Here is a 110535-nt window from a genome sequence, read left to right as displayed (position 1 = left end):
CCGGGATCGGCCAGGACGAACATGGCGGAATGCAGTTCGGCCGCGTCGATGGCGTCGCGCAGTTCCTCCGCCGCGTTGACGAGTTCGCGGATGCGCCGGTAGGCCGCGTCGCGATCATGCAGGGTCTGGATGATCTCGGCGTTCGACGTGCGTTGGCGTTCGCGGGCCTCGTCGGTCAGCGAGATCAACAGCCGCGCCCGTCCACCCATCTCCTCCACGAGCCGGTCGTTCTGGATCGTCGCCCGCATGAACTCGTTCATGCTGCCGACATAGTGGGAGAGCGCGTCGCCGGAGGCGGTGGTCGCTTCCCGCAGGGCGGGGGCACGGGCGACCTGCGCCAGGTCTTCCAGGTTGAACCGCGCATCGGATGCGAACGTGGCAAAGCGCTCGGCGTTCACGCCCCGGTTGGAGGGTATCGCGTTGACATATTCGTCGCGCGCCGTCATCGCGACGAGGAGGTTGCGGTAGGTCGCGCCGGCGAGCACCGCGCCGCTGCGGGCGCGTTCGGCCTCGTTGAGCAGAATCCAGGCGACCGCGGCGATTGCCGCCGCTATGGCGATTGGAATTCCGCCGACAAGGAACACCCGGTAGGTGATGCGCATGCGGGCTTTTTACCTTGGGTCGGGCCAAACCGCCACGGATACCAAGGTTTCGGATAGGGATTTATTGTTTCCGTGCTGTATCAGACCCGGCCGGTAAGGTGGCGCGCCCGGCGCAGCGCCGGGAACAAGTAGGCCCAGACCCCGGCGACCGCCATCGTGCCGATGCCGCCGACGACGACGGCGGGAACCGTCCCGATCAGCGCGGCGGAGATCCCCGCCCGGAATTCGCCGAGCTCGTTGGAGGCGCCGATGAAGACGAGATTGACGGCGTTGACCCGCCCGCGCACGGCGTCGGGCGTCCAGAGCTGCAGGAGCGTTTCGCGGATATAGACGCTGATCATGTCGGCGGCGCCCATCAGCATCAGCGCGACAATCGAAAGCCAGACGATCGTCGACAGGCCGAAGACCACAGTGAAGAAGCCGAACGCGGCAACGAACACGAACATGGCCAGGCCGGCATGGTCGCGGATCGGCCGCTTCGCGAGATAGAGCGCGACCGCCACGGCTCCGATGCCGGGACCGGCGCGCAAGAGGCCAAGGCCCCAGGGGCCGACGTCGAGGATGTCGCGGGCATAGACGGGCAGGAGCGCCACGGCACCGCCAAGCAGCACGGCAAACAGGTCGAGCGAGATGGCCCCGAGCACGACCTTCTCGCGCCAGACGTAGCGGAACCCGGCGATCAGCGTTTCCCAGTTGGATTTCTGCGGGACGGTCTTCTGCACGGGGCGCGGCACGAACAGCATGAAGACGGCGCCCAGCGAAAACAGTGTCAGGGCGGTGGCCAGTGCCGTCGCGGCCGAGATCCCGTAGAGCAGGCCGCCCGCCACCGGCCCGACGATCGTTCCGATCTGCCAGGAGGAGGTGTTCCAGGCGATCGCATTGTTCAGGTCCTCCGGCGGCACCAGATTGGCGACGAGCGACTGGGCGGCCGGTCCGACGAAGGCGCGCGCGATGCCGAAGAAGGTCAGCACGACGAAGATCGGCCACACCGCTGACGGGCCCGCGACCGTAAGTCCGAGCAGGGCAGCGGCACAGGCGCCCTCGGCCAACAGGCAGACGGCCATGATCAGGCGACGATTGTAGCGGTCCGAGACGGCGCCGGTCACCAGGACGAGCAGCAGCGCTGGCAGGAACTGAACCAGTCCGACGAGGCCGAGATCGAAGGGATCCCGGGTCATGTCGTAGATCTGCCAGCCGACCGAGACCGAGACGATCTGGATCGCGAACATGGAGACGAAGCGGGCAGCCCAGTAGAGTGTGTAACCGCGATGCCGGAAGGCACTTCCCATCCGGTGCTCGGCGATATCCTTGTCGGCTATCGGATCGTCGGAGGGCATCGGCTGATCGGGACGGTTCCGGTGGGGCCGGCTCAAGCGGTCTTCAAGGGCCGGGCACGTAATTCCTTACAGAAAGTCCGGGGCTCCGTCACGCCTGTCTCTCGTGCCGGGGCGGCCGGCGCGAAGCAAATGGTCAGGCGCTCTCGATCTCCTCGCGCAGGATCTCGAGTTCGAGCCATTGCTCCTCGGCCGCGGCCAGATCCGCTTCGGCGCGGGACAGCTTGTCGCTCCTGTCGGCGAAGGTATCCGGATCGCGCGCGTAGAGGTCCGGATCGGCCAGCGCCTCGCGGGCCGCGGCGATCTCTGCCTGCAGCGCCTCCATCCGCGCCGGCAGGGTCTCGAGCGCGTGCTTGTCCTTGAAGGACAGGCGCCGTTTGGACTGCGCGCGATCGGGTGCGGCGTGCTTGTCAGCCGGTTCGCGAGGTTTGGCGGACTTCGTCGCGGGCGCCTTCTCGCCGGTCGTATCCCCCGCCTTGCCGCGCTGGACGATCATGTCGGAGTAGCCGCCGGCGTATGAAAGCCAATGGCCGTCGCCCTCCGACGCGATGACGGAGGTGACCGTGCGGTCGAGGAAGTCGCGGTCGTGGCTGACCAGCAGCACGGTGCCCGAGTAGTCGGCGATCAGTTCCTGCAGCAGGTCCAGCGTCTCCAGATCGAGATCGTTGGTGGGCTCGTCCAGGACGAGAAGGTTGGAGGGCCGCGCGAAGGCGAGCGCCAGCATCAAGCGGCCGCGTTCGCCGCCCGACAGTGCCGAAACCGGGGATCCGGCCTGCTCCGGCGTGAACAGGAAGTCCTTCATGTAGCTCATGACGTGGCGCGGCTTGCCGTCGACCATGACCGTGTCGCTGCCCCCGCCGGTCAGCGTGGCGCGCAGGCTGGTCTCGGGATCGAGCCGGGCGCGGCGCTGGTCCAGGCTGGCGACGTCCAGGTTCATGCCGAGTTTCACCCAGCCGCTGTCCGGCGCGAGCTCGCCGATCAGCATCTTGAGCAGCGTGGTCTTGCCGGCGCCGTTCGGGCCGATGATGCCGATCCGGTCGCCGCGCTGGATACGGACCGAAAACGGTTCGACGACGGTGCGGTCGCCGAAGGCCTTGGAGATGGTCTTGGCCTCGATGACCAGCTTGCCGGAAATCTCGCTCTCGGCGACTGCCATGCGCGCGGTATCGGGAGCGTGGCGGTGCTCGCGGCGGGCCTTGCGCAGATCGTGCAGGTTCCCGAGCCGGCGCTGGTTGCGTTTACGCCGCGCGGTGACGCCGTAGCGCACCCAGTCCTCCTCCATGGCGATCTTGCGGTCGAGCTTGTGGAGGTCGCGCTCCTCCTCCTCGAGCACCTTGTCGCGCCATTCCTCGAAACCGCCGAAGCCGCGGTCGACCGACCGGGTCGTGCCGCGATCGAGCCAGACGGTCGCGCGCGACAGGGTTTCCAGGAACCGCCGGTCGTGGCTGATGATCACCATCGCCGAGTTGGACGTCCGCAACTCGCGTTCGAGCCACTCGATCGCGGGAAGGTCGAGATGGTTGGTCGGCTCGTCGAGGAGCAGGATGTCCGGGCGCGGAGCGAGCGCACGGGCGAGGGCGGCGCGGCGGGCTTCGCCGCCGGACAGGTTCGCCGGGCTCTCCTCGCCGGTGAGGCCGAGCTTCTCGAGGACGCGCAGGGCCGTATACGGATCGTCCGTCGGCCCGAGGCCTGCCTCGACATAGGCGAGCGTCGACTTGAAACCGGCGAAATCCGGCTCCTGCTCGAGGTATTGAACCGTCGTGCCGGGCTGAAGGAAATAACGACCGGAATCGGGTTCGATCCGGCCGGCGGCGATCTTCAGAAGGGTCGACTTGCCGCAGCCGTTGCGGCCGACGAGGCAGATGCGGGCGCCAGGCTCGACCGAAAGGTCGGCGCCCTCGAGCAGCGGTGTGCCGCCGAAGGTCAGATGGATGTCCTGGAGGAGAAGGATCGGGGTCGCCATTGTCCCGCGGACGTAGCCGCTCCCGGCGCGCGCCGCAAGAGCGCGCAGGCGTATCCGGGGTTACTTGTTCAGGATCAGCTTGCCCTGGCGGGTTATGCGCAGCACGTAGCGCTCCTGATTGTGGCGGATAACCAGTTCACGCCTCCCTTTGAACAGGTCGCTGGACTCGACGGAGTCCTCGGGCTGGGACGCGGTGTCCGCCGGGGCTGCGGAGGGGGACGGCGAACGCCTGCCGGTCTGCATCTGCCAATTCGATCCCTTGCTACGATTGGTGTTCCGGTCGCCTCGATGCGCCCGTTTATAAACTTGACTTTTATATTCATATTATCGTAGAAAACAACTGCCGATTGCGTCGCCACCGCGAGCGACCGCCCGAGGCACGCTTCAAGCAAGCAACCGGCCAGCCGGCCGGACAGCCAGCAAAATTCATCAGTTCTCAAAGCGTGGAATGCCGCGCGCCTCGGCGGGCGACTTCAGCGGAGAGCCAGGGATACGGCGCTCTTGTCGCACGGACAGCCATTTGCAGGCCGACCGGGCCCGTGGTCGGGGGATCTGGGTCTGGCGGGCCGGATGTCCGGGTGAAAGGGAACCGTAGCCAGCCGCCGGGTCGCGCGTCGGACGTCCTTCGCCTCCTCCGACACTTGCCCGGCGGCACTCTTTCAAGTCGCCGTGATGCCGGCTACATCAAGCTGGCCACATCAAGCCGGGACGTTGTCGCCCAGATAGTCAACGGCGGCCTGGATCGCGCCGGGGCCATGCGGGATCTTCAGGGCTTTCAGCGCCATGTCGATCGAGGCGAGCATGCCGAGCACCATCGGCGCGTTGGCATATCCCATATGGGCGATGCGTAGCGCCTTGCCCTTCAAATCGCCGATGCCGCCGCCGACAGTGACGTTGCACTTGTCCAGGCAGTAGGCCTGGATCGCTGCAACGTCGAAGCCGCCGCCGACCAGAACCGCGGTGATCGATGCCGATCGCGACTGCGGATCGAGGATGTTGAACTCGAGCGCGCCGCCTTCCGCCCATGTCTCGACGGCGCGGTGGGTGGCGCCCGCCAGCAGACGATGGCGGTTCCAGGCGTTTTCCAGCCCTTCCCCAAGGAGGATGTCGAGCGCCGCGCGCTGGCCGAACAGCAGGTGCTCGGGCGGCGTGCCGCAGTATTTCTGGTAGTGCAGCTCGCCCTCGCGCGCCGTCCAGTCCCAGTAGAGCGTGCGCAGGTCGGCCGTCTTGTGGGCGGCGAGCGCCTTGTCGTTGGCGGCGACGAAGCCGAGGCCGGGCGGCGTCATCAGGCCCTTCTGGGCGGCGGAGACGGTGACGTCGATCTTCCAGGCGTCCATCTCGTAGGGCATGCAGGCGAGCGAGGCGATGGTGTCGACCAGGAACAGCGCGTCATGGCCGGCCGCGTCGATCGCGGCCCGGATCGCCGGGATGTCGTTGACGACGCCCGAGGCGGTGTCGATCTGGACGACGAGGACCGCCTTGATGCGGCCCTCGGTGTCGGCCTTCAGCCGCTCTTCCACGGCGGCGGGGTCGACGGCATGGCGCCAGGTGCCCTCCAGCGTCTCAATCTCGACGCCCAGCATTCGGGCCATCTCGCCCCAGTTATGGGCGAAGCGGCCGCTTTCGAGCACCAGGACGCGGTCTCCGCGCGACAGGATGTTGGTCAGCGCGGCTTCCCAGGCGCCGTGGCCGTTGGAGGCGTAGATGTAGGCGCGGCCTTCGGTGCGGAAGATGCCCTTCAGGTCGCGGAGAATGCTGTCGGTGTATTCGACGAGCTCTCCCGTGTAGATCTGGATCGCCGGACGATGCATGGCGCTCAGCACCTCGTCGGGTATCGTCGTCGGGCCCGGAATTCCCAGTACGTCGCGGCCGGTGCGCACCGTCATGTCTCAATTCCCGTTCTCGTTGGTGGGACCGTCCGCACTTGGAGCCGGCGGACGATGACCTTGAAGGATACCGCTTCGCTTATCTCCGCGGGCGGGGTGCGAGGTCAAGCGGCTGTCGCATGCGCGGGCCTATCGGCCGCCGTTCCGCTCGCGCCGGAACTCGCTCGGCGTCCGTCCGGTGCGCCGCTTGAAGAACCGGCAGAAATAGGCCGGATCGGCGAAGCCAAGTTCGTAGGCGACCATTTCGATGGTCGCGGACGTGTAGATCAGATGCCGCTGGGCCTCGAGCGCCAGACGGTCGTGCAGGAGATCCAAGAAGGTCTTGCCGGCGAACCGGTGGCATAGCCGGTTGAGGCGCGGCTGGCTCATGCCGAGGCGCGTGGCATAGGCGGAAACCGTCATGTGCTCGCGGTAATGATCCTCGATCAACCGGCAGGCCTCGGAGAAGGTCTCGCGGTCCTCCCCCTTCGTCTCGGCGCTCTCGCGTTCGGTCGCGATCTGCCGGCGGATCGCCATCAGAAGGGCATGGAACAGCCATTCGAACATGGCGTTGCGGCCGAGTTCCCGGGCCTGGAACTCATGCGCCATCTGTTCGAGCAGCGTCCTGACCAGCCTGGCACGCGCGGCATCCTGGCGAAAGGAAATCAACCGCGCCTCGGCGAGCAGCGGATCGAACAGGTCGTGGGCGTCGCGGTGGCCGGTATCGAGCAACAGGGTTTCCGAGACGGTGACGACGAACCCGAGGGTGCGGGCTGAGAAGCCGAAGCCGTGCACCACGTTGCCGGGAATGCAGATCGCGCACGGGCCCTCTGCCTCCTCCTGCCGGTCCTCGATCTGCACGCTGGCCGGGCCGTCGATCACGTGAACGATCTGGAACATGCGCCGATGCAGGTGCGGCGCGATCCGCCAGTCGTACAGGCTCGAGCGGACCTGGATATCCTCGATATGGATGAACTCGGGGTCGTCGGCGCCCGGCGTCTCGCCGTAGAGCGCGAAGTGGGAAACCGGTCCGCTCGCCGGATCGATGGGCATGGCGCTGTCCCCTCAAGGGCATGACGTGACCGAAAAGTACAAAGTGATCCGCCTGTCTGTCCATTAAACCGCGCCTGTCCTGTCGATAAAGTACAGAAAAAAGTCTGCATACAGGTAGGAAACATGCGCACGCAGGTGGGGATCATCGGCGCCGGTCCGTCAGGACTGCTGCTGTCGCAGTTGCTGCACCTCCAGGGTATCGACACCGTCGTACTGGAGCGTCACAGCCGGGACTACGTGCTGGGCCGCATTCGCGCGGGGGTGCTCGAGCACGGCTTCGCCGACCTGATGCGCGAGGCGCAGGTCTCCGATCGCATGGACGCCGAAGGCGAGATCCACGACGGGTTCGACATCGCCTATGATGGCAAGCGGCACCGGGTCGACCTGAAGGGCCTGACCGGCGGCAACACCGTCATCGTCTACGGGCAGACGGAGCTGACCAGGGATCTCTACGAGGGCCGCGACCGGATGGGCGGCGTCGTCGTCCACAATGCCGAAGACGTTACCCCGCATGCCTTCGACGGCAACGGGTCGCCCTATCTCACCTACCGGCTCGGCGAAGCGGTGCATCGCGTCGACTGCGACTTCATCGTCGGTTGCGACGGCTTCCACGGCGTCAGCCGCACGTCGATCCCGAAGGATGTCCTGAAGGAGTTCGAGACCGTCTATCCGATCGGCTGGCTGGGCGTCCTGTCGCGCACGCCGCCGGTCTCCAAGGAACTGATCTACGTCAACCACGAGCGCGGCTTCGCGCTGTGTTCGCTCCGGTCACAGGTGCTCAGCCGCTACTACGTCCAGTGCACGCTCGACGACAATGTCGAGGACTGGTCGGACGACCGGTTCTGGGCCGAGCTGATCGCCAGGTTGCCGGCGGACGCCGCCGCGACGATCGTCACCGGACCGTCGATCGAAAAGTCGATCGCGCCGCTGCGCAGCTATGTGGCCGAGCCGATGCGCTATCGCAACCTCTTCCTGGCGGGCGATGCCGCCCACATCGTGCCGCCGACCGGCGCGCGCGGCCTCAACAGCGCGGCGTCGGACATCTACTATCTCTATCACGCGATGGTCGATCACTACAGGAAGGGCGATGCGACCGGCCTCGACCGCTACTCCGAGCGCGCGCTGGCGCGGGTCTGGAAGGGCCAGCGGTTCTCCTGGTGGATGACGCGGCTCCTGCACCGCTTCCCCGACGCCAACGACTTCGACCGACGCCTGCAGAAGACCGAGCTCGACTATCTGTTCTCGTCGAAGGCGGCGATGCGGTCGCTGGCGGAAAATTACGTCGGGCTGCCGTTCTGAGTTGAGCGGCCGTCAGACCGGTTCATTGCGAGAGCGGCAGCTCGATCCGGAAGGTGGTGCCGCTGTCGGCCAGCGTCGGCTCTGCGGAGATGGCGCCGCCGTGCAGCTCCACGATCCGCTTGACGATCGACAGGCCCAGGCCGGTCGAGCTTTCGCCGCCGGTGGGCTGCGCCGACAGGCGCTGGAAGCGGCCGAACAGGCGCGTCCTGTCTTCTTCCGACAGGCCGGGGCCGGTATCGGAGACGCAGATCGTCGCGAGGCTGCCGTTCTGGTCGGCGGAAATCCGGATCCGGCCGCCATTGGGCGTGTACTTGATGGCGTTCGACACCAGATTGTCGATTGCCTCGCGCAACCGGTCGTAATCGGCGCGGATCGGCAGCGATATCGGCGCCATTACCGCAACGTCCTGCGATTTGCGCTCGGCCAGCGGCCGGTTGTTCTCGGCGACCGCGTTGACGAGGCGGGTGAGATCGAGCGGATGGCGGCGGATCGTGATGTCGAGCGCGTCGTCCATCGCCTCCCTGATCAGCCCCTCGATCATCGACGTCATGCGCTGCGCGGACAGGGTAATCTGGTCGACCTGCTTGCGGATGCTGTCGACGGGCAGGGGATCGCGCGTCACCTGCTGGCGCAGCATGTCGGCACGACCGAGAATGACACTCAGGGGATTCTTCAGGTCGTGCGCCACGATCCCGAGGACCTCCTTCTTGAAGGCGTTGGCGCGGTTGAGTTCCTCGGTGCGCTGGGCGACGCGTTCCTCCAGTCGGGTGTTCGCTTCCTGCAGTTCCTCGTAGAGAACGACGTTGTCGAACGCGACCGCCAGCCGGCTGCAAAAGACCTCGATCAGCGCCCGATCGGTCTCCGACAGACGTCCGCCGGTCTCGAGCAGGAACGCGACCTCGCGGTTCGTCCGGAAACGAAAGCACGCCGCAAAATCCGACTCGCCGAACACGATGCTGCCTGCGTCGACCGCGGCATCGATGAGGGCGCGCGCGTCGTCGCTCAGGTCGGCTGCGGATGCTGGCCGGTCGGCAGACTCATAGGACCCGCACGCGGCGATCACCGCCATGTCCTCCCAGCCGGCCCTGCCGCTGCCGAGAACGGCGACACCGCTGCACGCGCCTGCGACCAGTAGGGCGAGCTTGCCGAGCACCGCTTCCGTCAGTCGCTCGACGGAATGGGCGTCGAACAGGGTGGAGGCGGCGTCGATGATGACCTCGAGGCCGCGCAGGGTCTCGTCCATGCGCCGAAGCTGTTCGTAGGCACGCAGCGCCGCGGTCAGGGTGGTGAAGAGCTTGTCGGCGGTAAGCTCGGTCTTCGCCTTATAGTCGTTGATGTCGAAGTCGACGATGACGCGCCGTTCGGGCGCCTGCCCCGGCTGGCCGGTGCGCAGTATGATGCGGACGGTCTCGTTGTTCAGCTCTTCGCGGATCTGACCGACCAGCTCCAGTCCGGCCGTGTCCGTCTCCATAACGACATCGAGCAGCACCACGGCCGTGTCCGGGTGTTCGGCGAGCAGTCGCCGGCCCTCTTCGGCGGAATAGGCAGACAGGATCTCCAGGCCCCGATCCTGCAGGCGATAGCCGTGCAGGGCGAAGCGTGTGCCATCATGAACGGCGGGATCGTCGTCGACGACGACGATCTTCCAGCGCTCTCCCGGATCCGGTGCGCTCGGCTCGGCTGCGTCGTCGAGGACAATAACAAGATCGTCGTCGTTCATCACAGGATACCGTGGCTCATGCCGTCACGATGATGCCGCCGCCTTGCCGCGCTGACCGGCAAACGCCATTTGTCATCCGGAAACTTGTCCCAGCTCTCGGCGTCGAAACGATGCCAGATCAGGTCCCCAAAATTGCTGGTTGGCACGATTATAGACGATGTTCGGGTCAATCCCAGCATTTTGGCGGTTGCCGGCGGGCGGGGCGATGCGGATGACGCCGAACTGGCGACGAACCGCGCGGGATGGCATGCTGCGCCGGCAGATTCGAAACCATCGTGTTCAGGGACCGCAAGCGCCTCATGACCCGCAAGATCCTCGTCCTCAACGGGCCGAACCTCAATCTCCTGGGAACCCGGGAGCCGGACATCTACGGATACGACACGCTCGGCGATATCGAGGCGCGGCTGCGCGAGCGCGGCGCCGCCCTTGGCCTCGAGATCGATTTCCGCCAGTCGAACCACGAGGGCGAACTGGTGACCTGGATACAGGAGGGCCGCGGGACGGTCGTCGGCGGGATGATCAATCCGGCGGGCTACACCACCACCTCGGTCGCGTTGGTCGATGCGATCCTGGCGTGCGGCTATCCGGTGCTCGAGGTTCACCTCAGCAATATCCATCAGCGCGAGGCGTTCCGGCAGAAATCGCTGATTTCGACCGCCGCGAAGGGCGTGATCTGCGGCCTGGGTGCCGCCGGATACATGCTGGCGCTGGAGGCGCTCGACGGGCTGACCGGAAAATAGCCGGTATCGGCCCGTTCCCGGGCCGTCCTACTGTGCCGACTTTCCGGAACGAAAGCTGATGCGCCTCCGCGCACCGTCCGCTAGTATCGGTGTGCTGGAACCGAATGGCGTCTGCGTGATTTCGTGAGTGAAAATCCACATATATTGGTCGTCGACGACGATCCGGACGTGCGGGAGATGGTGCGAGACTACCTCGTGACCAACGAATTCCTCGTGTCCACGGCCGAGAACGGCGCGGCGATGAAAGCGGTCCTGGCCGAAAGACCCGTTCATGTCGTCGTGCTCGATCTGAAGATGCCCGGTGAGGACGGATTTACCCTCACCCGTTATCTGCGCGATCGTGGCCCGGTGGGTATCATCATGCTGACCGGCAGCGGCGAGATGGTCGACCGGGTGGTCGGCCTCGAACTCGGCGCCGACGATTATCTGACCAAGCCCTTCGACCCGCGCGAGCTGCTTGCCCGCATTCGCAGCCTGCTCAGGCGGCTGGCAAGCGGCGAGGCGAGAGAAGACGAGCCGCCGGCCACGATGGGGCACGAGGTCGTGATGGGCCGCTGTATCCTCAATCTCGATTCCAAGCGGCTGTATACCCGCGAGGGCGAAGACGTGCCGATGACGTCGATGGAGTTCGATCTGCTGAAGTCTTTCGCCGAGTGTCCGAACAGGGTGCTGTCGCGCGATCAGCTGCTCGACATGGCGCACAATCGGGACATGGAGGCTTTCGACCGATCGATCGATATCCGCATCATGCGGCTTCGGCGAAAGATCGAAACCGACCCGAGCAAGCCGGAAGTGCTCAAGACCGTGCGCGGTCTCGGCTACATGTTCGTGCCGGCGGGAAAACGAGCGAGAAGCGCGCTCGAATAAAAGCCCTGCAAAAACGCCACCGGCGGCCGGGAGGTCAGGACCGGCCGCCGGTGATCGATCAACAAGCCGCGGGGACAGCTTGTTTCAGGTGGATCGTTTGTTTCAGAGGACGACGACCTGGGCGCCGATCCTGACGCGTTCGTAGAGGTCGACAACGTCCTCGTTGAGCATACGGATGCAGCCCGACGACATGGCCTGGCCGATGGAGGCCGGCTGGTTCGAGCCGTGAATTCGGTAGATGGTCGAGCCGATATACAGCGCCCGCGCACCGAGCGGATTGTCGATGCCGCCGGGCATGTAGTCGGGCAGACCGGGCTGCCGCTTCTTCATTTCTTCCGGCGGAGTCCAGCTCGGCCATTCGCGCTTCATCGAGATCTTGTGCGCACCCGACCATTCGAAGCCCGGACGGGCGACGCCGATCCCGTAGCGGATGGCCTGTCCGCCGCCCATCACATAATAAAGCCGGCGCTCATTGGTATCGACGACGATGGTGCCGGGGGCGTAGGGACCGGAGTAGCCGACGATCTCGCGGGGGATCCGCTGGACTTTCGGCGCGGTCGTGGCGACGCGGGCCGGCTTCATCACCCGCATCGTCAGCGGGTCGAACTGGACATTGGCGTTGGCATTAGCCGGAGTGCTCGCCGTGAACGCGACTGCGGCGACCGCAATGGCAAGAGCGATCCGTTTCATTGGTACCTCCCTCAAACTCTTTTTCCTGTGTAACCGACAGGCGTTGAGATCGCGTTCAGCGCTGGGCGACAATCGTCACGGCCGGGGTAACGATCGATACACGTTCGGCCGGCCGGTCCTCGACCGTGACCACTCGCGGCCCGGTCTGCGGCGTCTCGTTGCTCGCGACGGTCAGGCAGGCGGTCGGGATCTTCGGCCAAGTGTAGCGATCGCAGCTCTTCGTAACGATGTTGAGCTGATCCGCCTTCGGGGTCGATTCCGGGGCAGGAACCGTCTCGCCGGCGCGCTCGGCGCCGAGCGCGCCGCGCAGGGCATCGCCCACATTGAAGGACGGGTAGCGGTCCTGAAGCTTGACATGTTCCACGCCGACCGTCTGCTCGCTGTGCGAGGGCTGGGTCAGGAAGACGATCCCGGTTGCGGCGACGGCCGACAGAAAGATCATCGAACGGGTGGTCAACATGGTCCTCTCCTGTAACCCCATTCGCGGGGCTTTTTTCTCTTCCGATGCTGCTAGACTAACGCTCGAGCTTTTCGATCGGTTCACGCGACGCGCAGAATTTCGTTTCAATGATTTCGGGAAACGCGGGGATTACTGTCAGTTCTCCTTACCTAAAGCGCGGTCTGTCGGGGCGCCGCGAAGAAACCCGCGACGGTCGCCAGGCCCTGGCCGCAAGCCGGTAACTCGGTGTCACCGGCGCCGGCTTATTGCCGTGATGCGCGAATATCTCGCCACCGCAACCTTCACAAGCGGACCCGGCGCGAGTACCCTGCCGTTGGTGATCCTCTCGAAGGCCAGGCTCGGAATCACCCCGGACATCAGTGCGTTGTCGACGAGTGTCTTCGTCATGGCTGCTGGTGTCGTCGGGACGGTTGTCACGAATCGCGTGCAGGCGCGGCGGCTTGCCGAAAGCGAGAAGGCATTGGTTGGGAATGGGTGAGCCACGCAGGATCAAGTACCCGGAGTTGCCGCTGACGGGCGGATGCGCGTGCGGGCGTGTCCGCTATGAGATCACGGCGCCGCCGATCGATGCCGGCTATTGCCATTGCGGCCTGTGCCGGCTGACCACGGGGGCGGTGATGCTCGCCTGGGCCACGGTCCCAATCGACGGCTTCAGGTATGTGGTCGGCGAGCCGAGCGTCTATCGGTCCAGCGAATGGGGCGAGCGGCGGTTCTGTTCGAATTGCGGCGCCCAGTTCGAGTACCGGGCGCAGAAGGATCCGAAGGTCGTCGACGTCAATATCGGTCTCCTCGACCAGCCCGATCAGGTGCCGCCGGCGAGCCACGTCTGGGTCGAGGACGAAGTGACCTGGCTCAAGATCCAGGACGACCTGCCGCGCTATCTCGGGCGCGGGCCGGAAATCTGATGGCTCCCGGGCCGCGCCCGGCTTCAAGGCTGAAACGGGCGCGGCCGTATCTCACCCGCGGGTGAGATCGTTCTTGTCGAGTGGTGTGGTTTCGCGGTTCGCTGCCGTCGTATCCTTTGGGACAGGCCGATGCGGATCGGGACCGTTCCGGCGGATCGACGGGAGGAGCCATGAACACCGACGTATTCATCACCTGCGCGGTGACGGGCGCGGGCGACACGGCGGGCAGGAGCGAGCACGTTCCGGTGACGCCGGAGCAGATCGCCCATGCGGCGATCGAGGCAGCCAAAGCCGGGGCGGCCATCGCCCATATCCACGTTCGCGATCCGGAGACCGGCAGGGGCTCGCGCGATCCCAGGCTGTATGCGGAAGTTGTCGACCGGGTGCGCTCGTCCGGCGTAGACGTCGTGCTGAACCTGACCGCGGGCATGGGCGGCGATCTGGTGCTCGGCGGCACGGAAAGGCCGCTGCCCGTCGACGAACGTGGCACCGACATGGCCGGCGCGGCGGAGCGCCTGGTCCATGTCGAGGCGCTGCTGCCGGAAATCTGCACGCTTGATTGCGGCTCGATGAACTTCGCCGCCGGCGGCGACTACGTGATGACCAACACGCCGGACATGCTGCGCGCCATGGCGAAGCGCATCCAGGCGGCCGGTGTGAAACCGGAGCTGGAAGTCTTCGACTTCGGCCACATGGTCATGGTCAAGGAGCTAACCGAGGAGGGCCTGATCGACGATCCGGCGATGATCCAGCTTTGCATGGGCATTCCCTACGGCGCGCCGGACGATCCCGATACGTTGCTGGCGCTTACCCGCCAACTGCCCAGGGGTGCCGTGTTCTCGGCCTTCTCGATCGGTCGCATGCAGCTGCCCACTGTTGCGATGGCCGCGCTTGCCGGCGGCAACGTGCGGGTCGGGCTCGAGGACAACCTCTATGTGTCGCGCGGACGGCTTGCGACCAATGCCATGCTGGTCGAGCGGGCGGTGACGATCCTCGAGGCAATGAACGCCCGTGTGCTCGGTCCCGACGAGGTGCGCGGCAAGCTCAATCTGAAGAAACGGTGGTGACGTCGAGACCGCGCCCAAGGCCCACCGGATGAAGGGCGGCGACGATAGGGACCACCTGTCCTTCGATATCCGCGAGCACGAATTGCTGACAGGGAGCCGATGCAATGACTGACATCCGCAGGGTCGGCCTCATCGGCGGCGGTGTGATCGGCGCAGGCTGGGCTGCGCGCTGCCTGCTCAACGGGCTCGATGTCGATCTCTTCGACCCCGATCCCGAAATCGGCCGCAAGACGGACGCGATGCTCGCCAACGCGCGGCGCGCCTATCGCCGGCTGTTCCCCGACGCGCGCGTGGGGGAAGGGAGGCTGCGCCTCGTCTCCTCTGTCGAGGCCGCGGTCGGGGACGCGGATTTCGTGCAGGAGAGCCTGCCGGAGCGCCTGGACCTCAAGCAGGCGGTGCTCGCGGCGGCGAGCCGGTCGGCGCGGGGCGACGTCATCTTCGGCTCCTCCACATCCGGTCTCCTGCCGAGCGATATGCAGAACGACATGGTTCGACCGGACCGGCTGGTGGTCGGCCATCCGTTCAATCCGGTCTACCTGATGCCGCTGGTCGAGGTCTGCGGCGGGGCGAAGACATCCGCGGAAGCGAAGCGGAAGGCGGCGGCCTTCTACCGATCGATCGGGATGCATCCCTTGATGCTGACGCAGGAGATCGACGGCTTCGTCGCCGACCGGCTGATGGAGGCGCTGTGGCGCGAGGCGCTTTGGCTCGTCCATGACGGCATCGCCACGACGGAGGAGATCGACGAGGCGATCCGCTTCGGGCCGGGACTCCGCTGGTCGTTCATGGGAACCTTCCTGACCTACCGGATCGCCGGCGGGGAGGCGGGCATGCGCCACTTCATGGCGCAGTTCGGCCCGGCGCTGAAATGGCCGTGGACGAAGTTGACCGACGTGCCGGACCTGACCGACGCCTTCGTCGACCGGATTGCCGCCCAGTCCGACGATCAGGCCGGGAGCATGTCGATCCGCGAACTGGAACGGCTGCGCGACGATTGCCTGGTGTCGGTGCTGTCGGCGCTCAGGACGCAGGGTTACGGGGCCGGGGCGACCGTGGACCGCCACGGGGACCTGCTCCGGGACAGGGCGCAGGCTGCGGCGGGCGAAGGCGGCATCGATCCGTCGAAGCCGCTGCATCTGCACGACTGCCGGGTCGAGAGCGACTGGATCGACGAAAACGGCCAGATGTCCGAGGGCCGTTGTCTCCAGGTGTTCGGGATCGCGTCAGATGGGCTGTTGCGCCATGTCGGTGTCGACACCGCCTACCGTCACGCCGGGAAAGGCTACCGTACGGTGGAGAGCCACATCGTGACCATCGGCGACGCTTCGTTGGGCGAGCCGCTTTACGTGACGACGCAGGTGCTCGGCGTCGATGCGACGCGGCTGCATGTCTTCCACGCGCTCCACAAGAGCGACGACGGCACACCGGTGGCGACCGCCGAGCAGATGCTGATCCATGTCGACACCGGGTCCCGCCGGTCGATGCCGGCCGACGACGCGGTGCTGGATAGGCTCAATGCCATCGCCGCGACGCAGAAGCTCCTGCCGAAACCGGCCGGCGCCGGGCGCTTCGTCGGCGCTTGACCGGCCGATCAGGCGGGTGAGCGCCGCCGCACCATGTGCAGGCAGAGGGCGGTGAATACCGTCTCGCCGTTCTGGTTCACCGTCTCGTGGCTGGTGGTGACGACGCCGCGGTCGGGCTTCGACCGCGATGGCTTAACCGCGACGACTTCCAGTGACGAGGTCAGCGTGTCGCCGGGCTTGACGGGGCGCGTCCAGCGCACCTCGTTCATGCCGGGCGAGCCGATGATCCCGTTCGGCCAGAGCTTGAGATCGAAGAACAGCCGCATCGTCACGCTCAGCGTATGCAGGCCGGAGGCGACCAGGCCGCCGAACGCGGATCCTTTCGCCGCTTCGGGATCGACATGGAAGTACTGCGGATCGAAGCGTTCGGCGAAATCGATGATATCGGCTTCGGTGATCGTCTCGGAGCGCGTGTCGAAGCGCAATCCGGGATGGATATCCTCAAGATACAGGTCGGGCGATTTTGGCATGGGCTGTCGGACGTGTGCGGGGCGGGCGCCGGGCCGCGCCATCAGGAAAGGGAGGGACGTTGCGGGTGGATGGATAGCCGGTCCGGGCGCGAATTCAAGTGCAGGGCTGTTCGCCGCGCCCGGTCGGGATGTGGGCCGACCTAATACTGGCCGACCCACGATCCCTTGATACCCGATCCCCCAACACGATATCGGGCATCTGGCAAACTGTCAGCGTACGCTGGAAAATGGTTCGCCGGGTAGATTTGGCAAGGCCTTTTCACAGTGTTCAGCATGAATGCGCCAGTCAGCATTTCCCGTCCCATGAGAACGGAACATCCGGCCAGCCGGAGGCGCGTGACGCTGGCATCGATCCGGGGTTTCGAGGGCCTCGACCGTGGCCACGGTCAAGCCGGCCCGATCGGCTATCCTGGCGCCTGTGAGATCGGTCAGGCGATGCTTTGGGGTCACGTCGATCGTCGCGTCGATCCTATGACCGGGACGCGTATTCTTTAGCAGGTGTGGGCAGGGTGACGGTTCCTGCGGATCGAGCATGACCGAATCGTTAAGATATCAACCAAGTGCCATTTAAGTTGCCGGTTCACTGTTTGACAAGTCGCCAGTCACGCGTGCGCTCGGCAAACGGGAAAACCTTGCCGCGATCGCGATTCGATGGTCGTATCGGCGCGTGACCCGTATCGATTCCATCCCTGAACAATCCGCATGATGCTGGAACCCCTGTCCAATACCGGGGCGCTGGTCCTCGTCGCCTCCGGGGCGCTGGCGGCGCTCGCCCTCTACGCGCTCGGCTGGTGGCTCCTGTCCCGGGGGCCGGCGATGCTGCGCCGGCTGCGGCCCCGTCTGGGCGAATCCTATGTGGTGACGCGCGGGCGCCCGATCCATGAATGGCTCGGTGATCGCTTCCCCCGGCTCTATCCGGCGGTCGCCGGGCGCTTAGATCCGCGGCATTTCCGCGGGCTTCCGCTCACGCTGATCGCGGTGGCGGGGTTTTATCTGGCGGTCGTGTTCTTCGGTCTGGTCGAGGCGGTGCTGGAATCCGAGGGCATCGACGCGTTCGACGACTGGGTCGTCGCGTTGGTCGCGCCGCTCCGCAATCCACATCTGGTCAAGCTGTTCACCGGGCTGACGAAACTGGGCGACACGGCGACGCTTGCCGCCGTGGCGATCGTGGCGACCGGCTTCCTGTGGGCGCGCGGTCCGACCTGGGGCATCCCGGCTGTGTGGATCGCCATCGCCGGATCACAGGTGACGACATGGACCGGGAAGTTCCTGATCGACCGGCCGCGGCCGCCGTTCCTGCTGGAGGTGACCGCCTGGTCACCGTCCTTCCCCTCCGGACACGCCACGGGGGCGATGGCCGTCTACGGCATCGTCGCCTATGTGATTGCCCGTGATCTGCCCGTCTACCGGCGCCGCTACGACGTCATCTACTGGACCGGTGTGCTGATCGCGGCGATCGCCTTCAGTCGCGTCTACCTGTCGGTGCACTACCCGAGCGACATCGCCGCGGGTCTGATCGTCGGCGGCTTCTGGCTTTTGGCGGGGATCGCGGCCGCCGAGCTGCTGCGTCGGCGGCCGGACGGGCGGCAGGCGCCGCCGTAAGGTCGGGTACGGGCGGCTGCGCGCCGAACCGGCTATTCCGCCGCGACCTTCGGCGGGCGGAACAGTGCGTTCATGAAGCCCTCGCCCTCTTCCATCGCCTCGCGCCACAACGACATCGGCGTGGGGACCGGCGGATTGATCAGGCCGTGCACGTCGCCCTCCTGCCAGTGCAGGCGCGCGCCATGCTTGCGCGCGACCCGCTGCATGCGGGCGTTTTCCGGCAGACAGGTCATGATCAGCCGGCTCAAGCCCCGGTTCCGCGCGGCGCGCAGGACGCGTCCGAGCAGGGCGGTGCCGACGCCGGTATCCTGCCAGCCTTCCTCGACGCTGAAGGCGGCCTCGGCGGTCGCCTGGAGCGGGCCGCCGACGGGGTGCAGTTCGGCGACGGCGCGGATTACGCCGTCGACGACCCAGCCGTAGACGATCGCCTCCGAGGAAAAGAGGCGATCAACATGCTGTTCGATGAACAGGTCGGACACGCTGCCGGTAAACCGGCTGCGTCGGCTCTTCGGTGAAAGCCGCAGAAGATGGTCACGGAAATCCTGCCGCTCCGTGCCGCTTACCCTCCGGATGACGCCCTCCTTCAAACCGATGTGCGGCATGTCCGCCTCCTGAAGGATGGTGATCCGTGTTGAGACGGGGAATTGTGCACTGCAGCATGGCTTTTCAAGGGCGGCCGCCGTTTCTGCTCAAAAATGATGCGGTTTGGTGAATGGCTCGTTTCGCGCCAGCGAAAATCAAGGGAAAACCGCGGCACTTGCCCGGTCGGGGAACTGGCAGCGCCGCGGGCGTTCTCACCGCAAAAAGGGCAGGACGGTCGAAAGCGAGACGTCCGACTAACAGAAATTTAGAGGCGGAGGGCTATCGGCAGCGGTGTCGCAGCGGAAAGTCGGTGCGACCGGAATTCAAATATGTGGAGGCAACAATGAACCGTGGACTTCAATTCATCCTGATCGGCGGCGTGGCGAGCCTGCTGGCGGCCTGCCAGAGCAGCTCGAACCATGTCCGTCCGACGGGAATGACAACGTACGGCACGCCGACGAGCGTCGTGGGCAAGCCGGGCGGCAATCCCAATGCCACGGTCTACTCGAAATCCAAGTCGAAATCCTGGACCAGCGCAGACGGCCGCACGAAGGTGACGAAGACCAAGGGGCGGTCGGCCAGCGTGTCTGTGGATCCGAACGCGATGATCGCCAGCGCGGCGCTGCTTGCCGGTGGGGCGATGGCCTCCGGCTACGGCGGATATGGGGGGGCCGGCGCGACGACGAGCGTGTCCGCGGCCGGGGCGCCCGAATACGTGGGCGCCTGGCAGATGACGGACGGCGACAACTTCCGCAACTGCTCCATCGACCTGAAGCCCGACGAGAGCTTCGGCGCCTATCGGGCATGGACGCGCGGCTGCTACACGACCGACCTCTTCCAAGTCGGCAAATGGCAGGTCAGGGGCCGCGAGGTCGTGCTTCTGGACATGGCGGGCAAACCGCAGGCGAGCCTGCGGCAATCCGGGCCGGGCCGGCTGGACGGTCGTATCCTGGCCAGTGGTCAGCCGATCAGCATGTGGCGCTGACGCCCAAGCCGGTGTTCGTCGCGCCTGCCCTGTTCGGTGCATAGGCCGGGGCCGGACGGAAGGCCGCGCGACGATACCGGTGCGAGGGGCGGCCGTATCGGCAGACTTGTCGACACCCGCCCCGGCTTGTAGGGTCTCGCCTCAGGGACCTGCGGCGGGAAACAAATATGTCGATACGATTGACCCCCAAACTGGGCGTTCTGCTCCTTGCGCTTCCGATACTGGCGGCGTGCAGCGGCAATTCGCAGCGCATTCGCCCGCTGCCGCCGGCGCCGACCGGCCCGGTCGTCAACCAGCCGCTGGGCGATCCGAGCGCCGTGACCGCCCAGACGCCCGAAGCGCCGCCGCCGCCGCCCTTCGACTCGCAAACGGACGGCGGGATGCAGGAACCGCAGCAGATGGCCGCGCTGCCGCCGGCGCAGGAAACGCCGACCAAGGAAAGCGTGCTGGGCCAGTGGGCGCTGGCCGGGCCCGGCGACTCCTGCCAGCTGTTCGTGACGCTGACCGGCTGGACCGGCGGTTATCGCGCCTCGACGCGCGGCTGCTCGTCGCCCGAACTCACCAGCGTCGGCGCCTGGAGCATCGAAGGCAACCTGGTCGTTCTGAAAGACAATGAGGGCAACCCGGTCGCCCGCCTCGCCAAGGCAGGCGCCACTCAGTACAACGGGCGCCTCGACCTTGGTGGCACCGTTTCGATGAGCCGGTAGGCACGACCCCAACGCGGACCCCCGAATGGCCGAGTATCATCTCTACTGCTTCGCCCAGTCCGGCAACGCCTACAAGGCGGCATTGATGCTGGAGACGACGGGGTGCGACTGGGGCTCGCGCTTCGTCGACTTCTTCAACGGCGAGACGCGGACGCCCGAGTACCGGCGAATCAACGTGATGGGCGAAGTACCGGTGCTGGTGCACGGCAACACGACGCTGTCGCAGTCGGGGGTGATCCTCGACTATCTCGCCGAGAAGACGGGCAAGCATGGCTGGCGAAACGACGACGAACGGCGCGAGGTGCTGCGCTGGCTGTTGTTCGACAATCACAAGTTCACCAGCTACACCGCGACCTACCGGTTCCTGAAGACCTTCGTGAAGGAGCCGAACGCGGACGTGCTGGAGTTCTTCGGCGGCCGGATGAAGGCGGCCTTCTCGGTGCTCGCCGCCCATCTGGCCGACCGGGACTGGGTCGCCCTGAACCGGACGACCATCGCCGACCTGTCGCTGTGCGGCTACATGTTCTTCGAGGACGAGATCGGCGTGAATTTTGCCGAGAGCTACCCCGCCATCGCCCGATGGCTGGACCGGGTGAGGGCGCTGCCGAACTGGAAGCACCCCTACGAGTTGATGCCCGGACACCCGATCCCGGGGACGTGAGTTTGCCACCCGGCTGCCGGGGTGACGTCGCAGTGTCCAGCGCGTGACGCGGATGCCGCTATGGGTCCCGGATCAAGTCCGGGGCACGCGCCTTCGGTTTTGGGCCTAGTTCTCGCTCTACACGCAGCCTTGAGTCCCGGACTTGATCCAGGACCCAGTAGCGGCGCCGCTCCGTACGGTGCGGACGCCGGGCCGGCGTCCCGCGCCCGCCCTATGTCCGCCGCTCGACCATCTTCTTCTTGATGTCGGCGATCGCCTTGGCCGGATTGAGATGCTTCGGGCAGGTCTGCGCGCAGTTCATGATCGTGTGGCAGCGATAGAGGCGGAACGGATCCTCGAGATTGTCGAGCCGTTCGCCGGTCGCCTCGTCGCGGCTGTCGACGATCCAGCGCTGGGCCTGAAGCAGCACGGCGGGGCCGAGATAGCGGTCGCTGTTCCACCAGTATGACGGGCAGGCGGTCGAGCAGCAGGCGCACAGGATGCATTCGTAGAGGCCGTCGAGCTTCTCGCGGTCCTCATGGCTCTGGCGCCATTCCTTCTCCGGCTGCGGCGTGGTCGTCTGCAGCCACGGCTCGATCGAGCTGTGTTGGGCGTAGAACTCGGTGAGGTCCGGCACCAGGTCCTTGACCACCGGCATGTGCGGTAGCGGATAGACTTTCACCGTGCCGTCCACCTCGTCCATGCCCTTGGTGCAGGCGAGCGTGTTCATGCCGTCGATGTTCATGGCGCAGGAGCCGCAGACGCCTTCGCGGCAGGAGCGGCGCAGCGTCAGCGTCGGATCGACGTTGTTCTTGATCCACAGAATGGCGTCGAGAACCATCGGGCCGCAGTCGTCGAGGTCGACATAGTAGGTGTCGACGCGGGGATTCTGGCCGTCGTCCGGGTTCCAGCGGTAAATGCGCAGCTCGCGGACGCGCTTGGCGCCCTCGGGCTTCGGCCAGACCTTGCCCTCGGTGATCTGCGAGTTCTTGGGAAGCGTCAGCTGGACCATATCAGCTCCTGTACGACCTGTCGGCGTGCACTCGGGCGGGGACTAGACCCGCTCTCGGGTTAAGACGGTGTTGGCCGCGGTCTTCGTCAAAGGCTCATAGCCGCGCGCGGCCAGCGCGGCAAGGCAATCGGTTTCCCAGCGCTCGGAGACGTCGGTCTCGACGAGCACGGCGCGGGGCAGAAGGGCGTCGGGCACGGCGCGCAGGAACGGTACCAGCGCGCGGTCCTCGTAGCCCTCGATATCGACCTTGAGGACGTCGATCGCGGAAACGGCGGCGTCTGCGAGAATGTCGAGGAGCGGGCGGACCGACACTTCGAAGTGGCCCTCGGGCCGGAAAGCGACGTCCTCGATCAGCGAGGACTGGCCGACATTTCCGCCGGCGCTCGCGTGCAGCGCCGCGGTTCCTTCCGCAGCGCCAGCGGCGGCGCGGACGATCCGGATATTGGCGAGCCCGTTGGCGGCGATGTTGAAGGCCAGACGGTCGGCGGTGCCGGGATGCGGCTCGATCGCGATCACCCGGCCGGAGGGGCCGAGGCGCCTGGCCGCCCACAGGGCGTAGAGACCGATATTGGCGCCGACATCGACGAAGGTGCCGCCCCTTTGGAGGAACGGCGCGATCGCGGCGCGTTCGTCCCGGTCGGGCAGGCGGCCGCGCGCCATGGCGACGCGGTCGGAATGGTTGTCGGCGGGGTAGGCGCGCAGGCGGATATCCTCGGCCTCTATGTCGAAGGGGCCCGGCGCGAGGCGGCTGAGCAGAAGGCGGAAACGGGCACGGTGACGTGGCGACAGGCGCCGCGAATCGGCGACGCGCCACAGGGTCCGCGCGACCATGCCGGGCCGGCGGCAGCCGAACCCGGTCGCGGCCCCGGAACGGCCGGTCGGCAGGATCTGCGTCATGGCGGTCGCCATCGCTTGGGTTCCCGGCCTCAGTAAACCCGGGCCTTTGGCTCGATGTACTGGATGTCGTTGGACATCGTGAAGGAGTGGACCGGACGGTAGTCGATCGTGACCTGGTGGTTCGCCTGATTGGCCCACGCGAGCGTGTGCTTCATCCAGTTCTTGTCGTCGCGGTCGGGATAGTCCTCGCGGGCGTGCGCGCCGCGGCTCTCGGTCCGGTTCGACGCGCCTTCCATGGTGACGACGGCCTGGGTGATCAGGTTGTCGAACTCCAGCGTCTCGACGAGATCGGTGTTCCAGATCAGCGAGCGGTCGGTGACCTTGACGTCGGCGGATGCCTTCCAGACGTCGTGGATCAGCCCCTTGCCCTCGGCGAGGATATCGCCGGTGCGGAACACCGCGCAGTTGGTCTGCATGACCTTCTGCATGTTCAGGCGCAGCTCGGCGGTCGGCGTGCCGCCGTCGGCGTAGCGGAAGTGGTCAAGCCGCTCGATGGCATTCTGGCCGGCATCCTTCGGCAGGTCGGGATGCTTCTCGCCGTGCGTGATCGTCTCGGCGCAGCGCAGGCCGGCAGCGCGGCCGAACACCACCAGGTCGATCAGCGAATTGGAGCCGAGGCGGTTGGCGCCGTGAACGGAGACGCAGGCCGCCTCGCCGATGGCCATAAGGCCGGGCACCACCGCGTCCGGGTTGTCGCCGTCCTTGGTCAATACCTCGCCGTGATAGTTCGTCGGGATACCGCCCATGTTGTAGTGGACGGTCGGCAGCACCGGGATCGGTTCCTTTGTGACGTCGACGCCGGCGAAGACGCGTGCGGATTCGGAGATGCCGGGCAGGCGCTCAGCCAGCACCTTCGGATCGAGGTGATCGAGGTGCAGGAAGATGTGGTCGTTGTCCTTACCGACGCCGCGGCCTTCGCGGATCTCGATGGTCATCGCACGCGAGACGACGTCGCGCGATGCGAGGTCCTTGGCGTGCGGCGCGTAACGCTCCATGAAGCGCTCGCCTTCCGAATTGACCAGATAGCCGCCCTCGCCGCGGGAGCCCTCGGTGATCAGGCAGCCGGCGCCGTAGATGCCGGTCGGATGGAACTGGACGAATTCCATGTCCTGAAGCGGCAGGCCGGCGCGCAGCACCATGCCGCCGCCGTCTCCGGTGCAGGTGTGCGCCGAGGTGCAGGAGAAGTAGGCGCGGCCGTATCCGCCGGTAGCCAGGATCGTCTTGTGGGCCCTGAAGCGGTGCAGCGTGCCGTCGTCGAGGCACAGCGCCACGACGCCGCGGCAGGCGCCGTCTTCCATGATCAGGTCGATGGCGAAATATTCGATGAAGAACTCGGTGGCGTGCCGCAGCGACTGGCCGTACAGCGTGTGCAGCATGGCATGGCCGGTGCGGTCGGCCGCCGCGCAGGTGCGCTGGGCGATGCCTTCGCCGAAATGGGTGGTCATGCCGCCGAACGGGCGCTGGTAAATCTTGCCGTCCTCGGTGCGCGAGAAGGGCAGGCCGTAGTGCTCGAGCTCGTAGACGGCGGCCGGTGCGTGGCGGCACAGATATTCAATGGCGTCCTGGTCGCCGAGCCAGTCGGACCCCTTGACGGTGTCGTACATGTGCCAGCGCCAGTCGTCCGGCCCCATGTTGCCGAGCGAGGCGGCGATGCCGCCCTGGGCCGCGACCGTGTGGCTCCTGGTCGGGAACACCTTGGTGACGCAGGCCGTCTTCAGCCCGGCTTCCGCCGCGCCGAGGGCCGCGCGCAGGCCGGACCCGCCGGCGCCGACCACCACGACGTCGAAGGTGTGGTCGGTGAAGGGGTATTCGCGTCCGTTGACGCTCGGCACGGCAATGCCGTTGCCGCCGGTCTCACCGTTCTTTGCCATGTCAGCCTCCGAAGGCGAGCTTGAGTATGGCGAACGCCGCCGACAGGCCGACGATCGCGCAGAAGAAGGTATTGGCCACGATCAGCAGCAGCTTGCTGGTCTCGCCGTGGATGTAGTCCTCGATGATCACCTGCATGCCGATCTTCATGTGCGTCACCACCGACAGGACGGCGAGCAGGAGCAGGATGGCGATCACAGGGGAGGACAGGGTGGCGGCGACGACCTTGTACTTGTCGCCGGCGAGAACGATGACCAGCAGGACGAAGAAGACCGTCAGTGGCACGTTGGCCAGTGCGGTGAGCCGCTGCTTCCAGAAATCTTCGGTGCCGTCCTTGGCGGAGCCAAGGCCGCGAACGCGGCCGAGAGGGGTGCGCATCGCTAGAATCTCCTCACTTCACCGCGTAGCCGACGATCCAGACCAGGATGGTCAGCGATACCGAGCCGATGATCGTCGCCCACGCCATGGCGTTGGCGGTCTTCAGCGAGAAACCGTGGCCGAGGTCCCAGACGAAGTGGCGCAGGCCGCCGAGCATGTGGTGGATCAGCGCCCAGGTGAAACCGAACAGGACGATCTGGCCGAGGATCGTGCCGAACAGACCGTTGACGAAGTTGAAGTAGCGCGGTCCGTAGGCCGCCGCGAGCAGCCACCATGCGAACAGGGCCATGCCGAAATAGAGCGCGGCGCCGGTGATCCGGTGGAGAATCGACATGACCATCGTGACGATGGGCCGGAAAATCTGGAGATGGGGAGATAGCGGCCGCTCGGCCGAGAGTTTCGCGTCTGCCATGGCTTTCTGCGGGTCTTCCCGCCATCTTTGCCGTCGAATCCGACAGCTGTTGCCTTTACACGTTGCGTTCTATCGTCCAGTCGCCCGGCTGGCAACGCATCCTAACGTATGCAAGCCATGCCGAGCCCGTCCAACGCGGACCGCCGACGATCCGATTTCCCTTCGATCGTGCGGCCGATCCACCGGAGGTGCCCCGTTCGCGGCCGTTTTCGTCGATCCCGGGCCGCGCGCCGGCGCGGCTCATGCGGCGTCAGCGCGGGATCAGCGCCCAGTAGTCGAGATCGAGGATAACCGAGGGATCGTAGCGGTTCTCGGCATCGACATAGGGGAAGTCGGCGCAGGCGCGGTCCTTGGTGGCGATGGTGCGCAGGCGTAGCGCGCCAATGTCGTCGCGGCCGGGAAGCTCGGCGTGATCGATCACCTCCGACCAGGCATAGACCGTTTCGCCGGCGAAGAGCGGCGCCACGTGCCGGCCACCGTTGATGGCGGCGACATGCCAGGCGTTGGCCAGGCCGTTGAAGGAGAGCGCCCGGGCGAGACTGATGACGTGGCCGCCGTAGATGAGCCGCCGGCCGAAGCGGCCCTGTCCCTCGGTATGCTGGTTGAAATGCACCTTGGCGGTGTTCTGGTACAGGCGCGTGGCGATCTGGTGCTCGGCCTCCTCGACGGTCATGCCGTCGACATGGTCGATGCGTTCGCCCGGCAGATAGTCGGCGAAGCGGTGCGGGCTGCCCGACAGCCGGTCGTCCCAATAGGTGCCGCTGATGACGGGCGCGGCGTCGCCGAGCGTATCGGCGGCGAGGGCGGCGGGCACTTCCGGCACGACCGCTTCGGGCGCCGGCGTGGCTGCGTCGCGCTTGCGGACCATCACCCAGCGGATGTAGTCGAGCACCTCGGTGCCGTCCTGCTTGAAGCCCTGCGTGCGGACGTAGACGACGCCGGTCTTGCCGTTCGAGTTCTCCTTGACGCCGATCACCTCGGATATCGCCGACAGCGTGTCGCCGGGGTAGACCGCGTGCAGGAAGCGGCAGCCGGCGTAGCCGAGATTGGCCACGGCGTTGAGCGAGATGTCGGGCACGGTCTTGCCGAAGACGATGTGGAAGACGAGCAGGTCGTCGACGGGCGCGTGCGGATAGCCGACGCCCCTGGCGAAGGCATCCGCCGACTGCACGGCGAAGCGCGAGCCGTAGAGCGCTGTATAGAGCGCCACGTCCCCGACGGTCACCGTGCGCGGCGTGGCGTGATGGATCGTCTCGCCGACGACGAAATCCTCGAAGAAGCGTCCTGTGTTGGTCTTGCTCATGGACTCACTCCCCATCGCGGGCTTCGATCGCGTCGCTGAGTGCCACCGTACGCTTGGCCATCTCGGCGTGCAGCAGCTCGACCATGCGGCCGTCAAGCGAGATCGCGCCCTTGCCCTTGTTCTCCGGCAGTTCGAAGGCGGCGATGATCTTGCGGGCCTGGGAAACCTCCGCTTCCGAGGGGGCGAAGACCGCGTTGGCGCCGGCGACCTGGGCGGGATGGATCAGGGTCTTGCCGTCCATGCCGAGATCGCGGGCCTGCTGGCACTCGGCCATGAAGCCGTCGGTATCGCGGAAGTCGTTGTAGACGCCGTCAATGATGTCGAGGCCGTAGGCGCGGGCGGCGAGAATCGAGGTCACCAGCCAGGGCATCATTGGCGCACGGCCGGGCACGAACCGGGCACGTGTCTCCTTGGCGAGGTCATTGGTCCCCATGACGAAGGCCGCCAGCGGCGCGTGCGAATGGGCGGCGCATCCGGCGATCTCCTGAATGTTGAGGAGGCCGAGCGGCGTTTCCATCATCGCCCACAGTGGAATCGACTTGCCGGCCATCTCGACCCTGCGGGCGACGGCGTCGAGATCGGCGGCGCGGTTGGGCTTGGGCACGAGGATCGCATCGGGACCGGCCTCGATCGCGGCCTCCAGGTCGTCGTGACCCCATTCGGTGTCGAGGGCGTTGATGCGGATGATCAGCTCGCGCGACCCGTAGGTGCCGGACTTGACGGCTTCGGCGACCTGCGCACGGGCCGTTGCCTTCATGTCCGGGGAAACGGCGTCCTCCAGATCGAGGATCAGCGCGTCGGCCGGCAGGGTCCGGGCCTTCTCCAGGGCGCGCTCGTTGGAGCCGGGCATGTAGAGCACGCTGCGGCGCGGGCGAATGGTCTTAGTCACGTCTTATACCCCGTCACGGTCGATTTTGCGGCGCACACTAGAGCCGTTCCCGTCCAAATGGAACCTGTCTGGACACAAAGGGCTCTAGCTCGCGCGTGCGGCCTGTGTCACCTTTCCCGCCGGTGTCATGGGGGCCGACAAGTGGCGCGATCGAATTACGACGTGGTCATCATCGGTGGCGCGGCGGTCGGCAGCGCCATCGCCTGGTTTCTGAAGGGCGAGCTGGGATTTGCCGGCTCGGTCGCCGTGATCGAACGCGATTCGACCTATGCGCACGCCGCCACGACCCTGTCGGCGGCCTCGATCCGCCAGCAGTTCTCAACGCCTGAGAACATCCGGATGTCCCGCTTCGGCCTCGCGTTCCTCAAGGGGCTCGAAAGCCGTTTCGGCGCTGAATCGGACGTCGCCTTTCGCGAGGCGGGCTATCTGCTGCTCGCCTCCGGCCCCGGCCGGTCGGTGCTGGAAGCCAATCACGCGGTGCAGCAGACGGAAGGCGCGGATGTCGTGCTGCTGGAGCCGGACGCCCTCCGTCGCCGTTTCCCGTGGCTGTCGACGGACGGCGTCGCGCTCGGTTCGCTGGGACTGTCGGGCGAGGGCTGGTTCGACGCCCATGGCTTGCTGCAGCTTCTCAAGTCCGGCGCACGGGCGGCCGGTGCGGACTACATCGAGGGAAAAGTCACGGAAATCGACAGCGCGATCGGCCATATCGAGGCCGTACATCTGGCCGAGGGACGACGCATCATCTGTGGGACGCTCGTCAATGCCGCCGGGCCGCAGGCCGGGCACGTGGCACGGCTTGCCGGTCTGGCGCTTCCGGTCGGCCCGCGCAAGCGCTCGGTTTTCGTGTTCCGATGCCGGGACGCCGTCGGTGCGATGCCGCTGATGGTCGACATCTCCGGCGTCTGGGTGCGGCCGGAGGGCGACGTCTACATCACCGGCATCTCGCCGCCAGAGACCGAGGATCCGGAGACCGAGGATCTCGAGGTCGACTATCCTCTGTTCGAGGAGATCATCTGGCCCGCGCTGGCCGAACGCGTGCCCGCCTTCGAGGCGATCAAGATGGAACGCGCCTGGGCCGGACACTACGATTACAATTCGCTCGACCAGAACGCGATCATCGGTCCGCATCCCGACGTGCCGAACCTGATCTTCGCCAACGGCTTCTCCGGCCACGGCCTGCAACAGGCGCCGGCGGCTGGACGGGCGGTCGCCGAGCTTATAGTGCTCGGCCGCTACGACACGCTGGACCTCTCCATATTCGGCTATGATCGTATCGCGGCGCGCCGGCCGGTGCGCGAACTCGCAGTGATCTGATCGCGGAATTTCGATGGCGACGCTTCTGTCCATATCCTCCTGGGTCGCCCGCGGACATGTCGGCAACGCGGCGATCCGCTTTCCGCTGATGCGCCGCGGCATCGACGTTGTTGCGCTGCCGACCGTAATCCTTGCCCATCACCCCGGTCATGCCCGGGACGTCGCCAGAGCGGAGATGCCCGATATCCTGGCGATGGGCCAGGACATCCTCGGCTCGCCGAGCCCCCATCCGGTGGACGGGGTGCTCGCCGGTTACGTCGCGCTGGCGCCCCAGGCCGTTGCCATCGCCGGCCTCGTCGCGGAAGCGCGCGCCTATCGCGAGGGCGTTCCGATGCTGCTCGACCCGATCGTCGGCGACAACGGCCAGCTCTATGTCGATCCGCTGGTCGTCGACGAAATTCGGGCGAACCTAGTGCCGATGGCCGATATCGCGACGCCCAACGTCACCGAACTGGTGGCCCTCACGGCGCCAAAGCGGATCAGGAAGGCGCCAAGCCTCGACGAGGCCGAGATCGTCAAGCTGGCGCGCAAGCTTCCGGTCCCTACCGTCGTCGTCACGTCCGCCCCCGCAAGCGGCGAAGGACGGTCCGCGAACATCGTCGTCACCGAGGACATCGCCGTTCGGATCGAAACGCCGACCGTCGAGTTGCACGTGCACGGAACGGGCGATCTGCTCGCCGGGCTCGTCCTCGGCGAGATCGTCGGTGGCCAGGATATCGTGCCGGCCGTGGCGATGGCCTCCGCGATCGTTCACGACGTGCTCGCGGTCACCGCCAGGGCGGGCCGCGACGAGCTTGCCGTCGTCGCCGCGCAGAAGCTGATCGCCTCGCCGAAGACGACCGCCGAGGTGGCGATGCTATGAACGCGCGCTGGGTCGCCGGCGTGGACGGCTGTCCCGGCGGCTGGATCGCGGTCCTCCTCGATACCAGCGACGCCCATGCGCCGCGTGTCACGGTTCAAACGCGCTTTTCCGACATACTCGAATTGCCGGAAGACCCCGCCGTCATCGGCGTCGACATACCGATCGGGCTGCCGGACACTCTGGTCGGACACGGGCGGGCCTGCGAGGTCGCGGTGCGCAGGCATCTCGGGCCCCGCCAGTCGAGCGTGTTCTCGATTCCGGCGCGCGCGGCGGTTATGGAAACCGACTATCGCAAGGCCTGCGCCGTTGCCGCGGGGCATTCCGAGCCGCCGCGGCGCGTCTCCAAGCAGGCCTTCCATCTGTTCGCGAAGATCCGCGAAATCGATCTGCTGCTGCGGGAGTGGTCGCGGCTACAGGACCGGGTCTTCGAGACCCATCCGGAAGTCTGCTTCCTGCACATGAACGGCGGAAAGCCCGCTTCGCTGCCGAAGAAGATCAAGAGCCGTGTCAATCCGGCGGGGCTGGAGGAGCGGCGCGGCCTGCTGCGCGCGGCCGGTTTCCCTTCGGATTTCCTGGACACCGGACGCAGGCCGCCGAAGCCGGCGGCGGCCGACGATTTCCTCGATGCCTGCGCGACTGCGTGGACCGCCCGGCGCATCCTCGACGGGCAGGCGGTCTGCTACCCGGACCTGCCGCCTCGGGACGCTTTCGGGCTCGAAATGGCGATCCGCGCCTGAACCGGGACGTTGCGTCGGCGGCGCTCGCCGGCTACGAGGTGGCTCGGGAGTTCATATTATGCTCGGTTCCGCAGAGATCGAAGCCGCCTACGAGCGGATCGTCGGCCGCGTGCGCCGCACTCCGGTGATGGAGGTGGAGGCTGCGGCTTTCGACACGTCCGATCCGGTCTGCCTGAAGCTCGAGCTCACCCAGCATTCCGGATCGTTCAAGGCGCGCGGCGCGTTCAATACCCTGTTGTCGCGTGAGGTGCCCGCGGCGGGCGTCGCGGCGGCGTCGGGCGGCAATCACGGTGCGGCGGTCGCCTTTGCCGCCCACGCGCTCGGCATCCCCGCCCATATCTTCGTGCCGGAAATCTCGAGCCCGGTGAAGATCGACCGGATCAAGGGGTTCGGTGCCGACGTCGTGGTCGAGGGGGCGGCCTATGCCGATGCGCTGGAGCGCTGCGAGGCGTTCATGGCGAAGACCGGCGCGGTCGGCATTCACGCCTATGACGCGGAGGAGACCGTTGCCGGACAAGGCACCGTCGCTCTGGAGTGGCAGGATCAGGACGGACAACTCGACACGGTTCTGGTCGCCGTCGGCGGCGGCGGCCTGATCTCCGGCATCGCCGCCTGGTATGCCGGCCGAGTCAAGGTGGTCGGCGTCGAGCCCGAGACCTCCTGCGCCCTGCACGCGGCGCTCGAAGCCGGTCGGCCGTTGGACGTTCCGGTGTCCGGCCTCGCCGCGGATTCGCTTGGAGCGCGCAGTGTCGGCGCCCTGAACTTCGAGATCTGCAAGGCCCATGTCGACGGCGTGGCGCTGGTGCCCGACGGCGCCATCGCGCAGGCGCAGCGTTGCTTGTGGGACCGCCTCAGGGTTGCCGCGGAACCGGGCGGCGCGGCGGCGCTGGCCGCGCTCCTGGCCGGAGCCTACAAACCGGCGCCCGGCGAACGGGTGGGCGTTCTGGTCTGCGGCGGCAACGTTGATCTTTCCAAACTGGCCGCTCTGACATAAATCCGTAGCGGGATATTGCGCTGCAACACAACAATAGAGGTCAACAATGCCCTTTCCAGCCGATCTGATTAACGGTTACCGGCGTTACGCCGGCGAACGGCTGCCGGAGGAACGCGGCCGGCTCGCCCAGCTCGCGAAGCTCGGCCAGGCGCCCCGAGCCATGGTGATCGGCTGTTGCGACTCGCGCGCGGCTCCGGAGACCGTGTTTTCCACGAGGCCGGGCGAGCTGTTCGTCGTCCGCAACGTCGCCAACATCGTGCCGCCCTACGCGCCCGACGACGCGCACCACTCGACCAGCGCGGCGATCGAGTTCGCGGTGCGCGAGCTTATGGTGCCGGACATCGTGGTTCTCGGCCATTCGCTGTGCGGCGGTATCGCGGCTTATCTCAAGGGGCGCCAGCTCGAGGAGATCCGTGGCGATTTCATCGGTCCGTGGATCGATCTCCTGAGCGGGTCGCAGTCGGAGGCCGAGGCGACGGACAAGGACCTCGCCGATGCCGACATGCAGCGCGCGGTCGAGGAAGTGGTTGTTCGCCGTTCGCTGAAGAACCTGACGACGTTCCCGTTCGTGCGCGAGAAGGTCGACGCCGGCGAGGTCACGCTGCACGGCGCCCATTTCGGCATCGCCACCGGCGAACTGCGGATCCTCGATCCGGAGACGGGACGCTTCGAGGCGGTTGCGACGGCCGAAGAGGCGTAGGCGCGGCCGTCCGTCGACACGTTATTGCCGATCCTGACCGGGGCCGGGCCTGCCCCGGCAATCTAGGCGGCGTGGCCTGTCACGCCCGGATCAAGTCCGGGCATGACGTGCGAAAGGGAACCGTTCGGTCCCTCGGGCCTTACGCCGCCTTCTTCAGAAGGCCGCGGTTGATCACGGTCTCGGCGATCTGGACGGTGTTCAGCGCGGCGCCCTTGCGCAGGTTGTCGGAGACGACCCACAGGTTCAGGCCGTTCTCGACCGTCGCGTCCTCGCGGATGCGGGAGACGAAGGTGGCGAAATCGCCGACGCATTCGACCGGCGTGACGTAGCCGCCGTCCTCGCGCTTGTCGACGACGAGCACGCCCGGCGCGGTGCGCAGGATCTCGCGGGCTTCCTCCGGCGTGATCGGCTTCTCGAACTCGATGTTGATGGCCTCGGAGTGGCCGACGAAGACCGGCACGCGGACGCAGGTCGCGGTCAGCTTGATCTTCGGATCGAGCATCTTCTTGGTCTCGGCGACCATCTTCCATTCCTCCTTGGTCTGGCCGTCTTCCATGAAGACGTCGATGTGAGGAATGACGTTGAAGGCGATCTGCTTGGTGAACTTCTTGGGCTCGGGTGCGTCGGTGACGAAGATGCCGCGGGTCTGGGTCCACAGCTCGTCCATCGCGTCCTTGCCGGCGCCGGAAACCGACTGGTAGGTGGCAACGACGACGCGCTTGATCCGGGCGACGTCGTGCAGCGGCTTCAGCGCCACGACGAGCTGGGCGGTGGAGCAGTTCGGATTGGCGATGATGTTGCGCTTGGTGAAGCCGGCAACCGCGTCGGCGTTCACTTCCGGCACGATCAGCGGAACGTCCGCGTCGTAGCGGAAGGCCGAGGAGTTGTCGATGACGAGGCAGCCCTTGGCGGCGATCTTCGGCGACCATTCCTTGGAGACCGAACCGCCGGCCGACATCAGGCAGAAATCGACGCCCGAGAAGTCGAACTGCTCGAGGTCCTTGCACTTCAGGGTCTTGTCGCCGAACGATACCTCGGTGCCGAGCGAACGGCGCGACGCGACGGCATAGACCTCGTCGGCGGGGAAGTCCCGCTCTGCGAGGATATTGAGCATTTCGCGGCCCACATTGCCCGTGGCACCGACGACAGCGACCGAATAACCCATCGGTTAAGTCTCCTGAAGCCTTCCAGCAGTTCTGATCTTGAAGCTGGTCCCGTCTCTCCCCGCGGGTCGGGTCGCCTCAAACCGGCCTTTGCCGGCTCGGGGCCCGCCCTCTCGCCCCGCCGGGGAGAGGGACCGGGGACGAGCGAACGGTCAGGCGCCGGTGGTGCCGGTGCCCGATTTGGTGACCGTTTTGGTCGTCGCTTCGGTGGCGACCGTCGGGGCCATCGCCTTACATCCTCGTTGCGCCGCAACAGCGGCCGACCATGCGAAACAGTATTCCGGCGAAAAAGTCAATGAAAACCGCTCCGCGCTAGCGGATTGCGACGCAGCGCTCGTGGGCGGCGGCGGCCTCGGGGGCGAGACAGCGCAGGCGTCGGGGACGGGCGTCGGTGAGATGATAAGTATATAGTTGCGAATAGTTCTTATTAGCAATAATCTGGCGCGATGCTGAAGGAGACGCCCGCACTATTCGATCGGGAGGCCGGATGGAGACGGCCGGTCGGCGACCGGTCGCTTTCCGACGTTCACGCCAGCATCGCGGTGCCGCGCGGCCGCGGGCCGTGGCGCAAGTTTCTCTCGTTCCTGGGCCCGGGCTATCTCGTTGCCGTTGGCTATATGGATCCGGGCAACTGGGCGACGTCGCTGGCCGGGGGAGCGAAGTACGGCTACACGCTGCTTTTCGTCGCCCTGTTGTCGAATTTCATGGCGATCGTGCTGCAGGCCCTCAGCGTGCGGCTGGCGATTGCGACCGGGCGCGATCTCGCCCAGGCCTGTCGGGACGCGTGGTCCGTGCCTGTGTCCTTCGTCCTCTGGGTGCTGGCCGAACTGGCGATCGTCGCGACCGATCTCGCCGAGGTGATCGGCACCGCGATCGGCCTCAATCTCCTGTTCGGGCTGCCAATCGAGATCGGGGTCGTCATCACCGCGCTCGACGTGTTCCTCGTGCTCTACCTGCAAAGCAAGGGCTTCCGGTGGATCGAGGCCTTCATCATCACGCTGCTCGGAGTCATCGCCGCCTGTTTCCTTGTCCAGATCGTTCTCGCCAACCCGGACTGGAGCGGGGTCGCCTCGGGCTTCATCCCGAGGCCTGAGATCGTCACCGAGCCGGGCATGCTCTATCTCGCGCTCGGGATCCTGGGGGCGACCGTGATGCCGCACAATCTCTACCTGCACACCGGAATCGTGCAGACGCGCGCCTATGGCGACAGCGTCGACGAGAAACGCGAGGCGATCCGCTATGCCTCGATCGACTCGACCGTAGCGCTGATGTTCGCCCTGACGATCAACGCGTCGATCCTGATCCTGGCGGCGGCCACTTTCCACTCCGCGGGTATGTTCCATATCGAGGAGCTCGACGAGGCGCAGGCGCTGCTGATGCCGCTGCTCGGCGCCGCGATCGCACCGGTGCTGTTCGCGGTGGCGCTGATCGCCTGCGGCCTCAACTCCACCGTGACGGCGACCATGGCCGGGCAGATCGTCATGGAGGGGTTCCTGCGCATCCGCCTGGCGCCGTGGATGCGGCGGCTGATCACGCGCGGTATCGCCATCGTGCCGGCGGCGATCGTGGCCGTGCTCTACGGTGAAAGCGGAACGGCGAAACTCCTGATCTTCAGTCAGGTGATCCTGAGCCTGCAACTGCCCTTCGCGGTGATCCCGCTGGTGCTGTTCGCAGCCGACAGGCGCAAGATGGGCGCGCTGGTCGCGCCACGCTGGATGACCGTGCTCGCCGCCGTGATCGCGGCGACGATCGTCGTTCTCAATGCAAAGCTGGTGTGGGATTTCGTGATCGGCTGAGCCTCGGGCGCCCGGCCGTGCGCATCAGGTAAAACGGCGTCGCGGTCCGCCGGTTATCCCCGCCGGACCGCGACCGACCTTGTCCTAGCCTGCCCGCTTCGACATGGCCGCGAGGATCGCGTCGCCCATGTCGCTCGTCGAGACCGAGTTCTGGCCCTTGGCGGCCAGGTCGGCGGTACGCGCGCCGGAGGCGAGCACGTCGGCGATGGCGCCGTCGACGAGATCGGCGGCGTCGCCCATGTCGCAGGAATAGCGCAGGGCCATGCCCAGCGAGGCGATCATGGCGATCGGGTTGGCGATGCCCTTGCCGGCGATGTCCGGCGCGGAACCGTGCACGGGCTCATAGAGCGCCTTGCGCTTGCCGGTCACCGGGTCCGGCGCGCCGAGGGAGGCCGACGGCAGCATGCCGAGCGAGCCGGTCAGCATGGCCGCGACGTCGGACAGCATGTCGCCGAACAGGTTGTCGGTGACGATGACGTCGAACTGCTTGGGCCAGCGAACGAGCTGCATGCCGCCGGCGTCAGCCAGCATGTGCTCGAGCTCGACGTCGGGATACTCGGCCTTGTGGACGGCGGTGACGACCTGGTTCCAGAGGACGCCGGAGCGCATGACGTTGCGCTTCTCCATCGACGTCACCTTGTTGTTGCGGGCGCGGGCGAGCTCGAAGGCGACACGGGCGATGCGCTCAATCTCGTGCGTCGTGTAGAGCTGGGTATCTACGGCGCGCTTCTCGCCGTTCTCCAGCGTTACGATCTCCTTCGGCTCGCCGAAATAGACGCCGCCGGTGAGCTCGCGCAGGATGAGGATGTCCAGGCCCTCGACCACGTCGCGCTTCAGGCTGGAAGCGTCGGCGAGCGCGGGATAGCAGATCGCCGGGCGCAGGTTGGCGAAAAGCTCGAGGTCCTTCCTGAGCCGCAACAGGCCCGCTTCCGGGCGCACCTCGTAGGGCACCGAGTCCCACTTCGGACCGCCGACGGCGCCGAAGATCACGGCATCGGCCTTCTGCGCCTTGTCCATGGCGTCGTCGGTGATCGACACGCCGTGGGCGTCATAGGCCGAACCGCCGACGAGATCGGTCTCGGTCTCGAAGGTCGCGCCGGAGTTCTTGTCGAGCCAGGTCAGCACGCGGCCGACCTCGGTCATCACCTCGGGACCGATACCGTCACCGGGCAAAAGGAGCAGATTGAAGGACGCCATATTTCTTCCCTTGTCTTGAAACCAACCGTTCGCGAAGGCCGTCAGGCCTTGAGTTTTTCCAGCCAGGCTTCCGCCTGCGCCTTGACGTTGGCGGGGGCGGTACCGCCATAGCTCGTGCGGCTCTTCACCGAATTCTCGACGCCGAGCACCTCGAATATCTCCGCCGTGATCCTCGGTTCGATCGCTTGCATTTCTTCCAGGGCCAGAGCGTCGAGATCGCGCCCGGACTGCGCGGCGAGGCCGACGACACGGCCGGTGACGTGATGGGCCTCGCGGAACGGCATGTTGAGCGTGCGCACGAGCCAGTCGGCAAGATCGGTCGCGGTCGAGTAGCCGGCGCCGGCGGCGGCCTGCATCCGTTCCCGGTTCGGCTCCATGTCGGAGACCATGCCGGTCATCGCCGCGACCGCGAGTTCCGCGGCATCGAGGGCGTCGAAGAACGGCTCCTTGTCCTCCTGCATGTCCTTCGAATAGGTCAGCGGCAGGCCCTTCATCACCGTCAGCAGGCCGACCATCGCGCCGAAGATGCGGCCGGTCTTGGCGCGCACCAGCTCGGCGGCGTCGGGATTGCGCTTCTGCGGCATGATCGAGGACCCGGTCGTCCAGGCGTCCGACAGGTGGACGAAGCCGAACTGGGCCGACGACCAGATAACGATCTCCTCGGCGAAACGCGACAGGTGCATCGCCATGATCGACAGCGCGGACAGCGTTTCGAGCACGAAATCGCGGTCGGCGACGGCATCGAGCGAATTGGCCGTCGGCCGGTCGAAGCCGAGGGCCTTCGCGGTCATCTCGCGGTCGATCGGAAACGAGGTGCCGGCGAGCGCGGCCGATCCGAGCGGGCTTTCGTTGAGCCGCCTGCGGGCGTCGACGACGCGGCCGCGGTCGCGGCCCGTCATCTCGACATAGGCAAGCAGGTGGTGGCCGAAGGTGACGGGCTGCGCCGCCTGCAGGTGGGTGAAGCCCGGCATCACTGCGTCGTAGTGTGCCGCGGCCTTGCCGGCCAGCGCACGCTGCAGGGCCGCGAGCGCCGTATCCAGCCGGTCGAGCGCGTCGCGCACGTACAGGCGGAAATCGGTCGCCACCTGGTCATTGCGCGAGCGGGCGGTATGCAGCCTGCCGGCCGCGGGGCCGACGAGCTCGGAGAGCCGCGACTCGACATTCATGTGAATGTCCTCGAGCGCGGTCGAGAAATTGAACGATCCGGACTCGATCTCTGACGCGATCGTGTCTAGACCGTGAGTGATCGCCTTCGCATCTTCGGGCGTCAGGATGCCGGTTTCCGCCAGCATGGCCGCATGCGCCTTGGAGCCGGCGATGTCCTGTTGCCACAGGCGGCGATCGAAATCGATGGACGCGTTGATCGCTTCCATCACAGCATCGGGACCTGCGACGAAACGGCCGCCCCACATCTTGTTGCTCATGGCGTCACTCTCATGGCGTTATTTCCCCGGGGGCGGACCCCGGTGCCGGTTAGGGACTAAGAAGACACGATGGACCAGAACAGATCTTCCGGCCGCGGCCGCATCGTCTTGATCGGCGCGTTGGGCGTCGCCGCCGCGATTGCTGCCGTCGGCATATACGGGATCGTTGGGCAGAATGGCAACGGTGAGGCCGGTCTTTGCTCGAGTTCAAGCGCGCTGGCGGCGACGGTCGACGGTCTGGCGACCGGTGAGGTGGCGGCCCTGATCATCAACGAATCACCGAAGCCAGCGCCGGAATTGACCTTCGTCGACGACACCGGTGCCGAGCGGGCGCTCTCCGACTGGAAGGGCAGGGCGGTTCTGTTCAATCTGTGGGCGACGTGGTGCGCACCCTGTCGCTACGAGATGCCGGCGCTCGACAACCTACAGGCCGAGTTCGGCGGGGACGAATTCGAGGTGGTCGCGGTCAATATAGACACCGGTGGCGACGACAAGCCGAGGAAATTCCTGGCCGAGGTGAAGGTCGACGATCTCGCCTACTATGCCGATCACACAACGGACGTTTTCCGCGAACTTAAGAAGGCCGGCAGGGCGTTCGGGCTGCCGACGACGCTGCTTATCGACAGGGACGGCTGCGAGATAGCCCATATGGCCGGGCCGGCGGAATGGGATTCGGACGACGCGAAAGGTGTCGTGCGCGCCTTGATAGGCGGGACCCAACAATAGGTTTCGTTACGTCAGGCGAAAATTTCGTTCAGGCTGTTGAAGCTTTCGGCGGCTTTCTGGAGTTCCCGGTTGCGCGCCTGGACGTCGGCCTCGATGCGCGTGACGGCCTGCCGCATGGCGAGGTTGACGAGCTCCTGGCCCGCCGAGGCGTTGATCGAGAACAGGGAGGTCGCGTAGGACTTCGCCGAGGTGGCGCCTTGCTGGACGGCCTGACGGTTCATCCGCGTGCCGTAGTTGAAGCGCTTTGACTGCGCCGTCTGGTTCGCAAGGTGGAACTTGCCGCCGATCGCCATCGGATCTCCTCCAACGACTTCGGTTTCTACGGATAAGACATTAACGAATTGGTGTGGCGGGCCCGTCTGTCGGCCGCCCGGCGCGTTCTTCAGGCCGTTATGTCGAGGTTGCCGCCAACCCCGGCAGCGGTGTTCTTTGCCAGTCGAGCGAGATTTTCGCTGCTCTGTTCGAGCATGGCGACGACAGTCTGGCCGGCCTCGGCGTTCATCTTCAGAATCTTGGCCGCCGCCGCCGTCTGTACTTTGGCCGCACTGGCGGATGCAAACGATGCGGCGATGGCGCTCGGTTCCATGGGCTACTCCGATATGGGCGGAGGGAACCTTGACGGGCGGCTCTTAAGTTTCCGCTAAGCGCGACAGAGGTCGCGAAGACGCGCCGATCAAACCGAGATGTCGAGAACGTCGCCCGTGCCCGCGGCCACGTCGGCGGCGATGCGCTCCAGTTCGTCGGCGCTTTCGCGGAATGCCTCGAGCACGCGTTCGGCCGCCTTCGGGTTCATGTCCATCATCTTGGCCGTGACCGCGAGGGCGACATCCGCCTTATGGCGGGCGAGAAATACCGAGACGGCAAGCGTCGGATCCATCGGAATTCGACCTTTAATTCAGCAGGTGATCCCGACTCTCGCGCCACCGGCTTAACGCGAGCTTTAAAGAAACGGTTAATATGCCGGGACGGCCTTGCCTCCGAAGCTCCCGACCGGTGTGCTTGGTGGCGGTCAGACCGTGATGTCGAGTGACGTGCCGGTGCCTTTGGCCAGTTCGTCCATCTCGCGTTCCATCGATGCGACGGTGTCGTCTACGGCCTCGACCAGATCCTTGGCGTCCTGCGGATCCGGGTTCTGCATCTTGGCCGCGAACGCCATGGCCAACTCGGCTCGATGTTTGGCGAGCAGCATCGATACTGCGATCTGAGATATCATGGTGTTACGAGCCTCTGGACCGATAACGTCGAGAGTGTCTCGCTGCCGGATTAACGGGACCTTTAAATAAAAGGTAAACGGGCGACGCCCTTTCGGGCGCCCTTGGCCGGTTGTCCGCATCCAAGCGGCACTGGCGCGAAGCCTGCGCTTGGCTGGGATGTCCGCTCAGACGGTGTGCCAGACTACCGTCGCCGCCTTAAGATTTGATTGAGCCGGGGACCGGGAACCGTGCCGGCAGCGGTGTGAACCCGGCGGCACCGTGAACCCGGCTGGCGCGAGGGCGACAGGCTGTCGCCCCTCTATGCGTCAAACCCGTATGACCATGCCCGAAGGGGCGGTCGCGATCAGCGGGTGGGAACGGGCGTCTCGCCGCGATAGTCGTAGAAACCGCGCTGGGCCTTGCGGCCGAGCCAGCCGGCCTCGACGTATTTCACCAGGAGCGGGCAGGGCCGGTACTTGGAGTCGGCAAGGCCTTCGTAAAGCACCTGCATGATCGACAGACAGGTATCCAGGCCGATGAAGTCTGCAAGTTCGAGCGGACCCATCGGGTGGCGCGCGCCAAGGCGCATGGCGGTGTCGATGGCTTCCACCGAGCCTACGCCCTCGTAGAGGACGTAAACCGCCTCGTTAATCATCGGCAGCAGGATGCGGTTGACCATGAAGGCCGGGAAGTCTTCGGACACCGCGATGGTCTTGCCGAGCTCGTCGACGAAATTGCGGGCTGTCTCGAAGGTGGCGTCCTCGGTGGCGATGCCACGGACGAGTTCCACCAGCTCCATGACCGGCACCGGATTCATGAAATGAATTCCGATGAAGCGCTCCGGCCGGTCGGTCGAAGCGGCGAGCCGGGTGATCGAAATCGACGAGGTGTTGGTGGAAAGCAGCGCCTCCGGCTTCAGGACAGGGCACAGCGCCTTGTAGATCTCGCGCTTGACGGTCTCGTTCTCGACCGCAGATTCGATCACGAGATCGACTTCGCCGAGGCCGGGTAGCGTCGGGCACGCGGAAATACGGCTGAGCGCGCCCTGGCGTTCTTCCTCGGTGATGCGGCCGGAGGAAACCTGCCGGGCCATGTTGCCATTGATGGTGGCAAGTCCGGACTCGATGCGGTCGACATTGACGTCGTGGAGCCTGACGTCGAACCCGCCCAAGGCGCAGACATGCGCGATGCCGTTGCCCATCTGGCCGGCGCCGATAACGCCGACCGTACGGATCTTTGTGCCTGTCGTGCCGTCTGTCACGCTCGCTTCACTCCATCATCCAGTCGTGCACGAGCTATCACGTTCGGCATGCCGCGTGAAGTGGATTCATGCTGCAACGCACCAACGCCCCGGCATTACTTGCCAATCTTGGCCAGTTCCTGCTCCAGCTCCGGCAGGATCTGGAAGAGGTCGCCAACCAGGCCGTAGTCGGCGACCTGGAAGATCGGTGCCTCCTCGTCCTTGTTGATGGCGACGATGACCTTGGAGTCCTTCATGCCGGCGAGATGCTGGATCGCGCCGGAGATGCCGACCGCCACGTAGAGTTCCGGTGCGACGACCTTGCCGGTCTGGCCCACCTGGTAGTCGTTCGACATGTAGCCGGCGTCGACGGCGGCGCGGCTGGCACCGATCGCGGCCCCGAGCCTGTCGGCCACCGGCATCAGCACCTTCTCGAAGTTCTCGCCGGAGGCCATGCCGCGGCCGCCGGAAACGACGATCTTCGCCGATGTCAGCTCCGGGCGATCGGACTTGGTCAGTTCCTCGCCGATGAATTCGGAAACAGCCGGCAGATCTGGGACCGTGGCCGCCTCGACCGAGGCCGAGCCGTTCATCTCGACGGCCGGGAACGCGGTGGCCCGCACCGTGACGACCTTCTTGGGATCGTTCGACTTCACCACCTGAATGGCGTTGCCGGCGTAGATCGGCCGCTCGAACGTGTCGGGACCTTCAACCGCCGTGATCTCGGAGACCTGCATGACGTCGAGCAGGGCCGCGACCCGAGGCATGAAATTCTTGGCGCTGGTCGTCGCTGCGGCGACGATGGCGTCATAACCGCCGGCGAGGGATGCCACGAGTGCCGCCATCGGCTCGGCCAGGCGGTGCTCGAGCGCGCCGGCCTCGACCAGCAGCACCTTGCGGGCACCGGCGAGCTTCGCGGCGTCTTCGGCAACGGCCGCGCAGCCCTGGCCCGCGACCAGCACATCGACGTCGGAGCCGATGGCCTGAGCGGCGCTCATGGCCTTCGCGGTCATGTCGCTGAGGGCGGCGTTGTCGTGTTCGGCAATGAGAAGAACGGCCATCAGATTACACCCGCCTCGTTCTTGAGTTTGTCCACCAGTTCCGCGACGGACCCGACCTTGACGCCGGCCTGGCGCGCGGGGGGCTCGGTGGTCTTGACGACCTCGAGCCGCGGGGCGACGTCGACGCCGTAGTCGCCGGGCGTCTTTTCGTCGATCGGCTTCTTCTTGGCCTTCATGATGTTGGGCAACGAGGCGTAGCGCGGCTCGTTGAGGCGCAGGTCCGTGGTGACGATCGCGGGCGCGTTCAGCTTCACCGTCTGCAGGCCGCCGTCGACTTCCCGTATGACGGTGATCGAGCCGTCGCCGATCTCGACCTTCGAGGCGAAGGTGCCCTGCGGCCAGCCGAGCAGGGCGGCCAGCATCTGGCCGGTCTGGTTTGCGTCGTCGTCGATCGCCTGCTTGCCGAGGATCACGAGGCCGGGGCCTTCGGCCTCGACAACGCCCTTGAGGATCTTGGCGACTGCGAGCGGTTCGACCGGCGTGTCGGACTTGACCAGGATGCCGCGGTCGGCGCCCATGGCCAGCGCGGTCCGGATGGTCTCGGCGGCCTGGGCCGGACCGATCGACACGGCGATGATCTCCTCGGCCTTGCCGGCCTCCTTGAGCCGGATTGCTTCCTCGACGGCGATTTCGTCGAACGGATTCATCGACATCTTCACATTGGCCAGCTCAACGCCCGTGCCGTCCGCCTTGACGCGGATCTTGACGTTGTAGTCGACCACCCGCTTGACGGGCACCAATACCTTCATAGAGCGCAACTCCCTCAGTGGGGACACGGAAAGAAAACGATGTGCCACGGGTTTTGATGCAGTGCACACCGACAAGGCCTGAACGGACATGAAATCCGTGCTTCGCCCCATTATACAATCGACAGCGGGCCGAAGCGCGGCGGACGGTAATTGCGGTGCAGCAAAGTGTCAACGCCGGGGCGACGCGATGGGGTGCGGCGCTCTCGGGGGCGGCGCTCAGGAACGGGATGGCGGCAGGGCCGTGACGAGGCCGCGGTCGAACAGCGGCACGCCGCGCCGGCGCATGAAGACGACGAGGACCGCGCCGGCGGCCAGACCGCCGACATGCGCCCACCAGGCGACGGAGTCGTTTTCCGCCGCGGTCAGGATCGAGAAAACCTGCAGGACCACCCAGAAACCGAGCACCCAGGCCGCTTTCAGCCTGAGCGGGACGCGCCACAGAACCAATACCCAGACCTTCACGTTGGGATGCAGCATCAGGTAGGCGGCGATGACGCCGGATACCGCCCCGCTGGCGCCGACCAGCGGGGCAACTGACTGCGGCTGGGCGAAATCGTGAACCAGCGCGGCGGCGACACCGCACAGGAGATAGAAGGCTAGGAAGCGCCAATGGCCCATGGCGTCCTCGACATTGTCGCCGAAGACCCAGAGGAACAGCATGTTGGAGGCCAGGTGCAGGAAACCGCCATGCACGAACTGGTAGGTCAGGAGCGTGAAGCTCTCCGGTACGATGGCGTACTGGGCCGGCAGCTCCCGGTAGTCGTTGAACACGGCCGGGATGAGGCCGAAGGTATAGGCCGTGGTCTCGAGCGCATCGGCGAATATGCCGCTGACGAAGACGACGTAGACAAAGACGTTGACGACGATCAGCGCGACCGTGACGTACTGGAACGGGAGATGACGCAGCGGATTGTTGTCGCTGATCGGCACGAACATGTCCGGCTCCCCCGTATTCCGCTAGCCGAGCATAGTACTCAGCGGTTCTGTCCGGCCACCCACAAGACCTCGTCACTGCCCTTGCCGTTGGCCCAGCGGCTGGCGACGAACAGGAAATCCGACAGCCGGTTGGCGTACTTGAGCGCCATTTCGCCGACGCGCTCGCCCTCGCTCATGGCCAGTTCGACCATCAGCCGTTCGGCCCGGCGCGAAACCGTGCGGGCCAGATGCAGATGCGCCGCGGCCGGCGTGCCGCCCGGCAGGACGAAGGACCGCAGCGGCTTCAGATCGGCATTCAGACGATCGATCTCGCTTTCAAGGCGCGTCACCTGAGCCTCAACGATACGCAGCGGCTCCCATTCCAGTGTCTCGCCCGTGTCGGGCGTGCACAGGTCCGCGCCCAGGTCGAACAGGTCATTCTGGATGCGGCCCAGCATCGTGTCGAGCTCGGCGAGCTCGGGATCGGCCGCGGTGTGGAGGCGGACGATGCCGATCGTCGCGTTGGTCTCGTCGACGGTGCCGTACGCCGAGACCCTGAGATCGTGCTTCGGCCGGCGCTCGCCGGTCGACAGGGCGGTCGTGCCGGCATCGCCGGTCTTCGTGTAGATCTTGTTCAGGATGACCATCGTGCGCTTCCGCTAGTGCCGGCTCATCAGCCAGATCGTCACCATGATCACGCAGATCGCCAGGAATTGCAGGCCGACGCGCCAGCGCATCAGCTTCTGCGACATATTGGGGCTGCCCCCGCGCATCATGTTCCACAGGCCGAGCAGCAGGACGACGGCCACGGCGGCGATGGCGACGGGTACGATGTAGGTGACGAACAGGTCGGACATTTCGGGTGCTTTCTCGCCGGTCGGTGCGCCGGCATCAAGCGTTCATAGCAAAGATCGTTGCGTTGAGCACCGTCGCGAACGCGACCCAGGCGAGATAGGGCGCCATCAACAGGCCGGCGGGACGCGAAACCGCGCGGAACAGCCAGGTGGTCCGCGCGACGGCCGCGAGCAGGGGCAGGATGATCAGAAGGCCGAAGAGCGGGCTTTGGGCACCGAAGAACGCCCAGGACCAAATGGCATTGAGGGTCAATTGCACCGCGAAGGCGAAAAGACCACGCCGTCGCCGCGCGTCGAATGCCGGGGCGCGCCAGACAAGCCAAGCGGCGACCGCCATCATGATGTAGAGCGCGGTCCAGACGATGGGAAAAACGACGGGCGGCGGCGTCCATGCCGGTTTCGCAATGCCGGCGTACCAGGGATCGATATTGGGCGTGGTGGCGAGCGAGCCGAGAAAGCCGACGATCAGGCACAGGGCCAGGAGGCCGCCGAGTGCGGCGGCATCCGCAAGGCGCGACCGTTCCGGATCCTGGTAGCTTATGCCTGTCATGGGTGGCGACTCCTCCACATTCACGGCAGATACGGTGCCGGACGCTCGGCAAGATCACTCGGACGTCATTTTTCCGCGTCGGAGGCGCGCGCGAGAAATGCGTGCAATGCCCGGGTCGGCAATGCCCGCCGCAGGCCAGCGGCCACGCCCGCGGGGACCGTGACCCGGTATCGCGGTCGGGGGGCGGGCGCGTCCAGCGCGTGGCGCAGCTTCACGAATACCGCCTCGGGCCCGCGTTTGAAACGCGACGCGGAGCCGCCGCGTTCCATTCGGGCGATGCGGGTGCGGTAAGTCTCCCGGTGGATCGACCCATCGATATCGATCGTCCGGCGGAACACCTCCAGCGCGTTCGGCTCGAAAAGGCTGTCGATCGGTCCCGGTTCGATCAGGCTGACATGGATGCCGGTGCCGAGAAGCTCCAGCCGCATCGTTTCGCTCAGGCCTTCAAGAGCGTATTTCGAGGCGATGTAGGCGCCGCGATATTTCATCGGGATATAGCCGAGCACCGAGGAGCACTGGACGATACGGCCGTGCCCCTGTTCGCGCATCACCGGGATCAGGCGCCGGGTCAGCGTATGCCAGCCGAAGAAGTTCGCTTCGAACTCGGCCCGCAATACATCCGTCGGCAGATCCTCGACAGCGCCGGCCTGGGCGTAGGCGCCGTTGTTGAACAGGGCGTCAATACGGTGGCCGGTGGCGGCGAGCACGGAGTCGGCTGCGTCATGGATCGAGGCTTCGTCCGCATAGTCGAGCCGGACCGCCTCGAAGCCGGCGCGAAGGAGCCGGTCGACATCGGCGGGCTTGCGGGCGGCGGCGAAGACGCGCCAGCCGGTTTCGCGCAGCCGCTCGGCGCAATGGGCGCCGATGCCGCTCGAGCAGCCGGTAATCAGGATGGAGCGATCGGTCACGGGTGTGCTGCCTTAGAAGTCGAGCGCGGAGAGGTGTTCGCCGAGGAAATCGTAGACGAAACGGATCCGGCGTGAATGACGCAGATCGCGGTGGGCGGTCAACCAGATCGGCAGTACCAGAACCTCGTGTTTCAGGTCGGGGAACAGCTGAACAAGGCCGTCGCGGCGGCCCAGATACACGGGGCCGAACCCGATGCCGAAACCGGCTTTCGCCATTTCCCATCCAGCCGCCTGGGAATCGCAACGATAGCTGAAGAAGTCCCGGTCGATTTCAAATCCTACACGTCGGAAACCGCGGACGATGACGTCGATACGGTCGAAACCGATCATGGAATGTCCGTCGAGGTCGGCAAGTTCGGTGGGCGTGCCGCGCCGCGCCAGATAGTCGGGATGGGCGAACATGCCAATCGCGACGTCATTGACGTGACGCGTGATCACATCGTTCTGCTCGGGGCGGAACATCCTGAGCGCGATATCGGCTTCGCGCAGAAGCAGGTTGTCCGGCGTCATGCTGGCCACCACGTCGATTCCGATCCGCGGTTCGGCCAGATGCAGGGCGGCGAGGATATCGGGCAGAAGATAGATCGCCACCATCTCGCTCGCGGTGATGCGGACGGTGCCTTCGATAGCCTCGGCCTTGCCTTCGGCGATGCGCCGCAGGCTTTCGGCGCGCTCTCGCATGTCCTGGGCATGTTCGACCAGCGAGAGGCCGGTTTCGGTAATCCGCAGACCCGACGACGTGCGGTCGAACAGGCGCACGCCAAGCGTCTCCTCCAGATCGCCGATATGGCGGCCCACGGTCGGCTGGCTGATGCCGAGCCGCCGCGCCGCCGCCGACAGGCTGCCGGTCTCGGCGGTGGCGAGGAAGGAGGGGATCAGGTTCCAGTCCAGGTTCCGTGACGACATGGAACACCTTCGGATTGCAGCAGTTTTGCCCAATCATTCATTTTCGAATAGCCGCATGTCAATTCTTGCTGATGTTCATTCGGCTTTGTAGGGCCCATGTCCTCCTGTGTTCGGCAAGCAAACCACGTTCGAAGAAGGAGAAGGCCATGATCGACCGCCACGGGGACCGTAAGACGGCGCTGATACTGGGCGCGCGCGGCCGGCTCGGGAGAGTCGTTGTGGACGAATTCGTCCGGCGCGGCTGGCGGGTGCGGACCCTGGTGCGATCCGCGACTGGCGTGCCGGAGTCAGATGGCGTCACGGCGATCGCGGGCGATGCCCGGTCCCGGCGCGACCTGATCGCCGCGGCCGAGGGCGTGGACGTCATCGTCAATGCGACCAATCCGCCGTTTCCGGACTGGCATCCGGCCGTGTTCGAGATCACCGAGGCGGTCATCGCGGCGGTGCGGACCAGCGGAGCGGTGCATCTGTTCCCCGGCAATATCTACAACTACGGCTGGCCGATGCCGGATGTCATCAGCGAGACGACCCAGCAGCGGCCGACGACCCGGAAGGGTGCGATCCGGGTGGAGGCGGAGCGTCGATATCGCGAGGCTGCCGATCTCTACGGCGTTCGCACGATCGTGTTGCGAGCGGGCGACTACTTCGGCGGCGACGGACGCGGCAGCTGGTTCGACCAGGTCATCGCCGACAAGGTGGCACGCGGCAGGATGACCTATCCGGGGCCGCTCAACCTGGCCCATGCCTGGGCCTATCTTCCGGACCTAGCGGCAACCTTCGAGGCACTGGCGCGACAGAGCGACGAATACGGCACCTTTGAGACGTTCCATTTCGCCGGGCATACGGCGACCGGCGCCGATGTAGCGGCGGCGATGGAGACGGCGATCGGTCGACCGCTGTCGGTCGGGCGGCTGCCGTGGCGCGTGATCCGGCTCGCCGCGCCGGTCGTGCGGTCGTGGCGGGAGCTTTCCGAGCTCGCCTACCTCTGGCACGTGCCGCACAGGCTGGACGGGGCCAAGCTCGAAATGGCGATCGGCGAGATCCCGCACACGTCGTTCGACCGCGCGATCCGTGAGAGCCTCGACGCTCTGGGTATCGATACCCGTCCGACCCGGCCGGCCGCGGCGCAACTGGCCACCGTTTAGCGCGCGACGCCCGATCATCGCGCTGCCGGCGGGGGCTGCCGAGACTGCCCCTTCCGATCGGTCAGGCGTTCTGTGCTATGCTCTCGGAACAGAGAAGCAAGAGGGAGCGTCCGGATGCGACGAGCGATCCAACGACTGACACTGGCGGGCGCCGGCGTCCTGTTTGCGCAGGCGGCGCTTGCGGGTCCCATCATCCTCAGGAACGACTACGCCCCAAGTATCTGCGGCCTCGAGGTCTCCGTCGGCGAGAACGCGCCGAACGCGCCGGTGCAGCAGTTCGGCGGCATCGAACAGCCGTGGGAGCAGTCCTTCGACGCATCGAAGATCTGCTACCGGGTTTCCGAACCGCCGGACACCTGCGGGACCTGGAGCGACTGGCGTTGCTGCGAAGCCAAGGACGGCGAGTCGCTCTGCGCGATCGAGTGATCCCGCAGTCTTACCCGAGATGAAGCGGAGGTCGGCGGAACCCTAGTTCCCGCCGTCGAGCAGGCGCCGTGCGATTACTTGTGCCTGGATCTCGGCCGCGCCCTCGAAGATATTGAGGATGCGGGCGTCACAGAGAACGCGGCTTACGGGGAATTCCAGCGCGAAGCCGTTGCCGCCGTGGATCTGGACCGCGTTGTCGGCGGCGGCCCAGGCGACACGCGCGCCGAGCAGCTTGGCCATGCCGGCCTCGAGGTCGCAGCGCCGTCCGGCGTCCTTCTCCCGAGCGGCATAGTAGGTAAGCTGGCGGGCGATCAGGATTTCGGCCGCCATCATCGCCAGCTTGTCGGAAACGCGCGGGAACTCGACGGTGGCCTTGCCGAACTGGATCCGCTCCATTGCGTAGTTGAGGCCGAGCTCCATCGCGCATTGGGCGACGCCGATGGCGCGCGCCGCCGTCTGGATGCGGGCGGACTCGAAGGTCTGCATCAGCTGCTTGAAGCCCTGGCCCTCCTCTCCGCCGAGCAGGTTCTCCGCCTTCACCTCGAAGCCATCGAAGGAGATGTCGAACTCCTTCATGCCGCGATAGCCGAGCACCTCGATCTCGCCGCCGGACATGCCGGGCGCGGGGAACGGATCCTCGTCTGTGCCGCGCGGCTTCTCCGCGAGCAGCATCGACAGGCCGCGGTAGCCCTTCTCGTCCGGATTGGTGCGCACGAGCAGCGTCATCAGGTCGGCGCGGACGGGATGGGTGATCCAGGTCTTCTGGCCGGTCACCTTGTAGACGTCGCCGTCGAGGATCGCGCGGGTCCGCAGCGAGGCGAGGTCCGAACCGGTGTTCGGCTCGGTGAAGACGGCGGTCGGCAGAACTTCGCCGGAGGCGATCAGCGGCAACCATTTCTGCTTCTGCGCGTCGGTGCCGCCGGCCAGGATCAGCTCGGCGGCGATCTCGGAGCGGGTGCCGAGCGAGCCGACGGCGATCCAGCCGCGCGACAGTTCCTCGGAGACGACGCACATGGATTCCTTGCCGAGGCCGAGCCCGCCGTATTCCTCGGGGATCGTCAGGCCGAAGACGCCGAGCTCGGCGACATGCTGGACCACTTCCATCGGAATGTAGGCGTTTTCCAGGTGCCATTCCTGTGCGCTCGGCACCACTTCGGACTCGGCGAAGCGACGCATCTCGACGCGCATCGCCTCGAGCGTCTCGTCGAGACCGGGGTCGCCGATGTCGCCGGGGCCCTTGTCGCGCATCAGCGCGACGAGGCGCGCGCGTGCTTCCGGCGTATTGCCGCCGGCGATCAGCTGGCGCACGGTTTCGGTCATGAACTGGGCGACGTCGCCGTCGCTCAGGCCGAGATCGCCGGGGCGCACGAATTCGCCCTGGCTCATCGGAATGCCGCCGGCGATCTGCGCCAGGTATTCGGACGCGCCGATGCGCACGCACAGGTCTTCGGCCTCGCCGAAGCGGCCTTCGGCGCTCAGGCGCTCGGTATAGGCGGCGAGCTGACGGATCGCCTCGGCATAGGTCCCAAGCCACGACAGGCCATGGGCGGCGCGCTGGTTCGCCTCCAGTTTCGCCGGCGATACCTTGCCGGCCTCGGTGACTTGCGCGGCGACGGCGCTGCGCGCCTGTGCGAGCAGACGGCCTGCCGCATCGGCGGCTTGCGTGAGAGCGGCGGCGAGATCGGGCTGGGCATTCGAGGCGGCGGCAAGCGACATTCTTGGCGGTCCGGTTTCTATGTTGCAGTGCGGCGAAAATAACGTCTGCGGCGGCCAACGCAAACCGACTTTGGGTCGTGAAGCCGAATTTCCTTATGTCGATGTGCGTGTGGCGATCGCGACACCGCCGACGGTGACGGCCATACCGGCGATCTGCACGAGGGTCAGAGTCTCGTCATAAAGGAGCCAGGCGATCAGCGCGGTACACGGCGGGACGAGGTAAAACAGGGTCGACAGCCGGGCGACCGCGCCGCGGCGGATCAGGATCATGTAGATCAGGATCGCGCCGATCGACAGCACCAGAACGAGCCAGGCCATGGCGAAGATCACCTCGCCGGTCCATTCGATGCGCAGGTCCTCCGTCGCCAGCGCGCCGATGCCAACGACGATGGCGCCGCCGACATATTGCAGGAAGGTGCCGGTGCGCAGGTCGGTGTTCGCGGCATGCGCCTTCTGCCAGATCGAGCCCAGCACGATGCTCAAGACCGCGAAAAGGGTCGCGCCGACGGTTACCGGGGTGATGCCGGCGCCAGTCATCTCGATCTTGGGACCAAGTACCAGCGCCAGACCGACGAGGCCGACGAGGAGGCCGAACCAGTGCGAGCGCGTGACCTGCTCGCCGAGGAAAGGTCCGGCCAGCAGCCCCGTCAAAAGAGGTTGCAGGGCTACTATAAGCGCTGCGATCCCGGCGGGCAGGCCATGGTATACCGCCCAGAAAACACCGCCGAGATAGCCGCCCTGGAGCAAGGCGCCGGCGATCATGGAATCGGCGGTTGCGCGTCCCCGGCGGGGCCAGCTGGCGCCGCTGATGATCGCGGCGATCAGCAGCAGTGCGCCGGCGATGACGAACCGCAGGAATAGGAAACTCAACGGCTCGGCGCCGCCTGCCGCCGCCCGCGCGCCGATATAGCCCGTCGACCAGAGCAGCACGAACAGGCCTGGCATGATCCGGACGAATACCGTCTCGTCTGGAGGCGCGGAGGCTGGGACGGGCGGTTCGGATCGCATCGCAGCCGGTTATCGTTTTACGTCAGCGTATACAAGCGCCGGATCGCAGTAGCCGCCATGCGTTGAAGACCGGGCTTGTCGGTGGCGGACCGGAAATCCCAGAATGGGCGTGATGACGGACAAAGACGATTCGACTGGAAACGAGGGCGCGGAGAGCGCGAACGCTGAACCGGATGCGGGCCGGCCGGCGACGGCGGCGGGCATGCGCCGCTATCTCCACTGGAAAGCATCCCGCAAGGACGCGTGGTGGTTCTCCAAGGCCATCTACCGCGCGGCGGAGCGGTTCCTGATGGATGACGGCCTCTACATGGCGAGCGCTCTCGCCTTTTCGCTGGTGCTGGCGATCTTTCCCTTCATCATCTTCATGACGGCCCTGACCGGCTTCCTCGGCGGCCCGCGACTGGCCGGATGGATCACCCGCGCCCTCTTCGACACGCTGCCCGATCAGGTCGCGCAGGCGCTGGAACCCGAAATCTGGAATGTCCTGATTCGCGACGCCGGCGGCGGTCTGCTCACCTTTTCGCTGCTCGTTATGCTGATAAGCGTGTCCGGCGCCGTGGAGACGGTGCGCGGCGGGCTCAATCGCGCCTACGGCCTGGCCGAGACGCGTTCGGTGTTTCGAACCCGTATCGAGTCCATCCTGTTCGTGATCCTGACCACCGTCGCGCTGACGGTCGTGGCATTCGTCGCCGTCATTGCGCCGGTCGCCTATACCGCGGTGCTCTCGTTCGTCCCGGATGCGGTCGACCTGCATCCGACCTTCGATCTCCTGCGCCAGGTTTCCCTGGCCCTGATCCTGGCGGCGTTGCTATTTGCCTTGCACGTGCTGCTTCCCGACTACGAGAAGCGCCATCCACCGGTCTGGCCGGGCGTTCTGGCGACCCTGGCGCTCTGGTGGCTTTCCGCACGCGCGTTCTCCTGGTACCTGGCCTCGTTCGCCGACTATGCGCGTGTCTATGCCGGCCTTGCCGGCATCGTGGCGGCTTTGATCTTTTTCTATCTGGCGAGCGCCATTCTGCTGTTCGCCGGTGCGCTCAACCGCGCTGTTCAGGAAGGGCGGCGGGAGCAGGCGGCCGGTTCATGAACCGGCGTCGGCGGGGCGGCAGTCGCGCAGATCCTTCAACGCATTTCCCGCGGCCGTTGCAGCCTTGTCGATAACGGCGTCGGTGATCGCGATCTTGCGCTCGCGCAGCGACTGAAGGGTGTTCTGCATCGTGTCGAGCCGGACGCCGAGCGCGTCGACACGGGCGTCGATGTCGCTACGGCGTTCCCCGATCGCGGCGCGGAGTTCGGCGATCTCCGTCGAAGCGACGCGCAGTTCGGCCAGCGCATCGGCGGGATTGAGCCCGGTGGAGGCGATGGCTGCCTCTGTCACGTCGCCGGCGATGTCGGTCGAGAACGTGCGGACCTTGCCGATCAGAACGATTCCCGAAATCGCGGCGACGATGAACAGCAGCAGCGTCGCGTTGATTAGGGCCAGCAGCAGATTGCCGATGGTCCGGCCGAAGCGCGCGCCGAACGACGGTTGCGATTGTGTTTGAGTCATGACTGTCTCCCGCGTCCGGCGCGGACGGCTCCGCGCCGAATCCCGGGAGACAGGTTACACCGGTTCGAGGAGATTCTTGACCGGTGATCGCGGCGCCGGTCAGCCGGCGCTCGCCTCCAGCACGTCCTCGAAGCTTCTCAGGCCCGTCGCCGGCGATTGCACGAGAACGGCCATGTTCCCCGGGGCGTGCTCGTTCTTCCACATCTTCATGTGCGCCTTGGGGATCTGCGCCCAGGGGAAGACTTCGGACATGCACGGGTCGATGCGCCGCTCGATAACGAACTTGTTGGCGTCGCTGGCCTGCTTCAGATGGGCGAAATGCGAGCCCTGGACGCGCTTCTGGCGCATCCACACGTAGCGGGCATCGAAGGTCAGGTTGTACCCGCTCGTTCCGGCGCAGAAGACGACCATGCCGCCGCGCTTCGCCACCAGGCAGGAGACCGGGAAGGTCGCTTCGCCGGGGTGCTCGAACACCATGTCGACGTCGTTGCCCTTGCCGGTGATGTCCCAGATCGCCTTGCCGAAGGCGCGCGCGCCCTTCAGCCACGCGGCGTATTCCGGCGTGTTGACCGTCGGCATCTGGCCCCAGCAGTCGAAGTCTCTGCGGTTGATGACGCCGCGCGCGCCGAGCGAGGTGACGAACTCGCGCTTGTCGTCGTCGGAAATGACGCCGATGGCGTTGGCGCCGGCGGCGGCGATGAGCTGGATCGCCATGGAGCCGAGACCGCCGGACGCGCCCCAGACCAACACGTTGTCGGCAGGCTTGAGGTCATGCGGCGGGTGGCCGAACAGCATGCGGTACGCGGTCGCCAGCGTCAGCGTGTAACAGGCCGATTCCTCCCAGGTCAGGTGCTGGGGGCGCGGCATCAGCTGCTGGGCCTGGACGCGGCAGAACTGGGCGAACGAGCCGTCCGGCGTCTCGTATCCCCAGATGCGCTGGGTCGGCGAGAACATCGGGTCGCCGCCGTTGCATTCCTCGTCGTCACCATCGTCCTGGTTGCAGTGGATGACGACTTCGTCGCCGACCTTCCAGCGCTTTACCTTGGACCCGACGGCCCAGACGATGCCCGAGGCATCGGAGCCGGCGACATGGAGGTCGGCCTTGTGGACGGCGAAGGGGGTGATCGGCTGGCCGAGCGCGGCCCAGATGCCGTTGTAGTTCACGCCGGCGGCCATCACGAGCACCAGCACTTCGTTGGAATCGATCTCCCAGGTCGGCACCACCTCGACCTGCATCGCCTCGTCCGGCGGGCCGTGGCGGTCCTGCCGGATCGCCCAGGCGTACATATTCTTGGGGACATGACCGAGCGGCGGAATCTCCCCCACTTCGTAAAGGTCTTTCTTCTCGGCTTCGTAGACCGGGGGTTGGGCCTGCTCCGCGACGTTCGTCGCCATAGTTCACCTCCCATTTCCGCGGGACTGTCCGCGAGACCAATCAAGTTCGGTGGCCCGATCCGTCCTGTCGGACGACGCAGGGCCGTGCGGGTCCTACACATGCCCCAAACTGGTGTTGCAGTGCAACAAGAACCATGCCGGTATGTTTTCGTGACATACTTCGGCTCGGAGGCGCCGTCGTCTTGATCGCGAATGCCGTTGCCATCACAACCGCGCTTGCCGTTGCGGTTTTCGTCTTGTCGCCGCGCGTACGCGCGGCGTCGCAGTGGAGAGCTACGGTCACGCCGCTGGCCTCGATCATCGGATCGGGCTTCCTCGTTTCGCTGCCGATCCTCACGAGCGCCGTGGGTCACTATGCGATCGTGGCGATGGCGGCGTTGTTGGGACTGTCCTACCTGTTCGGGGGCGCCATCCGGTTCAACATCCGCTACGGCGAGCCGATGTTCGCCGAGGAGGGGGCGAGCCACCTCATGCCGGTCGAGCGGATGTCTCACATCGCGCTCGCCTTCGCCTACTTCATTTCCGTAGCCTACTACCTGACGCTTCTTTCCGCCTTTCTGCTGAAGGCGGTGGGCTTGCAGGATCCCCTGCTGGCGCAGTCCATCACCACGACGATACTGGCCGCGATCGGGGCTTATGGACTGTGGAAGGGGCTGCACGGACTGGAGGGCGTCGAGGAATATGCCGTCGGCCTGAAGCTTGCGATCATCGCCGCGGTGCTGGCGGCGCTTGCGCTTCTCAACATCAATCTTCTCGTCGCCGGCGAATGGGTGCCGGCGGATGTTCCCGGCGTGGTGGAATGGGACGATGTCCGTATCGTGCTGGGGCTCCTGATCGTCGTGCAGGGTTTCGAGACGTCGCGGTTCCTTGCCGGCGAGTACCCGCCGGAAACGCGTATCCGTACGATGCGTCTCGCGCAGTTCATCGCCGGCGCGATCTATCTGGCCTTCTTCGCGCTCGCCCTGGTGGTCGCGGAGAAACACCCGGTCAACGGCGATGTCGCGGTGATGATCGACCTTGTGGCCGCGGCCGCGCCGGTGTTGCCGATTATGCTGGCCGCGGGTGCCGTCTTCGCGCAGCTCTCGGCGGCGATCGCCGATGCGATCGCGAGTGCAGGACTGATCCAGGAAGAAACGAGAGGAGCTATCCGGCGGCGTATCGCCTATCCGGTCATCGCGGCAATCGGCGCGTTGCTCGTATGGAGCACCGACGTGTTCTCCATCATCGCGCTGGCGTCGCGCGCCTTCGCGTTGTTCTACGCGCTGCAATGCGTGGTGGCCGCGCAGGTCGCCTTGCGGGCGCCCGATGTCGACCGTCGCCGGCTGCGGGCGATGGGGTTCGTCGCGCTTGCCGTCGTGGCGTTCGCCGCCGCCGTGTTCGGACTGCCGTCGGAGGGCGGCGAATAGCGCCGTTCTGCGCGTTTTACGAAGGATCGGCTATAGTGTCGCCGCGGGGGCATGGCGCACCTGGTGATTCGCGCGTGTCGCTCGCGGCAGACCCACAGGAGGCCAAATTATGGGCATAGAATCGATTATTTCGCTTCTGGTCATCGGCGCGGTCGCCGGGTGGCTGGCGGGTCTCATCATGCAGGGCCGCGGCTTCGGCGTTATCGGCAATATCGCCGTCGGCATCGTCGGTGCGTTGATCGGTACCTATGTCCTGGGGGCGCTTGGCATCATGATCGGCGGCACATGGGTTTCCGCGATCATCAACTCGGTGATCGGTGCCGTGATCCTGTTGTTCATCATCGGGCTGGTGAAAAAGGCCTGATCCAGGCGGCGATCGCTGAATCAACGGCGGTCCGGACCGGGCTGCCGAGTGTCTGCTTTTTGTCTTGTTGCATTGCAGCGAAGGTGGCGGTTTTATAGGGGCCGGTTAAAATGGGGACCCTAATATGACCGACACGCCCGACCGCGATCGCCCGTGGATCTTCCGGACCTACGCCGGACACTCGACGGCTGCGGAATCGAACCGGCTTTATCGCGGCAATCTCGCCAAGGGCCAGACGGGCCTGTCGATCGCCTTCGACCTGCCCACTCAGACCGGCTACGACTCCGACCACGTGCTGGCACGCGGCGAGGTGGGGAAGGTGGGCGTGCCCATTTCCCATCTCGGCGACATGCAGGCCCTTCTCGACGGCATTCCGCTCGAGAAGATGAACACCTCGATGACGATCAACGCGACGGCCGCCTGGCTGTTGGCGCTCTACGTCGCCGCCGCCGACGCGCAGGGAGCGGACCGGTCCAAGCTGACCGGCACGACGCAGAACGACATCATCAAGGAATATCTGTCGCGCGGCACCCACGTGTTCCCGCCGGCACCGTCGCTGAAGCTGACGACCGATGTCATCGCCTGGACCTGCCGGGAGGTACCGAAGTGGAACCCGGTCAACGTGTGTTCCTACCACCTGCAGGAAGCCGGCGCGACGCCGGTGCAGGAGCTGGCCTTCGCGCTTGCCAACGCGATCGCCATTCTCGACAGCGTCAAGGCGTCGGGCGCGATTCCGGACGAACAGTTCCCGGAGGCGGTCGGGCGTATCTCCTTCTTCGTCAACGCCGGCATCCGCTTCGTCACTGAAATCTGCAAGATGCGGGCGTTCACCGAGCTTTGGGACGAGATCACGGCGGAGCGCTACGGCATCGAAGACGCCCGCTATCGCCGTTTCCGCTATGGCGTGCAGGTCAACTCGCTGGGGCTGACCGAGCAGCAGCCCGAGAACAACGTCACCCGCATCCTGATCGAGATGCTCGCCGTTACGCTGTCGAAAGGCGCCCGTGCCCGTGCGGTGCAGCTTCCGGCATGGAACGAAGCGCTCGGCCTGCCCCGGCCCTGGGACCAGCAGTGGTCGCTTCGCATGCAGCAGATCCTGGCCTACGAGACCGATTTGCTCGAATACGGCGACCTCTTCGACGGTTCGACGGTGGTCGCGGCAAAGGTGGACGAACTCAAGACCGCCGCGCGCGCCGAGCTCGACTCGGTCCTCGCCGTGGGCGGCGCCGTCAACGCGGTCGAATCCGGCTACATGAAGCAGGCGCTCGTCGCCTCCAACACCGAACGGCTCGAGCAAATCGAGCGCGGCGGCAAGATGGTCGTCGGCGTGAATGCCTATACCGAGACGGAGCCGTCGCCGCTTTCAACCGGCACCGGCGCGGTGCTGACCGTTCCCGAATGGGTGGAGCGCGACCAGATCGAGCGGCTCAACGCCTGGCGCGAGCAGCGCGACGAGAGCGCCGCGCAGGCCGCGCTCACGGAACTGAGCCGTGCAGCGAACGAGGGCCGTAACGTCATGGAGGCGTCGGTTGCCTGTGCCAAGGCCGGCGTCACGACCGGCGAATGGGGCTGGGCACTGCGCGAGTCCTTCGGCGAATTTCGCGCGCCGACCGGCGTCGGCCGCGCGCCGCGCAACGATACCGAGGGGCTCGACGAGATCCGCGCCGAGGTCGACCGGGTCTCCAAGCGGCTCGGCCGCAAGCTCGCCTTCCTGGTCGGCAAGCCGGGCCTCGACGGACATTCGAACGGAGCCGAGCAGATCGCCGTGCGTGCCCGCGATTCCGGAATGGATGTGGTCTATGAGGGCATCCGCCTGACGCCTGCCGAGATCGTCGAGGCGGCGAAAGAGGACAAGGTCCACATCATCGGCCTGTCGGTGCTCTCCGGCAGCCATGTACCGCTCGTTACCGAGGTGATGGAGCGCATGAGAGCAGCGGGCCTCGACGATGTGCCGGTCGTTGTCGGCGGCATCATCCCGCCGGAGGACGCCGAGGCACTGAAACAGGCTGGCGTCGCCGGGGTCTACACGCCCAAGGACTTCCGCCTAAACGACATCATGTCCGACGTCGTGCGCATCGTCGACGACGGCATCGAGAAGGAAGTGGCCTGACGGTGACGGCGCCGCAGTACCGCGGCGCCGGTCCGGTACGTGCTTTTCTGTCCGCTACGGCAGCGGGCCGAGGTTGACGAGCTGGACGCGACGGTTGATGCCACCCTCGGGATTGGCCGGGTCCTTGAGCTGCTCCTCGCCGAGGCCGAAGGCCCTCAGGCGATTCGGCGCGACCTTGAAGTACGAGACCAGCGCATTGCGGATGGCGTCGGCACGCCTCTGGCTGAGCCCGAGGTTGTACTCGCGCTTGCCCTTGGCATCGGTGTGGCCGACGATCAGAAATTGGTCTCCGACCAGGACCGGGTGGTGCAGGGCGTCCGCCATCGCGCCGAGGATCCGGTAGGATTCCGGCTTGATGATGTCGGAATCGAAGTCAAACAGGATCTCGACATCGAAATTCGGCAGGTTGGCGAAATAGTCGAGGTACTCGTCACGTCCGACATTTTCCTCGGTGTTCTCGGTCCGGATCTTGACCAGCACGTCATTGCGCATCTTGTTGACGTCGAGGACTGTGGTGCGGTTGCTCAGTCCCTGCAGGTCCCGGATCAGGTCGCCCTGGGTAACGGCTGATTGGGCATGGGCCGCGCCCGTGGAAAGGGCGGCGACGACCAGGGCCGCCAGCGTCGAAATAAATACTTTCATCTTGTTTCTCCGAAAATCGCTCGACCGACCCCGCGCGACATGTGCGCGCTCGCCATGGTGACAGCGTGCGGGTCCGGCATCATGGAAATGAATCAGCGCCAACCGGCGTCGGTGAGGGCCTGGGTGCACGGCGCGCTGACCTTGTTGCCCGTCTTCAGGAGACAGCGCAGATAGCGACCGTTACCGGGATCGTATTCCTTGCAGAACCGCTTGATATCGTTGGCGCACAACTGCTCGGTGGCGGCCTGCGCGGCCGCGCGTTTGGCAAGTGAGGCCTGTGTGGCGACGAACGTAACCTTGCACTGCTCGGATACCTTCGACATGTTCTTTTCCATGCAGGCGCCCATGCCGCTGCCGATATTCGTGTTCTTGCAGAACTTGCCGATGTCGGCGCCGCAGGCCTTGGCCAACTCGTCGACAGACTGAGCGTAGCTGATCGTCTGGGCCTGTGCAGGCGAGATGGCGAGCATGCCGGCAACGAGGAAAAACACGGCGAAAGCTATCGCCGAATTCGTCAGGGCCGAATGATTATGAAAAGTCATGCGATTCCTCTCAGAATGGGAAGATGTCCCGTTTAACGGGAGAGGTTATAGTTAGTCAGCATACTGGATGCCGCGCGAAACACGAGCCGTTATTGACCGTGGGTTGATAAAGAAATCTTACGGCATCGTCACCAGGGAGCAACTGGGTCTGCCGGCAAATTCGCATTGTGGGGCGTGGAAGGCGGACTCTACTGCGCTTCGGACTCGATCAGGCTGTTCTCGACGGCCGCAATCAACGCGGCGCCGAGGCGGCGGGTGTCGAACGGGGCTTCGGCTATGGCGGAGAAGCCGGCTTCCTCGAGGATTTCGTCTTCGAGATCGGCGCGGCCGAGGGCGACCAGCGGCGGCGTCGCGGCGCCGGCCAGCCCGGTGATGGCGCGGGCGGTGGCGAGGCCCGCCATGCCGTCCATCTCGACATCGAGCAGGATCGCGTCGAAAGCCTCGCGCGCGAAGCGGATGATAGCTTCCTGGGCGCAGCCGACGGCGACATGCTCGAGCCCGAGGCGGTCAAGCAGCACGCCGACCATCAGCCGGTTCATCGGATTGTCTTCGACCAGCAGCACGCGCGGACGCACCGCAAGGCCCTCGGCGACCCTTTCGTCGAGGGCGGCGGAACGGCGCATCGAGCTGTCGGTAAGGGCGGACAGTGAAACGCTCAAGGAGGCTGACGGCTCCGGCAGGCCAGCAACGAGCTCGGCCAGGGCGGCGATGCCTGCCTGGTCTTCCCAACCGGGGCCGGTGATGGCCCTGCCGGTCGAACCGGTGTCTGCGCTCAAGCGGTAATCCCCCAGTGGTCCGTGCAAATGCTGCGACACAAAAAATTCAGCAGCGCCTCCGCCGGCTCCGATACCGAAAGCCGGCGGAGGCGACGCCTCCCTTTGTTCTGTCCAGCATGCTAGAGCCAGGCCTTTAAAGGAAGGTCAAAGAGAATGCTTTATCGCACTTAAGGTAAACGAGTTTTGTCTCAAGGGTAGAATTCCACCCCAACGCAGCGCCAAGGACGGCTCGCCGTGAACGACTCTATTGCCCAGATCTTCTGGATCGTCTTGCCGGTATTTGGCCTGATCGGAGTCGGCTTCGCCGCCGCCTGGAGCCGCTATCTGCCCGAGGCGATCGGGGAGGGTTTGGGCGATTTCGTGTTCATGGTCGCCTTGCCGATCCTGCTGTTCAAGACGCTGGCGACCGTGCACTTCCCGGAGGTCTCGCCGTGGCCGGTCTGGGTCAGCTATTTCGGTGGTGCCGCGGTATCCTGGGCATTGTCGGACCTGTTGCTGCGAAAGCTGTTCGGCCGAGATGCCAAGGCCGGCATCATCGCCGGCGTGTCTGCCGGGTTCTCCAACGCGGTCTTGCTGGGCATTCCGCTCGTTTTCACCGCGTTTGGCGACCAGGGCGCGGTTCCCGTCCTGTTGATCGTGGCGGTGCAGCTACCGGTGCTGATGACGGTGAGCACGGCCCTGATCGAATGGGCCGAGCACCGCGACGGTACCGCTGAGGGGCCGATATCGGTTCCGCGCATCGCCGGGTCGATCGCGATCAACCTCGTCAAGAATCCGCTCGTCATCGGCATAGTCGGCGGCAGCGTCTGGCGTTTCCTCGGCCTTGGCTATTCCGGTCCGCTGCAGGTTCTCGGAGATCAGATCGCGGTGGTCGCCGTTCCCTGCGCGCTGTTCGCGCTCGGCATGAGCCTTACGAAATATGGCGTGCGCGGGCACGTGCTGCCGGCCGTGTTCATCTCCGGCTTCAAGCTTTTGCTGATGCCGGCAATAGTCTGGTTCCTTGCTGCCAGGGTGTTCGCGCTGCCACCCTTGTGGACGACGGTCGTTACCCTCATCGGTGCCTGTCCGACCGGTGTGAACGCCTGGCTGATTGCCAACCGGTTCCGTACCGGCCTTGCGATCTCCGCCAATTCGATCACGCTGACCAGCGCCGGCTCCATGATCACCTTGCCGCTCTGGCTCTGGGTGCTCGGCGCCTGAGCTTACAGGCCCACCATCCGACGGATATCCGCAGGCGTCCAGCCGGCTTCGCGCAGGGCGGCCAGGCCGGTATCGCCGCGCGTCTTTGACAGCTTGAGGCCGTCGTCGTTCATCAGCAGCCGATGGTGGGCGTACTCCGGCGCGGGCAGATCCAGCAGCGTCTGGAGAAGCCGGTGGATCGCGGTTGCCTCGGAAAGGTCGCGCCCGCGGGTAACGTGGGTGATGCCCTGCAGCGCGTCGTCGACGGTCACCGACAGATGGTAGCTCGTCGGCGTCTCCTTCCGGCAGACGACGACGTCGCCCCACCGGGCGGGATCGGCGGCGATGCGCTCGGCGGGAGCGGCGTCCCGGTCATAGAAGGCATCGCCGCGCTCGATCCAGAACAGCGGGCCGGCGAGGGCCGCCGCGCGTCTCATATCGAGGCGGAGGGCGTGGTGGCCGGCCTCGGCCAGACTGATATCCGGCTCCACTGGCTCGTGCGGTCGGCAGGTGCCGGGATAGAGCGGTGTGCCGTCCGGATCGCGCGGCCAGGGTCCCTCGGTCTCCTCCAGGGCGGCGACCGTTGCCGCTATCTCGGCGCGGGTGCACGTGCAGGGGTAGAGCAGGCCCAGATTGGCGAGCTCCCGGGCCGCGGCGCGGTAGTCGGCGAAATGGTCGCACTGCCGGCGCACCGATTGTTCCCAGGAGAGACCGAGCCAGGCGAGGTCGTCATAGATGCCTTGCTCGAACGCCGGGCGGCACCGGGTCCGGTCGATGTCCTCGATGCGCAACAGAAAGCGGCCGCCGCGTGCGCGTGCCGCGTCGTGGGTCAGCAGCGCCGAGAGGGCATGGCCAAGGTGCAGCGCGCCGGTCGGGCTCGGTGCGAAACGCAGGACGGGAGGCGACATAACGGCAAGAGATACGCGTTAGTGGTGGAACTGCAAACGGGTAGGCGCGTCGAAAGGCTGCCGCTAGTCTCGCGCCCATGTCTGTGACGATACCCCGACTCGAAACGTCCGACGATATCGCGCGCGCGCTCGAGTCCCTCGCCGAGGGCGACCCGGTGATCGCCCGCGTGCTTGCGGAAACCGGCGTGCCGGCGCCGCGGCGGCGCGAGCCGGGGTTCGAGGGGCTGGCCCACATCGTCGTCGCCCAGCAGGTGTCGACGGCAAGTGCCGCCGCGATCTGGGCAAGGCTCCGGTCCGCAGTGGTGCCGTTCGAAGCGCGAGTACTCGCGGCCGCCTCGGACGAGACGTTGCGGCAGGCAGGATTGTCCCGGCCCAAGATCCGGACGCTCCGGGCCGTCGCCGAGGCGGCCGAAACCGGTTCGCTCCGATTCGAATCACTTCGGCGTCTTGCCGCTGACGAAGCGCATGCGGCGCTTTGCGCGGTGCACGGCATCGGTCCGTGGACGGCGGATATTTATCTGATGTTCTGCCTCGGCCATGCCGATGCGTGGCCCGCCGGCGATCTCGCCCTGCAGCACGCGGTTGGCGTCGCGCGCGGGCTGGCGTCTCGGCCAGATGCCAAGGAAATGGCGGAAATCGGGGAGCGCTGGCGGCCTTTGCGCGGCGCCGCTGCGCTCCTGTTCTGGGCGTATTACCGGGTGTTGAAGGGCGGTTCCGGCGCGCCCGTGTGACGCGCGTGATGCCGGAGCCGACCGGCGCTGCCGCCTTTATGAGACAGCTTCACAAGACTGACACGGCGAATATACTATACGCATACCATATGTTGTCTCGTCCGCTCCGGTTTCTCCCATATCGGGGCGGGTGGGAGCTACGGTGGAGACTGGAGATCTTGACGGTCGTCTCACCAGAGGCATGCCCGGCACTGGTCCTGAACGCGGACTTCCGTCCGCTGAGCTACTTCCCGTTGTCTTTGTGGTGTTGGCAGGACGCGGTGAAGGCGGTGTTCCTCGATCGGGTGAACATCGTCTCGGAATACGAACGGACGGTGCGAAGTCCCAGCTCGGAGATACGACTGCCCAGTGTCGTGTCTCTGAGAGAATATGTCCGTCCCGCCCGCCATCCCGCCTTTACCCGCTTCAACGTCTTTCTCCGAGATCGCTTCAGCTGCCAGTATTGCGGCTCCTCCTACGACCTCACATTCGACCACCTGATCCCGCGCGCGCTGGGCGGTCAGACCACGTGGGAGAACGTCGTTGCCGCCTGCTCTCCCTGCAACCTGAGGAAGGGCGGCCACCACCCGCGCAAGACCAACATGTGGCCGGCGCAGATGCCGTATCGGCCGACGGTGTTCGACCTGCAGAAGAACGGCCGGCTGTTCCCGCCGAACTATCTGCACGAGAGCTGGCTCGACTACCTCTACTGGGATACCGAGCTGGAGCCGTAAGGCCGGCGCGTGTTCACTGGGCGCGTATTTACCGGGTGCGCGTCTATCGGGTGCTCTTGAACGCCGCGCCCAGCGTAATCGCGGCGAGCGCTGCCGAGATCAGAAAATTGTAGCCCGCGAGCGACACGCCGAACAGCTGCCAGGCCGCTTCGTCGCAGCGTACCAGTACGACGTCGTTCAGGCTTTCCAGCAGGTTGCCGGTGTCGAGCGCGCGCCCCGCGCCGGCCGCGCAGTCGGTCGGGCCCGGCCAGAATTTCCATTCGACCCCAGCGTGATAGGCGGCAAGCCCGGCGCCCCCCAGAAAGAGGAGGCCGACGATCCCGATCAGGCCCCTCGGAACCACCGATCCCGGCATGCGGCGGGCGGTGACGAAAGCGATGAAAGCGATCGGAACGCCGATATAGTAGGGAATGCGCTGCTGGAGGCAGAGCGGGCAGGGCACGTAACCGGCCATCTGGAAAGCCCAGGCGCCGATGATGGTCGCGGCTCCCACGAGAATCACCGCAGCCGAGGCGCGGCCCACCGGCGTACCGAAGTTAGGTGCGTTGCTCATGCATCCATCCGGGTTCTGGCCGATCACGGCCGAGGTTCACAGCAGAAAACGCGCCACTACGAATCCGCCAAACAGCAGAATCACGAAAATCGTGAACAACAGCCCGAGCCGGCGCTCGATGAAGTCGCGGATCGGCGGGCCGAGCCACCATAGCAGGGCAGATACGGCGAAAAAACGAAGCCCCCGGGACAGAGCGCTGGCGACCAGGAAGACCGGCATCGGCAAGCCGGTCGCGCCGCTGGCGATCGTGATCACCTTGTAGGGGAACGGCGTCAGACCGGCGAAGAACACGATCCACGCGCCGTATTCGTTGTAGTGGCCGGCGAACTCTTCGAACTTGTCCGCGTAGCCGTAGAACTGCAGGATCGGCTCTGCCAATGCGTCGAACAGGAAGGCGCCGATGAGCCAGCCGGCGATACCGCCGAGGACCGAGGCGAGCGTGCAGATCGTCGCATAGAAAAACGCCTTGGCCCGCTTGGCCAGGACCATCGGGATCAGCAGGACGTCCGGCGGGACGGGGAAGAACGAGCTCTCCGAAAAGGAGATCCCCGCCAATGCCCAGGTGGCGTGGCGACTGGCCGCGAGAGCCATTGTCCGATCGTAGAGTTGGCGCAGCATGGCGGGCGGATGTACGCGGTTTCCGGGGCTGAGTCCATCGGCTACATCGCATGCCGTGCATCGTCATACGAAAGCGTTGACGATGGGCCCGCGAACCCTATGATCGCGCGCCGTGCCCCTGTGGCGGAATTGGTAGACGCGGCAGACTCAAAATCTGCTTTCCGCAAGGAAGTGCTGGTTCGAGTCCGGCCAGGGGCACCATTTCTCCACCTCTCCAGACCGTTGTTCGCCGCACGGATCTTGTCCGTGGACGCGGCGGATCGCCGCCGTCCGGAGAGGCGGGCCGGCCAGACCGGTTTCCGGGCGTTGAGGCGGGGGATCAGCGTGGACCGGTGCGGGCAACACTTCCCCTCGCGCCGCCAGCGCTGGTTTCGATGATTCGGATATCCGGGGGGTGTTTTTGGTTAAAAACCGGGCTCCGCCGAAACCGTCAGGTCGCGTCGCTAGAGAATCCCTATGGTCCGCATGGTCTGGGAAACTTGGGTCGATACGGTCTTGATATAGTAACCGTGATTTTGTCCCACGTCCCAGACGACGGCCAAGGTGATTATGAACACCACGATAACCGCACGCATACGGGTCACCTTGGAACAAAAAGATTTAATACTCGTATACGCTTAAAGCGGGCATTTTCGTCAAAGGACCGCTTTTAACATTAGTGATCGGCGCTCAAAAAAAGCGCGGCCCGGACGGGGGCAATGGCCGGGCCGCGCATTCCCGCCTTGCCTGTCTGCAAGAGCAGGGCGGAAACTGAGGTCAGGGACGAAATCCTAGTTGTCGGTCCCCTGTTGCGGGCCGCGGCGCATCCCGTCCTTGGGGCCATAGCCGCCGTGACCGCCCCGAACCCGGTCGAACCCGTGGGGGCGATCGTCGCGCGACAGGACACCGTCGCCGTTGCGGTCGAAGCGTTCGACCAGCCTCGTGCCCGGCTTGTCGAACTCTTCCTTCGTTATCTCCGCGTCACCATCGGGATCGAGGAACTGGAAGGCCCGAACCGTCGCCGGCTCGGTGATCTCGCTGAACAGCGCGCCGAATTCTGTGAGAGAGAGCTTCCCGTCGCCGTTGGTGTCGTAGGTTTCGAATCGCTGGGTACGGGCGGCGTCGATCTCGGCCTGGGTCAGCTTTCCGTCCTTGTCCGTGTCGGCGAGTTCGAACATCCGCTTGGCGACCATCGGCCCCGTCATGCCGCCCATCTGACCGCTGAAATGCCCGCCGAACCGGTCACCCATCGGGCCGTGTTCGCCGTGCATCATGCCGCGCATTCCGCCGTCGCGGCAGGGACCGAAGCCGTGGCCGCGCCAGCCGCTGTCGGCGTAGACGGCGGAGCCGACCCCGATGACCGCGAGGACGGCGCCGGCGGCGACCAGTAGTGTGGTGGAGGTCTTCATTCTTCACTCCAATTTGCTCGTCTTTCGATGAGGGCATTGAAGCGTGAAGACGTCGCGGGAGTTTGTCGGCGAGGCACTGTTTTGTATCAGTTTGTATCTCGCCGGCGGCCGGTTTCGCGGCCGTATAGGCCCGGCATAGGCCCGGCCGGCGCGTTGTCGGCGCCGGGGCCGCAGCGGAAGGTGCGTCGACCGGAAATACGAATTGATACACATTCGGCTGCGCTCGGGACCGCCAGTGGATGTATCACAAGGGCATGCAGGGCAAGCCGCACATACTCGTAGTCGACGACCATCGCGATATTCGCGAACTGGTCAGCCGCTATCTCGTCAAGAACGGCTTTCGCGCAACGGCGGCGGAAGACGCGCGGGCCGCGCGGTCCATACTCGCGATGTCGGCGATCGATCTGGTGGTGCTGGACATCATGATGCCTGGCGAGGACGGGTTGTCGCTTTGCCGGTATCTGAGGGAGTCGACACAGATACCGGTCATTCTCCTGACGGCGATGGCCGAAGAGACCGACCGCATCGTCGGGCTCGAGATCGGCGCCGACGACTACCTGACCAAGCCTTTCAATCCGCGTGAACTGCTGGCTCGGATCCGCTCGGTTCTGCGACGTACCGAGGCGATACCGCCAAACCGCGAACCGGGGACAGGCGGGACATACCGATTTGCCGGCTGGACGCTCGACCCGGCGCGGCGCGAACTGATCCGTGCCGATGGCGTGACGGTCTCGCTGTCGACGGGCGAATTCCGGCTGCTCGTCGCGTTCCTCGACAGGCCCGGCATGGTGCTCAGCCGCGACCAGCTGCTCGACATCACGCGGGGCCGTGAAGCGATTCCCTTCGATCGGTCGATCGACAATCAGGTCAGTCGCCTGCGGCGCAAGATCGAAGGCGATCCGAGAGATCCAACGCTGATCAAGACGATCTGGGGCGGCGGCTACGCATTCTCGGCGGATGTCGAACGCCGATGAGACTTCTACCGAAAAGCTTCTCGGGCCAGCTCGCGCTGCTTCTGTTCCTGGCCCTTCTGGTCGCCCAACTGGTGACCTTCGTGTTGTTCGCCGGCGAGCGCATGCGCGCGTCGCGGCAATCCTACCAGGAATCGGTCGTCGAGCGCGCCATCACCCTGAAACGGCTCATGCAGGATATCCCGCCGGCCATGCGCGGGCGTCTGCTGGAAGCGGCGAGCGAGCCGCGGGTCAAGTTCTGGGGAAGCGACAAACCGAGCACAAGAGGCGGGCGGGACAAGGTATCGGACTTCCTGGCCACGGAACTGGCGGCCGCGCTTGAACTACCGCGCCGCTCCGTGCGGGTCGCAATTGGCGTCGAGAAACCTGGACGCCGAGCGCATTGGTGGTCGTTCCGGGACGGCCGGCCGCCTCCGCCGCAGCGGATCGGCTGGTTCAAGGCGGCGATCGAGCTCGAAGACGGCGGCTGGATGAACATCGCGACGGCACCGCCGCCCGGTCCCCGGCCGTTCGGTCGGCCGCTGCTCGTAAGCCTGCTGATATCCACCGCTGCCATGCTGGTGGCGGCGATGCTGGTGGCGCGCCGGATCGTGCGGCCGATGCGCGCGCTCGCGGATGCCGCCGAGGGGCTTGGCCGCGGCGAGGCAATCGACGCGCTGCCCGAAACGGGCCCGGAGGAGGCACGGCGCTCGGTTCGTGCCTTCAACGAGATGCGCGAACGCCTCGATCGTTTCGTGCGCGACCGCACGCACTTGCTGGCGGCGATCTCGCACGACCTCAGGACGCCGCTCACCAGTCTCCGGCTTCGCGCCGAACTGCTCGATGATGTCGAGATGCGCGAGAAGATGATCGCAACGATCGAGGAGATGCAGCACATGACGGAAGCGACGCTCGCCTTCGTGCGCGCCGATCAGGCCGAAGAGGAAACCCGCTCGATCGATCTTGCCGCCCTGGTCGACAGCCTCGCCGCCGACCTGGTCGAACTTGGCCAGAGCATCGAGGTGAACGAGGAGGCGCGTCCGGTGGTGCGCGGGCGTACGGTCGCGCTTCGCCGGGCCATCCGCAACGTCATCGAGAATGCCGTGCGTTACGGCGAACGGGCACGCGTCACCGTCAGCATGATGGAGAGCCCGTCCGAGGCGCGGGTCCTGGTCGAGGACGATGGTCCGGGGCTGCCCGAAAGCGATCTGGAGCGTGTGTTCGAACCCTTCGTACGCGGCGAGGCGTCGCGAAGCCGGGATACCGGAGGTATCGGGCTCGGCCTCGCCGTCGCCCGCTCAATCGTCCGTTCGCACGGTGGCGACATCTGGCTGGAAAACCGGCCCGCCGGTGGATTGCGGGTGGTGATGACGCTGCCGGCCTGAGGGCGATTGTCGAGAGAAAGCGCCGCTTGCGGCCGTTTACCGGATTTTCAAGCGGATCCGGGACGATCGCCACGTATGCCTAACGGCAGGGACCGTCCCGTGTGAAAACGATACTGAAGAAAACGGTGCATCCGTCCTCGATCCTGTCGGCGCTCACGGGGAGCGTTTGCCGGCGGGTTGCGCTCGTCGTTTTCCTGGCGGCGATCCTGCTGAACGCTGCGGTCACGGTTTTCTTCTATCACACCGAGAGGAACGGCTTCGTCCATGAACGGTCGGCGGAAGCGCTGTCGCTGTTCGCCGCGGCGGTCGATCCGACAGCGTATCCGGGCATCGAGGCGCTGACTGAGATGGGCGAAAACCTGGTGCGCAACACCAAGGTCGACGGCGGCGTGGTCATCAGTGGAGCCGGTGAAGACCGCGCCGTCTTCGGAACGGTCCCCGGCCTGACATGGGCGGAGGCGCGACTGAGCGGCGAAGTCGTTCGCTTCTCGCCTGCCACCGGCATGTTCGATATTTTCATTTCGCCCGAGCAATCGCGGTTGCCCTATGGCGTGATCCTGAGGCTGAACGTGGCCGAGGACTGGCAGAAGCTCTCCGCGAGTCTGTTCAAGCAGGCGATGCTGTTGCTTGCGGTGGCCGTCGTGTTGAGCGTGCTGACCGTGCTGATCGTTGCCAATCAGGTGGTGCGGCCGCTCGCAACGATCCGCGAAGTGGTCGATCTGACGCTCAACGCGCCGGAGGACTCCGGCGCGGTTCGCACGGGCATTTCGCGCAGCGACGAGATTGGTACGCTGGCACGCGCGGTCGATCAGCTGCTGTTTCTGACGTCGACGACATTCACCGACGAGCTGGCCGCCGCGGTGACGATCCTGGAGAAGTCGCCCCACGGTATCCTCACCTTCTCAGAGCAGGGGCATTTGATTTCGGCGAACCAGGCAGCCCTTTCCTTGTTCGGGGAACGCAATTTCACCGGTCTTCTCAATCGCGATCCCACGAGCCTATTCCGGTTCGGCGACGAGGCGGTGGATTGCGTCGCGTTCGCCAGCCGCGGCGCGACGCTCGGTCCGGGAGAGATACTCCAGGAGGCCGGTAACTTCCCGTGTCTGATCGCGGGCGACACCATCAATCGCGCCGATGGGACGGTGCTGCGGCGCTTTCTGATCTTCGTCGACATGCGCGATGTGGTCGATCAGGTGCGCGCCGAAGTGCATCGGCGGGAGGCCGCCGAAGGGCGCGTCAGGGAACTGGCCAGCGACCTGCGACTGATGCGGCGCAATTTCGATGCCTGCCTCGTCATTACCGAAATGGACAGTACCGGGCCGGTGCGCCCCAACCCGGTTACGTTGCAGCCGCGCGCCCTGATAGAGACATGGTCGGAACGACTGGCCGCCGACGGCGAACCTGCGCCCGCGCGCCTGGAGATCGGAGACCTTCCGCCGGTCAAGGGGGTTCCGGCCGATCTCCGCCGGCTTTTCGACACAGCGCTGGAGGTCGTGCGCCTTCGCAGCGGGGCCCCCGATATACGCGTTGCGATTTCCGGTGCGGGCGACGGCGCCGACGTGGAGATCGTCTTCCGCGAAATTACTGAAACCGGTACGGATGTCGAGATCGCCTCCGATGTCGACATGGCGATCCTGCTGGGTGCGCTCGGCGTGCTGTGTCGCCGGCAGGGCGGGGCGCTGATGGCGATGACCGGCGAGGATGGAACCAATCAGCTCGCAATCCGGCTGAAGGTCGACCTGACAGTCGCCATCGATATACCCGTCGAATTCGAAGCTGCCTAAGTTTTCCCACGTCGTGGTATTGCGACCTTTGCGTCGACTCCGGAATTCCGTTAACAAGGGGCATGGTGTTTTCTGCGCATAAACAACGGCGAGGCGGGTGGCGCTGGCGACGTTTTGCGGTCGCTGCGGTGTTCGCAGCCGTGAGCCTGGTTCTCGCGCCTACGGCAGGGCGCGCCGGTCCGGCGCTGGTGTTCGATACCGGCACGGGAGAAGTCCTGCACGCCTACGGAGCCTACACACCGTGGCATCCGGCGTCCCTCACCAAGATAATGACGGCCTACGTCACCTTCGAGGCAATCCGAAACGGCTCGGTTACGATGAAGACGCCGGTTCGCATTTCGGAACTGGCCTTGTCGCAGCCGCCCAGCAAGATGGGCTTTCCGGTTGGCACGGAAATCAGCATCGAATACGCGTTGCGTATCCTCATGGTGAAGTCGGCCAACGACATCGCGGTAGCGCTGGCGGAGACGGTTGGCGGCAATTACGACGTCTTTATCGCAAAGATGAATTCCACGGCCCGGCGGCTGGGCATGTGGGACACGCAATACGTCAATCCGCACGGTCTGCATGACGACCGGCAGGTGACCTCCGCCCACGACCTCGCGCTGCTGACCCGGGCGATCATCCGCGATTATCCCCAGTACCAAGCGTTCTTCGAGATCTCGTCGATCCAGGTCGGCCAGAAGGTGCTGCGCAACCACAACAAGCTGATCGGGCGATTCCGCGGCGCCGACGGCATGAAGACCGGGTATGTCTGCGCATCAGGGTTCAACATCGTTGCGACCGCCACGCGCGGTGGCCGGAGGCTGGCCGCCGTCGTGCTCGGCGGATTGCGATCGAGCCTGCGCGACGAAGTGACGGCGGGGCTTCTGGAAGCCGGGTTCGAGGCCGGCGGTGGATTCTCGCTGTTCGGCAAGGCGGGCCGCCCCACGATCGACAGCCTGCCGCGACCGGCATCGATCGGCGCGCCTGTCGATATGCGCCCCTATGTCTGCCAGAAGAAGAAGGCGCCGGCGGAGTACCTGTCCTTCGGAACAGAGCCCGCGGCGACGGTCGAAGCGAATTCCTCGCGGTCCCTCAATCCCGCCGGAACCGCGCTGGCGCTGACGGCGGCGTCGGCCGTCGACCTGGGTCCCATGACGCCCGGGACCAAGCCCGTCATCGCCTTCGACGTTCCGCTGCCGCGTCCGCGCCCCGTGAATAATGCGCCGAAGGCCAATCCGTTCAAGTTGTTCGCCAAGCCGAGCAACTCGAGCGCCGGGTCGTCGGGATTGACGGTGCTGCCGCGTTCCAATCCGATGCGGTGATCGCAGTCCGGTGACCGTCACCCCGCCTTACGGCGAATCGTGAAGCGGTAGACGCCTTCCGTTTCGGATTGCGCGACCAGCGCGTGACCGGTTTCCGAACAAAAGTGCGGAAAATCGATCACCGAGGCTGGATCGGTCGCCTCGACGGTCAACAGGGTTCCCGGTGCGAGACCCGACAGAACCTTGCGCGCCTTGAGGACCGGAAGGGGGCAGATCAGGCCCCTGACGTCCAGAATGTCGGCAGCAGACGAGTCCGGCTGTTTCTCGTCCATCAAAACGGTCCGTCCTCGTAGCTTGTGAACTCGATGCAGTCTCGTCGGCGACACCCGCCGCCGGGGGGCAGCGGTGCCTTGTCCCGTGCCCTCTTATCTAGGCCGTTCCAGAATGCTAGGAAAGATGCAAAGGGTGACCCGTCGCAGGTGACCAGTGGCGCTGGCAGGGCACCTCTGGAAACGCCTGCTTGGGGGAGGCGCGGGGGAAGAAATGTCGCTCCTTATACGGCTGCGCAGCGAATTCATCTACCTTGTTTCGGCCATCCGGATTCTCGGCAGGGTTTCGCCGATCGTCAAAAACCGGACACGTACGTTTCCAGATATCCTGGACACCCTGGCGGACCGGTACGCCGACAACGTCGCCCTGCTGAACGACCGAACTCAGTTGACCTACCGCCAGCTGCAGGCGCGTGCCAACCAGTACGCGCGCTGGGCGCGCTCGTTGGGCATCGGGAAGGGCGACACGGTCGCGCTGATGATGCAGAACGAGCCGGAATATCTCGCCGTGTGGATGGGCGTTATCCGTGTCGGTGGCGTCTGCGCGCTGGTCAACACGAACCTGTCCGGCGCGGGGCTCGCGCATTGCCTCAACATCGTCAACGCGCGCCAAATCCTTGTCGGCGGCGATCTGGTCGCCAAGTTCGAGTCGGCACTTCCCCATATCGAAACGCCACCGCGCCTGTGGGTCGCGGGCGGGTCCCATTCCGACGGCGACCCTATCGAGGCCGTGCTCGAGCAGTTGCCGGACGGTCCGTTGCCGGACGACGAAATGCCGGAACTGACGATCGACGATCCGGCACTCTATATCTACACGTCGGGCACGACCGGTCTGCCCAAGGCGGCGGTGATAAACCATTACCGGGTCCAGGCGATCATGGCCGGGTTCGCCGCGGCATGTCATTCCGGCGAGAATGACCGTATCTACGTCGCGCAGCCGCTCTATCACACGGCCGGCGGCGTGCTCGCGCCGGGCATCACGCTGATGAACGGTGGCTCCTGTTTCATCCGGGAGAAGTTCTCCACCCGCCAGTTCTGGGACGACGTTTGCGATTATGAATGCACCATGTTCCAGTATATCGGCGAGCTGTGCCGCTACCTGCTCAACGCGCCGACCCATCCAAACGAGACCAGGCACAAGATCCGGCTGTGCAACGGCAACGGGCTCAGGCCCGACATCTGGACCGATTTCCAGGAGCGCTTCCGGATCCCCCGCGTCATCGAGTGGTACGCGGCGACGGAAGGCAACGTCACGATCTTCAATCTGGACGGAACACCCGGTGCCGTCGGCCGCATTCCGAAGTGGCTGGAAAAGCGGTTCATGACGAAGATCATCCGGTTCGACGTGGAATCGGAGAAAGTCGTGCGCGGGGCGGACGGCTTCTGCATCGAATGCAAGCCGGACGAAACCGGTGAGGCAATCGGCCGAATCCTCATCGATCCGAAGGCCCCTGCACAACGCTTCGACGGATACGCGGACAAGTCGGCGACGGAAAAGAAAATCCTGCGCGAGGTGTTCGAGTCGGGCGATGCCTGGTTTCGAACCGGCGACCTTCTGAAGAAGGATGCGCTCGGCTACTTCTATTTTATCGACCGGATCGGCGACACGTATCGCTGGAAGGGCGAGAACGTGTCGACCTCGGAGGTCGCCGAGACCATCAACGTATTCCCGGGCGTGCGCGAGGCGAATGTCTACGGCGTCCACGTGCCCGGCCACGACGGACGCGCGGGGATGGCCGCGATCGCGGCCGACGACGACCTTGATCTTCCCGGCCTGCGCGAGCATATCAATGCCCAGCTGCCGCCCTATGCCCGGCCGTTGTTCGTGCGTATCCGCAAGGAGATGGAAGTCACCACCACGTTCAAGCAGAAGAAGGTGGATCTGCGCAACGATGGTTTCGACCCAGCCCGCATCTCCGACGATCTCTATTTCAACGATCCCGATACCGCCCGTTTCGAGCTGATCAATGCCGATCTGTTCGGACGAATCCATTCGGGGGCCATCCGCCTCTAGGAACGAGTCCCGACGCCAGGCAGGCGGGCCGAGCCGTTATCGGGATCAGCCATCTCACAATGTTGAACGGAGACTTCGCACATGACTGATCTTGCCACGCCGACCGACGTCCTCGACTTCTGGTGGTCGGCCGGTCCGACCAAATGGTACGCCGGCGGCGAGGCGTTCGACGAAGCCTGTCGCCAGCACTTCGAAGCTTTGCTGGAGCACGCCGCATCGGGCGGTCTCGAGGACTGGGAGGCCACGCCCCAGGGGGCGCTTGCCCTCATCATCGTGCTCGACCAGTTGTCGCGGAACATTCTTCGCGGTAGCCCGCGCGCCTTCGATCAGGACAAACGGGCGGTCGGCGTTTCCGAACGTGCCATCGCGGCCGGCCATGACCGGCTCTGGCCGGTGCCGGCACGCAATTTCTTCTACATGCCTTTCATGCATGCCGAGGATATCGACCTGCAGGCGCGCTGCTGCGACTTCTTCCGTGCCCATGCGGACCAGGATGGCTACTTGTACGCGCTGGTGCACCTGGATGCGATACGCCGGTTCGGGCGATTTCCCCACCGCAACACGGTTCTCGGCCGTGAGACGACTCCGGAGGAGCGCGCCTATCTGGAGTCCGGCGGGTTCTCTGCCTGAACCAGCGCTCTGTTCAGTCCGGAACCGTTTCTTAAACGCTTCTGCCTAGGCTCCCGCCGGTATTCCGGAACCGGACAGGACACGGGCCAGGGTGAGCGAGATAACCTCCGCGAACCAGCAGGACGACGCGGGTGCGCCGCGCGGGCGGATTGCCCGCGCGCGGCGTCTCGTCGTCGATATCCTGCGCGCAGAGACCGACCGGACGCTGGCCCAGCGCACGGCTGTCATCGCCTTCTTCATCCGCGCGTCGAGCGCGGCGATCGCGCTCGTCTCGCAGATCCTGCTGGCGCGCTGGCTGGGCAGCCATGAATATGGCGTCTTCGCCTTCGCCTTCGTGACGCTGGTGATCGTCGGCGGTCTGTTGCCGATGGGCTTTCCGACCGCGGGCCAGCGGTTCATCGCCGAATATTCCGAAGCCGGCCAGACCGGCCTGCTGCGCGGTTTCCTGGACGGCAGCCGCCTGCTGATGGTGGCGATCGGCACGACCGTGTCGCTGCTCGGCGCCCTCGGCCTATGGCTGTTCGGCGACCTGATCGACCGGCAATACCTGCTGCCGCTCTACCTGATCCTCGTTTGCCTGCCGGCCTATGCGCTGATGGAGGTCCAGGACGGCATCGCGCGCAACTACTCTTGGATCGATCTGGCGCTGGCGTTGCCCTATCTGGTGCGGCCGCTGATCATCATCGCGATCGTCGGCGGCACCATGCTCGCCGCCGGTAGCGCCGATGCGATCACCGGTGCCTATGCGCTGATCGGCGCGATCTGGATCACCGGGGTGCTGCAGACGCTGATGCTCGAATTGCGGCTCAGGCGTCGGGTGCCGAGGGTCGCGCGGGCCTTCGCCTGGAAACCGTGGGTGGTCACCTCGCTGCCGATTTTCCTGGTCGAGAGCTTCTACATGCTGCTTACCAACACCGACGTGCTGGTGCTGTCGATCTACGAAAGCCCGGACAAGATCGGCATCTACTATGCCGCGGTGAAGACACTGGCGCTGATCTCGTTCGTTCCCTTCGCGGTGACGGCAGCCTCCGCGCACAAATACGCCGAGTATGGCGCGACCGGAGACCGGGCCAGGCTCGAGGCTTTTGTGCGCGATACCGTGAACTGGACGTTCTGGCCGGCGCTCGCGGCCACGCTGGCGATGCTCGCGGCCGGCAAGCCGCTGCTGTGGCTATTCGGGCCGGAATTCGTCGAGGGCTATCCGCTGCTGTTCATTCTCGTGCTGGGCCTGATGGCGCGGGCGACGGTCGGTCCCGTGGACAGGGTCATGAACATGCTCGGCCAGCAGAACGTCTGCGCGCTGATCTACGCGGTCGCCTTCGCGCTCAATCTGGCACTGAACTTCACGCTGATCCCGATCTTCGGGCTCGCCGGCGCCGCCTGGGCGACGAGCCTCGCGCTGATCGCGGAATCGATCTTGCTGTTCTTCGGGGCAAGGGCGCGGCTCGGCCTGCATGTCTTCATTCTGAACGGCAAGCGCTGATCCGCGTCGCGAAACGGGACACCGGACACCCGGTGCGGGAATACGGTATGGCGACGTCGTCCGTCGACACAGGTGCGATATTGATGCGGAAGGGCACGGACCGCACGGCGAAAGCGGCATCCGCCGGCGCGCGACCGGATCGCGCCGAAATCGCTCGATTCGTCTCCGAAACAGTCGATCAGGACGGTCTCGTCCGCGTCCGCGACGACTGGAAGGCGCTCGCCGGCCGGGCCGCCGAGCCGAATGTCTTCTACGATCCCGATTTCGCGTTGCCGGCGATCGAAGGCCTCGGTGCCGGCGCCGCCATTCGTGCACTACTGGTGTGGCGCGACGAGGGGCCGTCCGGGCGTAGGCTGACCGGCGTGTTTCCCTTCATCGCGAAGCGGCGCTGGGGCGTCCCGCTCAGCGTCGGCGAGGCGTTCATCCATCCCTACGCCATGTCCTCGGCAGCGCTCGTCGACGGGCAGGCGGTCCCGGAGACCGTGGCAGCCTTCCTCGACTGGCTCGAGGGCGACACGTCGCCGGCTGCCTGGTTGTTCCGCTTCCTGCCGGAAGGCGGTCCGTTGCACGCGGCCTTCGTCGAGGCGGCCGGCCGGCGCAATGCCGCGCTCACCCGTCACGGCGCCTACCAACGGGCGGTATTCGACGGCGGCAGCGTCGACGAGCGCTATCTGGACGTCGCGCTCGGCACTAAGCGGCGGAAGGAATATCGCCGCCTTCGCCGCAGGCTCGCGGACCATGGCGAAGTGACCGTGACCCGCGCCGAGGCCCCGGACACGGTTGCGGCCGGGATCGACGCGTTCCTGGAGCTGGAGGCCTCCGGCTGGAAGGGCGCGCGGGGGACGGCGGCAGCGTTGTCGCCGGAGATCGCGCAGATGTTCAAGGCCATCGCCGTGGGCCTGGCGGCTTCCAGACAGATCCGCGTCGATGCGCTCAGGGTCAACGGCAACCCCGTCGCTGTCTCGGTGAGCTGCAGCGCGGGCACCGACTGGTGGCTCTGGAAGATCGCCTATGACGAGGCCTTCTCCGCCTACTCCCCGGGTGTCCAGCTCGTCGCCGAGATCACCCAGGCCGCGATTGCCGCGCGGGACGACGGGACCTACGACTCCTGTGCGTTGCCCGGGATACCGATGATCGAGCGGCTGTGGCGCCAGCGTCGGCCGTATGCAGATGTCCTGATTGCGCCGGCTACGCTTGGTGGATTGCGGGGCGTGGCCGGGCGTCTGGAAACGTGGCGGCGTCAGATGGAACGGATCGCCAAGCGGGCGCTAACGCTGGCCGGCAAGCGCTAGCCTGACGCGAGCTTATTCCTTATCGCGCAACAGGCGGCGAATGACCTTGCCGGTGGTCGTCAGCGGCATTTCCTCGAGGAACGCGATCTCGCGCGGATACTCGTGGGCGGCCAGCCGGTCGCGGACGAAGTCCTGGATATCGGTCACGAGCGCGTCGTCGGGCTCGACGCCCTCTCGCGGAACGATGTAAGCCTTGACGATCTCTGTGCGGACAGGGTCCGGCTTACCGACCACGGCGGCCAGCGCCACGGCGGGATGGGCGATCAGGCAGTCTTCGATCTCGCCGGGGCCGATGCGATAGCCGGCCGAGGTGATCACGTCGTCGTCGCGGCCGACGAAAAAGAAGTACCCGTCCTCGTCGACGAGGCCCTGGTCGCCGGTCTTCATCCAGTCGCCGACGAACTTTTCGTCCGTCGCTTCCGGCCGGCCCCAGTATTCGAGGAACATCACCGGATCGGGCCTGCGCACGGCGATCTGGCCAATCTCGCCTGGGGAGAGAACATTGCCGTCCTCGTCGATCACCGCGACCTCGTGGCCGGGCACCGGCCTGCCGATGGCGCCCGGTTTTGACACGCCGATCGCCGCGCAGGAAGACAGCACCAGATTGCATTCGGTCTGGCCGTAGAATTCATTGACGGTGAGGCCCAGAGCCAGCTTTGCCCACTCGTAGACCTCCGCGCCGAGCGATTCCCCGCCGCTGCCGACGGTGCGCAGCGAGATGTTCCAGCGGTCGCGCGGATTGCGGATGCCGCGCATCATCCGGAGCGCCGTCGGCGGGATGAAGGCGTTGCGGATGCCAAGTTCGGCCATCAGGGCGAAAGCGAATTCGGGATCGAACTTCTCGAGACGGCAGGCGACGACCGGTACGCCGTGAAAGAGCGCGGGAAACAGGATATTGAGCAAACCGCCGGCCCAGGCCCAATCGGCGGGCGTCCACGCGATGTCGCCGGGCTGCGGGAAGAATTCGTGCGGCATCTCCACACCGGGCAGATGGCCGGGGAATACGCGATGGCCGTGCAAGGCGCCCTTCGCCGCGCCGGTGGTGCCGGAGGTGTAGATGATGAGTGCGGGGTCGTCGCGGCCCGTGTCGGCGATCTCGAAACGCGGTGAGGCGCGGTCGCAGGCCGCGTGAAAGTCCTCGGCGCCATCCGGAAAGTCCCCGCCGGGGCCGTCGACCGAGAAGATCGTGTGCAGCGTCTCGGGACGGTTTTCGAGACGGGCGATCTTGGTTAGGCCGTCCGCGCCGGTGACGAGCGCGCAGGCGCCGGAGTCGGTCAACCGGTATTCGAGCGCGTCGATGCCGAACAGCATAGCGAGCGGAATGACGATCGCCCCCAGTTTGTACGCGGCGAGATGGGCGATCGCCGTTTCCGGGCCTTGCGGCAACAGCAGCGCCACCCTGTCGCCGCGCCCGACGCCGGCGGCGGACAGCGCGTTGGCGAACCGGTTCGAACGGTCGCTCAGCGTTCCGTAGGTGATCTTCTCGACTGAGCCGTTGGCCAGCCTATTCAGGATCGCGACCCGGCCGGGGTCCCGCGCGGCCCAGCGTTCGCAAGCGAAATGAGCGATATTGAACCGTTCCGGGATATCCCAGCGGAACCGGTTGACGAGCTCGTCGTAAGAGGAGGCGTTCGGCAGCATGGCGCGCCTTCATCGTAAGAGGCGGCCGGATCGTAGAAACCGGAGCGGTTTATTGCAACGTTCCGGGTTACAAACTGCTGGGCCGGCGGGTTTAGGCGGGCTTGGCCATGATCAGCACCCAGTAGACCTTGTATTTGGTGCCGGGCAGATAGACCGCGGCAATGCCGAGGTTCTTGGCGGGCTCGAACAGCATTGTGTCCCGGTGTGGTTCGCTGTCGCGCCAGCCGGAAAACGCCTCGGCCAACGTGTAGTAGCCGGCGCTGACCGATTCCTTGACCTCTGCGGTCTCGTATCCGGCTGCGGCGAGCCGCGCTTCCAGCTTCCCGTCGGGCCGGATCGCAGCACCTTTGCTGGCGGCTGCCGCGAGATCGCGGGCGTAACCGCGCGCGAGGGCGTTCAGCCTGTCGTCGACAGTGACCTCCGACAGACCGTTATTGGCGCGATAGGCGTTGATCATGCCGAGTGCTGAGTCCTCGTCGAGGTCGCCGGCGACTTCGGCGAGGTTCGCGTAGAGCGGTGACCGGGACCCGGAGTCCGGGCCGAAGCAGCCGGTCAGCAATGCCGGCACGACCGCCGCTATTACCAGCCGCAGAATGAACGCGCGCGCAAACGGGATCATTCGGCCGGTTTCTCCGTTGTGCGGGAGCGCCCGCCGATCGCGTCCTCGAGCCGGTCGATGTCGCGCAGGTTGATGTCGCGCTGCGGGAACGGAATTTCGATGCTGGCCTCGCGGAAGCGCTTCAGGATCTCGAACCGGAAGTCGCTGCGCACGGTCAGCGAGGTGTTCACGTCGCCGATATAGGCAAAGAGGTTGAACACCAGCGAGGAGTCGCCGAAATCCATGAAAAAGACCCGTGGCTCGGGATAGGCGAGAACATCGGGATGCCCCCGGGCGATATCGAGCAGGATATCGCGCACTTTCTCCGGGTCGGCGCCATAGCTCACCCCGATGGGAATGACGACACGGCCCATCATGTTGGAATGCATCCAGTTCTTGACGGTACCGGTTATCAGGTCGGAATTGGGGACGATGACGGTCGCACGATCGAAGGTCTCTATCTCGGTCGAGCGGATGGATATTTTCCGGACATTGCCCTGTTCGGCGCCGACGACGATCCAGTCGCCTTCCTTTATCGGGCGCTCGGCGAGAAGGATAAGCCCTGAAACGAAGTTGCTGACGATCGACTGGAGACCGAAACCGATGCCGACGGACAGGGCACCGGCCAGCAGGGCGACGTTCTCCAGGTTGAGGCCCATATAGGTGACGGAGAGGATCGCGGCGAGGATGACGCCGGCGTAACCCGCAATGGTCCGGATCGAATTGCGCAAGCCCAGATCGAGCTGCGTATTGGGCAGGAAGCGATTGCCAAGCCAGCTCTGGACCGCCCGCGTCGCCACCAGGCCGATGACGAGTACGATCAGCGCGCCGAGGATCGACGACAGCGAGATCGTCACGCCGCCAATCCTGAAGCCGAAGAAGGCCTTCTGGATCCACTGGTTCCACTGGCCCGTGTCGAAGCCCCAGGGCAGCATAACCAGAACGGCGCCGAAGATGACGACCAGGATGCGCAGCAGGCCGCTTGCCACCAATGCGATCTGCATGACGCCGCTCTCGCTGATGCCGAAGGCCGACGAGACGAAGCTGCCGATGCGACTGGTGGGAACCAGAACGGCGTTGACTGTTTCTTCTATCAGTCCGAGCAGCAGCCAAACGATCGCGAACACGGCGCCGGCCAGTACGAGCTGGATGGCGAGGAAGTTGGCGAGCGCGATGAATCCCGCGATCAGTGCCGCGAAGATGGCGAAGACCGAAAGCCAGACGACGCGGTGTATCCATTGCCAGATAATGCTGGTCTGGGCGGTCCCGCCGATGGGGATCTCGCGCCACGCGGCACCAATCCGACGCAATGCGCTCGCTATCAAGGCGGCGATCGATAGAGCGGCCAGAGCGCGCTTTACGATCTCGACCGAAACCGGTGCGACCAGCACGTCGTTGGCCGTCTCCAGATAGCCGCCGATGGCGAGGACGGCGGCAATCAGGGTCACCGATGCGACGGTCTGGGCTGCAGCGGTATCGGACAGGTTGATGGGGCGCCAGGCCGGCCGCAATGGCGCGCAGATGCCGCGGGCCAGACCGAACAGGAAGCTGAAGCTGGCGACGGCGGCGAACAAGCCGCGGTTCAGCTCGATCAGGCGCGGGGTCAGCAGACCACTGGAATCCAGCGCCAGATAGACCACCGCGATGGCGACCACCGGCAGGATGCCGTCCGTCACCATTACGAGAACCGCGCGGGACAGCTTCTGCAGACGCGGCACCTCGTGGTCGGCTTCGCCGATCGGCGGGGCGAACTTACGCATGAACCGGCGCACGAAGACGCCGATCACGATCGCAACGACGAATGCCACGGCGATGACAAGCGCCGATTCGACATTCATTCGAGAGACAGCGACCGCCCAGGAATCGGTGATCAGCAGGGTAAAGCCGCGCGTGACTTTCGGAACGTCCTGCAGGCCATCAATCCAGAAAGACGGATTGAGGATGCTGTGGTTGCGCACCGAAAGCGACCGGGAGAAGCGGTCGCGTCGCTCGGCGGCAACGTCGCGAACGACCTGCTCCGCCTGGATGATGGCGAGCCGGACCTTCTTCAGGGCGGCGTCCGCCGCCGCCAGTGCGGCTGTCTCCGCCCTGCGCCGTTCGGCAATGTCTGCTGTCTCCGGCGGATCGTTTTCCCCGGGCGCCGGACCGAGTTGATCGAGCCGCGCCTGGATCGCTGCGACATCGGGCTCGATCTGGGTGGCCAGGGCGCGTGCCTGCTCGATGATCTGCTCAGCCGCGGTCCGAGCGGCCGCGAGCTCCTCATCCGTCACGCCGTCGCGCTGAATGGCGAGCAGGGTGTTGTCGAGGTTGAGCTTCCAGGCGTCGGCCCGCTGGCCGATCGCGGATTGCGCCGCCGCCGGTGCCGAGAGCGCGGTGCCGGTTTGCGGTTGCTCGGCCGTGCCGGCCTGTGCGCCGTCGGTCTGCGCGAAGCCGTGCGCCGGCAGGGATACCGCCAGGACGGCCAGGATCGTGAAAATCACCGCAAATCGCCCGCGGCGCGCTGTCATGGGCGCTCTCCTTCCGAATCGACGGTCACAATAGACAGGAATTCCAGGCGGGACGAGGGCAGGCCATTTCGCGCGGAACAGCGGATCAGGGGCGGTCGGTCGGGACCGATGATGTCACCGTTCTGGCAAGGAGCAGGACCAGGCCGACGGCGCCGAGCGCCGTAGCGACGGCCGCAGCGATCCCCCAGGGGCCAAGGCGATGCGCAAGGTCGGAGAGGCTGGAGACATGGCCGGCGAAGTACCAGGCGCCGAGCCCCCAGGTACCGACCCAAAGGAAGCCGCCGATCACGTTGAACAGCAGAAATCGGGGGAACGGCATGCCGGCGGCGCCGGCGACAAGGCCGTTCAGTTGCCGCAGGATATCGAAGAAGCGGGCAAAGACGACGGCGATCGGGCCGTAGCGGGTGAAGACGGCTTCGACCTTGGCGAACCGTTCGTGGGTGAGGCCGATGCGGCGTCCGTGATGGAGGATCAGGGTGCGGCCGAGCGTGCGCCCGACGAGAAAGCCGACGCTGTCACCGAGGACGGCGCCGCACCATGCCCAGACAAGCAGCGCGATCAAGGATATCTCGCCGCGCGCGGCAAGTGTTCCGGACAGAACCAGCAGCGATTCGCCCGGGAGAGGGGCACCGAAGGATTCCAGAAAGATGATCGCGCCGGCCGCGACCGGGCCGTGGGCGCGGACGAAGCCCTCGACATCGGTGAGGAGCGGCTCGAACATCATGGCCTCGCGACAGGAGAGGATGCGGCTTGTGCCGCGAGGAATGTCAAAGGCCGTGCGGTCACACCGATAATCCGGTTCTGCCTCGTTACGTCATCCTGTTTGCAATTTGGACCGGTCGAGGTCAATCGCGCTGTTCCGTCGATTGTCATCGGTGAGAGCTGGGAGGCGCGAAACGAGCTGTGAGGGTGCGCTGCGGCGGCTCAATCGAGACGCCCGGGTCGTGCGCGGGGACTCGCCGGTGACGCTCCACGATCGGGGGGCGGGCGAAGGGGCGGCGCGATCTAGAGGTCCTGGATGGTGGCGCCGGTCGATAGGATACCGGCGATCCTGCGGCCGGAAATTTCGCGGCGCAGTTTGCGGACCTCGTCATGAGTAAGCGTGGTCATTGCCGGTCTCCTCCTCGGCCAAGGGGGCAAGTGGGATACTCGCCCAGAAAGCCGATCCCGCCGGGCAAGCATTTTTCCCGATAATCGCCTATATGAGGAGGGCCGGCTTCGGCCTTGGCACCCCAAAGCCACCGCCGCATATCGGACCGATAACGTTGAACGACCCCGATCTTTCCCGCCTCGAGACGCGGCTCGGACGACTGCACGCGCGCCAGCGCCTGGGCGTGGAGACGGATCACGAGGCCCAGATCTTCGGATACGGCCGCAATTTCTTCCATCTGGAAAACTCGCGGCTGTTCGCGCTCGCCGTCGAATATGGCCTGAAGGCCACCGGGCTGTATTGGCGGGGAAAGCGCAATGCCACCCGCGTCGTCCTGCGCGAGAACATCGTCAGATCCGCCGTGCTGCCGGCCGCCTTCGACGGCTATACGGTGCTGCAGCTGAGCGATCTGCACGGCGATGCCAGCCTGCGGGCGATGGCGCGGGTGCGCGAGATGATCGGCGGCCTCACCTACGATCTCTGCGTCCTGACGGGCGATTATCGCGGGCCCACGCACGGTCCGCACGGCCCCGCGGTCAAGATCGTCGCCGAACTGCTGCCGGCGATACCGACGCCGGTGTTCGGCATCCTCGGCAACCACGACACGGTGCGCATGGTGCCGGACCTCGAGGACCTCGGCATCCGCATGCTGATGAACGAGGCGGCGGCGATCGAGCGGGAGGGCGCGCGGATCCACGTCGTCGGTGTCGACGATCCGCATTTCTACCGCGCCGAGAACATTGAGAAGGCGGTTGCCGCCGTGCCGGACGACGAATTCTCGATCCTGCTGGCGCACACCCCGGAAATCTATCGCCAGGCGGCGCATGCCGGATTCGACATGATGCTGTGCGGCCATACCCACGGCGGCCAGATATGCCTGCCTGGCGGCATACCGGTCACCCTGGATTCGGAGCTGCCGCGCCGGCTCGGGGCGGGCGCGTGGGCGCATCATGGCATGGCCGGCTACACCTCGCGGGGCGCGGGCACGTCTATTGTGCCGGTGCGGTTCAACTGCGCGCCGGAAATCACCTTGCATCGCCTGGAGGTGGCGCGCTGAGCCTCAGTGCGGCTCGTCGCGGAAGCCCAGCCGGAATAGCCACTTCGACAGGACCACCCCGCCCAGCCAGAACAACACGACCGTCAGCGCCACATCCGGCCAGGTGAGGCCGAGCAGCGGTATGGCGGCGAGCGCGGGCAGCAGCGCCTCGGGTATCTGGTCGAGGCCGGTCGCCCGCGCGCTGGGGGGAAGGCCCAGCCGGCGCTTGATGAAACTCGACGCGAGGTCTCCCGCCATCGAGGCCGCCCCGATCGCCAGACCGAGGGTCCACGGCTCGCCGAGCAGGACGGCGCCGAGCATCGTCGCGGCGAGCGCGACAACGAGGCCGCGGATGGTCTTGGAGGCGCCGAAAAGCGCTTGCCCGTCGAAAAGGCGCATCCCGCCGTCGAGCGGCCGCGACAACCGGTCTCCCATGATCCGCTTGGCCGCGATCGGGCTGACGTTCGCCAGCGCCAGCAGCGCCAGGACCTCGAACACAGGGACGATTTGCAACATGGACGGAGAACGTCGTTGAATGGTGGTGACAGAGGAATACCGTATCGCGCGGTCCCGCGCGCGGTTTTCCGCATCCCGCCCCGTTGCCTGGAGGACCTCCGTAGCCTTGACGCTTGCCAGCACATTTCCCGCTCCATTGAAATCGAGGCGGCGGAGCTGATCGGTTACCATGGCCGCTGATCACCAGTTGGGGACTGTCTCATGCGTCTGTTCGCGCTGAATGCCTCGCGCGCCTTCGGCGAAAGCGTCGCCGCCGCAATCGGCGTCGATCTCGACGCGCACGAGGAGCGCGCCTTCGAGGACGGCGAGCACAAGGCGCGCCCGCTCGTCAGCGCGCGCGGGGCCGATGCCTATGTGATCCAGAGCCTGCACGGCGGGCCGGACGAAAGCCCGAACGACAAGCTGGTGCGGCTGCTGTTCTTCCTGGCGGCGCTGCGCGAGAACGGCGCGGCGCGGGTCACCGCCGTCGTCCCCTATCTGGCCTATGCCCGCAAGGACCGGCAGACCAAGCCGCGCGATCCGGTGACGACGCGCTACGTGGCGCAGCTCTTCGAGGCCGTCGGCGTCGACCGGGTGATGACGCTGGAGGTGCACAATGTCGTCGCCTTCCAGAACGCCTTCCGCTGCCAGAGCGTGCATCTCGATCTCAGATCGGTCTTCCTCGATCGGGCCGCGGCGCTGGCCGAGGGCGATATCGTCGTCGGCTCGCCCGATCCCGGCGGGGTCAAGCGGGCGCAGCTCTTCCGCGAGGCGCTGGAGGCGCGCATCGGCCGGCCGGTGGGGCAGGCCTTCATGGAGAAGCGGCGCAGCGCCGGCGTCGTCAGCGGCGACCTGCTGGTGGGCGAGGTCGCCGGCGCGCGGGTGCTCGTCGTCGACGACATCATCGCCTCGGGCGGAACGATGGCGCGCGCCGCGCAGGCCTGCCGCGCGCACGGCGCGGCCGATGTCCGGGCGCTTGCCGCGCACGGGCTGTTCACCGGCCATGCCGCCGAGACGCTTGCCGACCCGGCGCTGTCGGGCATCATCGTCAGCGATACGGTGCCGCCGTTCCGCCTGGGTGGAGAGGCGCGCGACCGGGTCGAGATCGTGTCGGCGGCGCCGGCGGTGGCCAAGGCGATCAGCCGGCTTTCCGGCGGCGGTTCGATCAGCGGCCTGGCCGGGCCGATGGACTGAACCCGGCATATGGATTGAGCTGGGCCTACGGATTGAACCGGGCTTATGGATTGAACGGGGTCGGGACGATGTCCTCGCGCTCGGCCAGCGCGACATAGCGCCAGGCGAGGGGGCGCCATTTCTCCGGCGTGCGCGGGGTCGGTTCCGCCAGGTGGACCAGCGACAGGCGGGCGCGCAGCAGGGCGCGATAGATCCAGTAGAAGCGGATCAGCGGCGCCGGCGGGCGGTCGTCCAGGGCATCGGCGCAGCGCTCCAGCAGCAACGGGAAGATCCAGTCCGCCCCGTCGCGCGCGCATTCGAGGCCGAGGAACGCGATCTCCTCGAACGGATCGAGCAGGCGCAGGTCGCGGTTGAACTCGAGGCAATCGATGATCGCCACCGGCTCGTCCAGGCAGACGTGCTCGGGCCGCAGGTCGCCGTGGCCCTCGATGATGCGGCCCGCGCGAATGCGCGCCTCGATCAGGGGGTGGGCGGCCGCGAAGGCCGCGTCGAAGCGGGCGAACGCCGCCTCGACGCGGGCGCCGTCGAAGCGATAGGCGGGGTCGCTCAGGACGGCCGCGGTCTCGGCCTGCTCGACCAGGTAGCGCTCGGTGTAATCATGCGGGTAGGGTGTCTCGGACGGTGCGTGAGCGAAGAAATCGCTCAGCACGTCGGCCAGATGCGCGATCATCGGCCCGGTTGCCTCGCCGGTGCGGATCAGGTGGTCGAGCATCTGCTGCTCGGGCAGGCGGCGCATGGCGACGAGCCAGTCGACCACGGCGACGCCCGGACCGAGCGCCAGCGCGCCGGCGGCGTCGCGCGACAGCGGCGTGACGGCGAGATAGACGTCGGGCGCGAGCCGGCGGTTGAGACGCACCTCCTCGCGGACGAAATGCTCGCGGGCCGCGAGCGTGCCGAAGTCGAGGAAGGGATAGCGGACCGGCTTCTTCAGCTTGTAAACGAGCGGGCCGGCGAGGAAGACCCAGGACATGTGGGTCTCCACCGCGCGCACGGCGCGGGGGCGGTGCGGATAGCTGGCCGGGTCGCTCAGGTAGCGGACCTTGTCGGCAATAGACGGCGGCCTGGTCGCGGCGCCGGCCGGGGACGCATGATCGGAATCGGACATCGCTTCTTCGTTATCCTGCCGGCATCCGCCCGCGCCTTGATTGCCATCAAGGCGGATTCCGGGTTCCAATGGGAGCATTCAACCATGGAACGGTCGTCGATGGGCAATACCGCACGGAATGTCTTGATCGGGCCGAAGGCGCTGGAAGGCCGGCTGGAGCTGCCGGACGGGGCGGGCGGGCTCGTCGTGTTCGCCCATGGTAGCGGCAGCTCGCGGTTCAGCCCGCGCAACAATTTCGTCGCCGGCGAGCTGCGCGCCCGCGGCCTCGGCACGCTGCTGTTCGATCTCCTGACGGAGAAGGAGGCCGCCGACCGGCGCAACGTCTTCGACATCCCCAGGCTGGCGGCGCGGGTCGTCGAGGCGATCGCGTGGACGCACGGCGAGGCGGACACGGCGGCCCTGCCGCTCGGCCTGTTCGGCGCCAGCACCGGCGCGGCGGCGGCGCTGGTGGCGGCCGCCGGCATGCCGGAGGCGGTCAGGGCGGTGGTCTCGCGCGGCGGCCGGCCCGATCTCGCCGGCAAGGCGCTCGCCCGGGTGCGGGCGGCGACGCTGCTGATCGTCGGCGGGGCCGATCACGGCGTGATCGAGCTGAACGAGGCGGCCTTCGCCGAACTCACTTGCGAAAAGCGCCTGGAGGTCGTGCCCGGGGCGACGCATCTGTTCGAGGAACCGGGGACACTGGACGCCGTCGTCGCGCTCGCCGGCGACTGGTTCGATACCCATTTGACCGGCAGCGGGAGCGCGTGATGTTCGCCGATCGCACCGAGGCCGGGAAGAAGCTCGCCGCGGAACTGACGCGGATCGTGGCCGAGGATCCCGCGCTCACCGATCCGGTGGTGCTGGCGCTGCCGCGCGGCGGGCTGCCGGTGGCGATCGAGATCGCCCGGGCGCTGAAGGCGCCGCTCGACCTGGTGCTGGTGCGCAAGATCGGCGTGCCGTTCCAGCCCGAGCTCGCCGCCGGCGCGGTGGTCGACGGTGACGATCCGCAGCTCGTGGTCAACACCGACGTGGTGCGGCTCGCCGGCCTCAGCCAGGCCGATCTCGACGCCGGGGAGGCGCGCGAGCTCAAGGAGATCGAGCGCCGCCGCGACCAATACCTGAAGGGGCGCGCGCGGGCGCCGGTGGAGAACCGCACCGTCATCGTCGTCGACGACGGCATTGCCACCGGGGCGACGACGCGGGCGGCGCTGAAGGCGCTGAGGCGGCGTAAGCCGAAGGCGCTGATCCTCGCCGTTCCGGTCGCGCCGGAGGATACGGTTGAGGCGATGCGTAGCGAGGTCGACCGGGTCGTCTGTCTGGAGATGCCCGCCGCGTTCTACGCGATCGGTGCCCACTATATCGACTTCCGCCAGGTCTCCGACCAGGAGGTGGTCGAACTGCTCGACGAGGCGGCCCGGGCCGGGTGACTGCTACGGGTGAGGGCCAGGCGGCGGTGGCTAGGCGGCGGGGTTAGGCGTCGGGGGTTAGGCGTCGGGGGTTAGGCGGGGGGCGTGACCGGCCTTGCCGGCCGGTCACGCGGGTATCGTCAGGATTGCGGTCGCCTAGGCAGCCTTCGGAATGCCGCCGCCGGCGCGGTCGGCGTGGTCGAAGATGTGCAGCCGTCTGGTCGGGGCCGACCAGTGCGGGCACATGAGCCAGAGCCGAAAGAGATGGCGCTTGCGCGCCAGTTCCGGCCAGTCCTGGTAGTCGGTGCGTCCGTGCACGGTGGTGCGGTCGTTCAGGAACTGCATGTCGCCGGGGCGGAACTCCATGTCCAGGAAGACACCGTCGCGATTGGCCACCGCCTCGAAGAAGCTCAGCGCGTCTTCGGCGCACGGATCGAGCGTGCCGCCGTCGTGCTGGGCGCCACTGCGGATGAGCTCGGGGATGTAGGAGCAGTGGACCTGCCCGTCGTCGTCCTCGGCAAAGACGGGGATATTGACCGGGGTGAGGGCCGGGGAGGCGCCCCGGTCGGCGGTCGGGCGATAGAACTGGAAGCCCTCGATCAGCGGATCGAGAAGGTCGGGCCGTTCGGCGACGAAGGTGTTCCAGATGGTGGCGGCCGAGGCGATGCGACTCAGCCCGCCCTCCTTGGCGTTGCGATGGCAGAACAGCCCGACGATGTCGGAGGGGTCGCGGTGCATGCTGATTGTGCCGCCGCGGCGATAGGGGCGTTCGTTGCCGGCCTCCGAGCGGTCGATGACGTCGCCGAGATAGTCGCCCCGATGGCTCTGCGACACCGAGGTGCCGAAATAGGATCCGACGCCCACGAAGATCAGGCGCATGACGTCTTCGGAATAGCGGTCGACGTCGATGCCGGTCATCAGCGCGAAGCCGCAGCCCGAGCGCAGGACCTCGTCCATTGTCCTCAGTTCGGCGCCGAGCGTGGGCAGCGGGAAGTCTTCGGGGGTCACCTCGGAGAGCGCCAATCCGCGGGCTTCCAGATGCTTGGCGGCCGCCTCGATCTCGGCGAGATGCTGCGGCGTGAACCGGAACTCCCATTCGGATCTGGCGCCGTAGTCGGACCCCTTCCAAGCCATCGGTCCGGTGATGGCGGTGCGGTCGGCCAGATATCCGTTCGCGCGTGTCATGTCTTTCTCCCTTGCCAAGGACGTTGATTAGTTGTTCGTGATAGCAGAACAATGTTCATAATAGACGACCAATTTCGCTTGGCAAGGCAGATTCTCGGGCCTAGAATCGCTTTAAAAGCGCGGGTCGTTGTCATCTTGCCGGAGCATGCATGTCGGAATTGGGCCGAAACGCAGACGCCAGTCTGGCCGTCAGGGAGGACGCGGGGGGGCACGGCGCCAAACCGGGCAGGCTCAGCACCGTGGCCAAGGCGCTCGACCTGCTCGAGCTGATGGCGGCGCAACCGCGGGAGTGGGGCGTCACCGAGCTGGCGCGCGAACTGGGCCTGAGCAAGAGCGTCGTCCACGGCCTTCTCGCCACCCTGCGCGACAAGGATTTCGTCGTCGGCGACGAACGAAGTCGCCGCTACCGGCTCGGTTTCAAGGCGATGACGCTGGGCGCCGATTTCGACCTGGACCAGGAGTTGCGCACGGTCGCCATGCCGGTGCTGAAGGAACTGACGGAGCAGACCGGCGAGGCGAGCTACCTGATGGTCCGGCGTGGCATCAAGGCGCTTACGATCGCGCGGGCGCTTCCTGCGACGCCGATCCACCTCGCGATCGAGGAGGGCGTCAGGGTGCCCCTGCATGCCGGCGCATCCGCGCGGGTGATCCTGGCGTTCTCCAGACCCGATGTCATCGAGTCCGTGATCGCGGATGTCGGCCTTCCCAGGCTGGCGGAGCAGACGATCACCGCGCGGGACGACCTGCTGGCGAGCCTGGCGGACATCCGGGCCAAGGGATACGCCTACAGCGCGTCGGAGATGCTGGACGGCGTCTACGCCCTGGCCGCGCCCGTGTTCGGGCCGAACGGCATGATCGGCAGCCTGGGCATGGTCGGCATCGAGGCCGCCGTGGGCGCGCGGCACGAGACCTTCACGACCCTGGTGATCGATCACGCCAGGCGGCTGGAAGCCGCGCTCGGCGGGTCGGCGGGCTAGCGTGGCCGATCCCGAATCGACTGGGCCTCGCAGGGCGCTTCCACGGCACGCAGAGGACCCAGATCCGCGACATCGCGCAGGCAATCGGTGGTCAGGGCCGCAACGGTCGGACGACCGAGCAGCGCCATGACCCGGGTGAATTGCTCGGCCAGAAGCGCGAGGGCCCGGGCCACGCCCGCGTGGCCCCCCGCGGCCAGGCCGTAGAGCGGGGCGCGGCCCGACAGTACGGCGTCGGCACCGAGCGCGACGGCCTTGGCGATATCGCTGCCCCGGCGAATGCCGCCGTCGATCATCAGCACCGTACCGGACCCCAGTGCCTGGCGCGTCTCCGCCAGGATCTGCAGGGGCGCGACCGCGCCGTCGAGCTGCCGCCCGCCGTGGTTGGACAGCACGATGCCGTCGGCGCCGGCGTCGCGCGCCCGGACGGCATCCGAAGGCGAAAGCAGTCCCTTGACCACGAGCGGTCCGCGCCATCTGGTGCGAAGCCAGTCCAGGTGGCGCCACGAAAGCGACGGGTCGATCTGCGTGCGCGACCAGTGCGCGGCGCCGGACAGATCGCGCCGGTCGGGGGGCAGGATCTCGTCGAGATTGCCGAAGCCGGGAATGCCGGGCAGCAGCACGTCCCTCACCCAGCCGGGATGGCGCAGCGCCTCGAAGCGGCGCGACAGGCGGGGGCGGCTCGGCGTGGCGTAGTTCCGCTTGTCCCATTCGCGGTTGCCGAAGACATTGCTGTCCACGGTCAGGATCAGGGCCTCGCATCCGGCCCGCTCGGCGCGCTCGAGTAGTGCCTCCATGAAGGCCTGATCGCGGAAGACATAGAGTTGCATCCAGTGGCGCAGTCCGGGTACGGCGGCGACGGTTTCGATCCGCGCGTTCGACACCGTGCTCTGGGCGAAGGGAATGTCCGCCGCCGCCGCAGCGCGCGCCAGCGCCAGATCTCCGTCGCGGCGCATGAGGCCGTTGAACCCGGTGGGGGCGACGGCGAAGGGGAAGGCCATGGACCGGCCGAACAGGCTGGTCGTGGCATCCACCGTGGCAACGTCGTTCAGCGCGGCGGGCAGAAAGGCGACGTCGTCGAAGACGGCGCGGTTTCGCCGCAGCGTCACCTCATCCTCGGCGCCGCCGTCGAGATATTCGAAGACCACCTCGGGCAGGCGGCGGCGCGCCATATGCCGGAGTTCGTCGATCGACAGCGCCCGATCGACGCGGCGCGAGGCAAAGGTCCGGGCCATCGGAAGCTCCGTGTCGGGTGGAGTTTGTCACTGTTTGGGCTGGAAGGCGGCCTGCGCCGCAGCCTGCAGGAACATCGCGTCGCCGCCCTGGATGTAGAGGGCGAGCCGCGGATCGGGGGCGGGCCGCGGGGCGGTGGCGGTGAATAGACCCACCTGGATCCCCGCGGCCCGGGTCCGGACGACGATCTCGTCGATGGCCGCTGCAAGGGCCTCCGGACCCGGCCGGCCGGCGGCGGCGAGACTGATGCCGAGATCGCCGGGCCCGATGAAGATCAGATCCATCCCCGGCACGGCGAGGATGGAGTCCAGCTCGGCGATCGCGTCGACCGTCTCGATCTGAACGGCGACCAGGGTTTCGCCGCGTGCCTGCTCGACATAGCGGGCCGCCGCGTAGCCGTAGCGCGTCGCGCGGCCCGGCCCGGCGCCGCGCTGGCCCTCCGGGGGAAAGCGGGCGGCGCGGACGACCGCCCGCGCCTGATCCGCCGAGGCGATGCGGGGCGCGAGAATGCCGCACGCCCCGGCGTCGAGGGCCTCGGCGATGAGCCAGGGCATCGCTTCCGGTACCCGGACCAGCGCCGGCACCCCGCCCAGATCGGCGGCGCGCAGCATGTCGGCCAGCAGGGGGCCGCGCAAGGCGGCATGCTCGCCTTCGAGGCACAGGAAATCCGGGCTGGCGGTGCAGAGGATCTCGACCGACACGGGGCTCGGGATCGAGACGAAGGGGCCACGCAGGGCCGGTCCGGTGCCGAGCCGCGCCCGCAGGGCCGCAGGCGCGGAAGTTGGCTGTTGCGCCATTCTGGTCTCCGTAGGAAGGGGCGGGGGGCGAGGATCAGTGCTTGCCTTCCAGAAGGAAGAAGGCGCGTCCCAGCCGTCCCTCGATGCGGATGTAGCGGTCGAGCCGCACGCCGTTCGAGGTGCGGCGCACGCATTGGATCATCGCGGCCAGGGACTCCAGCGAGGGCACCTCGAAGATCAGGTACCAGGTGAAGTCGGGCGCGCCCGGCTGGCCGACCATGAACAGGTCGTCGTCCAGCGTCGCCAGACATTTGGCGCCAAGCTGATCCCATTCCTCGATCATTTCCTTGAAGCGCGGCAGCACCTTCTCGCGGCGCTCCTCATCGGAGGCGGCGAACCAGCCTTCGGTGGCGGCGCCGAGCAGGATGACGCGATAGGGCTTGGGGACTTCGGGCACGGCGAATTCAACGGCCATGGGATACCTTTCTGTTTCGGTGGAGTGTCGGTTCGTCGCTTTGCGCCGATCAGCGCATGTTGATGCCGCCGTTCACGTCGATGGTGGCGCCGGTGACGAAGGCTGCCTCGTCGGACGCCAGCCAGACCGCGGCGGCCCCCACCTCGCGGTCGTCGCCGAGACGGCCGACCGGGATGGTCTTTGCCATGGCGGCGACCTTGTCGGCCGGCATGACGCGGGTGATCGGTCCCTCGATGGCGGCGGGGGCGATGGTGTTCACCGTGACGTTGCTGGCGGCGAGCTCCGCCGCGAAGCACTTGCCGAGCACCACGATCCCGGCCTTCGAGGCGGAGTAATGGCCGCCGGCCACCACGCCGCCGCGCTGGCCGGCCAGCGAGCTGATGTTGATGATCCGTCCCCGGCCCGCTTCGCGCATGATCCGTCCGGCGGCGCGGCAGCCGAAGAAGGTGCCGCGCAGATTGACGGCCATCACGTCATCCCATTCGGCGGCGGGAATGTCCCAGAGTGGCTTCGAGATGGTCAGCGCGGCGTTGTTGACCAGGATGTCGAGGCTGCCCCGGTCGCGCACCAGGCCCGCCGCCAACTCCTGCCAGAGCGCCTCGTCGCGCACGTCCTGCACCGCGCCCCGGCTGCGGCCGGCGCCCGCATCGAGCTGGGTCGCGACATCCCTCACCGCCGGGTTCACATCGGTAAGCAGGACCGAGGCTCCCTGCTCGTGAAAGGCACGGGCGATCGCCAGCCCCAGCCCCTGAGCGGCGCCCGTGACAAGGGCAACCCGGCCGGCAAGTTTATCGGTCATGGGTATTTCTCCGATTAATTTTGGTATTGTCTTCATACCAAAAATGGTGCTGAACTATTCCAGCACGCGATTGGACGAATCGACAAGGCCTTTTTCATGGAAGACGAAATCCGCACCGTTTTGAGCGAAGAGCTCGGGGATCTGGCGACCTTCGGCGCCGAGATTCCGGAACGGTATCGGCGCGACTGGCTCTCCGAGCAGGCCGTGACGCCGATCGCGGTCATCCGTCCCCGCACGACCGAGGACGTGTCCCGTGCCCTGCGGCTGTGCAGCCGGCTGGGGATAAGCGTGGTTCCGCAGGGCGGCATGACCGGGCTTGTCGGCGGCGCGCAGCCGGTGGCGGGGGGCGTGGCGCTGTCGCTCGACCGCATGACCGCCATCGAAGAGATCGACGAGGTCATGGCGACGGTCACGGTGGAGGCCGGCGCCACCCTGGGCGAGGTACAGCGGGCCTGCGAGCAGGCCGGTCTCTTCCTGGCCGTGGATCTGGGCGCGCGCGATTCCTGTCAGGTCGGCGGCGTCATCTCGACCAATGCCGGGGGCAACCGCGTGATCCGCTACGGCATGACGCGCGAGAACGTTCTGGGGATCGAGGCGGTGTTGTCCGACGGAACCATCGTCACGTCGCTGAACAAGCTTCTGAAGAACAACGCGGGCTACGATCTGAAACAGCTGCTGATCGGCTCCGAGGGAACGCTCGGCGTCGTGACCCGGGCGGTGCTTCGGCTGCACGCGCAGCCGCAGAGCTTCTGCTCGGCCTTCTGCGGCTGTGCCGATTTCGCCGGCGTGATCGGGCTTCTGAAGGCGGCCCGGTCGACGCTCGGGGCGGCGCTGACCTCCTTCGAGGTGATGTGGCCCAGCTTCTACGATTTCATGTGCGACGGCCTGCCGGAGTTGCGGCGTTCGCTTGCCGGGCGCCACGGGGTCTATGTGCTGATCGAGGCCAGCGGGCCGGCGGGGCAGGCCCGCCAGTCGCTGGAGGACCTGCTGGCGGCAGAGATCGACGCCGGCCATATCGCCGATGCGGTTCTGCCCAAGTCAGAACGCGAGACGACCGAGCTCTGGGCCGTGCGCGAGAGCGTCTCGGAATACGGCCGCCTGATGGGGCCGCTGACCGGCTTCGACATCGGCATCCCGACCGGCGACGCCGGCGCCTTCGTGGCCGAGATCGAAGCCGCGCTCGCCCGCCACTGGCCGGACGTCCATGCGCTGAGCTACGGCCATATCGGCGACAGCAACCTGCACCTGGTGGTGAACGTGCCGTCGGCCGGGGCGCATCAGCCGCATGATGCGCTGTGTGACCTGGTGTTCGAGGCCGTCAGCCGGTATGGCGGAACCATCTCGGCCGAGCACGGCATCGGCACGATCAAACGGGACTATCTGCATCTGACCCGCAGCCCTTCGGAACTCGACGTTATGGCGCGGCTGAAGCGCGCGCTCGACCCGAGGGGCATCCTCAACCCGGGCAAGGTTCTCGCCCCGCCCCAGTCAGCTGCATCCCAGTCGGCTGCATCTCAATCGGCTGCATCTCAATCGGCGATGCCCCAATCGGCGACACTCCAGTCCTCCGCGCCTCTGTCCGGGCCGGCCTGACGACCTGCGGCCGGCCGGGCGAGGACGCCTGTCACGGTGCGCCACTAACAATGCCGCGAAGGCATGGATCCACGGCAACAAGGGAGACTTTGATGAACACGATCAAGACAATCATCTCTGCGCTGGCTCTGGGAGCCGGCATGCTACCGGCGCTGGCCCAGGCTGAGGACATCAACCTCGGCATGGTCATCGCCACAACCGGCCCCTTCGCCGGGGGCGAGGCGTCGCTGATCCACGGCACGCGCATGGCGATCGAGGAGATCAACGGGGCCGGCGGCATCAACGGCGACAAGCTCGTCCTGGTGATCGAGGACACCGGCAGTGAGCAGACCGGTGCGATCAACGCCTTCAATCGCATCGTCTCGATCGAGCCGGTGGCGATCATGAACACGACGATCAGCGGCTTCGTCATGTCGCAGATGGGCATGATCGAGGACGAGGGCATCCCGACGTTCACCGGCGGGGCCTCGCCGCAGCTGGCGGCGGATGCGAAGGGCACCGAGGCGCTGTTCCGCGTCCGCACCAGCGATATCCTCGTGGCTAAAGCCGCCGCCCGCTTCGCCACCAAAAACCTGGGCCTGGAGAAGATCGCTGTCCTGCGGCTGAACAACGAATACGGCAACGGCTGGATCCGTATGATCGAGGAACAGCTCGCCGAGGAAGGCAAGACGCCGGTCGCGGTGGAAAGCTTCGAGAGCGTCGACCGCGACGTGACGGCGCAGATTCTGCGGATCAAGAACGCCGGGGCCGAGGCGATCATCGTGGCCGGCGATCCGCCGAACCATCTGGTCATCGTCCAGCAGATCCGCCAGCTCGGGTTCGACGGCGCCGTGATCGTGTCGAACTCGGGCGTGCTGCCCTCGACCCTCGCGGCCTACGCCCCGGAGGCGGCAGAGGGAATCTATGGCACCGTGGACTCGCTGCCCGTGGCCGATCCCGCCCATGCCGAATGGGTCGAGCGCTATCGCAGCGCCTACGACATGAACCCGGATTTCGCCGCGGCCGAATACTATGACGGCGTGAAGATGCTGGCCGACGCGATCGCCAAGGTCGGCACCGACCGCGCGGCGCTGGTGGCCGAGCTGCGCGGTATCGACGGCTACAAGGGCGTCGGCACCACCTACAGCTACGCCAATGGCGGCGACGGCGGCACCAGCGTGGCGATCGTGCAGGTCGAAAACGGCGGGCTGAAACTCGTCACCAGCGTCGACTGAGCGGCGGCGCGGACATGGATACCTTTATCCAGGTGCTGCTGGCCGGGACGACCATCGGCTGCATCTATGCCCTTGTCGCGCTCGGCTTCACCCTGACCATCGCGGCGGCGGGCGTCGTCAACTTCGCCTATGCCGAATGGGTGACCTATGGCGGCTTCTTCGGCGTGATGCTGGTCGGCCTGGGCTGGCCGCTGTGGCTGGCCCTGATCGGCGCGGTGGTCTTCTCGGTCGGCGTCGGCTACGTCTTCCAGCGGGTGGTCTTCCGCCCGCTGGAGGGAAAGCACTTCCTGACCACCGTCACGGCGACCATCGGCGTCTCGGTCAGCATGGCGGCGCTGGCCGTCCTGATCTGGGGGCCGTACCCGCTGACGTTGCCCACCTTCTTCGGCAGCGGCATCATCTCCCTGGGCGGGGTATCCCTGTTTCCGCACAATCTGCTCATCATCGCCATCACCGCCGTGCTGATCGGCGTCCTGCACCTGGGCCTGACACGGACCACGATCGGCTACCGCCTGCAGGCCACGGCCCAGGATCCCGACGCCGCGCGGCTGATGGGCATCCGGGTCCGCCGGATGCGCACCCTGGCCTATCTGTTCTCGGCCGGTCTGGCCGGCCTGGCCGGCTTCCTGGTGGCGCCGCTCTTCATCGTCACCACGACCATGGGCTTCTCGCTGATGCTGAAGGGGCTGGCCGCGACCATCGTCGGCGGATGGGGCTCGCTCAAGGGCGCCGTGTTCGGCGGCCTGATCATCGGCATCATCGAGGCGCTGGGGGCCGCCTACATCTCGTCCGAATATAAGGACGTGATCGCCTTCCTGATCGTCATCGTCGTGCTGCTGGCCATGCCGCGCGGTCTCTTTCCCGAGCGCATCGCGGAGAAGCTGTGATGACCGGGTGGACGACCGACACCGCAAACAACCGGATGCGCCTCGCCGCGCTGGCGCTGGCGCTGGCCAGCGCCGCGCTGCTGCCCTTCGTGCTGGGCTCGAACTACCATCTCGGCGTCGCGCATCAGGTGCTGATCTTCATCATCCTGGCCTCGGGCTACGACCTGCTGCTGGGGTTCACCGGCCTTCTGTCCTTCGGGCATATCGGGCTGTTCGCCATCGGCGCCTATACCAGCGCGATCCTCGTGACTTCGACCGGCGCACCCTTCATGGTCGGCCTGATCGGGGCGGCGGTGCTGACCGGCATTGTCGGGGTGGTGATCTCGATCCCGGCGCTACGCATCAAGGGCCATTCGCTGACCCTGCTGACGCTGGCGCTCGGAGAGGTGATCCGCGTCGTCATCCGGTCGATGGAATGGCTCACCAACGGCTCGCACGGCATCGCCGGGATTCCGAGGCCCGAGATCCTGGGCTTCTCCTTCCGCCAGCCGGTGCCGCTCTACTATCTGCTGCTGGTCATCGCCCTCCTGACCATCGCGTTCGCCTGGAAACTGAAGCGGTCGCGGTACGGCCGGGCCTTCAACGCGATCCGCGATTCCGAGATCGCGGCGGATGTCTGCGGGGTGAACATCTCGCGGATGAAGATGCTGGCCTTCGGCCTCAGCGCGATCATCGCGGGGATCGCGGGCAGCCTTTACGCCCATACCGTGCGCTTCATCAGCCCCGAATTCTTCAGCCTCGGCCTGACCGTGATCCTGCTGGCCATGGTGCTGATCGGCGGGCGCGGCACCATCATCGGCCCGATCCTCGGCGCGATCCTGTTCATCTCGCTGCCCGAGGCCCTGCGCTTCGTGAAGGAGTATTACCTCGTCGCCTTCGGGATCACGATCTGGCTCTCGGTCCTGCTTCTGCCGGAGGGGCTGGCGGGGCTGCCGCGCCGGCTCAGGCGCTGGATGCCGCGACGCAGCGCGAAGGAGGCCGGCCTATGACCATGGTGCTCGACGTCTCCGGCGTGACCAAGCGGTTCGGCGGGCTGACCGCGCTCAGCGATGTCAGCTTCAGCCTGGACCGGGGCAAGATCCTCGGTCTGGTGGGCCCGAACGGATCGGGCAAGTCGACCATGCTGAACGTGCTGTCAGGCGTCTACGCGCCGGAACTTGGTCGCGTCACGCTCAACGGCGCCGCCATCACCGGCATGGCGCCGAACCAGATCACACGGGCGGGCCTGGCGCGGACCTTCCAGAACCTGCAGCTCTTCGGCGGGCTTACCATCGGGCAGAACGTCATGGTGGGGCGCAATTGCCGGATGAACAGCTCGCTGCTCGGGACGGTCTTCGGCTTCGCATCCGCCCGGCGGGAAGAGGACGAGGCGCGCGAGACGGCGCGGACGTATCTGGAATTCGTCGGTCTCGCGGACCGCTTCGACGACGAGACGTCCTCGCTTTCCTATGGCGAGCGGCGCCTGCTGGAGGTCGCGCGAGCCCTGGCGGCCTCTCCAGAGGTACTGATGCTGGACGAGCCCTGCGCGGGGCTGTCGCAAGGGGAGGCCGACGACCTGGCCGATTCCATCCGTCAGGTGGCCGCGCAGGGGATCTCGGTCATCGTGATCGAGCACAACATGCGTTTCATCATGCAGTTGGTGGACCGGATCGTGGCTCTGAATTTCGGGCAGAAGATCGCCGAGGGCACGCCGCAGGAAATCCGTGCCAACGACGACGTGATCGCCGCCTATCTGGGACGCCGCCATGCTTGAGATCCAGAACCTGACCTCCGGCTACGCGGGCATGCCGGTGCTGAAGAACCTGTCCCTCACCGTTGCGGCCGGCAGCATCGTCGTCGTGCTTGGCGCGAACGGCGCCGGCAAGACCACGCTCATGAACACGATATCGGGACTGGTGCGGCCGATGTCCGGGCACCTCCTGATGCAAGGCCGGCCGCTCGGCGGCCTGGCGGCCGAGGAGGTGGTCACGGCGGGGATCAGCCATGTCCCGCAGGGCCGGCGCATCTTTCCCGGGCTGACGGTCGGCGAGAACCTGATCGTCGCCGTCACCGCGGCGACCAAGCGTGCGCCGGGCGGCTTCGACCGGGCGCTGGGGGAGGTCTACGAGCTGTTCCCACGGCTGAAGGAGCGCCAGAACCAGTTGGGCTGGTCGCTCTCGGGCGGCGAGCAGCAGATGCTGGCCGTGGGCCGCGCGATCGTGGCGCGGCCGAAGCTGATCCTGCTCGACGAGCCTTCGCTGGGTCTGGCGCCGCTGATCTTCCAATCCATGTTCGACGCGATCGCGGAGCTGAACCGGCGGGACGGAACGACCTTTCTCGTGGTGGAGCAGAACGCCGAACAGGCGTTGCGTATCGGCCATCGCGCCTATGTAATGGAACTGGGTGAATTGGTCGCCGAAGGCACCACGGAGGAGATCGCGCGAGATCCCGCGATCGAGAAGGCCTATCTCGGTGCGTAGGTATGACAAGGGTCTGGGCACGACTGCAGACAGCCGCATGAACGATCGGTACTTTCAGCCCGTCAAGGTGCTGCTGCCCAGCGAGGAAGTGGCGCGCCTGATTTCCGACGCGATCCGCTCGGGAGACTTTCCGGTCGGCTCCCGGCTGCCCTCGGAACGGCGGCTGGCGGAAAAGATGGAGGTCAGCCGCCCCACCGTCCGCGAGGCTGTCCGTATTCTCGTCGAGCAGGGGGTGCTCGCCGTGAAACCCGGGTCGGGCGGCGGCATTTTCGTCGTCAGCGAGGATGTGCCCTTCGACATCATCGTCGACATGCCGCAGATGCGCCCCGGCGAAATTGACGATGCGCTGGAGATGCGGCGGCTGATCCTGCCGTGGGTCGTTCAGATCGCCTCCCGCTATGCCGGCGACGACGATTTCGAGCGGATGCGCTCCGCCATCGTCTTCGGGCGTGCCAGCCTGCCGCCCGAGGGCGAGAAGATCTCCGCACAGGCGGTCAATCTGGTGATCATCGCGACGATGCGCTTCGACCTGGCCATGGCCGAGGCGACCCGCAACGTTCTGGTGCGCCAGCTGATGGACCAGCTGCTGCATTGGGTCGAGCCGCTGCGCCACCGCACGCTGCATACGCGGGAGGACCTGGAGCTGTCGCTGGACCTGACGAACGAAATGCTGGAGGCGATCGAACTGGCCGACGCGGAGCGCATCGAGCGGATCACTGAACGGCGGTTGAGCATTCTGGAAACGGCGCTGGAACAGCACACCGGCCGCCGAATGCGGCGTCATCGCCGCTGACCGTCCGCCAGTCCCGAGCAGTCGCAGGGATCCCGTTGTCGGGATCGCCTGCGGGCTTCCGGTCCGGGCGACCTCTGTCCGAGGGGCGCGGTCAGCCGGTCGTGGCGGGGGCGCCCTGGGGTGATGTCTCCGGGGACTGGGCCGTTTCCGGGGCGGTGGCGTTTCCGATCGCCGTGGCGAAGTCGGCGGGCGCGGCGGTCAGGAGGCCGACCTGCGCTTCGGCGAAGAAGGTGTCGATCACCTCGGTGACGTCGGCCAGCAGCGCGCCGCGCAGCGCGGCCTCCAGGTTCATCACCGTCTTCGGCGGGGTGACGAAGAAATCCCCGGTGATCACGATCTCGCGGATGCGGTCCTGGTTCGGGCCTTCCAGGCGCAGATGCGCGGTGATGGTGCCGCCGCGGCCGGTGTGGCTGCCGGTCAGCACGTCGGCGCGGCCGGCCGGGTCGTCGATCTCGTAGACGAACGCGTCGGTGCCGATGTCCTCGTCGAACAGGCGGCGGCTGGTCTGCTCCTCGTCCGCGGTGATGTCGCCGTGCTCGGGTGTGATGCCGAGGCGCTCGGCGAAGCCCTCCAGCAGCGCCTGCTTCACCTCCGCGATCGCGGGCGGAGTGCCGCCGAACAGCTCCCTCAGGGTGACGACGCGCTGCACGCCGCTGGTCTCGCCGCGCTTGGCCAGTTTGGCGGCCGGGATGTTGAGCAGCGCGGCCATCCTGCTCGCGTCCATGTCGACCAGGGTCGTGCCCTGGTAGAAGATGGTCGAGCCGTCGAAGAAGCCGCCGGTGCCGGAGATCTTGCGGCCGTCGACCTCGATGTCGTTGCGGGGGCGGTAGCGGGCGTCGATGCCGAGCTTCGACAGGCCCGCGGCGGCGGCCTCGCAGATTTCCCGGGCGAGGTCACCCAGATTGTCGATCGCCAGCGTGCTCCTGCGGAAGACGAGCTCCCAGCCGAACTGGCCCTCGTCGAGATAAAGGGCGCCGCCGCCGGTGATGCGCCGGCCGATGCCGACGCCGGCCTCGCGGCAGGCATCCAGGTTCAGTTCCTGCGAAATCGCCTGGTGCCGTCCCACGAGCACCGAGGGCGGGAACTGTAGGAACCGCACCGTGTCGGGGATGGTGCCCGCCTTGTGGCATTCGATCAGCGCCTGATCGAAGGCAATCTGTTCGCGACACGGGCGGATGCCCGTGTCGATGACGCGAAACGGCTTATGTGCGGCTGCCGTGTTCATGGTCGACCTCCCTAGTCGTCGAGTCCTTCGAATTCTTCCCCCGGAACGTAGGTCTCGCCGGGCCGGTCCATCCCGAGCTGGCTGCGCACCTTGCGGATGTCGACGTCTTCGAGGGCGAACGGATAGCTGGCGATGTTGCTGGGCGGCGAGTCGCCGTAGGGCCGGTCGCAGGCCGAGATGTCCTCGGCGAACTTGCCAGGGCAGCCCGAGGTGCGGAAGGCGATGCCGGACTCGATGATCGCGTCCAGCTCGGCGCCCTTCAGGCCGAAGTCGACGATCCGGCCGGTCTCGTCGAAGGCCATGTGGTCGATCCGCACACCGCAGTAGTCGATGAGGTAGCGGGCGAGCTGCACCCGCCGCCACTGGTCGCGCGGCGTGGCGGGCAGGTGATCCATCAGCGAGCCCTTCTCGGGGAAGAAGCAGAACATGTGCGAGTGCCCGCCGAGATCGACAAGCTGCTGCACCAGGGCGATCACGTCGTGCTCGGTCTCGCCCATGCCGACGATGATGTGGGCGCCGAACTTCTGCGGACCGAAGATGTCCCGGGCATCCATCAGGACCTCCCAGTACTTCTTCCAGCTGTGCGGCGACTGGACGCCCTTGCCGCGGGTGCGGTCGAAGAGCTGCGGGGTCGCGGCGTCGAGCGCCACGGTGAAGATGTCGGAGCCCATCTCGCGCAGGCGGGCGACGTCGTCGCGCGTCATCGTCGTGGGGTTCGACAGGATCGAGATCGGGATGGCGTCGGGATCGATCCGGTCGGTCCAGGTCTTGAGCACCGTCACCGTGTCCTCGTCGGAGCGCGGATGGGTGATCATCGAGATGCACATGCGGTGGAACGGTGACGCGGCGACGTCGCGGGCGACGATGTCGACCACCTCGGCCATCGGCACCGCCGGCCAGTCGACCCGGATGAAGTTGCGGTCGGCGTAGTTGCGCTCGGCTTCGCGGTGGCGGGCCAGGCCGCAATAGGCGCAATTAGCGCGGCAGCCCTCCGGATAGGTCAGCAGCAGGTTGAGGCAGCGCGTGCAGGCGCAGCGATGCATCTTGCCCTGAACGAGGCCGAGCGTGATCGCCGCCGCCGTCGACATCTGGACGTAGTCCGGCGAGCGCATGTGCGGGGTCAGGATGTTGTAGTTCGGGAAATAGTGGCCCTGCGGCGCGATGTCGTTGTCCTTGACCGGACGGCCGTTGCGGAACGCGGCGGGCACGCTGCCGGGCGCGCGCGGCTCCATCAGGTCGTACGGATTGTAGTCCAGGCCGCCGGCGCCGATCGCGCCGGGGCCGGCGTTTTCCGGTTTCAAACAGGTCATGCCATTTCCCTCGCTTCGCTCCCGATCGCGGGTTCGACCGTCGATCCGCCATGAGTCCGGCTTTCGTCGCGCCAGTACTCGGGATAGGCGATCCAGCCGCCGCGCAGATCCGCCTCTTGCGGTCGCCCCTGCCGGGCATAGGTGTGGAGGAGCCGCGACCGCCGCTTCCGCGCAAGCGCGAGCGACGGCCCGAACAGGTCCTCTATCTCTTCGGCGTAGTCGTCGAGCGCCTCGGCCTCGCCGGCGATCCGCGCCGCGGCGGCCTGTCCGGCGAGCCGGCCCGAGATGACGGCGGCGTTGATGCCGGCGCCGGTGACGGGGTTGGTCAGCCCGGCCGCGTCGCCGCACAACAGCACCGGGACGTCGCCGAGCGTCCCGACCGGCCCGACGATGCCGCCGACCGGGATCAGTCCGCCGGTGTGGCGATGGACCGCCGTGCCGACGCGGCCGGCGGCGACGAGTTCGGCGTGCAGCGCGTCGAGCAGCGGCTTCAGCCTGTGCTTTTCGGCGGGAACGACGCCGAGGCCGATGTTGCACAGCCGGCCCTTGGGAAACAGCCAGGCGTAGCCGCCGACGATCTCCGGGCGCAGAAAGATGTCGGTGCCCGTGTGCGGCGTCAGCAGGTCGACGGTGATCTGCCGGGTCTCGACCAGATCGACGTTCGGGCAGCCGATCGCGGCGCCGACGCGGGAGCGCGGACCGTCGGCGCCGATGATCACTCTGGGGTGGACCGCGAGGCCGGTACCGACCGTGGCGGCGCCGGTAGGCGAGAGCGTGCGCAGCGGCGTCGCGAAACGGCAGTCGACTCCGGCGTCCCTGGCGCGGTCGACGATCTGGCGGTCGAATTGCGCGCGGTCGATCATGTAGCCCATGAAGTTCGGCGTCAGGTCGGCGTCACCGTCGCCGACGAAGGTCTCCATCCGGTCGATGCCCTGGACGCGTGACGCGCCGACGGTCGCGACCTCGGCGCGGACCATCGTCGGCACGAATTCGGCGCACTGCACCGGCAGCCCGGGCTCGGCGTTGCGCTCGACCGCGAGCACCCGCGCGCCCGCCTCGGCGGCGGCCGCAGCGGCGGCGGCGCCCGCCGGGCCGAGGCCCGATACCAGGACATCGATGTCCGCACCCGCGGTCATGCGCTGCACGAGGTCAGCCGCCGCGCGGCCAGGCCTCCCTCCATCCTGGCGCCGATCTTGATCGAGCAGCAGGCGTGCTCCTGGTGATAGTCGCGGCCGATCGCCTTCGAAACGGCGACGGCGCCCTCGGCCGGGAAGGCGATGCCGTCGAGCCCGGCCATCACCGCGTAGGCGTCGGTGACGCGCTTGTGCATGCCCGCCGGGCGGGCGCAGCCGAGCAGCACCTGCTTGTCCGGAAGCCGCCGCCGGGCCTCGAGGAAGATCCGACCGACATCGCCGGTCGCCGGCGTCGCGAAGGTGCCGGGCTTGGCGTAGAACGGCATGACGACGACCAGCACCAGCGCGTTGACGGGGTAGCGCGATACCATGTCGAGGGCGGTGGGCTCGCCCAGGATCTCGCCGTAGTGCAGGCCGACGACGATATGCGGCGAGATTTCCATGGAGGTTCCGGTGAGGGCGGCCAGCGTTTCCTCGAAATCCTCGACCGGGCGGTCGAGATGATAGACGTCGCGGATCGTCGCCTGCGCGCCGATCACGTCCATCATCGCGGTGTCGACGCCCGCGGCTTCCATGCGCCTGGCGCCGGCCTCGTCGGTCAGCGCGGTGTGGATGGCGATCTTGAGATAGGGGAAGTCCCGCTTGAGGTTCTCGATGACGGGATAGAACCGCTCGTAGCGGATCTCGTTGCGCCGGTTCGAACCGCCCGACAGCAGGAACCCCTGCAGGTCCTGCATCAGGATCAGGTCGCGGACCTTGCGGTCGAGCACGTCGGGCTTCGTCGCCGCGATCATCGGCTCGAGGATCTTGGCGCGGCAATGGTCGCAGTCGAGCGCGCAGGCCGCCCCGGTGATGGAAAAGGCGGGAAAGCTGTTCTTGCCGCAGCCCTTGATCTCGCTGCTGTCGTATTCCTTGAAGGTCGGCGTGGAAAACCGGATCGGGCGGTTCGTCGCCGCGCGCGCGGCCGCCTCCATGTCGGCGACGAGGCCCGGATCGAACTCGGCGTCCTCCAGATCCTCGATCGCCAAAACGCGCTGAAGCCAGTCCGTCATGCCGACACGTCCTCCGAAAGCCGGGTTGTCCCGGTTCCTGTCCCAGTTCCGGTTCCAGTCCCGGTCCCAGACCTGGCCGCAGTCCCGGCGTCTGCCGCGTGTGGCGCCGGGCCCGTCGGGGCGGCGGGCGCCAGAACGGCGGCGGCAATCTCGTTGACGCGCTCGCGGACGGGCCCATCGTTGCGCGGATCGACGAGCGTCGTGTACCAGCGCGGCAACCTGTCCTCGTCGTCGACGAGATCACAGTCGAGCGCGCGAAGCAACGCGACGCTCTCGGGCGGAAGCGCATCGGGGATGGCCTGGTCCGAGAGCCGCCCCCATAGGCCGGCCCAGCAGCGTGCCACCGTCCACGGATTGTAGCCGCCGCCGCCCAGAACCACCGTCGACGGCGACAGCGCGGCAAGCCGCATCACCGCGTCCCATAGGCAGCCGTTGCTGAGCGCCATGGCCGACAGCGGATCGCCGGCCAGCCCGTCGGCGCCGCAGGTGACGACCACGGCCTGCGGCGCGAACTGCCGCGCCAGCGGCAGCACCGCCTGGTCCAGCAGGACATCGAACTCGGTGTCGTTCAGCTCCCGCGGCACCGGGATGTTGCGGGCGTTGCCCGTGCTGCGGTCCTCGAGCCGGCCGGTGTGGGGCCAGCGGTTCTCCTCGTGGACCGAGATCAGGAACACGTCGTCATGTCCGCGGAAGGCGGCCTCGACGCCGTCGCCGTGATGGGCGTCGAGATCGACATAGAGGACGCGCTCGAAGCCCTGCTCCAGGAAGGTCAGGACCGCGAAGGCGGGGTCGTTGAAGTAGCAGAAGCCGCTGGCATGGTCGCGCATGCCGTGGTGCGTGCCGCCCGAGGGGTGGTAGGCGATCCCGCCCTCGGCCGCGAGCCGGGCTGCCAGGATGGAGCCGCCGACAGAGGTGCTGGCGCGCCGGAACAGGCCCTTGAAGACCGGGTTTTCCATCGTGCCGATGCGGTAGCGCTCGCGCATCGCGGCGCTGACGCCGCCGCCATTCTCGGCCGCCTGCAGGGCGGCGACATAGTCGGGCGCGTGGAGCTTGAGCAGGTCGTCGAGGGTGGCGACGGGGCTGTCGACATAGGCGCGCGCGCCCTGCGGCTCGAGCCAGCCGAGCTGCTCGCACAGCGACAGCACGGTGCCGATGCGCTGGATGGCGAGCGGATGATTGCTGCCGTAGCCGGTTTCCCGGTAGATCTCGCTGGAGATGAAACGGCTCGTCATTCCGGTCCTTCTCGTCATCCGGCCTTCTCAGTATCCGGCCCTGACGGATCGCCCCGACAGCTGCCAGCATCAGGCACCCGAAGCAGGCACCCGACGATAGGCACCTCGCGGGGCCCATAGTCACATTCTAATTTTTGAATGTAAATAACTTCCCATGCGGAAACCGATCTTAGGGCCGCTCACGGCCGGAGGAAAGGGCGCGGCGGGCTTGGCGTGGTGACGGTCTTCGCGTGGCGGCGGTCTGCGCGAACGCGATCTTCGCGGAGCGGCTCAGCCTTGCAACGCGGGACAAAAAAGGTATTGTCCGGTCGCTAATCGCGTTGTCATACGATGGTTTTGACCTTCGTGTTCAAGAGACTGTTCCGTCGAGTGCCTTCCAGGCGTCGCGTGAGATTTTGCAATCACGCGGGCAGCCTCATCGCACGCATATAGCCCTGGCGCGGCCGTGAGGCCGTCGACCGGGGGCCGGAAATCCAAGCACCACACAATTCGATCTTGATTTCCGGGTCCGCCACCGGCGACTCGGTGGAGACGCGTGATGACAACGCAATTCGCAGGCTGTCGGCCGACAGCCGAAGGCTTCCAGATTTTCAGCGGAACGCGCACGGCGCATGAGGGGGCAGGCGCGCGGCTTGACGGCGCCGCCTTCGCCCCGGGTTCCTGTGCGCCGGGGCCCTTCGCACTGGCTCCAGCAGGCGCCGTTCCGGTCCTTCGAGCAGCACACCCAAAATCAACGCATGGCCTCCGGGCGAAGGATGTTCGCCGGATGCGCTCTCTATCCAATCCAAGCGGGCCCATTCGAAGCGCGGCGTTCTGCCGGGCGGCGCTGCGCCACCTGGCGGGTCAGGTCCTGAAGCGGGAGATACCGGAATGAAAGTCGTCGTTCTCGGCGGAGGCGTCATCGGCGTGACCTCCGCCTATTATCTCGCCAAGGCCGGACATGACGTTACGGTGCTGGACCGGCAGAGCGGTCCGGCGATGGAGACGAGCTTCGCCAATGCAGGCCAGGTCTCGCCCGGCTACGCATCGCCGTGGGCCAACCAGGGCGTGCCGCTCAAGGCCGTCAAGTGGCTGCTGATGAAGCACGGGCCGCTCGCCATCCGTCCGCGCCTGGATCCGACGATGTGGTCGTGGCTCGTGCAGATGCTGCGCAACTGCACCGCGGCCCGATACGCGGTCAACAAGGGGCGCATGGTGCCGCTTGCCGAATACAGCCGCGACTGCCTGCAGGCGCTGCGCGCGGAAACCGGCATCGCCTACGACGAGCGCAGCCGGGGAACACTCCAGCTGTTCCGTACCCAGAAGCAGGTCGACGGCGTCGGCGGCGACATCGAGGTGCTGAGGCAGTACGGCGTCCGCCACGAGCTCCTGGACCGGGACGGCTGCGTCTCCGCGGAACCCGCGCTCGCCAACGTGCGTGAGAAGTTCGTCGGCGGATTGCGTCTTCCCGGAGACGAAACCGGCAACTGCCAGGTGTTCACCAGCAACCTTGCCGAGATCGCCGCCGCGTCGGTCGATTTCCGCTATGGCGTCACGGTTTCCGGGGTCCTGCACGACGGCCGCCGCGCAACGGGCGTCTCCACGAGCGAGGGCGTCATCGATGCCGATGCGATCGTGGTGGCGTTCGGCAGCTATTCGCCTGCGCTCGTTCGCCCGTTGGGCCTGCGCCTGCCGGTCTATCCGGTAAAGGGGTACTCGATCACGCTGCCGATTGCGGACGAGGCGCGCGCGCCGGTTTCCACGGTCATGGACGAAACCTACAAGATCGCCATCACCAGGCTGGGATCGTCGATCCGGGTGGGGGGCACCGCCGAGATCGCCGGATACGACCTTTCGCTGCGGCCCGGCCGGCGAGGCCCGCTTGATTTTTCGGTCGGCGACCTGTTCGGCGGAGGCGGTCAGATGGACAAGGCGACGTTCTGGTGTGGCCTCAGGCCGATGACTCCGGACGGGCCTCCGATCGTCGGTGCGACGCGCATCGGCGGGCTGTATCTCAATACGGGGCACGGCACGCTGGGGTGGACGATGGCCTGCGGCTCGGCGCGGGTGCTCGCGGACCTGATCTCGGGCCAAACGCCCGACGTCGACGTCAGCGACCTGGGCCTGCAGCGCTACTAGACATGGCCGCGCCGGGAACGGCGCCGCCCTAGTGCCTCGGCGCTGCCGGGGCGCGCTCGGCCGTCGCGCGCGTGGTTTAAGACCCGGCGTCCAATGCCGCCGGGGAGCTTGCGCTCGCGGTACCTGTCACCCTGTGGCGTGGAATACGGGACGTCGCTCGGGGTCGCGGTGAAGCGCCGGAGTACGTCTTCAGCTCTCTGATCGACTGCAACACAATGGCCCTGTTCCAGGGGGGCGGGGATACCCAGGTGCGTGTCGCCGGGGCGGCACGCCGTTACACATGAGACCGGAAACATATCAGACGGCGGGCTTCCTGCTATCAAGTGTGTTTGATATGATCATTCGCGAGAGAAATTCGCGCTCAATGAGTTAACCCGGACGACCGAGGCAAATGACGAACGACGTAGAGATAAAAGAGCCAACAAAGGCCGACGCAACTCAGGAACGCATGCGTGCTGACCTTATTACAGGGCTGCTGAAACCAGGTCTGCAACTCAAGATCCACGAACTGCAGGAACGCTATTCAGTTAGCCAGACCACAATACGAGAGGTGCTCCCGAAACTCGTGAACGAGGGACTCGTCTCCAGCAGTGCTCGAAAAGGCTATGCCGTGTGCCGCCTTTCGTTGGAGGACCTGGAGGATCTCGCCGCCCTGCGGCTGGACCTGGAGCTTCCGGCGTTCGAAACTTCCATGAAGCAGGGAGACGTCGACTGGGAGGTTGGTATCCTGCGGGCGCAACATCTGATGCGGAAGTTCGTCGCCGAGGCGGGCACAAGCAAGCGTGCGGAACACGCGCGTGGCTGGTTGGCGATTCATGCTGGATTTCATACGGCTCTCATAGCCGGTTGTGGTTCGGAGCGGCGAATGCAGTACTGCCGCCAGATCTTCACGCAATCGTCGAGATATTTTGTCGTGGCCGCGAAGTATATGCAGTCAAGCGACGTCAGTCTTTCCGAGCATCTCGAGTTGGGCGACATCGCCCTCGATCGTGACGTGGAGACGGGAAAGGCACGTCTCCGCCAGCATGTCCGGCAAGCTCTTACAAACATGAAACGTTTCTTCGAGGAAACCGAAAGCGGCGTTCCCGCCTAGCCTCATCCTAAAATCCGGAACAAACCTGCGAGAACGTCGTTCGCGGATTTCGCTGCGACCGGAAGGAACCCGCCGACCATGTGCGCGGGAACGTCCAGAAATGCGTCCCCGACCAGGCACCGACGCAGGGAGCGCACCGGTTCCGACGCCAGAAATCATACTGTTTTATGCTGATCATGCGGGGCGTTTCTAATGCGATGGTGCGGTCCATAGTGGCATGGCCCGGATTTGAAAAAGCGGTCCGCTTTGCGTGAGAGAATCCGGTGGCTCGAAGCGCTTGGATTTGGTGGTCCGCGCGCGACGCGCGACGCGCGACGCGCTGAAGCGCTTGGGCTTGGTGGTCCGGGATCGACGCTAGTTTCCGACGGCCATTGAAGCGCTTGGGCTTGGTGGTCCGGGATCGACGCTAGTTTCCGACGGCCATGAGCCTAGTACCTTCTTCGCACGGT

At 66.3% G+C, this 110535-nt stretch carries 111 protein-coding genes and 1 tRNA gene (1 of these 112 only partly in view); 50 read left to right on the top strand and 62 right to left on the bottom strand.

Annotated elements, in window-relative coordinates:
* The 6 genes from ACSF9G_RS21270 to ACSF9G_RS21245 form a co-directional block, all read right to left on the bottom strand.
* Window positions 1-602 carry the 5' portion of a sensor histidine kinase gene (locus tag ACSF9G_RS21270; protein WP_436644156.1) on the bottom strand. Its footprint begins 1750 nt before the window's first position, so only the first 602 of its 2352 coding nucleotides appear in the window; its start codon is at window positions 600-602; its stop codon lies off the left edge, out of view.
* 80 nt (window positions 603-682) lie between these two features.
* Window positions 683-1939, bottom strand: a complete 1257-nt coding sequence (locus ACSF9G_RS21265; protein ID WP_436644155.1) for an MFS transporter — start codon at window positions 1937-1939, stop codon at window positions 683-685.
* Between the two features lie 133 nt (window positions 1940-2072).
* Window positions 2073-3899 (bottom strand): ATP-binding cassette domain-containing protein, encoded by a 1827-nt coding sequence (locus ACSF9G_RS21260; protein WP_436644154.1) that lies wholly within the window; start codon window positions 3897-3899, stop codon window positions 2073-2075.
* A 60-nt stretch (window positions 3900-3959) separates the two neighbouring features.
* Complete coding sequence (hemP, locus tag ACSF9G_RS21255) at window positions 3960-4142, bottom strand: hemin uptake protein HemP (protein ID WP_436644153.1); 183 nt, start codon at window positions 4140-4142, stop codon at window positions 3960-3962.
* A gap of 455 nt (window positions 4143-4597) precedes the next feature.
* A complete protein-coding gene (locus tag ACSF9G_RS21250) occupies window positions 4598-5785 on the bottom strand; it encodes a pyridoxal-phosphate-dependent aminotransferase family protein (protein WP_436644152.1) in 1188 nt (395 codons plus the stop codon).
* Window positions 5786-5914: 129 nt separating this feature from the next.
* Complete coding sequence (locus tag ACSF9G_RS21245) at window positions 5915-6817, bottom strand: helix-turn-helix domain-containing protein (RefSeq protein WP_436644151.1); 903 nt, start codon at window positions 6815-6817, stop codon at window positions 5915-5917.
* A gap of 123 nt (window positions 6818-6940) precedes the next feature.
* Between ACSF9G_RS21245 and pobA the strand changes: the two genes are divergently transcribed.
* The gene (gene pobA, locus ACSF9G_RS21240) at window positions 6941-8116 is read left to right on the top strand and encodes a 4-hydroxybenzoate 3-monooxygenase (RefSeq protein ID WP_436644150.1); all 1176 of its coding nucleotides are present in this window, start codon (window positions 6941-6943) and stop codon (window positions 8114-8116) included.
* Window positions 8117-8138: 22 nt separating this feature from the next.
* On the opposite strand, the gene ACSF9G_RS21235 is transcribed toward pobA, so the two are convergent.
* Complete coding sequence (locus ACSF9G_RS21235) at window positions 8139-9839, bottom strand: sensor histidine kinase (protein ID WP_436644149.1); 1701 nt, start codon at window positions 9837-9839, stop codon at window positions 8139-8141.
* 296 nt (window positions 9840-10135) lie between these two features.
* Here ACSF9G_RS21235 and aroQ point away from each other — a divergent pair, with 296 nt between their 5' ends.
* A complete protein-coding gene (aroQ, locus tag ACSF9G_RS21230; RefSeq protein WP_436644148.1) occupies window positions 10136-10576 on the top strand; it encodes a type II 3-dehydroquinate dehydratase in 441 nt (146 codons plus the stop codon).
* Between the two features lie 123 nt (window positions 10577-10699).
* Window positions 10700-11443 carry a response regulator gene (locus ACSF9G_RS21225; protein WP_436644147.1) on the top strand — a complete coding sequence of 248 codons (744 nt, stop codon included), beginning with the start codon at window positions 10700-10702 and terminating at the stop codon, window positions 11441-11443.
* Between the two features lie 102 nt (window positions 11444-11545).
* Here the strand turns inward: ACSF9G_RS21225 and ACSF9G_RS21220 are convergent, their stop codons facing one another.
* Both ACSF9G_RS21220 and ACSF9G_RS21215 read right to left on the bottom strand, forming a co-directional pair.
* A complete protein-coding gene (locus ACSF9G_RS21220) occupies window positions 11546-12133 on the bottom strand; it encodes a L,D-transpeptidase (RefSeq protein ID WP_436644146.1) in 588 nt (195 codons plus the stop codon).
* Between the two features lie 55 nt (window positions 12134-12188).
* Window positions 12189-12593 carry a hypothetical protein gene (locus ACSF9G_RS21215; RefSeq protein WP_436644145.1) on the bottom strand — a complete coding sequence of 135 codons (405 nt, stop codon included), beginning with the start codon at window positions 12591-12593 and terminating at the stop codon, window positions 12189-12191.
* Window positions 12594-12846: 253 nt separating this feature from the next.
* On the opposite strand from ACSF9G_RS21215, the gene ACSF9G_RS21210 reads away from it, so the two are divergent.
* From ACSF9G_RS21210 to ACSF9G_RS21195, 4 genes are all read left to right on the top strand, one after another.
* Window positions 12847-13071, top strand: coding sequence for an ABC transporter permease subunit (locus ACSF9G_RS21210; RefSeq protein ID WP_436644144.1), 225 nt, complete (start codon window positions 12847-12849; stop codon window positions 13069-13071).
* Entirely contained in the window at window positions 13064-13498 is a 435-nt protein-coding gene (locus ACSF9G_RS21205) for a GFA family protein (RefSeq protein ID WP_436644143.1), read from the top strand. Before ACSF9G_RS21210 ends, ACSF9G_RS21205 begins: the two co-directional genes overlap by 8 nt.
* Before the next feature lie 170 nt (window positions 13499-13668).
* The gene (locus ACSF9G_RS21200) at window positions 13669-14565 is read left to right on the top strand and encodes a beta-keto acid cleavage family enzyme (protein WP_436644142.1); all 897 of its coding nucleotides are present in this window, start codon (window positions 13669-13671) and stop codon (window positions 14563-14565) included.
* A gap of 104 nt (window positions 14566-14669) precedes the next feature.
* On the top strand, window positions 14670-16148 hold the full coding sequence (locus tag ACSF9G_RS21195) for a carnitine 3-dehydrogenase (protein ID WP_436644141.1): 1479 nt from the start codon (window positions 14670-14672) through the stop codon (window positions 16146-16148).
* An 8-nt stretch (window positions 16149-16156) separates the two neighbouring features.
* Here the strand turns inward: ACSF9G_RS21195 and ACSF9G_RS21190 are convergent, their stop codons facing one another.
* The gene (locus ACSF9G_RS21190) at window positions 16157-16618 is read right to left on the bottom strand and encodes a MaoC family dehydratase (RefSeq protein WP_436644140.1); all 462 of its coding nucleotides are present in this window, start codon (window positions 16616-16618) and stop codon (window positions 16157-16159) included.
* Between the two features lie 702 nt (window positions 16619-17320).
* Here ACSF9G_RS21190 and ACSF9G_RS21185 point away from each other — a divergent pair.
* The gene (locus tag ACSF9G_RS21185) at window positions 17321-18220 is read left to right on the top strand and encodes a phosphatase PAP2 family protein (RefSeq protein WP_436644139.1); all 900 of its coding nucleotides are present in this window, start codon (window positions 17321-17323) and stop codon (window positions 18218-18220) included.
* A 32-nt stretch (window positions 18221-18252) separates the two neighbouring features.
* Here ACSF9G_RS21185 and ACSF9G_RS21180 read toward each other — a convergent pair whose 3' ends face one another.
* Window positions 18253-18822 (bottom strand): GNAT family N-acetyltransferase, encoded by a 570-nt coding sequence (locus ACSF9G_RS21180; RefSeq protein WP_436644138.1) that lies wholly within the window; start codon window positions 18820-18822, stop codon window positions 18253-18255.
* 323 nt (window positions 18823-19145) lie between these two features.
* On the opposite strand from ACSF9G_RS21180, the gene ACSF9G_RS21175 reads away from it, so the two are divergent.
* The 3 genes from ACSF9G_RS21175 (at window position 19146) to ACSF9G_RS21165 (ending at window position 21155) form a co-directional block, all read left to right on the top strand.
* Entirely contained in the window at window positions 19146-19787 is a 642-nt protein-coding gene (locus tag ACSF9G_RS21175) for an AprI/Inh family metalloprotease inhibitor (RefSeq protein ID WP_436644137.1), read from the top strand.
* A 167-nt stretch (window positions 19788-19954) separates the two neighbouring features.
* Window positions 19955-20494: an AprI/Inh family metalloprotease inhibitor gene (locus ACSF9G_RS21170; RefSeq protein ID WP_436644136.1), complete on the top strand. Its 540-nt coding sequence runs from the start codon at window positions 19955-19957 to the stop codon at window positions 20492-20494.
* A gap of 25 nt (window positions 20495-20519) precedes the next feature.
* Entirely contained in the window at window positions 20520-21155 is a 636-nt protein-coding gene (locus ACSF9G_RS21165) for a glutathione S-transferase family protein (RefSeq protein ID WP_436644135.1), read from the top strand.
* A 211-nt stretch (window positions 21156-21366) separates the two neighbouring features.
* Here the strand turns inward: ACSF9G_RS21165 and ACSF9G_RS21160 are convergent, their stop codons facing one another.
* From ACSF9G_RS21160 to ACSF9G_RS21130, 7 genes are all read right to left on the bottom strand, one after another.
* Window positions 21367-22146, bottom strand: a complete 780-nt coding sequence (locus tag ACSF9G_RS21160) for a succinate dehydrogenase iron-sulfur subunit (protein ID WP_436644134.1) — start codon at window positions 22144-22146, stop codon at window positions 21367-21369.
* Between the two features lie 42 nt (window positions 22147-22188).
* Window positions 22189-23055 carry an FkbM family methyltransferase gene (locus tag ACSF9G_RS21155; RefSeq protein ID WP_436644133.1) on the bottom strand — a complete coding sequence of 289 codons (867 nt, stop codon included), beginning with the start codon at window positions 23053-23055 and terminating at the stop codon, window positions 22189-22191.
* 17 nt (window positions 23056-23072) lie between these two features.
* Window positions 23073-24914 (bottom strand): succinate dehydrogenase flavoprotein subunit, encoded by a 1842-nt coding sequence (sdhA, locus tag ACSF9G_RS21150; protein WP_436644132.1) that lies wholly within the window; start codon window positions 24912-24914, stop codon window positions 23073-23075.
* Between the two features lies 1 nt (window position 24915).
* Entirely contained in the window at window positions 24916-25290 is a 375-nt protein-coding gene (sdhD, locus tag ACSF9G_RS21145; RefSeq protein WP_436644131.1) for a succinate dehydrogenase, hydrophobic membrane anchor protein, read from the bottom strand.
* Window positions 25291-25303: 13 nt separating this feature from the next.
* Window positions 25304-25702 carry a succinate dehydrogenase, cytochrome b556 subunit gene (sdhC, locus tag ACSF9G_RS21140; RefSeq protein WP_436644130.1) on the bottom strand — a complete coding sequence of 133 codons (399 nt, stop codon included), beginning with the start codon at window positions 25700-25702 and terminating at the stop codon, window positions 25304-25306.
* Between the two features lie 250 nt (window positions 25703-25952).
* Window positions 25953-27005: a MaoC family dehydratase gene (locus ACSF9G_RS21135; protein WP_436644129.1), complete on the bottom strand. Its 1053-nt coding sequence runs from the start codon at window positions 27003-27005 to the stop codon at window positions 25953-25955.
* 4 nt (window positions 27006-27009) lie between these two features.
* On the bottom strand, window positions 27010-27894 hold the full coding sequence (locus tag ACSF9G_RS21130; RefSeq protein ID WP_436644128.1) for an HpcH/HpaI aldolase/citrate lyase family protein: 885 nt from the start codon (window positions 27892-27894) through the stop codon (window positions 27010-27012).
* 141 nt (window positions 27895-28035) lie between these two features.
* Here ACSF9G_RS21130 and ACSF9G_RS21125 point away from each other — a divergent pair, with 141 nt between their 5' ends.
* From ACSF9G_RS21125 to ACSF9G_RS21105, 5 genes are read left to right on the top strand one after another with little or no spacing between them, the layout of a single operon-like run.
* Window positions 28036-29208 carry an NAD(P)/FAD-dependent oxidoreductase gene (locus ACSF9G_RS21125; protein WP_436644127.1) on the top strand — a complete coding sequence of 391 codons (1173 nt, stop codon included), beginning with the start codon at window positions 28036-28038 and terminating at the stop codon, window positions 29206-29208.
* A 13-nt stretch (window positions 29209-29221) separates the two neighbouring features.
* Window positions 29222-30070, top strand: a complete 849-nt coding sequence (locus tag ACSF9G_RS21120) for a bifunctional hydroxymethylpyrimidine kinase/phosphomethylpyrimidine kinase (RefSeq protein WP_436644126.1) — start codon at window positions 29222-29224, stop codon at window positions 30068-30070.
* Entirely contained in the window at window positions 30067-30807 is a 741-nt protein-coding gene (locus ACSF9G_RS21115; RefSeq protein ID WP_436644125.1) for a DUF429 domain-containing protein, read from the top strand. The genes ACSF9G_RS21120 and ACSF9G_RS21115 overlap by 4 nt, the downstream gene beginning before the upstream one ends.
* A 58-nt stretch (window positions 30808-30865) precedes the next feature.
* Window positions 30866-31801, top strand: coding sequence for a threonine/serine dehydratase (locus ACSF9G_RS21110; protein ID WP_436644124.1), 936 nt, complete (start codon window positions 30866-30868; stop codon window positions 31799-31801).
* 46 nt (window positions 31802-31847) lie between these two features.
* A complete protein-coding gene (locus ACSF9G_RS21105) occupies window positions 31848-32501 on the top strand; it encodes a carbonic anhydrase (RefSeq protein ID WP_436644123.1) in 654 nt (217 codons plus the stop codon).
* 139 nt (window positions 32502-32640) lie between these two features.
* Here ACSF9G_RS21105 and ACSF9G_RS21100 read toward each other — a convergent pair whose 3' ends face one another.
* Window positions 32641-33666 (bottom strand): aspartate-semialdehyde dehydrogenase, encoded by a 1026-nt coding sequence (locus tag ACSF9G_RS21100; RefSeq protein WP_436644122.1) that lies wholly within the window; start codon window positions 33664-33666, stop codon window positions 32641-32643.
* A gap of 444 nt (window positions 33667-34110) precedes the next feature.
* Between ACSF9G_RS21100 and ACSF9G_RS21095 the strand changes: the two genes are divergently transcribed.
* Window positions 34111-35460 (top strand): Nramp family divalent metal transporter, encoded by a 1350-nt coding sequence (locus ACSF9G_RS21095; RefSeq protein ID WP_436644121.1) that lies wholly within the window; start codon window positions 34111-34113, stop codon window positions 35458-35460.
* An 84-nt stretch (window positions 35461-35544) separates the two neighbouring features.
* On the opposite strand, the gene leuB is transcribed toward ACSF9G_RS21095, so the two are convergent.
* Both leuB and argH read right to left on the bottom strand, forming a co-directional pair.
* The gene (leuB, locus tag ACSF9G_RS21090) at window positions 35545-36657 is read right to left on the bottom strand and encodes a 3-isopropylmalate dehydrogenase (protein WP_436644120.1); all 1113 of its coding nucleotides are present in this window, start codon (window positions 36655-36657) and stop codon (window positions 35545-35547) included.
* A gap of 41 nt (window positions 36658-36698) precedes the next feature.
* Window positions 36699-38081: an argininosuccinate lyase gene (argH, locus tag ACSF9G_RS21085; RefSeq protein ID WP_436644119.1), complete on the bottom strand. Its 1383-nt coding sequence runs from the start codon at window positions 38079-38081 to the stop codon at window positions 36699-36701.
* Between the two features lie 69 nt (window positions 38082-38150).
* On the opposite strand from argH, the gene tlpA reads away from it, so the two are divergent.
* Entirely contained in the window at window positions 38151-38807 is a 657-nt protein-coding gene (gene tlpA / locus ACSF9G_RS21080) for a thiol:disulfide interchange protein TlpA (RefSeq protein ID WP_436644118.1), read from the top strand.
* A gap of 11 nt (window positions 38808-38818) precedes the next feature.
* Here the strand turns inward: tlpA and ACSF9G_RS21075 are convergent, their stop codons facing one another.
* From ACSF9G_RS21075 to ACSF9G_RS21015, 13 genes are all read right to left on the bottom strand, one after another.
* Window positions 38819-39100: a hypothetical protein gene (locus ACSF9G_RS21075; protein WP_436644117.1), complete on the bottom strand. Its 282-nt coding sequence runs from the start codon at window positions 39098-39100 to the stop codon at window positions 38819-38821.
* 89 nt (window positions 39101-39189) lie between these two features.
* Window positions 39190-39393: a putative motility protein gene (locus tag ACSF9G_RS21070; protein WP_436644116.1), complete on the bottom strand. Its 204-nt coding sequence runs from the start codon at window positions 39391-39393 to the stop codon at window positions 39190-39192.
* A gap of 87 nt (window positions 39394-39480) precedes the next feature.
* On the bottom strand, window positions 39481-39684 hold the full coding sequence (locus ACSF9G_RS21065; RefSeq protein WP_436644115.1) for a hypothetical protein: 204 nt from the start codon (window positions 39682-39684) through the stop codon (window positions 39481-39483).
* 132 nt (window positions 39685-39816) lie between these two features.
* Window positions 39817-40020: a hypothetical protein gene (locus ACSF9G_RS21060; protein WP_436644114.1), complete on the bottom strand. Its 204-nt coding sequence runs from the start codon at window positions 40018-40020 to the stop codon at window positions 39817-39819.
* 344 nt (window positions 40021-40364) lie between these two features.
* The gene (locus ACSF9G_RS21055) at window positions 40365-41261 is read right to left on the bottom strand and encodes a 3-hydroxybutyryl-CoA dehydrogenase (protein WP_436644113.1); all 897 of its coding nucleotides are present in this window, start codon (window positions 41259-41261) and stop codon (window positions 40365-40367) included.
* A 95-nt stretch (window positions 41262-41356) separates the two neighbouring features.
* Window positions 41357-42301 carry an electron transfer flavoprotein subunit alpha/FixB family protein gene (locus ACSF9G_RS21050; RefSeq protein WP_436644112.1) on the bottom strand — a complete coding sequence of 315 codons (945 nt, stop codon included), beginning with the start codon at window positions 42299-42301 and terminating at the stop codon, window positions 41357-41359.
* Complete coding sequence (locus tag ACSF9G_RS21045) at window positions 42301-43050, bottom strand: electron transfer flavoprotein subunit beta/FixA family protein (RefSeq protein ID WP_436644111.1); 750 nt, start codon at window positions 43048-43050, stop codon at window positions 42301-42303. Before ACSF9G_RS21045 ends, ACSF9G_RS21050 begins: the two co-directional genes overlap by 1 nt.
* A 216-nt stretch (window positions 43051-43266) precedes the next feature.
* Window positions 43267-43986, bottom strand: coding sequence for a rhomboid family intramembrane serine protease (locus tag ACSF9G_RS21040; RefSeq protein WP_436644110.1), 720 nt, complete (start codon window positions 43984-43986; stop codon window positions 43267-43269).
* Between the two features lie 38 nt (window positions 43987-44024).
* The gene (locus ACSF9G_RS21035; protein ID WP_436644109.1) at window positions 44025-44612 is read right to left on the bottom strand and encodes a cob(I)yrinic acid a,c-diamide adenosyltransferase; all 588 of its coding nucleotides are present in this window, start codon (window positions 44610-44612) and stop codon (window positions 44025-44027) included.
* A 12-nt stretch (window positions 44613-44624) separates the two neighbouring features.
* Window positions 44625-44822, bottom strand: a complete 198-nt coding sequence (locus ACSF9G_RS21030; RefSeq protein ID WP_436644108.1) for a twin transmembrane helix small protein — start codon at window positions 44820-44822, stop codon at window positions 44625-44627.
* A gap of 34 nt (window positions 44823-44856) precedes the next feature.
* Window positions 44857-45369, bottom strand: coding sequence for a TspO/MBR family protein (locus ACSF9G_RS21025; protein ID WP_436644107.1), 513 nt, complete (start codon window positions 45367-45369; stop codon window positions 44857-44859).
* A gap of 65 nt (window positions 45370-45434) precedes the next feature.
* Entirely contained in the window at window positions 45435-46277 is an 843-nt protein-coding gene (locus ACSF9G_RS21020) for an SDR family oxidoreductase (RefSeq protein ID WP_436644106.1), read from the bottom strand.
* A 12-nt stretch (window positions 46278-46289) separates the two neighbouring features.
* The gene (locus tag ACSF9G_RS21015) at window positions 46290-47183 is read right to left on the bottom strand and encodes a LysR family transcriptional regulator (RefSeq protein WP_436644105.1); all 894 of its coding nucleotides are present in this window, start codon (window positions 47181-47183) and stop codon (window positions 46290-46292) included.
* 146 nt (window positions 47184-47329) lie between these two features.
* Between ACSF9G_RS21015 and ACSF9G_RS21010 the strand changes: the two genes are divergently transcribed.
* Together ACSF9G_RS21010 and ACSF9G_RS21005 are read left to right on the top strand one after the other, a co-directional pair.
* Complete coding sequence (locus tag ACSF9G_RS21010) at window positions 47330-48328, top strand: NmrA family NAD(P)-binding protein (protein ID WP_436644104.1); 999 nt, start codon at window positions 47330-47332, stop codon at window positions 48326-48328.
* A gap of 114 nt (window positions 48329-48442) precedes the next feature.
* Window positions 48443-48754 carry a hypothetical protein gene (locus tag ACSF9G_RS21005; protein ID WP_436644103.1) on the top strand — a complete coding sequence of 104 codons (312 nt, stop codon included), beginning with the start codon at window positions 48443-48445 and terminating at the stop codon, window positions 48752-48754.
* Window positions 48755-48796: 42 nt separating this feature from the next.
* On the opposite strand, the gene ACSF9G_RS21000 is transcribed toward ACSF9G_RS21005, so the two are convergent.
* Window positions 48797-50470, bottom strand: coding sequence for an acyl-CoA dehydrogenase family protein (locus tag ACSF9G_RS21000; protein WP_436644102.1), 1674 nt, complete (start codon window positions 50468-50470; stop codon window positions 48797-48799).
* 93 nt (window positions 50471-50563) lie between these two features.
* Window positions 50564-51415: a DMT family transporter gene (locus ACSF9G_RS20995; RefSeq protein ID WP_436644101.1), complete on the bottom strand. Its 852-nt coding sequence runs from the start codon at window positions 51413-51415 to the stop codon at window positions 50564-50566.
* A gap of 166 nt (window positions 51416-51581) precedes the next feature.
* Here ACSF9G_RS20995 and ACSF9G_RS20990 point away from each other — a divergent pair, with 166 nt between their 5' ends.
* Window positions 51582-52562: a YihY/virulence factor BrkB family protein gene (locus ACSF9G_RS20990; RefSeq protein WP_436644100.1), complete on the top strand. Its 981-nt coding sequence runs from the start codon at window positions 51582-51584 to the stop codon at window positions 52560-52562.
* Here the strand turns inward: ACSF9G_RS20990 and ACSF9G_RS20985 are convergent.
* Window positions 52557-53024 (bottom strand): hypothetical protein, encoded by a 468-nt coding sequence (locus tag ACSF9G_RS20985; RefSeq protein WP_436644099.1) that lies wholly within the window; start codon window positions 53022-53024, stop codon window positions 52557-52559. The two genes, ACSF9G_RS20990 and ACSF9G_RS20985, sit on opposite strands and share 6 nt — an antisense overlap.
* Before the next feature lie 99 nt (window positions 53025-53123).
* Complete coding sequence (gene ccrA / locus ACSF9G_RS20980) at window positions 53124-54419, bottom strand: crotonyl-CoA carboxylase/reductase (protein WP_436644098.1); 1296 nt, start codon at window positions 54417-54419, stop codon at window positions 53124-53126.
* Window positions 54420-54601: 182 nt separating this feature from the next.
* Here ccrA and ACSF9G_RS20975 point away from each other — a divergent pair, with 182 nt between their 5' ends.
* The 3 genes from ACSF9G_RS20975 to ACSF9G_RS20965 all read left to right on the top strand — a co-directional run bounded on the left by ACSF9G_RS20975 (window position 54602) and on the right by ACSF9G_RS20965 (window position 58299).
* Complete coding sequence (locus ACSF9G_RS20975; protein WP_436644097.1) at window positions 54602-55825, top strand: Aq_097 family APC-type transporter; 1224 nt, start codon at window positions 54602-54604, stop codon at window positions 55823-55825.
* Window positions 55826-55934: 109 nt separating this feature from the next.
* Window positions 55935-56189: a GlsB/YeaQ/YmgE family stress response membrane protein gene (locus tag ACSF9G_RS20970; RefSeq protein ID WP_436644096.1), complete on the top strand. Its 255-nt coding sequence runs from the start codon at window positions 55935-55937 to the stop codon at window positions 56187-56189.
* Window positions 56190-56313: 124 nt separating this feature from the next.
* Window positions 56314-58299 carry a methylmalonyl-CoA mutase family protein gene (locus ACSF9G_RS20965; protein ID WP_436644095.1) on the top strand — a complete coding sequence of 662 codons (1986 nt, stop codon included), beginning with the start codon at window positions 56314-56316 and terminating at the stop codon, window positions 58297-58299.
* Between the two features lie 54 nt (window positions 58300-58353).
* On the opposite strand, the gene ACSF9G_RS20960 is transcribed toward ACSF9G_RS20965, so the two are convergent.
* From ACSF9G_RS20960 to ACSF9G_RS20950, 3 genes are all read right to left on the bottom strand, one after another.
* The gene (locus ACSF9G_RS20960) at window positions 58354-58941 is read right to left on the bottom strand and encodes an OmpA family protein (RefSeq protein ID WP_436644094.1); all 588 of its coding nucleotides are present in this window, start codon (window positions 58939-58941) and stop codon (window positions 58354-58356) included.
* A gap of 92 nt (window positions 58942-59033) precedes the next feature.
* Window positions 59034-59483 (bottom strand): cysteine rich repeat-containing protein, encoded by a 450-nt coding sequence (locus ACSF9G_RS20955; protein WP_436644093.1) that lies wholly within the window; start codon window positions 59481-59483, stop codon window positions 59034-59036.
* A gap of 188 nt (window positions 59484-59671) precedes the next feature.
* Window positions 59672-60259 (bottom strand): response regulator, encoded by a 588-nt coding sequence (locus tag ACSF9G_RS20950; RefSeq protein ID WP_436644092.1) that lies wholly within the window; start codon window positions 60257-60259, stop codon window positions 59672-59674.
* A 234-nt stretch (window positions 60260-60493) separates the two neighbouring features.
* On the opposite strand from ACSF9G_RS20950, the gene ACSF9G_RS20945 reads away from it, so the two are divergent.
* The gene (locus ACSF9G_RS20945) at window positions 60494-61459 is read left to right on the top strand and encodes an AEC family transporter (protein ID WP_436644091.1); all 966 of its coding nucleotides are present in this window, start codon (window positions 60494-60496) and stop codon (window positions 61457-61459) included.
* Between the two features lie 2 nt (window positions 61460-61461).
* Here ACSF9G_RS20945 and gluQRS read toward each other — a convergent pair whose 3' ends face one another.
* Complete coding sequence (gluQRS, locus tag ACSF9G_RS20940) at window positions 61462-62346, bottom strand: tRNA glutamyl-Q(34) synthetase GluQRS (protein WP_436644090.1); 885 nt, start codon at window positions 62344-62346, stop codon at window positions 61462-61464.
* 155 nt (window positions 62347-62501) lie between these two features.
* Between gluQRS and ACSF9G_RS20935 the strand changes: the two genes are divergently transcribed.
* Both ACSF9G_RS20935 and ACSF9G_RS20930 read left to right on the top strand, forming a co-directional pair.
* Window positions 62502-63077 carry a DNA-3-methyladenine glycosylase family protein gene (locus tag ACSF9G_RS20935; protein ID WP_436644089.1) on the top strand — a complete coding sequence of 192 codons (576 nt, stop codon included), beginning with the start codon at window positions 62502-62504 and terminating at the stop codon, window positions 63075-63077.
* Between the two features lie 158 nt (window positions 63078-63235).
* On the top strand, window positions 63236-63790 hold the full coding sequence (locus ACSF9G_RS20930) for an HNH endonuclease (protein WP_436644088.1): 555 nt from the start codon (window positions 63236-63238) through the stop codon (window positions 63788-63790).
* Between the two features lie 43 nt (window positions 63791-63833).
* Here ACSF9G_RS20930 and ACSF9G_RS20925 read toward each other — a convergent pair whose 3' ends face one another.
* Complete coding sequence (locus ACSF9G_RS20925) at window positions 63834-64343, bottom strand: disulfide bond formation protein B (protein WP_436644087.1); 510 nt, start codon at window positions 64341-64343, stop codon at window positions 63834-63836.
* Between the two features lie 36 nt (window positions 64344-64379).
* A complete protein-coding gene (locus ACSF9G_RS20920; RefSeq protein ID WP_436644086.1) occupies window positions 64380-64961 on the bottom strand; it encodes a YqaA family protein in 582 nt (193 codons plus the stop codon).
* Window positions 64962-65075: 114 nt separating this feature from the next.
* Here ACSF9G_RS20920 and ACSF9G_RS20915 point away from each other — a divergent pair.
* A tRNA-Leu gene (locus ACSF9G_RS20915) sits at window positions 65076-65162 on the top strand.
* A gap of 569 nt (window positions 65163-65731) precedes the next feature.
* Here ACSF9G_RS20915 and ACSF9G_RS20910 read toward each other — a convergent pair.
* Entirely contained in the window at window positions 65732-66349 is a 618-nt protein-coding gene (locus tag ACSF9G_RS20910; RefSeq protein WP_436644085.1) for an EF-hand domain-containing protein, read from the bottom strand.
* Between the two features lie 254 nt (window positions 66350-66603).
* On the opposite strand from ACSF9G_RS20910, the gene ACSF9G_RS20905 reads away from it, so the two are divergent.
* The 4 genes from ACSF9G_RS20905 to ACSF9G_RS20890 all read left to right on the top strand — a co-directional run bounded on the left by ACSF9G_RS20905 (window position 66604) and on the right by ACSF9G_RS20890 (window position 71775).
* Window positions 66604-67323: a response regulator gene (locus ACSF9G_RS20905; RefSeq protein ID WP_436644413.1), complete on the top strand. Its 720-nt coding sequence runs from the start codon at window positions 66604-66606 to the stop codon at window positions 67321-67323.
* A complete protein-coding gene (locus tag ACSF9G_RS20900) occupies window positions 67320-68684 on the top strand; it encodes an ATP-binding protein (RefSeq protein WP_436644084.1) in 1365 nt (454 codons plus the stop codon). Before ACSF9G_RS20905 ends, ACSF9G_RS20900 begins: the two co-directional genes overlap by 4 nt.
* 101 nt (window positions 68685-68785) lie before the next feature.
* A complete protein-coding gene (locus tag ACSF9G_RS20895; RefSeq protein WP_436644083.1) occupies window positions 68786-70468 on the top strand; it encodes a PAS domain-containing protein in 1683 nt (560 codons plus the stop codon).
* Between the two features lie 140 nt (window positions 70469-70608).
* A complete protein-coding gene (locus tag ACSF9G_RS20890) occupies window positions 70609-71775 on the top strand; it encodes a D-alanyl-D-alanine carboxypeptidase family protein (RefSeq protein ID WP_436644082.1) in 1167 nt (388 codons plus the stop codon).
* A 17-nt stretch (window positions 71776-71792) separates the two neighbouring features.
* Here the strand turns inward: ACSF9G_RS20890 and ACSF9G_RS20885 are convergent, their stop codons facing one another.
* Window positions 71793-72047 carry a sulfurtransferase TusA family protein gene (locus tag ACSF9G_RS20885; protein ID WP_436644081.1) on the bottom strand — a complete coding sequence of 85 codons (255 nt, stop codon included), beginning with the start codon at window positions 72045-72047 and terminating at the stop codon, window positions 71793-71795.
* 211 nt (window positions 72048-72258) lie between these two features.
* Here ACSF9G_RS20885 and ACSF9G_RS20880 point away from each other — a divergent pair, with 211 nt between their 5' ends.
* From ACSF9G_RS20880 to ACSF9G_RS20865, 4 genes are all read left to right on the top strand, one after another.
* Window positions 72259-74058: a long-chain-acyl-CoA synthetase gene (locus ACSF9G_RS20880; protein ID WP_436644080.1), complete on the top strand. Its 1800-nt coding sequence runs from the start codon at window positions 72259-72261 to the stop codon at window positions 74056-74058.
* Between the two features lie 81 nt (window positions 74059-74139).
* Window positions 74140-74688, top strand: coding sequence for a DUF924 family protein (locus tag ACSF9G_RS20875; protein ID WP_436644079.1), 549 nt, complete (start codon window positions 74140-74142; stop codon window positions 74686-74688).
* Window positions 74689-74779: 91 nt separating this feature from the next.
* Window positions 74780-76171, top strand: coding sequence for a lipopolysaccharide biosynthesis protein (locus ACSF9G_RS20870; RefSeq protein WP_436644078.1), 1392 nt, complete (start codon window positions 74780-74782; stop codon window positions 76169-76171).
* A gap of 47 nt (window positions 76172-76218) precedes the next feature.
* Complete coding sequence (locus ACSF9G_RS20865; RefSeq protein ID WP_436644077.1) at window positions 76219-77463, top strand: GNAT family N-acetyltransferase; 1245 nt, start codon at window positions 76219-76221, stop codon at window positions 77461-77463.
* 12 nt (window positions 77464-77475) lie between these two features.
* On the opposite strand, the gene ACSF9G_RS20860 is transcribed toward ACSF9G_RS20865, so the two are convergent.
* The 4 genes from ACSF9G_RS20860 to ACSF9G_RS20845 all read right to left on the bottom strand — a co-directional run bounded on the left by ACSF9G_RS20860 (window position 77476) and on the right by ACSF9G_RS20845 (window position 82930).
* Window positions 77476-79104: an acyl-CoA synthetase gene (locus tag ACSF9G_RS20860; RefSeq protein WP_436644076.1), complete on the bottom strand. Its 1629-nt coding sequence runs from the start codon at window positions 79102-79104 to the stop codon at window positions 77476-77478.
* Between the two features lie 91 nt (window positions 79105-79195).
* Window positions 79196-79723, bottom strand: a complete 528-nt coding sequence (locus ACSF9G_RS20855) for a CAP domain-containing protein (protein WP_436644075.1) — start codon at window positions 79721-79723, stop codon at window positions 79196-79198.
* Entirely contained in the window at window positions 79720-82209 is a 2490-nt protein-coding gene (locus ACSF9G_RS20850) for a DUF3772 domain-containing protein (RefSeq protein WP_436644074.1), read from the bottom strand. The genes ACSF9G_RS20855 and ACSF9G_RS20850 overlap by 4 nt, the downstream gene beginning before the upstream one ends.
* Window positions 82210-82294: 85 nt before the next feature.
* The gene (locus tag ACSF9G_RS20845) at window positions 82295-82930 is read right to left on the bottom strand and encodes a DedA family protein (RefSeq protein ID WP_436644073.1); all 636 of its coding nucleotides are present in this window, start codon (window positions 82928-82930) and stop codon (window positions 82295-82297) included.
* Between the two features lie 544 nt (window positions 82931-83474).
* On the opposite strand from ACSF9G_RS20845, the gene ACSF9G_RS20840 reads away from it, so the two are divergent.
* Window positions 83475-84416 (top strand): metallophosphoesterase, encoded by a 942-nt coding sequence (locus tag ACSF9G_RS20840; RefSeq protein WP_436644072.1) that lies wholly within the window; start codon window positions 83475-83477, stop codon window positions 84414-84416.
* A 3-nt stretch (window positions 84417-84419) separates the two neighbouring features.
* On the opposite strand, the gene ACSF9G_RS20835 is transcribed toward ACSF9G_RS20840, so the two are convergent.
* The gene (locus ACSF9G_RS20835; RefSeq protein WP_436644071.1) at window positions 84420-84911 is read right to left on the bottom strand and encodes a CDP-archaeol synthase; all 492 of its coding nucleotides are present in this window, start codon (window positions 84909-84911) and stop codon (window positions 84420-84422) included.
* A 201-nt stretch (window positions 84912-85112) separates the two neighbouring features.
* On the opposite strand from ACSF9G_RS20835, the gene ACSF9G_RS20830 reads away from it, so the two are divergent.
* Window positions 85113-86084 (top strand): ribose-phosphate diphosphokinase, encoded by a 972-nt coding sequence (locus ACSF9G_RS20830; RefSeq protein WP_436644070.1) that lies wholly within the window; start codon window positions 85113-85115, stop codon window positions 86082-86084.
* A 43-nt stretch (window positions 86085-86127) separates the two neighbouring features.
* On the opposite strand, the gene ACSF9G_RS20825 is transcribed toward ACSF9G_RS20830, so the two are convergent.
* Window positions 86128-87189, bottom strand: coding sequence for a hypothetical protein (locus ACSF9G_RS20825; protein WP_436644069.1), 1062 nt, complete (start codon window positions 87187-87189; stop codon window positions 86128-86130).
* Window positions 87190-87273: 84 nt separating this feature from the next.
* Between ACSF9G_RS20825 and ACSF9G_RS20820 the strand changes: the two genes are divergently transcribed.
* Window positions 87274-87936 carry a dienelactone hydrolase family protein gene (locus ACSF9G_RS20820; protein ID WP_436644068.1) on the top strand — a complete coding sequence of 221 codons (663 nt, stop codon included), beginning with the start codon at window positions 87274-87276 and terminating at the stop codon, window positions 87934-87936.
* Window positions 87936-88595, top strand: a complete 660-nt coding sequence (locus ACSF9G_RS20815) for a phosphoribosyltransferase (protein WP_436644067.1) — start codon at window positions 87936-87938, stop codon at window positions 88593-88595. Before ACSF9G_RS20820 ends, ACSF9G_RS20815 begins: the two co-directional genes overlap by 1 nt.
* Before the next feature lie 135 nt (window positions 88596-88730).
* Here the strand turns inward: ACSF9G_RS20815 and ACSF9G_RS20810 are convergent, their stop codons facing one another.
* On the bottom strand, window positions 88731-89759 hold the full coding sequence (locus tag ACSF9G_RS20810; RefSeq protein ID WP_436644066.1) for a TauD/TfdA family dioxygenase: 1029 nt from the start codon (window positions 89757-89759) through the stop codon (window positions 88731-88733).
* Between the two features lie 149 nt (window positions 89760-89908).
* On the opposite strand from ACSF9G_RS20810, the gene ACSF9G_RS20805 reads away from it, so the two are divergent.
* Window positions 89909-90736: an IclR family transcriptional regulator gene (locus tag ACSF9G_RS20805; RefSeq protein ID WP_436644065.1), complete on the top strand. Its 828-nt coding sequence runs from the start codon at window positions 89909-89911 to the stop codon at window positions 90734-90736.
* On the opposite strand, the gene ACSF9G_RS20800 is transcribed toward ACSF9G_RS20805, so the two are convergent.
* Genes ACSF9G_RS20800 through ACSF9G_RS20785 form a run of 4 tightly spaced genes read right to left on the bottom strand, consistent with a single transcriptional unit; the run spans window position 90733 to window position 93977 of the window.
* A complete protein-coding gene (locus ACSF9G_RS20800; protein WP_436644064.1) occupies window positions 90733-91968 on the bottom strand; it encodes an alpha-hydroxy acid oxidase in 1236 nt (411 codons plus the stop codon). The genes ACSF9G_RS20805 and ACSF9G_RS20800 overlap by 4 nt on opposite strands.
* A gap of 27 nt (window positions 91969-91995) precedes the next feature.
* Window positions 91996-92763: an HpcH/HpaI aldolase family protein gene (locus ACSF9G_RS20795; protein ID WP_436644063.1), complete on the bottom strand. Its 768-nt coding sequence runs from the start codon at window positions 92761-92763 to the stop codon at window positions 91996-91998.
* 34 nt (window positions 92764-92797) lie between these two features.
* Window positions 92798-93178 carry a hypothetical protein gene (locus ACSF9G_RS20790; protein WP_261618166.1) on the bottom strand — a complete coding sequence of 127 codons (381 nt, stop codon included), beginning with the start codon at window positions 93176-93178 and terminating at the stop codon, window positions 92798-92800.
* A 49-nt stretch (window positions 93179-93227) separates the two neighbouring features.
* Window positions 93228-93977 (bottom strand): SDR family oxidoreductase, encoded by a 750-nt coding sequence (locus ACSF9G_RS20785; protein WP_436644062.1) that lies wholly within the window; start codon window positions 93975-93977, stop codon window positions 93228-93230.
* 96 nt (window positions 93978-94073) lie between these two features.
* Between ACSF9G_RS20785 and ACSF9G_RS20780 the strand changes: the two genes are divergently transcribed.
* From ACSF9G_RS20780 to ACSF9G_RS20750, 7 genes are all read left to right on the top strand, one after another.
* Window positions 94074-95570, top strand: a complete 1497-nt coding sequence (locus ACSF9G_RS20780; protein ID WP_436644061.1) for an FAD-binding oxidoreductase — start codon at window positions 94074-94076, stop codon at window positions 95568-95570.
* A 92-nt stretch (window positions 95571-95662) separates the two neighbouring features.
* Window positions 95663-96784 (top strand): ABC transporter substrate-binding protein, encoded by a 1122-nt coding sequence (locus ACSF9G_RS20775; protein ID WP_436644060.1) that lies wholly within the window; start codon window positions 95663-95665, stop codon window positions 96782-96784.
* Between the two features lie 14 nt (window positions 96785-96798).
* Window positions 96799-97671 (top strand): branched-chain amino acid ABC transporter permease, encoded by an 873-nt coding sequence (locus ACSF9G_RS20770; RefSeq protein WP_261618170.1) that lies wholly within the window; start codon window positions 96799-96801, stop codon window positions 97669-97671.
* The gene (locus ACSF9G_RS20765) at window positions 97671-98660 is read left to right on the top strand and encodes a branched-chain amino acid ABC transporter permease (protein ID WP_436644059.1); all 990 of its coding nucleotides are present in this window, start codon (window positions 97671-97673) and stop codon (window positions 98658-98660) included. The genes ACSF9G_RS20770 and ACSF9G_RS20765 overlap by 1 nt, the downstream gene beginning before the upstream one ends.
* A 2-nt stretch (window positions 98661-98662) precedes the next feature.
* Window positions 98663-99424: an ABC transporter ATP-binding protein gene (locus ACSF9G_RS20760; RefSeq protein WP_436644058.1), complete on the top strand. Its 762-nt coding sequence runs from the start codon at window positions 98663-98665 to the stop codon at window positions 99422-99424.
* Window positions 99417-100130, top strand: coding sequence for an ABC transporter ATP-binding protein (locus tag ACSF9G_RS20755; protein WP_436644057.1), 714 nt, complete (start codon window positions 99417-99419; stop codon window positions 100128-100130). Before ACSF9G_RS20760 ends, ACSF9G_RS20755 begins: the two co-directional genes overlap by 8 nt.
* A 37-nt stretch (window positions 100131-100167) precedes the next feature.
* Entirely contained in the window at window positions 100168-100923 is a 756-nt protein-coding gene (locus ACSF9G_RS20750) for a FadR/GntR family transcriptional regulator (protein WP_436644056.1), read from the top strand.
* Between the two features lie 91 nt (window positions 100924-101014).
* On the opposite strand, the gene ACSF9G_RS20745 is transcribed toward ACSF9G_RS20750, so the two are convergent.
* Genes ACSF9G_RS20745 through ACSF9G_RS20725 form a run of 5 tightly spaced genes read right to left on the bottom strand, consistent with a single transcriptional unit; the run spans window position 101015 to window position 106875 of the window.
* A complete protein-coding gene (locus ACSF9G_RS20745; protein WP_436644055.1) occupies window positions 101015-102148 on the bottom strand; it encodes a lipoyl protein ligase domain-containing protein in 1134 nt (377 codons plus the stop codon).
* Between the two features lie 11 nt (window positions 102149-102159).
* Complete coding sequence (locus ACSF9G_RS20740; protein ID WP_436644054.1) at window positions 102160-103458, bottom strand: radical SAM protein; 1299 nt, start codon at window positions 103456-103458, stop codon at window positions 102160-102162.
* Complete coding sequence (locus ACSF9G_RS20735; RefSeq protein ID WP_436644053.1) at window positions 103455-104594, bottom strand: geranylgeranyl reductase family protein; 1140 nt, start codon at window positions 104592-104594, stop codon at window positions 103455-103457. Before ACSF9G_RS20735 ends, ACSF9G_RS20740 begins: the two co-directional genes overlap by 4 nt.
* Complete coding sequence (locus ACSF9G_RS20730) at window positions 104591-105643, bottom strand: radical SAM protein (RefSeq protein ID WP_436644052.1); 1053 nt, start codon at window positions 105641-105643, stop codon at window positions 104591-104593. Before ACSF9G_RS20730 ends, ACSF9G_RS20735 begins: the two co-directional genes overlap by 4 nt.
* Entirely contained in the window at window positions 105640-106875 is a 1236-nt protein-coding gene (locus ACSF9G_RS20725) for an acetoin utilization protein AcuC (RefSeq protein ID WP_436644051.1), read from the bottom strand. Before ACSF9G_RS20725 ends, ACSF9G_RS20730 begins: the two co-directional genes overlap by 4 nt.
* Before the next feature lie 870 nt (window positions 106876-107745).
* Between ACSF9G_RS20725 and ACSF9G_RS20720 the strand changes: the two genes are divergently transcribed.
* Window positions 107746-108993, top strand: a complete 1248-nt coding sequence (locus ACSF9G_RS20720; RefSeq protein ID WP_436644050.1) for a D-amino acid dehydrogenase — start codon at window positions 107746-107748, stop codon at window positions 108991-108993.
* A 391-nt stretch (window positions 108994-109384) separates the two neighbouring features.
* Complete coding sequence (locus ACSF9G_RS20715; RefSeq protein WP_436644049.1) at window positions 109385-110086, top strand: GntR family transcriptional regulator; 702 nt, start codon at window positions 109385-109387, stop codon at window positions 110084-110086.
* Window positions 110087-110535: the final 449 nt, after the last annotated feature.

The organism is Microbaculum mangrovi, assembly GCF_051390635.1.
In the GTDB taxonomy this organism is placed as follows: Bacteria; Pseudomonadota; Alphaproteobacteria; order Rhizobiales; family Tepidamorphaceae; genus Microbaculum.
The sequence above is the reverse complement of the archived record's forward strand: the minus strand, read 5'-3'. Positions and strand labels throughout refer to the sequence as shown.

What these genes read in the sequence shown, in the direction of transcription:
- ACSF9G_RS21265 (WP_436644155.1), bottom strand. Translation starts at nt 1,939, where the DNA reads ATGCCCTCCGACGATCCGATAGCCGACAAGGATATCGCCGAGCACCGG.
- ACSF9G_RS21260 (WP_436644154.1), bottom strand. Translation starts at nt 3,899, where the DNA reads ATGGCGACCCCGATCCTTCTCCTCCAGGACATCCATCTGACCTTCGGC.
- hemP (WP_436644153.1), bottom strand. Translation starts at nt 4,142, where the DNA reads ATGCAGACCGGCAGGCGTTCGCCGTCCCCCTCCGCAGCCCCGGCGGAC.
- ACSF9G_RS21250 (WP_436644152.1), bottom strand. Translation starts at nt 5,785, where the DNA reads ATGACGGTGCGCACCGGCCGCGACGTACTGGGAATTCCGGGCCCGACG.
- ACSF9G_RS21245 (WP_436644151.1), bottom strand. Translation starts at nt 6,817, where the DNA reads ATGCCCATCGATCCGGCGAGCGGACCGGTTTCCCACTTCGCGCTCTAC.
- pobA (WP_436644150.1), top strand. Translation starts at nt 6,941, where the DNA reads ATGCGCACGCAGGTGGGGATCATCGGCGCCGGTCCGTCAGGACTGCTG.
- aroQ (WP_436644148.1), top strand. Translation starts at nt 10,136, where the DNA reads ATGACCCGCAAGATCCTCGTCCTCAACGGGCCGAACCTCAATCTCCTG.
- ACSF9G_RS21220 (WP_436644146.1), bottom strand. Translation starts at nt 12,133, where the DNA reads ATGAAACGGATCGCTCTTGCCATTGCGGTCGCCGCAGTCGCGTTCACG.
- ACSF9G_RS21215 (WP_436644145.1), bottom strand. Translation starts at nt 12,593, where the DNA reads ATGTTGACCACCCGTTCGATGATCTTTCTGTCGGCCGTCGCCGCAACC.
- ACSF9G_RS21210 (WP_436644144.1), top strand. Translation starts at nt 12,847, where the DNA reads ATGCGCGAATATCTCGCCACCGCAACCTTCACAAGCGGACCCGGCGCG.
- ACSF9G_RS21205 (WP_436644143.1), top strand. Translation starts at nt 13,064, where the DNA reads ATGGGTGAGCCACGCAGGATCAAGTACCCGGAGTTGCCGCTGACGGGC.
- ACSF9G_RS21200 (WP_436644142.1), top strand. Translation starts at nt 13,669, where the DNA reads ATGAACACCGACGTATTCATCACCTGCGCGGTGACGGGCGCGGGCGAC.
- ACSF9G_RS21195 (WP_436644141.1), top strand. Translation starts at nt 14,670, where the DNA reads ATGACTGACATCCGCAGGGTCGGCCTCATCGGCGGCGGTGTGATCGGC.
- ACSF9G_RS21190 (WP_436644140.1), bottom strand. Translation starts at nt 16,618, where the DNA reads ATGCCAAAATCGCCCGACCTGTATCTTGAGGATATCCATCCCGGATTG.
- ACSF9G_RS21185 (WP_436644139.1), top strand. Translation starts at nt 17,321, where the DNA reads ATGATGCTGGAACCCCTGTCCAATACCGGGGCGCTGGTCCTCGTCGCC.
- ACSF9G_RS21180 (WP_436644138.1), bottom strand. Translation starts at nt 18,822, where the DNA reads ATGCCGCACATCGGTTTGAAGGAGGGCGTCATCCGGAGGGTAAGCGGC.
- ACSF9G_RS21175 (WP_436644137.1), top strand. Translation starts at nt 19,146, where the DNA reads ATGAACCGTGGACTTCAATTCATCCTGATCGGCGGCGTGGCGAGCCTG.
- ACSF9G_RS21170 (WP_436644136.1), top strand. Translation starts at nt 19,955, where the DNA reads ATGTCGATACGATTGACCCCCAAACTGGGCGTTCTGCTCCTTGCGCTT.
- ACSF9G_RS21165 (WP_436644135.1), top strand. Translation starts at nt 20,520, where the DNA reads ATGGCCGAGTATCATCTCTACTGCTTCGCCCAGTCCGGCAACGCCTAC.
- ACSF9G_RS21160 (WP_436644134.1), bottom strand. Translation starts at nt 22,146, where the DNA reads ATGGTCCAGCTGACGCTTCCCAAGAACTCGCAGATCACCGAGGGCAAG.
- ACSF9G_RS21155 (WP_436644133.1), bottom strand. Translation starts at nt 23,055, where the DNA reads ATGGCGACCGCCATGACGCAGATCCTGCCGACCGGCCGTTCCGGGGCC.
- sdhA (WP_436644132.1), bottom strand. Translation starts at nt 24,914, where the DNA reads ATGGCAAAGAACGGTGAGACCGGCGGCAACGGCATTGCCGTGCCGAGC.
- sdhD (WP_436644131.1), bottom strand. Translation starts at nt 25,290, where the DNA reads ATGCGCACCCCTCTCGGCCGCGTTCGCGGCCTTGGCTCCGCCAAGGAC.
- sdhC (WP_436644130.1), bottom strand. Translation starts at nt 25,702, where the DNA reads ATGGCAGACGCGAAACTCTCGGCCGAGCGGCCGCTATCTCCCCATCTC.
- ACSF9G_RS21135 (WP_436644129.1), bottom strand. Translation starts at nt 27,005, where the DNA reads ATGAGCAAGACCAACACAGGACGCTTCTTCGAGGATTTCGTCGTCGGC.
- ACSF9G_RS21120 (WP_436644126.1), top strand. Translation starts at nt 29,222, where the DNA reads ATGGCGACGCTTCTGTCCATATCCTCCTGGGTCGCCCGCGGACATGTC.
- ACSF9G_RS21115 (WP_436644125.1), top strand. Translation starts at nt 30,067, where the DNA reads ATGAACGCGCGCTGGGTCGCCGGCGTGGACGGCTGTCCCGGCGGCTGG.
- ACSF9G_RS21110 (WP_436644124.1), top strand. Translation starts at nt 30,866, where the DNA reads ATGCTCGGTTCCGCAGAGATCGAAGCCGCCTACGAGCGGATCGTCGGC.
- ACSF9G_RS21105 (WP_436644123.1), top strand. Translation starts at nt 31,848, where the DNA reads ATGCCCTTTCCAGCCGATCTGATTAACGGTTACCGGCGTTACGCCGGC.
- ACSF9G_RS21100 (WP_436644122.1), bottom strand. Translation starts at nt 33,666, where the DNA reads ATGGGTTATTCGGTCGCTGTCGTCGGTGCCACGGGCAATGTGGGCCGC.
- ACSF9G_RS21095 (WP_436644121.1), top strand. Translation starts at nt 34,111, where the DNA reads ATGCTGAAGGAGACGCCCGCACTATTCGATCGGGAGGCCGGATGGAGA.
- leuB (WP_436644120.1), bottom strand. Translation starts at nt 36,657, where the DNA reads ATGGCGTCCTTCAATCTGCTCCTTTTGCCCGGTGACGGTATCGGTCCC.
- argH (WP_436644119.1), bottom strand. Translation starts at nt 38,081, where the DNA reads ATGAGCAACAAGATGTGGGGCGGCCGTTTCGTCGCAGGTCCCGATGCT.
- tlpA (WP_436644118.1), top strand. Translation starts at nt 38,151, where the DNA reads ATGGACCAGAACAGATCTTCCGGCCGCGGCCGCATCGTCTTGATCGGC.
- ACSF9G_RS21075 (WP_436644117.1), bottom strand. Translation starts at nt 39,100, where the DNA reads ATGGCGATCGGCGGCAAGTTCCACCTTGCGAACCAGACGGCGCAGTCA.
- ACSF9G_RS21070 (WP_436644116.1), bottom strand. Translation starts at nt 39,393, where the DNA reads ATGGAACCGAGCGCCATCGCCGCATCGTTTGCATCCGCCAGTGCGGCC.
- ACSF9G_RS21065 (WP_436644115.1), bottom strand. Translation starts at nt 39,684, where the DNA reads ATGGATCCGACGCTTGCCGTCTCGGTATTTCTCGCCCGCCATAAGGCG.
- ACSF9G_RS21060 (WP_436644114.1), bottom strand. Translation starts at nt 40,020, where the DNA reads ATGATATCTCAGATCGCAGTATCGATGCTGCTCGCCAAACATCGAGCC.
- ACSF9G_RS21050 (WP_436644112.1), bottom strand. Translation starts at nt 42,301, where the DNA reads ATGGCCGTTCTTCTCATTGCCGAACACGACAACGCCGCCCTCAGCGAC.
- ACSF9G_RS21045 (WP_436644111.1), bottom strand. Translation starts at nt 43,050, where the DNA reads ATGAAGGTATTGGTGCCCGTCAAGCGGGTGGTCGACTACAACGTCAAG.
- ACSF9G_RS21040 (WP_436644110.1), bottom strand. Translation starts at nt 43,986, where the DNA reads ATGTTCGTGCCGATCAGCGACAACAATCCGCTGCGTCATCTCCCGTTC.
- ACSF9G_RS21035 (WP_436644109.1), bottom strand. Translation starts at nt 44,612, where the DNA reads ATGGTCATCCTGAACAAGATCTACACGAAGACCGGCGATGCCGGCACG.
- ACSF9G_RS21030 (WP_436644108.1), bottom strand. Translation starts at nt 44,822, where the DNA reads ATGTCCGACCTGTTCGTCACCTACATCGTACCCGTCGCCATCGCCGCC.
- ACSF9G_RS21025 (WP_436644107.1), bottom strand. Translation starts at nt 45,369, where the DNA reads ATGACAGGCATAAGCTACCAGGATCCGGAACGGTCGCGCCTTGCGGAT.
- ACSF9G_RS21015 (WP_436644105.1), bottom strand. Translation starts at nt 47,183, where the DNA reads ATGTCGTCACGGAACCTGGACTGGAACCTGATCCCCTCCTTCCTCGCC.
- ACSF9G_RS21010 (WP_436644104.1), top strand. Translation starts at nt 47,330, where the DNA reads ATGATCGACCGCCACGGGGACCGTAAGACGGCGCTGATACTGGGCGCG.
- ACSF9G_RS21005 (WP_436644103.1), top strand. Translation starts at nt 48,443, where the DNA reads ATGCGACGAGCGATCCAACGACTGACACTGGCGGGCGCCGGCGTCCTG.
- ACSF9G_RS21000 (WP_436644102.1), bottom strand. Translation starts at nt 50,470, where the DNA reads ATGTCGCTTGCCGCCGCCTCGAATGCCCAGCCCGATCTCGCCGCCGCT.
- ACSF9G_RS20995 (WP_436644101.1), bottom strand. Translation starts at nt 51,415, where the DNA reads ATGCCAGGCCTGTTCGTGCTGCTCTGGTCGACGGGCTATATCGGCGCG.
- ACSF9G_RS20990 (WP_436644100.1), top strand. Translation starts at nt 51,582, where the DNA reads ATGGGCGTGATGACGGACAAAGACGATTCGACTGGAAACGAGGGCGCG.
- ACSF9G_RS20985 (WP_436644099.1), bottom strand. Translation starts at nt 53,024, where the DNA reads ATGACTCAAACACAATCGCAACCGTCGTTCGGCGCGCGCTTCGGCCGG.
- ccrA (WP_436644098.1), bottom strand. Translation starts at nt 54,419, where the DNA reads ATGGCGACGAACGTCGCGGAGCAGGCCCAACCCCCGGTCTACGAAGCC.
- ACSF9G_RS20970 (WP_436644096.1), top strand. Translation starts at nt 55,935, where the DNA reads ATGGGCATAGAATCGATTATTTCGCTTCTGGTCATCGGCGCGGTCGCC.
- ACSF9G_RS20965 (WP_436644095.1), top strand. Translation starts at nt 56,314, where the DNA reads ATGACCGACACGCCCGACCGCGATCGCCCGTGGATCTTCCGGACCTAC.
- ACSF9G_RS20960 (WP_436644094.1), bottom strand. Translation starts at nt 58,941, where the DNA reads ATGAAAGTATTTATTTCGACGCTGGCGGCCCTGGTCGTCGCCGCCCTT.
- ACSF9G_RS20955 (WP_436644093.1), bottom strand. Translation starts at nt 59,483, where the DNA reads ATGACTTTTCATAATCATTCGGCCCTGACGAATTCGGCGATAGCTTTC.
- gluQRS (WP_436644090.1), bottom strand. Translation starts at nt 62,346, where the DNA reads ATGTCGCCTCCCGTCCTGCGTTTCGCACCGAGCCCGACCGGCGCGCTG.
- ACSF9G_RS20925 (WP_436644087.1), bottom strand. Translation starts at nt 64,343, where the DNA reads ATGAGCAACGCACCTAACTTCGGTACGCCGGTGGGCCGCGCCTCGGCT.
- ACSF9G_RS20920 (WP_436644086.1), bottom strand. Translation starts at nt 64,961, where the DNA reads ATGCTGCGCCAACTCTACGATCGGACAATGGCTCTCGCGGCCAGTCGC.
- ACSF9G_RS20910 (WP_436644085.1), bottom strand. Translation starts at nt 66,349, where the DNA reads ATGAAGACCTCCACCACACTACTGGTCGCCGCCGGCGCCGTCCTCGCG.
- ACSF9G_RS20905 (WP_436644413.1), top strand. Translation starts at nt 66,604, where the DNA reads ATGCAGGGCAAGCCGCACATACTCGTAGTCGACGACCATCGCGATATT.
- ACSF9G_RS20900 (WP_436644084.1), top strand. Translation starts at nt 67,320, where the DNA reads ATGAGACTTCTACCGAAAAGCTTCTCGGGCCAGCTCGCGCTGCTTCTG.
- ACSF9G_RS20885 (WP_436644081.1), bottom strand. Translation starts at nt 72,047, where the DNA reads ATGGACGAGAAACAGCCGGACTCGTCTGCTGCCGACATTCTGGACGTC.
- ACSF9G_RS20880 (WP_436644080.1), top strand. Translation starts at nt 72,259, where the DNA reads ATGTCGCTCCTTATACGGCTGCGCAGCGAATTCATCTACCTTGTTTCG.
- ACSF9G_RS20875 (WP_436644079.1), top strand. Translation starts at nt 74,140, where the DNA reads ATGACTGATCTTGCCACGCCGACCGACGTCCTCGACTTCTGGTGGTCG.
- ACSF9G_RS20865 (WP_436644077.1), top strand. Translation starts at nt 76,219, where the DNA reads ATGGCGACGTCGTCCGTCGACACAGGTGCGATATTGATGCGGAAGGGC.
- ACSF9G_RS20860 (WP_436644076.1), bottom strand. Translation starts at nt 79,104, where the DNA reads ATGCTGCCGAACGCCTCCTCTTACGACGAGCTCGTCAACCGGTTCCGC.
- ACSF9G_RS20855 (WP_436644075.1), bottom strand. Translation starts at nt 79,723, where the DNA reads ATGATCCCGTTTGCGCGCGCGTTCATTCTGCGGCTGGTAATAGCGGCG.
- ACSF9G_RS20850 (WP_436644074.1), bottom strand. Translation starts at nt 82,209, where the DNA reads ATGACAGCGCGCCGCGGGCGATTTGCGGTGATTTTCACGATCCTGGCC.
- ACSF9G_RS20845 (WP_436644073.1), bottom strand. Translation starts at nt 82,930, where the DNA reads ATGTTCGAGCCGCTCCTCACCGATGTCGAGGGCTTCGTCCGCGCCCAC.
- ACSF9G_RS20835 (WP_436644071.1), bottom strand. Translation starts at nt 84,911, where the DNA reads ATGTTGCAAATCGTCCCTGTGTTCGAGGTCCTGGCGCTGCTGGCGCTG.
- ACSF9G_RS20830 (WP_436644070.1), top strand. Translation starts at nt 85,113, where the DNA reads ATGCGTCTGTTCGCGCTGAATGCCTCGCGCGCCTTCGGCGAAAGCGTC.
- ACSF9G_RS20825 (WP_436644069.1), bottom strand. Translation starts at nt 87,189, where the DNA reads ATGTCCGATTCCGATCATGCGTCCCCGGCCGGCGCCGCGACCAGGCCG.
- ACSF9G_RS20820 (WP_436644068.1), top strand. Translation starts at nt 87,274, where the DNA reads ATGGAACGGTCGTCGATGGGCAATACCGCACGGAATGTCTTGATCGGG.
- ACSF9G_RS20815 (WP_436644067.1), top strand. Translation starts at nt 87,936, where the DNA reads ATGTTCGCCGATCGCACCGAGGCCGGGAAGAAGCTCGCCGCGGAACTG.
- ACSF9G_RS20810 (WP_436644066.1), bottom strand. Translation starts at nt 89,759, where the DNA reads ATGACACGCGCGAACGGATATCTGGCCGACCGCACCGCCATCACCGGA.
- ACSF9G_RS20805 (WP_436644065.1), top strand. Translation starts at nt 89,909, where the DNA reads ATGTCGGAATTGGGCCGAAACGCAGACGCCAGTCTGGCCGTCAGGGAG.
- ACSF9G_RS20800 (WP_436644064.1), bottom strand. Translation starts at nt 91,968, where the DNA reads ATGGCCCGGACCTTTGCCTCGCGCCGCGTCGATCGGGCGCTGTCGATC.
- ACSF9G_RS20795 (WP_436644063.1), bottom strand. Translation starts at nt 92,763, where the DNA reads ATGGCGCAACAGCCAACTTCCGCGCCTGCGGCCCTGCGGGCGCGGCTC.
- ACSF9G_RS20790 (WP_261618166.1), bottom strand. Translation starts at nt 93,178, where the DNA reads ATGGCCGTTGAATTCGCCGTGCCCGAAGTCCCCAAGCCCTATCGCGTC.
- ACSF9G_RS20785 (WP_436644062.1), bottom strand. Translation starts at nt 93,977, where the DNA reads ATGACCGATAAACTTGCCGGCCGGGTTGCCCTTGTCACGGGCGCCGCT.
- ACSF9G_RS20780 (WP_436644061.1), top strand. Translation starts at nt 94,074, where the DNA reads ATGGAAGACGAAATCCGCACCGTTTTGAGCGAAGAGCTCGGGGATCTG.
- ACSF9G_RS20775 (WP_436644060.1), top strand. Translation starts at nt 95,663, where the DNA reads ATGAACACGATCAAGACAATCATCTCTGCGCTGGCTCTGGGAGCCGGC.
- ACSF9G_RS20770 (WP_261618170.1), top strand. Translation starts at nt 96,799, where the DNA reads ATGGATACCTTTATCCAGGTGCTGCTGGCCGGGACGACCATCGGCTGC.
- ACSF9G_RS20765 (WP_436644059.1), top strand. Translation starts at nt 97,671, where the DNA reads ATGACCGGGTGGACGACCGACACCGCAAACAACCGGATGCGCCTCGCC.
- ACSF9G_RS20760 (WP_436644058.1), top strand. Translation starts at nt 98,663, where the DNA reads ATGGTGCTCGACGTCTCCGGCGTGACCAAGCGGTTCGGCGGGCTGACC.
- ACSF9G_RS20755 (WP_436644057.1), top strand. Translation starts at nt 99,417, where the DNA reads ATGCTTGAGATCCAGAACCTGACCTCCGGCTACGCGGGCATGCCGGTG.
- ACSF9G_RS20750 (WP_436644056.1), top strand. Translation starts at nt 100,168, where the DNA reads ATGAACGATCGGTACTTTCAGCCCGTCAAGGTGCTGCTGCCCAGCGAG.
- ACSF9G_RS20745 (WP_436644055.1), bottom strand. Translation starts at nt 102,148, where the DNA reads ATGAACACGGCAGCCGCACATAAGCCGTTTCGCGTCATCGACACGGGC.
- ACSF9G_RS20740 (WP_436644054.1), bottom strand. Translation starts at nt 103,458, where the DNA reads ATGACCTGTTTGAAACCGGAAAACGCCGGCCCCGGCGCGATCGGCGCC.
- ACSF9G_RS20735 (WP_436644053.1), bottom strand. Translation starts at nt 104,594, where the DNA reads ATGACCGCGGGTGCGGACATCGATGTCCTGGTATCGGGCCTCGGCCCG.
- ACSF9G_RS20730 (WP_436644052.1), bottom strand. Translation starts at nt 105,643, where the DNA reads ATGACGGACTGGCTTCAGCGCGTTTTGGCGATCGAGGATCTGGAGGAC.
- ACSF9G_RS20725 (WP_436644051.1), bottom strand. Translation starts at nt 106,875, where the DNA reads ATGACGAGCCGTTTCATCTCCAGCGAGATCTACCGGGAAACCGGCTAC.
- ACSF9G_RS20720 (WP_436644050.1), top strand. Translation starts at nt 107,746, where the DNA reads ATGAAAGTCGTCGTTCTCGGCGGAGGCGTCATCGGCGTGACCTCCGCC.
- ACSF9G_RS20715 (WP_436644049.1), top strand. Translation starts at nt 109,385, where the DNA reads ATGACGAACGACGTAGAGATAAAAGAGCCAACAAAGGCCGACGCAACT.